At 65.2% G+C, this 113,904-nt stretch carries 100 protein-coding genes, 1 other RNA gene and 4 pseudogenes (1 of these 105 cut by a window edge); 62 read left to right on the top strand and 43 right to left on the bottom strand.

The window, feature by feature from the left end:
* From AAFG07_RS13020 to ligA, 19 genes and pseudogenes are all read left to right on the top strand, one after another.
* A protein-coding gene (locus AAFG07_RS13020; protein WP_342729142.1) for a penicillin-binding protein 2 crosses the window boundary here: on the top strand, positions 1-898 show its 3' portion. It extends 860 nt beyond the left edge of the window; 898 of the gene's 1,758 nt are visible here — the last part of the coding sequence; the start codon falls outside the window, past its left edge; the stop codon is at positions 896-898.
* Between the two features lie 49 nt (positions 899-947).
* On the top strand, positions 948-2,405 hold the full coding sequence (locus AAFG07_RS13025) for a UDP-N-acetylmuramoyl-L-alanyl-D-glutamate--2,6-diaminopimelate ligase (protein WP_342727618.1): 1,458 nt from the start codon (positions 948-950) through the stop codon (positions 2,403-2,405).
* Positions 2,402-3,835, top strand: a complete 1,434-nt coding sequence (locus AAFG07_RS13030) for a UDP-N-acetylmuramoylalanyl-D-glutamyl-2,6-diaminopimelate--D-alanyl-D-alanine ligase (protein WP_342727619.1) — start codon at positions 2,402-2,404, stop codon at positions 3,833-3,835. The genes AAFG07_RS13025 and AAFG07_RS13030 overlap by 4 nt, the downstream gene beginning before the upstream one ends.
* Before the next feature lie 10 nt (positions 3,836-3,845).
* Complete coding sequence (mraY, locus tag AAFG07_RS13035) at positions 3,846-4,952, top strand: phospho-N-acetylmuramoyl-pentapeptide-transferase (protein ID WP_016846578.1); 1,107 nt, start codon at positions 3,846-3,848, stop codon at positions 4,950-4,952.
* Between the two features lie 109 nt (positions 4,953-5,061).
* Positions 5,062-6,462 carry a UDP-N-acetylmuramoyl-L-alanine--D-glutamate ligase gene (gene murD, locus AAFG07_RS13040; protein ID WP_342727620.1) on the top strand — a complete coding sequence of 467 codons (1,401 nt, stop codon included), beginning with the start codon at positions 5,062-5,064 and terminating at the stop codon, positions 6,460-6,462.
* A 614-nt stretch (positions 6,463-7,076) separates the two neighbouring features.
* The gene (ftsW, locus tag AAFG07_RS13045) at positions 7,077-8,228 is read left to right on the top strand and encodes a putative lipid II flippase FtsW (protein WP_342727621.1); all 1,152 of its coding nucleotides are present in this window, start codon (positions 7,077-7,079) and stop codon (positions 8,226-8,228) included.
* Between the two features lie 104 nt (positions 8,229-8,332).
* Entirely contained in the window at positions 8,333-9,433 is a 1,101-nt protein-coding gene (murG, locus tag AAFG07_RS13050) for an undecaprenyldiphospho-muramoylpentapeptide beta-N-acetylglucosaminyltransferase (protein ID WP_342727622.1), read from the top strand.
* 37 nt (positions 9,434-9,470) lie between these two features.
* Positions 9,471-10,310: a class I SAM-dependent methyltransferase gene (locus AAFG07_RS13055; protein ID WP_342727623.1), complete on the top strand. Its 840-nt coding sequence runs from the start codon at positions 9,471-9,473 to the stop codon at positions 10,308-10,310.
* A gap of 187 nt (positions 10,311-10,497) precedes the next feature.
* Entirely contained in the window at positions 10,498-11,901 is a 1,404-nt protein-coding gene (gene murC / locus AAFG07_RS13060; RefSeq protein WP_342727624.1) for a UDP-N-acetylmuramate--L-alanine ligase, read from the top strand.
* 271 nt (positions 11,902-12,172) lie between these two features.
* Positions 12,173-13,093, top strand: a complete 921-nt coding sequence (gene murB / locus AAFG07_RS13065) for a UDP-N-acetylmuramate dehydrogenase (protein ID WP_342727625.1) — start codon at positions 12,173-12,175, stop codon at positions 13,091-13,093.
* 110 nt (positions 13,094-13,203) lie between these two features.
* Positions 13,204-14,190, top strand: a complete 987-nt coding sequence (locus tag AAFG07_RS13070) for a D-alanine--D-alanine ligase (RefSeq protein WP_342727626.1) — start codon at positions 13,204-13,206, stop codon at positions 14,188-14,190.
* Between the two features lie 72 nt (positions 14,191-14,262).
* Positions 14,263-14,585: pseudogene (locus tag AAFG07_RS13075) on the top strand (D-alanine--D-alanine ligase); the annotation flags it as partial.
* Positions 14,525-15,532 carry an FtsQ-type POTRA domain-containing protein gene (locus AAFG07_RS13080; protein WP_342727627.1) on the top strand — a complete coding sequence of 336 codons (1,008 nt, stop codon included), beginning with the start codon at positions 14,525-14,527 and terminating at the stop codon, positions 15,530-15,532. The pseudogene AAFG07_RS13075 and the gene AAFG07_RS13080, both read left to right, overlap by 61 nt.
* Complete coding sequence (gene ftsA / locus AAFG07_RS13085) at positions 15,529-16,845, top strand: cell division protein FtsA (protein ID WP_342727628.1); 1,317 nt, start codon at positions 15,529-15,531, stop codon at positions 16,843-16,845. The genes AAFG07_RS13080 and ftsA overlap by 4 nt, the downstream gene beginning before the upstream one ends.
* 89 nt (positions 16,846-16,934) lie before the next feature.
* Positions 16,935-18,719, top strand: a complete 1,785-nt coding sequence (gene ftsZ / locus AAFG07_RS13090; RefSeq protein WP_092115916.1) for a cell division protein FtsZ — start codon at positions 16,935-16,937, stop codon at positions 18,717-18,719.
* Between the two features lie 350 nt (positions 18,720-19,069).
* The gene (gene lpxC, locus AAFG07_RS13095) at positions 19,070-20,032 is read left to right on the top strand and encodes a UDP-3-O-acyl-N-acetylglucosamine deacetylase (protein ID WP_342727629.1); all 963 of its coding nucleotides are present in this window, start codon (positions 19,070-19,072) and stop codon (positions 20,030-20,032) included.
* Positions 20,033-20,305: 273 nt separating this feature from the next.
* Complete coding sequence (locus AAFG07_RS13100) at positions 20,306-21,199, top strand: outer membrane protein assembly factor BamD (protein WP_342729143.1); 894 nt, start codon at positions 20,306-20,308, stop codon at positions 21,197-21,199.
* Positions 21,200-21,212: 13 nt separating this feature from the next.
* Positions 21,213-22,883 carry a DNA repair protein RecN gene (gene recN / locus AAFG07_RS13105; protein WP_342727630.1) on the top strand — a complete coding sequence of 557 codons (1,671 nt, stop codon included), beginning with the start codon at positions 21,213-21,215 and terminating at the stop codon, positions 22,881-22,883.
* A gap of 8 nt (positions 22,884-22,891) precedes the next feature.
* The gene (ligA, locus tag AAFG07_RS13110; RefSeq protein ID WP_342727631.1) at positions 22,892-25,045 is read left to right on the top strand and encodes an NAD-dependent DNA ligase LigA; all 2,154 of its coding nucleotides are present in this window, start codon (positions 22,892-22,894) and stop codon (positions 25,043-25,045) included.
* 159 nt (positions 25,046-25,204) lie between these two features.
* Here the strand turns inward: ligA and AAFG07_RS13115 are convergent, their stop codons facing one another.
* Together AAFG07_RS13115 and AAFG07_RS13120 are read right to left on the bottom strand one after the other, a co-directional pair.
* Complete coding sequence (locus AAFG07_RS13115) at positions 25,205-26,506, bottom strand: multidrug effflux MFS transporter (protein WP_342727632.1); 1,302 nt, start codon at positions 26,504-26,506, stop codon at positions 25,205-25,207.
* Between the two features lie 276 nt (positions 26,507-26,782).
* On the bottom strand, positions 26,783-28,612 hold the full coding sequence (locus AAFG07_RS13120) for an aminopeptidase P family protein (protein WP_342727633.1): 1,830 nt from the start codon (positions 28,610-28,612) through the stop codon (positions 26,783-26,785).
* Positions 28,613-28,798: 186 nt separating this feature from the next.
* Between AAFG07_RS13120 and AAFG07_RS13125 the strand changes: the two genes are divergently transcribed.
* On the top strand, positions 28,799-28,984 hold the full coding sequence (locus AAFG07_RS13125; protein WP_212310534.1) for a hypothetical protein: 186 nt from the start codon (positions 28,799-28,801) through the stop codon (positions 28,982-28,984).
* 18 nt (positions 28,985-29,002) lie between these two features.
* Here the strand turns inward: AAFG07_RS13125 and AAFG07_RS13130 are convergent, their stop codons facing one another.
* The gene (locus AAFG07_RS13130; protein ID WP_342727634.1) at positions 29,003-29,509 is read right to left on the bottom strand and encodes a hypothetical protein; all 507 of its coding nucleotides are present in this window, start codon (positions 29,507-29,509) and stop codon (positions 29,003-29,005) included.
* A gap of 1 nt (position 29,510) precedes the next feature.
* Positions 29,511-30,395 carry a 50S ribosomal protein L11 methyltransferase gene (locus AAFG07_RS13135; protein WP_342727635.1) on the bottom strand — a complete coding sequence of 295 codons (885 nt, stop codon included), beginning with the start codon at positions 30,393-30,395 and terminating at the stop codon, positions 29,511-29,513.
* A 171-nt stretch (positions 30,396-30,566) separates the two neighbouring features.
* Between AAFG07_RS13135 and AAFG07_RS13140 the strand changes: the two genes are divergently transcribed.
* Positions 30,567-30,731, top strand: a complete 165-nt coding sequence (locus tag AAFG07_RS13140; protein WP_342727636.1) for a Flp family type IVb pilin — start codon at positions 30,567-30,569, stop codon at positions 30,729-30,731.
* Between the two features lie 277 nt (positions 30,732-31,008).
* On the opposite strand, the gene AAFG07_RS13145 is transcribed toward AAFG07_RS13140, so the two are convergent.
* The gene (locus AAFG07_RS13145) at positions 31,009-32,616 is read right to left on the bottom strand and encodes an NAD(P)/FAD-dependent oxidoreductase (protein ID WP_342727637.1); all 1,608 of its coding nucleotides are present in this window, start codon (positions 32,614-32,616) and stop codon (positions 31,009-31,011) included.
* A 181-nt stretch (positions 32,617-32,797) separates the two neighbouring features.
* Here AAFG07_RS13145 and AAFG07_RS13150 point away from each other — a divergent pair, with 181 nt between their 5' ends.
* From AAFG07_RS13150 to AAFG07_RS13160, 3 genes are all read left to right on the top strand, one after another.
* Positions 32,798-33,508 carry a hypothetical protein gene (locus tag AAFG07_RS13150; RefSeq protein WP_342727638.1) on the top strand — a complete coding sequence of 237 codons (711 nt, stop codon included), beginning with the start codon at positions 32,798-32,800 and terminating at the stop codon, positions 33,506-33,508.
* A gap of 6 nt (positions 33,509-33,514) precedes the next feature.
* Positions 33,515-33,910 (top strand): hypothetical protein, encoded by a 396-nt coding sequence (locus AAFG07_RS13155; protein ID WP_342727639.1) that lies wholly within the window; start codon positions 33,515-33,517, stop codon positions 33,908-33,910.
* Positions 33,911-34,020: 110 nt separating this feature from the next.
* Positions 34,021-36,285: a fused MFS/spermidine synthase gene (locus tag AAFG07_RS13160; RefSeq protein WP_342727640.1), complete on the top strand. Its 2,265-nt coding sequence runs from the start codon at positions 34,021-34,023 to the stop codon at positions 36,283-36,285.
* 3 nt (positions 36,286-36,288) lie between these two features.
* On the opposite strand, the gene AAFG07_RS13165 is transcribed toward AAFG07_RS13160, so the two are convergent.
* Positions 36,289-36,870, bottom strand: a complete 582-nt coding sequence (locus tag AAFG07_RS13165) for a TetR/AcrR family transcriptional regulator (RefSeq protein WP_342727641.1) — start codon at positions 36,868-36,870, stop codon at positions 36,289-36,291.
* A 138-nt stretch (positions 36,871-37,008) separates the two neighbouring features.
* Here AAFG07_RS13165 and AAFG07_RS13170 point away from each other — a divergent pair, with 138 nt between their 5' ends.
* A complete protein-coding gene (locus AAFG07_RS13170) occupies positions 37,009-37,566 on the top strand; it encodes a DUF308 domain-containing protein (protein WP_342727642.1) in 558 nt (185 codons plus the stop codon).
* 48 nt (positions 37,567-37,614) lie between these two features.
* Here the strand turns inward: AAFG07_RS13170 and AAFG07_RS13175 are convergent, their stop codons facing one another.
* Together AAFG07_RS13175 and AAFG07_RS13180 are read right to left on the bottom strand one after the other, a co-directional pair.
* A complete protein-coding gene (locus tag AAFG07_RS13175; protein ID WP_229169895.1) occupies positions 37,615-38,460 on the bottom strand; it encodes an alpha/beta hydrolase in 846 nt (281 codons plus the stop codon).
* 260 nt (positions 38,461-38,720) lie between these two features.
* Positions 38,721-39,512, bottom strand: coding sequence for a L,D-transpeptidase (locus AAFG07_RS13180; protein WP_342727643.1), 792 nt, complete (start codon positions 39,510-39,512; stop codon positions 38,721-38,723).
* A 290-nt stretch (positions 39,513-39,802) separates the two neighbouring features.
* Between AAFG07_RS13180 and AAFG07_RS13185 the strand changes: the two genes are divergently transcribed.
* Entirely contained in the window at positions 39,803-40,132 is a 330-nt protein-coding gene (locus tag AAFG07_RS13185; RefSeq protein WP_342727644.1) for a hypothetical protein, read from the top strand.
* A gap of 105 nt (positions 40,133-40,237) precedes the next feature.
* Here the strand turns inward: AAFG07_RS13185 and AAFG07_RS13190 are convergent, their stop codons facing one another.
* From AAFG07_RS13190 to AAFG07_RS13215, 6 genes are all read right to left on the bottom strand, one after another.
* Entirely contained in the window at positions 40,238-40,999 is a 762-nt protein-coding gene (locus AAFG07_RS13190) for an ABC transporter permease (RefSeq protein WP_342727645.1), read from the bottom strand.
* Positions 40,996-41,919: an ABC transporter ATP-binding protein gene (locus AAFG07_RS13195; RefSeq protein WP_342727646.1), complete on the bottom strand. Its 924-nt coding sequence runs from the start codon at positions 41,917-41,919 to the stop codon at positions 40,996-40,998. The genes AAFG07_RS13190 and AAFG07_RS13195 overlap by 4 nt, the downstream gene beginning before the upstream one ends.
* Positions 41,920-42,040: 121 nt before the next feature.
* Entirely contained in the window at positions 42,041-42,331 is a 291-nt protein-coding gene (locus tag AAFG07_RS13200; protein WP_342727647.1) for a type II toxin-antitoxin system HicB family antitoxin, read from the bottom strand.
* A gap of 232 nt (positions 42,332-42,563) precedes the next feature.
* Entirely contained in the window at positions 42,564-43,256 is a 693-nt protein-coding gene (locus AAFG07_RS13205; protein WP_342727648.1) for an OmpA family protein, read from the bottom strand.
* The gene (locus AAFG07_RS13210; protein ID WP_092115892.1) at positions 43,253-43,666 is read right to left on the bottom strand and encodes a hypothetical protein; all 414 of its coding nucleotides are present in this window, start codon (positions 43,664-43,666) and stop codon (positions 43,253-43,255) included. The genes AAFG07_RS13205 and AAFG07_RS13210 overlap by 4 nt, the downstream gene beginning before the upstream one ends.
* Positions 43,667-43,781: 115 nt before the next feature.
* The gene (locus tag AAFG07_RS13215) at positions 43,782-46,400 is read right to left on the bottom strand and encodes a UvrD-helicase domain-containing protein (RefSeq protein WP_342727649.1); all 2,619 of its coding nucleotides are present in this window, start codon (positions 46,398-46,400) and stop codon (positions 43,782-43,784) included.
* Between the two features lie 305 nt (positions 46,401-46,705).
* On the opposite strand from AAFG07_RS13215, the gene AAFG07_RS13220 reads away from it, so the two are divergent.
* The gene (locus tag AAFG07_RS13220) at positions 46,706-46,879 is read left to right on the top strand and encodes a DUF1328 domain-containing protein (RefSeq protein ID WP_212310518.1); all 174 of its coding nucleotides are present in this window, start codon (positions 46,706-46,708) and stop codon (positions 46,877-46,879) included.
* A gap of 230 nt (positions 46,880-47,109) precedes the next feature.
* Here the strand turns inward: AAFG07_RS13220 and AAFG07_RS13225 are convergent, their stop codons facing one another.
* Positions 47,110-47,595, bottom strand: a complete 486-nt coding sequence (locus AAFG07_RS13225) for a thioesterase family protein (protein ID WP_342729144.1) — start codon at positions 47,593-47,595, stop codon at positions 47,110-47,112.
* A 160-nt stretch (positions 47,596-47,755) separates the two neighbouring features.
* On the opposite strand from AAFG07_RS13225, the gene AAFG07_RS13230 reads away from it, so the two are divergent.
* The gene (locus tag AAFG07_RS13230) at positions 47,756-49,180 is read left to right on the top strand and encodes an FAD-linked oxidase C-terminal domain-containing protein (protein WP_342727650.1); all 1,425 of its coding nucleotides are present in this window, start codon (positions 47,756-47,758) and stop codon (positions 49,178-49,180) included.
* A gap of 32 nt (positions 49,181-49,212) precedes the next feature.
* The gene (locus AAFG07_RS13235; protein ID WP_342727651.1) at positions 49,213-49,605 is read left to right on the top strand and encodes a hypothetical protein; all 393 of its coding nucleotides are present in this window, start codon (positions 49,213-49,215) and stop codon (positions 49,603-49,605) included.
* 127 nt (positions 49,606-49,732) lie between these two features.
* On the opposite strand, the gene AAFG07_RS13240 is transcribed toward AAFG07_RS13235, so the two are convergent.
* The 10 genes from AAFG07_RS13240 to AAFG07_RS13285 form a co-directional block, all read right to left on the bottom strand.
* Entirely contained in the window at positions 49,733-51,421 is a 1,689-nt protein-coding gene (locus AAFG07_RS13240; RefSeq protein ID WP_342727652.1) for a SulP family inorganic anion transporter, read from the bottom strand.
* A gap of 187 nt (positions 51,422-51,608) precedes the next feature.
* The gene (locus AAFG07_RS13245) at positions 51,609-52,598 is read right to left on the bottom strand and encodes a hypothetical protein (protein WP_342727653.1); all 990 of its coding nucleotides are present in this window, start codon (positions 52,596-52,598) and stop codon (positions 51,609-51,611) included.
* Positions 52,595-53,371, bottom strand: coding sequence for a creatininase family protein (locus AAFG07_RS13250; protein WP_342727654.1), 777 nt, complete (start codon positions 53,369-53,371; stop codon positions 52,595-52,597). The genes AAFG07_RS13245 and AAFG07_RS13250 overlap by 4 nt, the downstream gene beginning before the upstream one ends.
* Positions 53,372-53,383: 12 nt before the next feature.
* Positions 53,384-54,169, bottom strand: a complete 786-nt coding sequence (locus AAFG07_RS13255) for a DNA-binding domain-containing protein (protein WP_342727655.1) — start codon at positions 54,167-54,169, stop codon at positions 53,384-53,386.
* Positions 54,166-55,065, bottom strand: a complete 900-nt coding sequence (locus AAFG07_RS13260) for a DUF692 domain-containing protein (RefSeq protein ID WP_342727656.1) — start codon at positions 55,063-55,065, stop codon at positions 54,166-54,168. The genes AAFG07_RS13255 and AAFG07_RS13260 overlap by 4 nt, the downstream gene beginning before the upstream one ends.
* A gap of 101 nt (positions 55,066-55,166) precedes the next feature.
* Positions 55,167-55,424 carry a hypothetical protein gene (locus AAFG07_RS13265; RefSeq protein WP_021077200.1) on the bottom strand — a complete coding sequence of 86 codons (258 nt, stop codon included), beginning with the start codon at positions 55,422-55,424 and terminating at the stop codon, positions 55,167-55,169.
* A gap of 183 nt (positions 55,425-55,607) precedes the next feature.
* Positions 55,608-55,871 carry a hypothetical protein gene (locus tag AAFG07_RS13270; RefSeq protein ID WP_342727657.1) on the bottom strand — a complete coding sequence of 88 codons (264 nt, stop codon included), beginning with the start codon at positions 55,869-55,871 and terminating at the stop codon, positions 55,608-55,610.
* Between the two features lie 321 nt (positions 55,872-56,192).
* The gene (locus AAFG07_RS13275; protein ID WP_342727658.1) at positions 56,193-57,983 is read right to left on the bottom strand and encodes a DUF255 domain-containing protein; all 1,791 of its coding nucleotides are present in this window, start codon (positions 57,981-57,983) and stop codon (positions 56,193-56,195) included.
* A gap of 97 nt (positions 57,984-58,080) precedes the next feature.
* Positions 58,081-58,545 (bottom strand): DoxX family protein, encoded by a 465-nt coding sequence (locus AAFG07_RS13280; protein WP_342727659.1) that lies wholly within the window; start codon positions 58,543-58,545, stop codon positions 58,081-58,083.
* Positions 58,546-58,674: 129 nt separating this feature from the next.
* Positions 58,675-59,406 carry a cytochrome c biogenesis protein CcdA gene (locus AAFG07_RS13285; RefSeq protein WP_342727660.1) on the bottom strand — a complete coding sequence of 244 codons (732 nt, stop codon included), beginning with the start codon at positions 59,404-59,406 and terminating at the stop codon, positions 58,675-58,677.
* A 190-nt stretch (positions 59,407-59,596) separates the two neighbouring features.
* Between AAFG07_RS13285 and AAFG07_RS13290 the strand changes: the two genes are divergently transcribed.
* Positions 59,597-61,642, top strand: a complete 2,046-nt coding sequence (locus AAFG07_RS13290) for an adenylate/guanylate cyclase domain-containing protein (RefSeq protein WP_342727661.1) — start codon at positions 59,597-59,599, stop codon at positions 61,640-61,642.
* Between the two features lie 377 nt (positions 61,643-62,019).
* Positions 62,020-62,961: a transposase gene (locus tag AAFG07_RS13295; RefSeq protein WP_342727662.1), complete on the top strand. Its 942-nt coding sequence runs from the start codon at positions 62,020-62,022 to the stop codon at positions 62,959-62,961.
* 223 nt (positions 62,962-63,184) lie between these two features.
* On the opposite strand, the gene AAFG07_RS13300 is transcribed toward AAFG07_RS13295, so the two are convergent.
* The gene (locus AAFG07_RS13300) at positions 63,185-63,931 is read right to left on the bottom strand and encodes a FadR/GntR family transcriptional regulator (RefSeq protein ID WP_342727663.1); all 747 of its coding nucleotides are present in this window, start codon (positions 63,929-63,931) and stop codon (positions 63,185-63,187) included.
* A 200-nt stretch (positions 63,932-64,131) separates the two neighbouring features.
* Between AAFG07_RS13300 and AAFG07_RS13305 the strand changes: the two genes are divergently transcribed.
* From AAFG07_RS13305 to AAFG07_RS13315, 3 genes are read left to right on the top strand one after another with little or no spacing between them, the layout of a single operon-like run.
* Entirely contained in the window at positions 64,132-65,163 is a 1,032-nt protein-coding gene (locus AAFG07_RS13305; protein WP_342727664.1) for a TRAP transporter substrate-binding protein, read from the top strand.
* A gap of 9 nt (positions 65,164-65,172) precedes the next feature.
* The gene (locus AAFG07_RS13310) at positions 65,173-67,029 is read left to right on the top strand and encodes a TRAP transporter large permease subunit (protein ID WP_342727666.1); all 1,857 of its coding nucleotides are present in this window, start codon (positions 65,173-65,175) and stop codon (positions 67,027-67,029) included.
* A gap of 10 nt (positions 67,030-67,039) precedes the next feature.
* Positions 67,040-68,023 (top strand): NAD(P)-dependent oxidoreductase, encoded by a 984-nt coding sequence (locus AAFG07_RS13315; protein ID WP_342727667.1) that lies wholly within the window; start codon positions 67,040-67,042, stop codon positions 68,021-68,023.
* Positions 68,024-68,137: 114 nt separating this feature from the next.
* Here AAFG07_RS13315 and AAFG07_RS13320 read toward each other — a convergent pair whose 3' ends face one another.
* From AAFG07_RS13320 to AAFG07_RS13330, 3 genes are read right to left on the bottom strand one after another with little or no spacing between them, the layout of a single operon-like run.
* Positions 68,138-69,178, bottom strand: coding sequence for an A4/G1 family peptidase (locus AAFG07_RS13320; RefSeq protein WP_342727668.1), 1,041 nt, complete (start codon positions 69,176-69,178; stop codon positions 68,138-68,140).
* Complete coding sequence (locus AAFG07_RS13325) at positions 69,175-70,056, bottom strand: phosphatase PAP2 family protein (protein ID WP_342727669.1); 882 nt, start codon at positions 70,054-70,056, stop codon at positions 69,175-69,177. The genes AAFG07_RS13320 and AAFG07_RS13325 overlap by 4 nt, the downstream gene beginning before the upstream one ends.
* A 43-nt stretch (positions 70,057-70,099) precedes the next feature.
* Positions 70,100-71,872 carry an adenylate/guanylate cyclase domain-containing protein gene (locus AAFG07_RS13330; RefSeq protein ID WP_342727670.1) on the bottom strand — a complete coding sequence of 591 codons (1,773 nt, stop codon included), beginning with the start codon at positions 71,870-71,872 and terminating at the stop codon, positions 70,100-70,102.
* Between the two features lie 702 nt (positions 71,873-72,574).
* On the opposite strand from AAFG07_RS13330, the gene AAFG07_RS13335 reads away from it, so the two are divergent.
* Positions 72,575-73,867, top strand: a complete 1,293-nt coding sequence (locus AAFG07_RS13335; protein ID WP_342727671.1) for an MFS transporter — start codon at positions 72,575-72,577, stop codon at positions 73,865-73,867.
* A gap of 4 nt (positions 73,868-73,871) precedes the next feature.
* Here AAFG07_RS13335 and AAFG07_RS13340 read toward each other — a convergent pair whose 3' ends face one another.
* Positions 73,872-74,483, bottom strand: coding sequence for a TetR/AcrR family transcriptional regulator (locus AAFG07_RS13340; protein WP_342727672.1), 612 nt, complete (start codon positions 74,481-74,483; stop codon positions 73,872-73,874).
* Positions 74,484-74,655: 172 nt separating this feature from the next.
* Here AAFG07_RS13340 and AAFG07_RS13345 point away from each other — a divergent pair, with 172 nt between their 5' ends.
* Together AAFG07_RS13345 and AAFG07_RS13350 are read left to right on the top strand one after the other, a co-directional pair.
* Entirely contained in the window at positions 74,656-75,888 is a 1,233-nt protein-coding gene (locus AAFG07_RS13345) for a cytochrome P450 (RefSeq protein WP_342727673.1), read from the top strand.
* Positions 75,889-76,094: 206 nt separating this feature from the next.
* A complete protein-coding gene (locus AAFG07_RS13350; protein WP_342727674.1) occupies positions 76,095-79,802 on the top strand; it encodes an AsmA family protein in 3,708 nt (1,235 codons plus the stop codon).
* A gap of 68 nt (positions 79,803-79,870) precedes the next feature.
* Here the strand turns inward: AAFG07_RS13350 and AAFG07_RS13355 are convergent, their stop codons facing one another.
* The 6 genes from AAFG07_RS13355 to ssrA form a co-directional block, all read right to left on the bottom strand.
* Entirely contained in the window at positions 79,871-80,224 is a 354-nt protein-coding gene (locus AAFG07_RS13355) for a VOC family protein (RefSeq protein ID WP_342727675.1), read from the bottom strand.
* A gap of 55 nt (positions 80,225-80,279) precedes the next feature.
* Positions 80,280-80,555, bottom strand: a complete 276-nt coding sequence (locus AAFG07_RS13360; RefSeq protein WP_024580116.1) for a ribbon-helix-helix domain-containing protein — start codon at positions 80,553-80,555, stop codon at positions 80,280-80,282.
* Positions 80,552-80,740: a DUF4169 family protein gene (locus AAFG07_RS13365; RefSeq protein ID WP_173637960.1), complete on the bottom strand. Its 189-nt coding sequence runs from the start codon at positions 80,738-80,740 to the stop codon at positions 80,552-80,554. The genes AAFG07_RS13360 and AAFG07_RS13365 overlap by 4 nt, the downstream gene beginning before the upstream one ends.
* 275 nt (positions 80,741-81,015) lie before the next feature.
* On the bottom strand, positions 81,016-82,431 hold the full coding sequence (gene fumC / locus AAFG07_RS13370; protein WP_342727676.1) for a class II fumarate hydratase: 1,416 nt from the start codon (positions 82,429-82,431) through the stop codon (positions 81,016-81,018).
* Between the two features lie 176 nt (positions 82,432-82,607).
* Positions 82,608-83,129, bottom strand: coding sequence for a ClpXP protease specificity-enhancing factor SspB (locus tag AAFG07_RS13375; RefSeq protein WP_173637958.1), 522 nt, complete (start codon positions 83,127-83,129; stop codon positions 82,608-82,610).
* 143 nt (positions 83,130-83,272) lie between these two features.
* Positions 83,273-83,639, bottom strand: a transfer-messenger RNA (tmRNA) gene (ssrA, locus tag AAFG07_RS13380).
* Between the two features lie 111 nt (positions 83,640-83,750).
* Between ssrA and AAFG07_RS13385 the strand changes: the two genes are divergently transcribed.
* From AAFG07_RS13385 to AAFG07_RS13445, 13 genes and pseudogenes are all read left to right on the top strand, one after another.
* Complete coding sequence (locus tag AAFG07_RS13385; RefSeq protein WP_342727677.1) at positions 83,751-84,362, top strand: chromate transporter; 612 nt, start codon at positions 83,751-83,753, stop codon at positions 84,360-84,362.
* Complete coding sequence (locus tag AAFG07_RS13390) at positions 84,359-84,892, top strand: chromate transporter (RefSeq protein WP_342727678.1); 534 nt, start codon at positions 84,359-84,361, stop codon at positions 84,890-84,892. Before AAFG07_RS13385 ends, AAFG07_RS13390 begins: the two co-directional genes overlap by 4 nt.
* A gap of 144 nt (positions 84,893-85,036) precedes the next feature.
* Positions 85,037-85,486 (top strand): annotated as a pseudogene (locus AAFG07_RS13395) (tripartite tricarboxylate transporter TctB family protein); the annotation flags it as partial.
* A gap of 7 nt (positions 85,487-85,493) precedes the next feature.
* Positions 85,494-87,008 carry a tripartite tricarboxylate transporter permease gene (locus AAFG07_RS13400; protein WP_212310489.1) on the top strand — a complete coding sequence of 505 codons (1,515 nt, stop codon included), beginning with the start codon at positions 85,494-85,496 and terminating at the stop codon, positions 87,006-87,008.
* A gap of 116 nt (positions 87,009-87,124) precedes the next feature.
* A pseudogene (locus AAFG07_RS13405) lies at positions 87,125-87,840 on the top strand (IS5 family transposase).
* A 229-nt stretch (positions 87,841-88,069) separates the two neighbouring features.
* Positions 88,070-89,050, top strand: a pseudogene (locus AAFG07_RS13410) (tripartite tricarboxylate transporter substrate-binding protein).
* 177 nt (positions 89,051-89,227) lie between these two features.
* Positions 89,228-90,022, top strand: coding sequence for a thymidylate synthase (locus tag AAFG07_RS13415; RefSeq protein WP_342727680.1), 795 nt, complete (start codon positions 89,228-89,230; stop codon positions 90,020-90,022).
* Between the two features lie 8 nt (positions 90,023-90,030).
* Positions 90,031-90,516 (top strand): GNAT family N-acetyltransferase, encoded by a 486-nt coding sequence (locus tag AAFG07_RS13420; protein WP_342727681.1) that lies wholly within the window; start codon positions 90,031-90,033, stop codon positions 90,514-90,516.
* On the top strand, positions 90,516-91,028 hold the full coding sequence (locus AAFG07_RS13425; RefSeq protein WP_342727682.1) for a dihydrofolate reductase: 513 nt from the start codon (positions 90,516-90,518) through the stop codon (positions 91,026-91,028). The genes AAFG07_RS13420 and AAFG07_RS13425 overlap by 1 nt, the downstream gene beginning before the upstream one ends.
* Before the next feature lie 144 nt (positions 91,029-91,172).
* Complete coding sequence (gene hflK, locus AAFG07_RS13430; RefSeq protein WP_212310485.1) at positions 91,173-92,315, top strand: FtsH protease activity modulator HflK; 1,143 nt, start codon at positions 91,173-91,175, stop codon at positions 92,313-92,315.
* Positions 92,312-93,211, top strand: coding sequence for a protease modulator HflC (gene hflC, locus AAFG07_RS13435; RefSeq protein ID WP_342727683.1), 900 nt, complete (start codon positions 92,312-92,314; stop codon positions 93,209-93,211). The genes hflK and hflC overlap by 4 nt, the downstream gene beginning before the upstream one ends.
* Positions 93,212-93,318: 107 nt before the next feature.
* Positions 93,319-93,519 carry a DUF2065 domain-containing protein gene (locus tag AAFG07_RS13440; protein ID WP_092115850.1) on the top strand — a complete coding sequence of 67 codons (201 nt, stop codon included), beginning with the start codon at positions 93,319-93,321 and terminating at the stop codon, positions 93,517-93,519.
* Positions 93,520-93,705: 186 nt separating this feature from the next.
* Positions 93,706-95,202 carry a Do family serine endopeptidase gene (locus tag AAFG07_RS13445; protein WP_342727684.1) on the top strand — a complete coding sequence of 499 codons (1,497 nt, stop codon included), beginning with the start codon at positions 93,706-93,708 and terminating at the stop codon, positions 95,200-95,202.
* A 131-nt stretch (positions 95,203-95,333) separates the two neighbouring features.
* Here AAFG07_RS13445 and serB read toward each other — a convergent pair whose 3' ends face one another.
* Positions 95,334-96,251, bottom strand: coding sequence for a phosphoserine phosphatase SerB (serB, locus tag AAFG07_RS13450; protein ID WP_342727685.1), 918 nt, complete (start codon positions 96,249-96,251; stop codon positions 95,334-95,336).
* Here serB and miaA point away from each other — a divergent pair.
* From miaA to ilvC, 8 genes are all read left to right on the top strand, one after another.
* Positions 96,250-97,179 (top strand): tRNA (adenosine(37)-N6)-dimethylallyltransferase MiaA, encoded by a 930-nt coding sequence (gene miaA, locus AAFG07_RS13455; RefSeq protein ID WP_342727686.1) that lies wholly within the window; start codon positions 96,250-96,252, stop codon positions 97,177-97,179. The genes serB and miaA overlap by 2 nt on opposite strands.
* A gap of 458 nt (positions 97,180-97,637) precedes the next feature.
* The gene (locus AAFG07_RS13460; RefSeq protein ID WP_342727687.1) at positions 97,638-99,413 is read left to right on the top strand and encodes an acetolactate synthase 3 large subunit; all 1,776 of its coding nucleotides are present in this window, start codon (positions 97,638-97,640) and stop codon (positions 99,411-99,413) included.
* A 153-nt stretch (positions 99,414-99,566) separates the two neighbouring features.
* Positions 99,567-100,553, top strand: a complete 987-nt coding sequence (locus tag AAFG07_RS13465; protein ID WP_342727688.1) for a threonine dehydratase — start codon at positions 99,567-99,569, stop codon at positions 100,551-100,553.
* Positions 100,554-100,574: 21 nt separating this feature from the next.
* Positions 100,575-101,117: an acetolactate synthase small subunit gene (gene ilvN / locus AAFG07_RS13470; protein ID WP_342727689.1), complete on the top strand. Its 543-nt coding sequence runs from the start codon at positions 100,575-100,577 to the stop codon at positions 101,115-101,117.
* A 3-nt stretch (positions 101,118-101,120) separates the two neighbouring features.
* Positions 101,121-101,816: a class I SAM-dependent methyltransferase gene (locus tag AAFG07_RS13475; protein ID WP_342727690.1), complete on the top strand. Its 696-nt coding sequence runs from the start codon at positions 101,121-101,123 to the stop codon at positions 101,814-101,816.
* A 44-nt stretch (positions 101,817-101,860) separates the two neighbouring features.
* A complete protein-coding gene (locus tag AAFG07_RS13480) occupies positions 101,861-102,739 on the top strand; it encodes an EamA family transporter (RefSeq protein WP_342727691.1) in 879 nt (292 codons plus the stop codon).
* A gap of 7 nt (positions 102,740-102,746) precedes the next feature.
* A complete protein-coding gene (locus tag AAFG07_RS13485) occupies positions 102,747-103,355 on the top strand; it encodes a LysE family translocator (RefSeq protein WP_342727692.1) in 609 nt (202 codons plus the stop codon).
* Positions 103,356-103,505: 150 nt separating this feature from the next.
* The gene (gene ilvC, locus AAFG07_RS13490; protein WP_342727693.1) at positions 103,506-104,525 is read left to right on the top strand and encodes a ketol-acid reductoisomerase; all 1,020 of its coding nucleotides are present in this window, start codon (positions 103,506-103,508) and stop codon (positions 104,523-104,525) included.
* A gap of 158 nt (positions 104,526-104,683) precedes the next feature.
* Here the strand turns inward: ilvC and AAFG07_RS13495 are convergent, their stop codons facing one another.
* Together AAFG07_RS13495 and AAFG07_RS13500 are read right to left on the bottom strand one after the other, a co-directional pair.
* A complete protein-coding gene (locus AAFG07_RS13495; protein WP_342727694.1) occupies positions 104,684-105,790 on the bottom strand; it encodes a DUF2336 domain-containing protein in 1,107 nt (368 codons plus the stop codon).
* Between the two features lie 182 nt (positions 105,791-105,972).
* On the bottom strand, positions 105,973-106,992 hold the full coding sequence (locus AAFG07_RS13500) for an adenylate/guanylate cyclase domain-containing protein (protein WP_342727695.1): 1,020 nt from the start codon (positions 106,990-106,992) through the stop codon (positions 105,973-105,975).
* A 130-nt stretch (positions 106,993-107,122) separates the two neighbouring features.
* Here AAFG07_RS13500 and AAFG07_RS13505 point away from each other — a divergent pair, with 130 nt between their 5' ends.
* Together AAFG07_RS13505 and AAFG07_RS13510 are read left to right on the top strand one after the other, a co-directional pair.
* On the top strand, positions 107,123-107,521 hold the full coding sequence (locus AAFG07_RS13505) for a lysozyme inhibitor LprI family protein (RefSeq protein WP_342727696.1): 399 nt from the start codon (positions 107,123-107,125) through the stop codon (positions 107,519-107,521).
* A 27-nt stretch (positions 107,522-107,548) separates the two neighbouring features.
* A complete protein-coding gene (locus AAFG07_RS13510) occupies positions 107,549-107,782 on the top strand; it encodes a hypothetical protein (RefSeq protein WP_342727697.1) in 234 nt (77 codons plus the stop codon).
* Positions 107,783-107,804: 22 nt separating this feature from the next.
* Here the strand turns inward: AAFG07_RS13510 and AAFG07_RS13515 are convergent, their stop codons facing one another.
* Positions 107,805-108,425: a hypothetical protein gene (locus AAFG07_RS13515; RefSeq protein ID WP_342727698.1), complete on the bottom strand. Its 621-nt coding sequence runs from the start codon at positions 108,423-108,425 to the stop codon at positions 107,805-107,807.
* A 110-nt stretch (positions 108,426-108,535) separates the two neighbouring features.
* On the opposite strand from AAFG07_RS13515, the gene AAFG07_RS13520 reads away from it, so the two are divergent.
* Both AAFG07_RS13520 and AAFG07_RS13525 read left to right on the top strand, forming a co-directional pair.
* Positions 108,536-109,237, top strand: coding sequence for a TetR/AcrR family transcriptional regulator (locus tag AAFG07_RS13520; protein ID WP_342727699.1), 702 nt, complete (start codon positions 108,536-108,538; stop codon positions 109,235-109,237).
* Positions 109,238-109,405: 168 nt separating this feature from the next.
* Positions 109,406-111,118 carry a sulfatase-like hydrolase/transferase gene (locus tag AAFG07_RS13525; RefSeq protein ID WP_342727700.1) on the top strand — a complete coding sequence of 571 codons (1,713 nt, stop codon included), beginning with the start codon at positions 109,406-109,408 and terminating at the stop codon, positions 111,116-111,118.
* 11 nt (positions 111,119-111,129) lie between these two features.
* On the opposite strand, the gene AAFG07_RS13530 is transcribed toward AAFG07_RS13525, so the two are convergent.
* From AAFG07_RS13530 to AAFG07_RS13540, 3 genes are all read right to left on the bottom strand, one after another.
* On the bottom strand, positions 111,130-112,683 hold the full coding sequence (locus AAFG07_RS13530; RefSeq protein ID WP_342727701.1) for an ABC transporter permease/substrate-binding protein: 1,554 nt from the start codon (positions 112,681-112,683) through the stop codon (positions 111,130-111,132).
* Complete coding sequence (locus AAFG07_RS13535; protein WP_342727702.1) at positions 112,680-113,468, bottom strand: ATP-binding cassette domain-containing protein; 789 nt, start codon at positions 113,466-113,468, stop codon at positions 112,680-112,682. Before AAFG07_RS13535 ends, AAFG07_RS13530 begins: the two co-directional genes overlap by 4 nt.
* Before the next feature lie 168 nt (positions 113,469-113,636).
* A complete protein-coding gene (locus AAFG07_RS13540; RefSeq protein WP_074131807.1) occupies positions 113,637-113,852 on the bottom strand; it encodes a hypothetical protein in 216 nt (71 codons plus the stop codon).
* Positions 113,853-113,904: the final 52 nt, after the last annotated feature.

A 113,904-nucleotide genomic window follows, 5' to 3' on the forward strand; every position in this document is an offset into this window, starting at 1 on the left:
TCGCATCAACCGCCTGACCACCGGCGTCTACGAGATGGGCTCGACCTTCAAGGCGTTCACGCTGGCGATGGCGCTGGATAGCGGCAAGATCAATCTGAACTCGATGTGGGATGCGCGCGGGAACCTGCACTACGGCAAGTTCACGATCCATGACAGCCACACGCTCGGACGTTTCATCAACACCAAGGAAGTGTTCACCTACTCGTCCAATATCGGCGCTGCGCGGATCGCGCTCGGCCAGGGCGTCGAGGCGCACAAGGCGTTCCTGGCCAAGATGGGCCAGTTGACCCGGCTGCGCACCGAGTTGCCGGAGAGCGCGGCCCCGTTGGTGCCGCGCCGCTGGGGCGAACTGAACACGGTGACCATCGCGTTCGGCCAGGGCCTGTCGGTGGCGCCCCTGCAGGCGGTGATGGGCATCAACGCGCTGGTCAACGGCGGCTATTTGATTCCGCCGACCTTTATGAAGCGCACCGAGCAAGAAGCGATGGCGCTGGCGAAGCGGGTCATCAAGCCCGAGACCTCGGACAAGATGCGCTATCTGATGCGGCTCAACGCCGAGATCGGGACCGCCAAGACCGCCGACGTCAAGGGCTACTATGTCGGCGGCAAGACCGGCACGTCGGAGAAGGTGATCAACGGCCGCTATGCCAAGAAGCGGGTGCTCAACTCCTTCACCGCGATCATGCCGGCCGACGATCCGAAGTACCAGATTCTGATTATGCTGGACGAACCGCAGACGACGCCGGAAACACACGGGTTCATCACTTCGGGCTGGAATGCGGTGCCGACCGGCGGCAATGTGATCGCCCGAATTGCGCCGCTTTTGGGCGTTGAACCGCGCTTCGATCTGCCGCCGTCCGACCGCCTTATTCTTGCGGCATCCAGAACAACCCAGTAAGGCGTATCATTACGCGGCGCCAGAACGGCGCCGGCCAGACTGGAAGATCATGAGACTTCGCGACCTCTTCAGCGCCGATGCCACGATCGATCCAAGTGCCGACACGATCGTCGTCGGCGGGCTTGCGGTCGACAGTCGTGCGGTGAAGCCGGGCGACCTGTTCTTCGCGCTGGCCGGCAGCAGGACCGATGGCGCGCGCTTCGTCGATGCGGCGATCGCCGCCGGCGCAGTCGCAGTCGCCAGCGACCATCTGCCGCAAGGTCACGGCCGCGTCCCGTTCGTCATCACGCCCAATCCGCGCCGCGCGCTGGCGCTCGCCGCCGCGAATTTCTATCCGCGCCAGCCCGCGACGATCGCGGCGGTGACCGGCACCAGCGGCAAGACCTCGGTCGCGGCGTTCACGCGCCAGATCTGGCAGCGGCTTGGTCACTCCTCCGCGAGCATCGGCACCATCGGTCTCGTCTCGGACAAGCGCACCGTCTACGGCTCGCTGACCACGCCCGATCCGATCGCGCTGCATCGGCAGCTCGACGAGATCGCGCGCGACGGCGTCACCCATCTCGCCTTCGAGGCCTCCTCGCACGGCCTCGACCAGTATCGGCTCGACGGCGTGCGCATCGCCGCCGGCGGCTTCACCAATCTGTCGCGCGACCACATGGATTATCATCCCGACGTTGCGCATTACCTGAACGCAAAGCTCCGCCTGTTCGGCGATCTCATCGCCGACGGCGGCACTGCGGTGATCTCCGCCGATCACGACTGCTCGCGAGAGGTGATCGATGCGGCACGGGCGCGCGGTTTGCGCATCATCACGGTCGGCCGCAACGCCGACGCGACCGAGGGCATCAGGCTCACCGATGCTGCGATCGAAGGTTTTGCCCAGCAGCTCGTGATCGAGCACCGCGGCCGCAAGCACGCGATCCGGCTGCCGCTGGTCGGCGAATTCCAGATCGAGAATGCGCTGGTCGCGGCGGGCCTTGCGATCGGCACCGGCAGCGCCGCCGATGACGTGTTCGGCACGCTCGAACATCTCGAAGGCGCCAAGGGCCGGCTCGAATTCGTCGGCGAGCATAATGGCGCGCCGATCTTCGTCGACTACGCCCACAAGCCCGATGCGCTCGCCAAGGCGCTGCAGGCGCTGCGGCCCTATGCCAAGCGCAAGCTGGTCGTGATCTTCGGCGCCGGCGGCGACCGCGACGCCGGCAAGCGTCCGATCATGGGCGCGATCGCCGCCGAGAATGCCGATCAGATCATCGTCACCGACGACAATCCACGCAGCGAGAAGCCCGAGGCGATCCGCGCCGCGATCATGGCGACGGCGAAGGGCGCGCGCGAGATCGGCGACCGCGCCGCCGCGATCCGCGCCGGGATCGCCGGCCTCGAGCCGGGCGACGCACTGGTCGTGGCCGGCAAGGGCCATGAGGTCGGGCAGATCGTCGGCAGCACGACGCTGCCGTTCAGCGATCATGAGGCGGTTGCGAATGCATTGGCCGAGGAGGGCGCATGAGCACGATGTTGTGGACCTCGGATGCGATGGCGCAAGCGATGCGCGCCGCCACGCGAGGCACGCTGCCAAACGGCATCACCGGTCTTTCGATCGACAGCCGTACCATCGCGCCGGGCGATGCGTATTTCGCGATCAAGGGCGACGTCCATGACGGCCATGCCTTCGTCGCGGCGGCGCTGAAGGCCGGCGCCGGGCTCGCCGTGGTCGAGACCGCGCAGCGCGACAAATTTCCCGCCGACGCGCCGCTGCTGGTGGTCGACGACGTGCTCGCCGGCCTCGTCGAGCTCGCGCATGCCTCGCGGGCGCGGCTCAAGGCGCAGATCATCGCGGTGACCGGTTCGGTCGGCAAGACCTCGACCAAGGAGGCGCTGCGCCGCGTGCTGTCGGCGCAGGGCGAGACCCATGCCTCGGTGGCGTCGTTCAACAATCACTGGGGCGTGCCGCTGTCGCTGGCGCGCTGCCCGGCGAGCGCGCGCTTTGCGGTGTTCGAGATCGGCATGAACCATGCAGGCGAGATCACGCCGCTGGTCAGGATGGTGCGGCCGCATGTCGCCATCATCACCACGATCGAGCCGGTGCATCTGGAATTCTTCGCCGGCATCGAGGCGATTGCCGACGCCAAGGCGGAGATCTTCGCAGGGCTGGAGCCCAATGGCGCCGTCGTGCTCAACCGCGACAACGGGCAATTCGCGCGGCTGCAAAAGCAGGCGAAGAAGGCCGGCGTTTCGCGCATCGTCTCGTTCGGCACCGACAAGCGCGCCGAGGCGCGGCTGATCGACCTCTCGCTGCACGCGACCTGCTCGGCGGTGCACGCCGATATCCTGGACCATGACATCACCTACAAGATCGGCATGCCCGGCCGGCACATGGCGATGAACTCGCTCGCGGTGCTCGCGGGCGCGTCGCTGCTCGGTGCCGATATCGCGCGCGCGGCGCTGTCGCTGTCGCAGCTCGAGGCGCCGACCGGCCGCGGCCTTCGCCGCACGCTCGAGGTCGGCCATGGCGAGGCGACGCTGATCGACGAGAGCTACAACGCCAACCCGGCCTCGATGGGCGCCGCGCTCAATGTGCTCGGCCAGGCCCCGACCGGACCGCATGGCCGCCGCATCGCCGTGCTCGGCGACATGCTCGAGCTCGGGCCGACCGGGCCCGAATTGCACCGCGGCCTCAACGAAGCCGTGACCGCCAACCGCATCGACCTCGTATATTGTTGTGGTCCGCTGATGCGGAATCTGTGGGATGCCCTTTCCACCGGCAAGCGGGGAGGCTATGCCGAGAGCTCGGCGGCGCTCGAAGCGCAGGCGGTCGCCGCGGTCCGTGCCGGTGACGTGATCATGGTGAAGGGCTCGCTGGGATCGAAGATGAAGCTCATTGTCAGCGCGCTGGAAAAACGCTTCCCCGACAAGGCCGCGCACGAAGAAGCGGTATAGGACTTTTTGAATGTTCTACTGGTTGATCGAACTGTCCAACACCGTTCCGGGGTTTGGGGCATTCCGCAGCGCTCTGAACGTGTTCCGCTACATCACCTTCCGCACCGGCGGCGCGATGGTGACCGGCGCGCTGTTCGTGTTCCTCTTCGGGCCCTGGATCATCGATCACTTAAGGCTGCGGCAGGGCAAGGGCCAGCCGATCCGCACCGATGGTCCGCAGTCACACCTGATCTCCAAGAAGGGCACGCCCACCATGGGCGGGCTGATGATCCTGTCCGGGCTTGTGGTCTCGACGCTGCTCTGGGCCAACCCGCTCAATCCCTATGTCTGGATCGTGCTGGCGGTGACGCTCGGCTTCGGCTTCGTCGGCTTCTATGACGATTATCTGAAGGTCACAAAGCAGTCGCACAGCGGCTTCGCCGGCAAGCTCAGGCTCCTGATCGAGGCGGCGATCGGGCTCGCCGCCACCTACGCGCTGGTCCGGCTCGGGCGCGACGTGTCCTCGACCTCGCTCGTGATTCCCTTCTTCAAGGACCTCGTGATCAATTTCGGCTGGTTCTTCGTGATCTTCGGCGCCTTCGTGATGGTCGGCGCCGGCAATGCGGTGAATCTCACCGACGGCCTCGACGGTCTTGCCATCGTGCCGGTCATGATCGCCGCCGCGAGCTTCGGCATGATCTCGTATCTGACCGGCAACGCGGTGTTCTCGGATTACCTGCAGATCAATTACGTCGCCGGCACCGGCGAACTGGCGGTGCTATGCGGCGCGGTGTTGGGCGCAGGCCTCGGCTTTCTCTGGTTCAACGCGCCACCGGCCTCGATCTTCATGGGCGACACCGGCTCGCTCGCGCTCGGCGGCATGTTGGGGGCCACCGCGGTCGCGGTGAAGCACGAGATCGTGCTCGCGGTGATCGGCGGCCTGTTCGTGCTGGAAGCGGTCTCGGTCATCGTGCAGGTCACCTCGTTCAAGCTCACGGGAAAACGCGTGTTCCGGATGGCGCCGCTGCACCATCATTTCGAGCAGAAGGGCTGGACCGAACCGCAGATCGTGATCCGGTTCTGGATCATCTCGGTGATGCTGGCGCTGGCCGGCCTGTCGACGTTGAAGTTACGCTGATGATGTCTCATCCCATCCACCGTCATTCCGGGGCTCGCGTAGCGAGAACCCGGAATCTCGAGATTCCGGATAACCGCTGCGCGGTTTCCGGAATGACAGAGAGATAATCATGATCCCGGTCACCTCCTTCTCGGGCAAGACGGTCGCGGTGTTCGGGCTCGGTGGCTCCGGGCTCGCGAGCTGCCACGCGCTGAAGGCCGGCGGCGCGGAGGTGGTCGCGGCCGACGACAGTGCCGATAACGTCGCCAGGGCGGCGCAGGCCGGCTTCACCACTGCTGATCTGCGCACCGTGTCGTGGGCGAATTTCGCCGCGCTGATCCTGACCCCCGGCGCGCCGCTGACCCATCCGGCGCCGCACTGGAGCGTGCTGAAGGCGCGCGAGGCCGGCTGCGAGGTGATCGGCGACGTCGAACTGTTCTGCCGCGAGCGGCGCCGTCACGCGCCAAACGCGCCGTTCGTCGCCATCACCGGCACCAACGGCAAGTCGACCACGACCGCGCTGATCGCGCATCTGATGAAGGTCGCCGGCTACGACACCCAGATGGGCGGCAATATCGGCACCGCGATCCTGTCGCTGGAGCCGCCGCGGATGGGCCGCGTCCATGTGATCGAGATGTCGTCCTACCAAATCGACCTCGCGCCGTCGCTCGACCCCTCGGTCGGCATCCTGATCAACATCAGCGAGGACCACATCGATCGCCACGGCACGCTGGCGCATTACGCCGCGGTCAAGGAGCGGCTGGTCGCGGGCGTGCAGCAGGGCGGCACCGCGATCGTCGGCGTCGACGACGGCTGGTGCCGCGACATCGCCGACCGGCTCGATCGCGCCGGCAAGCGCGTGGTGCGCATCTCGGTGAAGAACCCGCTGCCCGACGGTCTGTATGTCGAGCACGAGACCATCGTGCATGCCTCGGGCGCGGCGCGCAGCGAGATCGCGCGGTTAGGGGGCATCGGTTCGCTGCGCGGCCTGCACAACGCGCAGAACGCGGCCTGCGCTTCGGCCTGCACGCTGGCGATGGGGATCGCGGCCGATGTGTTGCAGAACGGCCTGCGCAGCTTCCCGGGCCTCGCCCATCGCATGGAGCAGGTCGGACGTCGCGGCAACGTGTTGTTCGTCAACGACTCCAAGGGTACCAACGCGGATGCTGCCGCGCACGCGCTGTCGTCGTTCGCCGACATCTACTGGATCGCCGGCGGCAAGCCGAAGGCCGGCGGCATCACGGGCCTCACCGGCTATTTCCCGCGCATCCGCAAGGCCTATCTGATCGGCGAGGCGGCAGCGGAGTTTTCCGGTACGCTCGGCGAGCGCGTCCCGCACGAGATGTCCGGCACGCTCGACGTCGCGATCGCCAGCGCCGCGCGCGATGCCGAGGCGTCGGGACTTGCCGAGGCCGTCGTGCTGCTGTCGCCCGCCTGCGCCTCGTTCGACCAGTACCGCAATTTCGAAATCCGCGGCACCGCCTTCCGCGACATCGTCCAGGCACTGCCGGGCGTGAAGCCGGTGGTGTGACGACTGACGACTGATTGTAGAATCGTAGGATGGGTAGAGCGCAGCGAAACCCATCAAACCACGCCACGCATTCGCCGTCGTCCCGGCGAAGGCCGGGACCCATAACCACGAAATGATATTGCTGAGCGTCGCTGGAACGACGAGTCCCTGTAATAAGCTCCGCCGCGGAGTATGGGTCCCTGCTTTCGCAGGGACGACAGTTGGAGGGGCTGCGGACTCATATCTCTTTCCGGTGCGTGCTGCACGCGCATCCAGTATGCCGCGGCTTATCGATTCAAGCATCGGCGTCTCTGGAATACTGGATCGCGTCGAGCCGGGCGATGACACCGAGATGAGGTGCGCATTAGCGGTGCGTCGTATCGCGCGAGAACCGTCCTCATCGTCGTCCCTGCGAAAGCAGGGACCCATAACCACAAATGCCAATTGTTGCGCGATGCTGGAATGACGAGTCCCCTCAACAAGGTCCGCCGCGGAGTATGGGTCCCTGCTTTCGCAGGGACGACAGCTGTGCTTGGGGCGCCAACCGCCTCGCTCAAAAGTTACCCAACCCGTTAACCCCTTGGAAACCATCCTGCGCCACGAATGGACGTTATCTCTGCCATCTGGGGACGCCCATGCTCGCCCGTGACCAACGCACCCCGTTCTCGGACTGGTGGTGGACCGTCGACAAGCTGCTGCTTGTCGCGATCGCCGCGTTGATGCTGGCCGGCGTCATCCTGTCGCTGGCGGCGAGCCCGCCGGTGGCGACCCGGATCGGGCTCGATCCGTTCCACTTCTTCAACCGCCACGTCATGTTCCTGGTGCCGTCGCTGATCGTGCTGATCGGGGTGTCGTTCATGACGCCGCGACAGATCCGGCGCACCGCGCTGATCGTGTTCGCGGTGTCGATCGTGCTGATCGTGCTGACGCTGCTGATCGGGCCCGAGGTCAAGGGCTCACGGCGCTGGATCACGCTGCTCGGCGTCAACATCCAGGCCTCCGAAGCCGCAAAGCCCGCCTTCGTGATCGTCGCGGCCTGGTTGTTTGCGGAATCGACCAAGCGGCCGGAGATGCCGGCGACCTCGATGGCGCTGGTGCTCCTGATGACGCTGGTCACGCTGCTGGTGATGGAGCCCGACTTCGGTCAGACCATGCTGATCCTCACGGTGTGGGGCGCGCTGTTCTTCATCGCGGGCATGCGGATGATCTGGGTGTTCGGGCTCGCCGGCGCCGCGGGCGCGGGCCTGTTCGGCGCGTATTTGCTGGTGCCGCACGTTGCGGGCCGCATCAAGCGCTTCATGAATCCCGCCTCCGGCGACACCTTCCAGGTCGACACCGCGATGGAAGCGTTCTGGAACGGCGGCTGGTTCGGGCTCGGGCCGGGCGAGGGCATCGCCAAACGCAGCCTGCCGGACAGCCACACCGACTTCGTGTTCGCGGTGGCGGCGGAGGAGTTCGGCATCATCCTCTGTCTGATGCTGGTCGCGCTGTTCGGCTTCATCGTGATCCGTACGCTGACCCGGGCCTATGCGACCGAGGAGATGTTCTCGCGCTTTGCGGCATCGGGGCTCGCGATCCTGTTCGGCGTGCAGGCGACGATCAACATGGCGGTCAACCTGCAATTGATCCCGGCCAAGGGCATGACGCTGCCGTTCATCTCTTATGGCGGCTCTTCGTTCGTCTCGCTGGCCTATGGCGTCGGCATGATGCTGGCGCTGACGCGGCAGCGGCCGCGCACCGAGATCGAATCGATGGAAGGCGCCAGCGCCCGGCGCGCCTACGCATGAGGCTTACCATCGTCATTGCGGGGAGCGCCATGGATTGCTTCCGCCTTCGCGAAGGCTTCGGCGGACAAGTCGCTTCGCTCGCAATGACGGTATAAATTGTTGCCATGGCTGAGTCCCCCCTGATTCTGCTGGCGGCCGGTGGCACCGGCGGCCATCTGTTCCCGGCCGAAGCGCTCGCCGTGGAACTGATCAGGCGTGGCCTGCGGGTGCGGCTGGCGACCGACGGCCGCGCGCTGCGCTACTCCGGCCTGTTCGGCAGGGAGAGCATCGAGCTCGTGCCGAGCGCGACCGTGCGCAGCCGCAACCCGATCTCGCTGGCGCGGACCGTGCTGATGCTCGGCTACGGCACGCTGGTCGCCGCCAATGTGGTGCGCCGGCTGAAGCCGTCAGCCGTCGTCGGCTTCGGCGGCTACCCGACCTTGCCGCCGCTGATCGCGGCGCGGATGCTCGGCGTTCCCGGCATCATTCACGACGCCAATGCGGTGCTTGGCCGCGCCAACCGTTTCCTCTCCGGCCGCGTCAACGCGATCGCGACCTCGCTGCCCGGCGTGCTCGATCGCGATCCCGCGCTCGCCGGCAAGGCCACCACCGTCGGCACGCCGATGCGGCCGGCGATCCTCGCGGCCGCCGCGGTGAAATACACGCCGCCCGAAGTAAACGGGTCGCTGCGCCTGCTGGTCGTCGGCGGCAGCCAGGGCGCGCGGGTGATGAGCGACATCGTGCCACCGGCGATCGAAAAGCTTCCGCCCGTGCTCTGGAGCCGCCTGATCATCACCCAGCAGGTGCGCGAAGAGGACATGGCGCGGGTGCGCGCGGTTTACGACCGGCTCAAGATCGATGCCGAGCTCGCGCCGTTCTTCGCCGATTTGCCGGCACGGCTTGCCTCGAGCCAATTGGTGATCTCGCGCTCCGGCGCCGGCACCGTCGCCGAGCTCGCCGCGATCGGGCGGCCCTCGATCCTGGTGCCGCTGCCGGGCGCGATCGATCAGGACCAGTTCGCCAATGCCGGCGTGCTGTCGCAGGCGAACGGCGCGCTGCGCATCACACAGGGCGACTTCACACCGGAACGGCTCGCGGCCGAAATTTCGGCCTTCGCCGCGGAGCCCGAGAGACTGACCGCGATGGCTGATGCCGCGCGCAGCGTCGGGCGGCTCGATGCCGCGGAGCGGCTGGCCGATCTGGTGGCCGAGGTGGCCGGAATTTGATGCGCCAATCCGGCAGGAGGCCGGGGGAGACTTGATCATGACGGGTCTTTTGATTCACTCCGTCTCGGAATTCTCGGACTTGATCCTCGAAGCGCTGCGCCTTTCGGATGCGCAAAACATCGTCGAGATCGGTGCGGAGTATGGCGGCATGTCGGGGCTGCTCGCCGATCACTGCCGGGCCCGCGGCGGCCGGTTCACCAGCGTCGATCCGGCGCCGAAGCGCGAATTCCTCGATTGGGTGAGCGCCAATCCGGATGTGCGCCACCTGGCGCAGACCAGCCTCGATGCGTTCGGCGAACTGGATGCACCCGATGCCTGGATCGTCGACGGGGACCACAACTGGTACACGGTCTATCACGAGCTCAGGCAGATCGAGGCGATCAGCCGCCGTGACGGCAAGCCCGTGCTGGTCTTCCTCCACGATGTCGGCTGGCCCTGCGGGCGGCGCGACATGTATTACGCGCCCGGCCAGATTCCCGCCGCGTATCGCCATCCGCACAGTTACGATGCCGGCGCCACGCTGGATCGCCCGGTGCTGGTCGAGGGCCGTGGATTTCGCGGCGCGGGCTTCGCTGCATTCGCGAACGTCGCCGGCGGTGCGCGCAATGGCGTGATGACCGCAATCGATGACTTCCTGGCGGAGGAGCTGGCGCAGGGCAGGGAGTTCGGCTTCGCCGAGATCCCCGCCGTGTTCGGCTTAGGGGTGTTGTTCGACATGAACGCCGCCTGGAGTGCACAGCTTGCCGAGCTCGTGCTGCCCTATCACCAGAACAAGCTGCTGCGCGCGCTCGAGACCAACCGGCTGCGCAATTATCTTCGCGTCATCGAGATGCAGGATGAGTTCGCCGCGCGCGCCGTGCGGCCGGGAGCGGCGTAGCCGCCGGGGCCGAGATGGAGATGTCCGTGACGTCAGATCACCAGCACCGGCCGGTAGCTGACAACAGCGACATTTCCGCGGCTGCGGGGTGGAAAAAGCCCTTGTCACGCATGGGAAAAGCGGGGCATCCAGTACTCAGCGCGACCGATGTGAGGCGCGCACGGACGATGATATCAGGAACCGGATCATGAGACTGCCGCGCGAGATCGGACCCATTCACTTCGTCGGGATCGGCGGCATCGGCATGAGCGGCATCGCCGAGGTGCTGATCAATCTCGGCTACACCGTGCAGGGCTCCGATGCGTCGGACAATTACAACCTCGACCGGCTGCGCAAGAAGGGCGCCAAGATCTCGGTCGGCCACACCGCCGAGAACGTCGATGGCGCCGACGTCGTCGTGGTCTCGACTGCGATCAAGCGCGACAATCCCGAGCTGATGGCGGCGCGCGCGCGGCGCATTCCCGTGGTGCGGCGCGCCGAGATGCTGGCGGAGCTGATGCGGCTGAAGAGCTGCGTCGCGATCGCCGGCACCCATGGCAAGACCACCACGACCACGATGGTGGCGACGTTGCTCGACGCCGGCGGGCTCGATCCGACCGTGATCAATGGCGGCATCATCAATGCCTATGGCTCCAATGCGCGGCTCGGCGCTGGCGACTGGATGGTGGTCGAGGCCGACGAGAGCGACGGCACGTTCCTGAAGCTGCCGTCCGATGTCGTCATCGTCACCAATATCGATCCCGAGCATCTCGATCACTTCAAGACCTTCGAGGCGATCCAGGACGCATTCCGCAATTTCGTCGAGAACGTTCCGTTCTATGGCTTTGCCGTGATGTGCACTGATCACCCCGTGGTGCAGACTCTTGTCGGCAAGATCGAGGACCGCCGCATCATCACCTACGGGCAGAATCCGCAGGCCGACGCGCAGCTGCTGGATCTGACGCCGATGGGCGGCGGCTCGAAATTCAAGGTCGCGATCCGCGACCGCAAGACCGGCGCGACGCACGAGATCGCTGACATCATGCTGCCGATGCCGGGGCGCCACAACGCGTCGAACGCGACGGCGGCGATTGCGGTCGCGCATCAGCTCGGCGTGTCCGACGACGTGATCCGCCAGGCCATGGCCGGCTTCGGCGGCGTCAAGCGGCGCTTCACCAAGACCGGCGAGACGAACGGCATCACCGTGATCGATGATTACGGCCATCATCCGGTCGAGATCGCGGCGGTGCTGAAGGCGGCGCGCGAATCCACCAACGGCAAGATCGTCGCCGTGGTGCAGCCGCATCGCTACACCCGCCTGCAATCGCTGTTCGAGGAATTCTGCACCTGCTTCAACGACGCCGACGCGGTCGTGGTCGCCGAGGTCTATCCGGCCGGCGAGACGCCGATCGCAGGCATCGACCGCGATCATTTCGCCGCCGGCCTGCGCGCCCACGGCCATCGCAACGTTGTCCCGCTGCCGAACGCCGGCGAGCTCGCCAAGATCGTTCACGGCATTGCCAAGTCCGGCGACCTCGTCGTCTGCCTCGGCGCCGGCAACATCACGCAATGGGCCTACGCACTGCCCGACGAATTGAAGGCGCTGGGGTGATGATGTTCGTTGCTCATCGCGAGCGCCGCCCGTGCGGCTCACCCCTCTCCCTAACCCTCCCCCGCAAGCGGGGAGGGAACCCTTCCGCCGGTGCATGCCTAACTCGTGCGACGAGTCAAAGCGCGGTTGTGACTCGACGTAACGTGAGCACGCTCATCCGGCTCCCTCCCCCCTTGCGGGGGAGGGCTGGGGCGAGGGGTAAGCCCCGGGCGCTGACGCCAGATGCGATGCGACGCGATCTCAATACAGCTCGTGAGCCGGTTGTCGCAGCATGACCTTCCCCGACATCACGCCCGATCTGAAAGCCGCGATGCCGGAGCTGCGCGGGCGGCTGCTGGCCAACCAGTCGCTGGCGGAGCTGACCTGGTTTCGCGTCGGCGGTCCAGCGCAGGTGCTGTTCACGCCGGCCGACGAAGACGATCTCGCCAACTTCCTGAAGCATCTGCCGCAGGAGCTGCCGGTCTATGTCGTCGGCGTCGGCTCCAATCTGATCGTGCGCGACGGCGGCATGCCCGGTGTCGTGATCCGGCTCGCGCCGCGTGCCTTTGGCGAGACAAGTGCGGCTGGCGATGTCGTCACCGCCGGCGCCGCGGCGCTCGACAAGCGCGTCGCCGAGACGGCGGCAGCGGCAAACATCGGCGGCATGGAATTCTTCTTCGGCATTCCCGGCACGGTCGGCGGCGCACTGCGCATGAATGCCGGCGCCAATGGCGGCGAGACCAAGGACGTGCTGGTGGCGGCGACCGGCATCGGCCGTGACGGCACCAAGCATACGTTCGGCAATGCCGAGATGAAGTTCGTCTATCGCAACTCCGGCGTCGATCCGTCCATCGTGTTCACCTCGGCGCGCTTTCGCGGCAGGATCACCGATGCGGATGCGATCCGCGCCCGCATGAACGAGGTGCAGGCCCATCGCGAGACCGCGCAGCCGATCCGCGAGAAGACCGGCGGCTCGACCTTCAAGAATCCGCCCGGCAACAGCGCCTGGAAATTGATCGATGCCGCAGGCTGCCGCGGCCTCAAGGTCGGCGGCGCGCAGGTGTCGGAGATGCACTGCAATTTCCTGATCAACACCGGCAACGCCACCGGGCATGACATCGAGACGCTCGGCGAGACGGTGCGCGAGCGGGTCAAGCAGACCAGCGGAATTGAGCTGCACTGGGAAATCAAGCGGATCGGGACCGCTTCGTAGTCGTCATTCCGGGGCGCGCGCAGCGCGAACCCGGAATCCAGAGGTAATGAAACGAGATTCCGGGTCTGGTCCTTCGGACCATCCCGGAATGACAGGATAGAGTAGAGCTGATGCACGTGACCATTCTGTTCGGCGGCACCAACAAGGAGCGGCTGGTCTCGGTGGCGAGCGCACAGGCGCTGCACCGCGCGCTGCCCGACGCGGAGCTCTGGTTCTGGGACGTCGACGACACCGTGCATGCGGTGACGTCCGAACAGCTGCTCGGCCACACGCGGCCCTTCGAGGTCGACTTCAAGCCCGGCGGTCCCGGCCTCGCGCTCGACCGGGCACTCGACAAAGCAGGCGCCGAGCAGCGCGTGCTGGTGCTCGGCCTGCACGGTGGCCGCGCCGAGAACGGCGAATTGCAGGCGATGTGCGAGATGCGCGGCGTCGCGTTCACCGGCTCCGGCTCGGCGTCGTCGCATTTGGCGTTCGACAAGCCATCGGCGAAGCGCTTCGCCGCGATCGCGGGCCTCAACGCGCCGCAGGGCATATCGGTCGCACAGCTCGATGAAGCGTTCGCCCAGCACGGCAGGCTGATCGCAAAGCCCGCCAAGGACGGATCGAGCTACGGGCTGATCTTCGTCAACGCACAGCAGGACCTCGTCGCGGTCCGCAATGCGGCGAAGCATGAAGACTATCTGATCGAGCCGTTCGTGTCGGGCGTCGAGGCGACCTGCGGCGTGCTCGAGCAGTCTGACGGCACGGTGTTCGCGCTGCCGCCGATCGAGATCGTGCCCGCGGAGGGGGGCTTCGACTACACAGCCAAATACCTTTTGAAGTCGACCCAGGAGATCTGCCCCGGCCGCTTCGCGCCGGAGGTCAGCGCCGCAATCATGGACCATGCGTTGCGGGCGCACCGCGCATTGTCCTGCACCGGCTATTCGCGCAGCGATTTCATCGTGTCGGCCAATGGCCCGGTCTACCTCGAGACCAACACGCTGCCCGGCCTCACCGCGGCATCACTTTACCCTAAGGCCTTGAAAGCACAGGGCATCGCCTTTGCCGACTTCTTGGCCGACCAGATCGAGCTCGGCCGCCGCCGCGCCAGGAGTTAAGGCCAACCGGGGCGGGAACCCGCCCGACTCGGCCGGATGGAACCCGGGCGCTGTTGCTAAAATGCTAACGGGTTCGCGGCAAAGTATTCAGAGCGTTGATCAAAATACACTCCAGGCTGAACTCCTTTACCATTTGTTTACCAGGAAGCCCGAAGGTTAACGCTGGCGGCGCATGTAGCGCTTGGCTGCCGGGGCGTGAGCTGTCGCGGATTACCGCTTCGAGGATCGCAACCAGGGAACAGGGGGCCTCTCTAATCCCACCGGTCTAGCCGAGACGTGATTTGTGCCGGGACCCCGCAGGGTTTGCGGGCGCAACATGTGACGAGCTCGTGCAATGGATGGTGCAGGACGCCTCACCCGATCGCTGCGATCGCTGGGGCCTCAAGCTGACCTGAAAGCAGCCGCTATTGGAGCGGCAGTGCTGCTGCGCGAGTATGTCGGTGCCCTTCTCGCGCGTCGCCGCCGGCGTCCCGCCAGGCCGCCGCAGATGATCGATCGCGAGCCGCCGAACCGCTACATCATGCTGGTCGAACGCTATCTGCCGCGCCGCATCGGCCTGGTCGCGACACTCGCGATCCTGTTCGGCAGCCTGGGGTTCGGCATCGTCAAAGGCGGCCATCTCGAGGAGTTCACCACCGCGCTCAGCGACACCCGCAACGCGCTGGCCAATTCCGCAGGCTTCCGCATCACCACCGTGGGCATCAACGGCCGCAAGCAGCTGAGCCAGGATGAGGTGCTTGCGATCGGCGGCGTCAATGGCCGCTCCTCGCTGCTGTTTCTCGACGCCGATACCGTGCGCGCCAAGCTGAAGGCCAATCCCTGGATCGCCGACGCCACGATCCTCAAGCTCTATCCGGGCCGGCTGCAGATCGACATCGTCGAGCGCACCGCCTTCGCGCTGTGGCAGCAGAACGGCCGCCTGTCGGTGATCGCCTCCGACGGCGCGGTGCTCGAGCCCTACGTGTCGCGCCGCTTCCTCAATCTGCCGCTGGTGGTTGGCAAGGGCGCGGATGTCAGGGCCCAGGACTTCCTGGCGCTGCTCGACCGTTATCCGCAGGTGCGCTCGGTGACCAAGGCCGCGATCTTCGTCGGCGAGCGGCGCTGGAACCTGCGCCTCAAGGACGGCCTCGACGTCCGCTTGCCGGAGAACGATGTCGGCAACGCGCTGGCCGCGCTCTCTAGGCTCGACAAGGACGAGAAACTGTTCTCGCGCGACATCGTCGCCATCGACATGCGCCTGCCCGATCGGCTGATCGTGCAATTGTCGGAGGAAGCCGGCAAGGCGCGCGACGAGCTATTCAAGGACAAGAAGTCCAAGAAGAAGGCCGGTGACTCCGCATGACCGGCCTCGATCGCAATTTGACCCCGAAGACCCGCCCGATGCAGAAGCGCACCGCGATGGTGGCTTCGCTCGACGTCGGCTCCAGCAAGATCGCCTGCATGATCGCGCGGCTCAGGCCGTCGCCGCCGAACGAGGCGCTGCGCGGCCGCACCCATGCGGTCGAATTGATCGGCTACAGCCAGATCCAGTCGCGCGGCGTCAAGGCCGGCTCCGTCGTCGATCTCGCCGAATGCGAGAAGGCGGTGCGCCATGCCGTGGCGCTAGCCGAGCGCATGGCCAAGGTCCGTGTCGAATCCGTCCTGCTGTCGGTCTCCGGCGGCCGGCTGCATGGCCAATTGGTTGAAGCCGCGGCCGATATCCACGGCGGCTCGGTGACCGCGGACGATATCAGCCGCGTCACCTCGGCGGGCATGCGCCACGCCGCCGGCGCCGGCCGCACCGTGTTGCATGCGCTGCCGGTCGGCTACGCGCTCGATGGCGTCAAGGGTATCCGCGATCCCAAAGGCATGGTGGCGCGCCAGTTCGGCGTCGACATGAACGTGGTGACGTCGGACGCGACGGTTGCAAAGAACTTGATGCTGGTGGTCGAGCGCTGCCATCTCAACGTCGAAGCCATGGCGTCGAGCCCCTATGTCGCGGGCCTGTCGGTCCTGACCGATGACGAGGCCGATCTCGGTGCTGCCGTCGTCGAGATGGGCGCGGGCTCGACGACGATCGCGACTTACTCCGGCGGCCGCCTCGTGCACGCGTCCGGATTTGCGCTCGGCGGGCAACACATCACGATGGATCTTGCGCGCGGCATCGGCGCGTGCATTGCGGATGCCGAGCGAATCAAGACTTTATACGGCACGGTGCTGACCGGCGGCTCGGACTCGCGCGAGCTGATGTCCGTTCCCACTGCAGGCGATGATCGGGAGACTCCGCAAATCGTGTCCCGCGCCACGATCGCCAACATTGTCCGGCATCGCGCCGAGGAGATTTTCGAAATGGTCCGTGACCGGCTCGCGGATTCTCCCTTTGCGGCAGAGCCGAGGGCGCGCGTCGTGCTGAGCGGCGGCGCCTCGCAGCTCACCGGCACCGTCGAGCTTGCCACCCGTATCCTGAACCGTCAGGTCCGCATCGGCCGCCCGCTCGGCTTCGGCCGGCTGCCGAACGAGGCGAAGGGCGCCTCGTTCTCGGTGCCGACGGGCCTCCTGGTCTATCCGCAATACGCACATCTTGAACATGTCGAACCGCGGCGTACGCGGCAGCTCAGGACAGGGACAGACGGTTACTTCGGAAAGGTCGGACGATGGCTTCGCGAGGGCTTCTGATGACCACACCCCGGCTCATTGCATTTTCACCAGCTCCTGCGGCCAGCGGCCGGGACGAACCAACGCGCGCATAATCGAGAGAGGCAACCATGGCACTCAATCTGACACCCCCTGACATCAGCGAGCTGAAACCGCGGATCACCGTCTTCGGCGTCGGCGGCGCGGGTGGTAATGCCGTCAACAACATGATCACCGCCGGGTTGCAGGGCGTCGACTTCGTCGTCGCCAACACCGACGCGCAGGCGCTGACCATGTCGAAGGCGCAGCGCATCATCCAGATGGGCACCCAGGTCACCCAAGGCCTCGGCGCCGGTTCGCAGCCCGATGTCGGTGCTGCGGCCGCGCAGGAGGTCATGGACGAGCTGCGCGATCACCTCACCGGCGCCAACATGGTGTTCGTCACCGCCGGCATGGGCGGCGGCACCGGCACCGGGGCTGCGCCCGTGATTGCCAAGGCTGCCCGCGAGATGGGAATCCTCACCGTCGGCGTGGTGACGAAGCCGTTCCACTTCGAGGGTCAGCGCCGGATGCGCACCGCCGAGCACGGCATCTCCGAGCTCCACAAGGTGGTCGACACGCTGCTGATCATCCCGAACCAGAACCTGTTCCGGGTCGCCAACGAGAAGACCACCTTCGCCGACGCGTTCGCGATGGCCGACCAGGTGCTGTACTCGGGCGTCGCCTGCATCACCGACCTGATGGTCAAGGAAGGCCTGATCAACCTCGACTTCGCCGACGTCCGCGCCGTGATGCGGGAAATGGGCAAGGCGATGATGGGCACCGGCGAGGCCACCGGCGAAAAGCGCGCGCTGACCGCCGCCGAAGCTGCGATCGCCAACCCGCTGATCGACGATAGCTCGATGAAGGGCGCCCGCGGCCTGTTGATCTCGATCACCGGTGGCAAGGACCTCACTCTGTTCGAGGTCGACGAAGCCGCAACCCGCATCCGCGAAGAAGTCGATGCCGACGCCAACATCATCGTCGGCGCCACCTTCGACGAATCGCTCGACGGCGTCATTCGCGTCTCGGTGGTCGCAACCGGCATCGAGCAGGCCGCGATCGCTTCCCGTGCGCAGGCTCCCGCGCAGCAGCCGGGCGGCTCGCCCGAGAGCCGGCTGGCCGATCTGACGGCTCGCCTGCGTGCCGACAATCAGCGCATGGCCGAGCGCGCCCAGAAGCTGGAACCGCCGACCGGCGTGACGGTTGCTCCGATTGCAGCTGCCGCCGCACCCCAGCAGCGTCCGGCCGTCGAGCGCGCTGCGCTCGCGGCAATCGCTGCCGCGGTTGCCCCGGACAGCGCACCGGCTCAGGCGCCGATGCAGCCGGGGTCCTACGGTGACGTCACCGTACGCCCAATCGCCCAGAAGCCGACGTTGTTCCCGGACCACGAGGCGGCCCGCGCCGAACAGCACGAGCCGATGCCGCCCGAGACCTTCATCCCGCAGGCGGCGGAACGGTCGCCGGTCCGTGCCCCGCGGATGCCGAAGTTCGAGGATCTGCCGATGCCGGCGCAGGCCGAGATCCGCCAGGCCAGCGGCGACGGCGAGGCGGAACACCCGCAGAAGACCCGGCTGTCGCTGCTGCAGCGGCTGGCCAATGTCGGCCTCGGCCGCCGCGACGAAGAGACCGAGCCGCCAATCGCGGCCCGTGCTTCGGGTCCGGCGATGCCGACGATGCCGCCGCTGCCCGACCGCAAGCCGGCCCGCAGCGTCGCCCAGCAGATTTCGGCGAACGAATCGCCGGTATCGGAATATGCGAAGCGCCCGGCACCGCAGGGATTGGATGCCCATGGCCGCCAAGCGCCTGTTGCCCCGGCGCCACAGGGTGACGACCATCTTGATATCCCGGCCTTCCTGCGCCGGCAGGCAAACTGAAGTTTGTTACAACCTTGGCGACGAAGAAGGCCTCGGCGGGGAACCGCCGGGGCCTTCTCCTTTTGGCGGGCAGGCGGTTGCATCTGGTAAACAAGCAACTGATTTTAAATGATTAATTATTATTTCGGTGGTCAGATGGCCACTCGCCGAGGGCCGTTTTCGCTGCCGCAATTTGGTTAACCTTGGGCGCGAATGCGGCGGAGATGGGGTAACAATCCGTAAAGAAGCGTGAGTTGGCGCGCTTTAGGGCTGTGACTATGGTCTGCCGGGACTTGGGGAGCTCATGCGAGTCGGCCTTGGGGAAGTTTGGCCACTTGCATTGAGCGAAGTCGGGTAGTGGGCATTATCGAATGAAGTTCAGCCGTCAGACAACGCTTCGGTCGCAAGCCACCGTGACTGGCGTAGGCGTTCATTCCGGTCTTCCTGTCAGTCTCACGCTGGGACCTGCACCTGTCGATGCAGGTTTTATTTTTGTCCGCACCGGTCTCGACGGTGCCGACCGCGAAGTTACCGCCACCGCCGACGCTGTGATCGCCACCGAATTCGCGACGGTGCTGGGTGACCGCGAAGGGCCGCTGGTTTCGACCGCGGAGCATGTTCTCGCCGCGCTGCGCGGCATGGGCGTCGACAACGCCACGATCGAAGTCGACGGTGCAGAAGTTCCGATCATGGACGGTAGCGCTGCGGCGTTTGTCGCAGCCATCGATCAGGCTGGCATTGTGACCCAGCCCGGCGTCCGCCGCTTCATCCAGGTACTGAAGCCGGTGCAGGTCAAGATCGGCGATGCGATGGGCGAGCTGCGTCCGTTCGCCGGCGGGTTCCGCGCCGAAGTTGAAATCAATTTCGCCAACAAGGTGATCGGTCACCAGACCTACTCGTTCGATCTGTCGCCGGAAGGCTTCCGCCGCGAAGTCGCGCGGGCCCGTACCTTCGGCTGCATGAATGACGTGGCGCGGCTGTGGGGCGCTGGCTTCGCGCTCGGCGCCTCCTTCGACAACACGGTGGTGTTCGACGAGGCCCGCCTGCTCAACGCCGAGGGCCTGCGCTACGCCAACGAGTGCGCCCGCCACAAGGTGCTCGACGTGATCGGCGATCTGGCGCTGGCCGCCCTGCCGCTGCTCGGCAGCTACCGTTCGGTCCGCGGCGGCCACAAGCTCAACAACGCGGTGCTGAAGGCGCTGCTCGCCGACCGCAGCGCCTGGCACGTGGTCGAATCGGAGACCGCCCGGCGGCCGCTCCGCGGCCATGTCGAAGCCGGTGCAAGCGCGGTGGGCGGCCTGGTCGCCCCGGCTTACGGTCCGGACGTGTCCTGATCGCCCAAGTCCTGATCGCCTGGCCGGTCAGCCCAATTTCCGTAATAACCACAGCAGGCTGTGAGCATCGCCGGGTCGCCTTATTCCCGGCGGATTGGCTCCCTATTCGGTTGGTCGACGGTCATTTTTCGGTTAAACAGGCCCGCGGTTGCCTTGATCCGGCGCCAACGGCACGAGAGATATTGCATCCGTGATCGCGGTTCATGGGTGGAGTGGGGTCGCCGTTAACCGCATCAAAGGCGTCAGGTTTTACAATCCATGTCGGCAATGCGTATGGCGCTCGAACAACGCAATTCTTCTGACGTCTCCGGCCTGACCAAGGCCGCGCGCGCGCTGCGTTTCGCGGCGGGCCTGATCGTGCTGGCGTTGCCGCTCTCAGGCTGCGGCACCGGCGCGCTGTGGGACAAGTTCATGGCCAAGGACGACACGTTCGTCGATGAGCCCGCGGACAAGCTCTACAATGAGGGCTTGTACATGATGAACGAGAAGAAGGACCTGAAGGCCGCTTCGAAGAAGTTCGAGGAAGTCGACCGTCAGCATCCCTATTCGGACTGGGCGCGCAAGTCGCTGCTGATGTCGGCCTATTCGTACTATCAGGCGGGCGACTACGACAGCTGCATCGGCTCCGCCACCCGCTACGTGACCCTGCATCCCGGCAGCCCGGACGCGTCCTACGCCCAGTACCTGATCGCGGCATCGCATTTCGACCAGATCCCGGACATCTCGCGCGACCAGAGCCGCACCGAGAAGGCGATCGCGGCGCTCGAAGAGGTGGTGCGCAAATATCCGACCTCCGAATACGCCACCCAGGCCAAGAACAAGATCCAGGCCGCGCGCGACCAGCTCGCCGGCAAGGAAATGGCGGTCGGGCGCTATTACATCGAGAAGCGCGACTTCACCGCCGCCATCAACCGCTTCAAGACCGTGGTCACCCAGTACCAGACCACCCGCCACGTCGAAGAGGCGCTCTACCGGCTCACCGAGGCCTATATGGCGATCGGCATCGCCGGCGAGGCGCAGACCGCGGCCGCGGTGCTCGGCCACAATTTTCCGGACAGCCGCTGGTACAAGGACGCGTATAATCTAGTAAAGTCCGGCGGTCTCGAGCCGAGCGAGAATCAGGGATCCTGGATCAGCAGGACCTTCAAGAAGATAGGTCTCGGCTAGGAATTGTCCTCGCATGCTGGCCCGTCTATCGATCCGTGACATCGTCCTGATCGAACGGCTTGATATCGAATTTTCCCGTGGCCTGGCGGTGCTGACCGGCGAAACCGGCGCCGGCAAATCCATCCTGCTTGATGCCTTTGCGCTGGCGCTCGGCGGCCGCGGCGATGCCGGCCTGGTGCGCCATGGCGCCGAACAGGGGCAGGTCACCGCCACGTTCGATGTCCCGAAGGGGCATCCGGCCGCCGGGATCCTTGCCGAGAACGGCCTCGACGACACCGGCGAGATGATCCTGCGTCGCGTGCAGCTCGCCGACGGCCGCACCCGCGCCTTCATCAACGACCAGGCGATCAGCGTGCAGACCCTGAGGGCGGTCGGCGCCGTCCTGGTCGAAATCCATGGCCAGCACGACGAGCGCGCTTTGGTCGACGCCTCCACCCACCGCCAGCTGCTCGACGCCTTCGCCGGCCACGAGAAGGACGTCGCCGCTCTGGAAGCGTTGTGGGAAATCAGGCGGACCGCCAACGCCGATCTCGACGAGCATCGCGCCGGCATGGAGCGCGCCGCGCGCGAGGCCGACTATCTGCGCCACGCCTCCCAGGAGCTGAAGACGCTGGCGCCGAAGGAGGGCGAGGAGACTGAGCTCGCCAACCGCCGCACCACCATGATGCAGGGTGAGAAGGTCGCGACCGATCTGCGCGAGGCGCAGGAGGCGATCGGCGGCTCGCATTCGCCGGTGTCGGCGCTGTCCGCGGCGGTGCGGCGGCTGGAGCGGCGTGCTGCCAATGCGCCCAGCCTGATCGAGCCGGCGGTCAAGGCGATCGATATCGCGATCAACGCGCTGGAAGAGGCCGACCAGCATCTCCACGCGGCACTGGCGGCGACCGATTTCGATCCGGGCGAGCTCGAGCGCATCGAGGAACGGCTATTCGCACTGCGCGCCGCCTCGCGCAAATATTCGACGCCGGTCGATCTGCTGGCCGCGCTGGCTGCGCAATACGCCGGCGACGTCGCGCTGATCGATGCCGGCGCCGATCAGCTGAAGAAGCTGGAAGCGGCCGCTAGTGAGGCCGACAAGCGCTATGCTGCTGCTGCGGCAAAGCTGTCGGCGGCGCGTACCAAGGCGGCCGAGAAGCTCAACAAGGCCGTCAATGCCGAGCTCGCGCCGCTCAAGCTCGAGCGCGCGAAATTCATGACCCAGGTCGAGGCCAATGCCGCCGCGCCGGGGCCGCAGGGCATCGACCGCGTCGAGTTCTGGGTGCAGACCAATCCGGGCACCAAGCCGGGGCCGATGATGAAGGTCGCCTCCGGCGGCGAGCTGTCGCGCTTCCTGCTGGCGCTGAAGGTCGTGCTGGCCGATCGTGGCTCGGCGCCGACTTTGGTGTTCGACGAAATCGATACCGGTGTCGGCGGCGCGGTGGCGGATGCGATCGGTTCGCGGCTGGCACGCCTCGCCGGCAAGGTGCAGGTAATGGCGGTGACGCATGCGCCGCAGGTCGCGGCCCGTGCCAGCCAGCATCTTCTGATCTCCAAGGATGCGCTCGACAAGGGCAAGCGCGTCGCCACCCGCGTCAACGCGCTCGCCGCCGATCACCGCCGCGAGGAGATCGCACGCATGCTGGCCGGCGCCGAGATTACCGCGGAGGCGAGGGCGGCGGCGGAACGGCTGCTCAGGGCGGCGAGCTAGTCGCGGCCATGGCCACCAAGACGAAGAAAGCGCTGGTCGACGTCGACAAGCTCACCAAGGCCCAGGCCAAGGTCGAGCACATGCGGCTTTCACTCGAGATCGAGGCGCACAACGAGCGCTACTACCAGAAGGACGCGCCAACCGTATCGGACGCGGCCTACGACGCGTTGCGGCAGCGCCTGGAAGCAATCGAGGCCAGGTTTCCCGATCTCGTCACCAAGGACTCGCCGACGCAGACGGTCGGCGCGGCGCCGGCCCGCGGCTTTGCCAAGGTGCAGCATGTCGTTCCGATGCTGTCGCTCGGCAACGCGTTCAGCGACGAGGATGTCACCGAATTCGTCGAACGTATCAGGCGCTTTCTCAAGCTGGATGCCGACCATATTCCGGCGCTGGTCGCTGAACCGAAGATCGACGGCCTGTCGCTCTCGCTGCGCTATGAAAATGGCGAATTGGTCCGGGCCGCGACGCGTGGCGACGGCTTCACCGGCGAGGATGTCACCGCCAACGTCCGGACCATCAAGGACATCCCGCACACCCTGAAGGGACGCAACGTTCCGGCAGCCTGCGAAATGCGCGGCGAAGTCTATATGCTCAAGAAGGACTTCCTCGAGCTGAACAAGAAGCAGGCCGCGGCCGACGACACGGTGTTTGCCAATCCGCGCAATTCGGCCGCGGGTTCGCTGCGTCAGAAGGACGTGTCGATCACCGCGTCACGACCGCTGAAATTCTTCGCCTACACATGGGGCGAGATGAGCGAGCCGCCCGCCGACACCCAGCACGGCATGCTTGAGTGGATGGACAGAGCAGGCTTCGTGGTCAATCCGTTGATCACGCTCTGCAAGAGCGTCGACGATGTCCTGAAATTCTACAACAAGATCGGCGAGGAGCGGGCCTCGCTCGGCTACGACATCGACGGCGTGGTCTACAAGGTCGACCGCCTCGACTGGCAGGAGCGGCTCGGCTTCGTGTCGCGCAGCCCGCGCTGGGCCATCGCACACAAATTCGCAGCCGAACAGGCGACGACAATTCTCAAGGGCATCGATATCCAGGTGGGGCGCACCGGAGCGATGACGCCGGTCGCGCGGCTCGAGCCGGTGACGGTCGGTGGCGTCGTGGTTTCGAACGCGACCCTGCACAACGAGGACTACATCAAGGGCATCGGCAACGACGGCAATCCGATCCGGGATGGCGTCGATCTGCGCATCGACGACACCGTCGTGGTGCAGCGCGCCGGCGACGTCATCCCCCAGGTCGTCAATGTCGTTCTGGACAAGCGGCCCAAGAGTGCAAAGCCGTACAAGTTTCCGGACACTTGCCCGGTGTGCGGCAGTCACGCGATCCGCGAGGAGGGCGAGGCGGTGCGCCGCTGCACCGGCGCGCTGATCTGTCCGGCGCAGGCGGTCGAGCGGCTGAAGCATTTCGTGTCGCGCCTTGCCTTCGATATCGATGGTCTCGGCGAGAAGCAGATCCAGGAGTTCTACGAGGACGGACTGGTGATGTCGCCGGTCGACATCTTCACGCTTCGCGAGCGGGACCAACGTTCGACCAGCAAATTGATGGAGCGCGAAGGCTACGGCGAAACTTCGGTGCGCAACCTGTTCGACGCGATCGACGCCCGCCGCAACATCGACCTGCACCGCTTGATCTTTGCGCTCGGCATTCGCCATGTCGGCGAAGGCAATGCCAAGCTGCTGGCGCGGCACTACCACACGATCGAGAATTTCCGTGAGGCGATGCTGGCCGCCGCCAAAGGCAGCACGGACGAGGAGAACACCACCGAGGCCTACCAGGACCTCAACGATATCGATGGCATCGGCGAGATCGTCGCGGATGCGGTGGTCGAGTTCTTTGCCGAGCCGCGCAACGTCAAGGCGCTCGGTGAATTGCTGCAGCAGATCGAGGTCAAGCCCGCCGAGCAGCCGCGCAAGAGCTCGCCGGTCTCGGACAAGACCGTGGTGTTCACCGGGTCGCTGACGAAGTTCACCCGCGACGAAGCCAAGGCGATGGCCGAGCGGCTCGGCGCCAAGGTCGCGGGGTCGGTTTCAAAAAAGACGGATTACGTCGTCGCCGGCGAAGAGGCCGGGTCAAAGCTGACCAAGGCGCGCGAGCTTGGTGTTGCGGTGCTGACCGAAGACGAGTGGCTGAAGCTGATCGAGGAGTAGGGCGCAGCGGCGCCGCCGCATTCTCCGCTGTCGTCCTCCGCGAAAGCGGGGGACCCAGTATTCCAGAGACAGTCATTGTTGAGCCGATAGGCCGCGGCGTACTGGATCCCCCGCTTTCGCGGGGGATGACGAGGCGAGAGCGCGGTACGAGCGCACGCCTCACATCATCCCTTGCTCATCCTCCTCGGCCTGCGCGATCAGCTCTTCGCTGACCACCACATTTCGGCGCGGCACGACGAAGATCATGGTGCAGGCGCAGGCGAGCGAGATCGCGAAGAGCGCCGATGTCAGCGGCAGCGTCGTGGTCGAGTGGCCGCCGAGATAGGCGCCGAACTGCGAGATCAGCGAGCCGATGCCCTGCTGCAGGAAGCCCATGGCGCCGGAGGCGGTACCGGCGGCCTCGGGGCGAATGCTGATGGCGCCGGCAGCGGAATTGGCCATCACGAAGGCATTGGCGACCATGACGATCATCTGGGTGCCGAAGAGCCAGAGCGGCGCTTGGTTCAGCCCGGCGAAACTCCAGATCAGGTTCAACAGGCTGCCGCCGACCTGCAGCGCGAGGCCGAACCAGATCAGCTTCTCCAGCGAGTGGCGCGGCGCGAAGCGGACGCAGAGCAGATTGCCGATGAAGTAGCCGAACCCCGTCATCGCGAACCACGCGCCATATTCGGCGCTGCTGCGGCCCATCTGGGTCACCACGATATAGGGACCGCCGCCGGCGAAGGCGAAGATGATCTGCGAGGCCAGCACCTGGCACAGCAGATAGCCGACGAAGGCGCGGCTTCGCATCAGCCTGCCGAGATCGCCGCGGAAACTGGAGCTGTCGGTGCGGTCGCGGCGGGTTTCGGGCAATGCCAGCGCGATGAAGATCGTGGTGATCAGCGACGCTGCGGTGATGAGATAGAGGATCGCGCGCCAGCCGAATGTGGTTTCCAGCAGACCGCCGGTGAGCGGGCTCACCATCTGCGCGATCATCAGCGCGGCGACGACGAGGCTGATCATAGCGCCGACCCGCTCGCGCGGATAGAGATCGCGGATGATGGCGCGGCTGATCACCATGCCGCTGGCGCCGCCGAGCGCCTGGAAGAAGCGCGCCGCGATCAGTTGCGGCAGGGTTTCGGCGAAGTCAGAGCCGATGCCGGCCACGACCATCAGGCCGAGGCCCGCGAGCAGCACGGGCCGACGGCCGAACTTGTCGGACAGCGGTCCCATGATCAGCTGCGAGAGCGCGATGCCGACCATGTAGAGCGACACGGTCATCTGCGCGATTCCGATGTCGCGGCCGAACGTGGTCGCCAGCACCGGCAGCGCTGGAACCAGCATGTAGAGCGAGATCGGCGCGACGCCCGTCATCACGACGAGCATCAGCAGCATGACCTTCGATGTCGCGATGTTGTCTTTAGTGTTGTCTCTGATTTTGTCTTGGGCCGCGCCGGGCGGCTTGCCCATCACGCCGTGCATTCAGGTCCGATCCAGCATTGTGGAAAGACTGTAGCGTGCCCGTTCGCGCGGAATACGGGTGTTTCGGCATACGCCCATGCATTTCGGGAGGCGAAGCGGTGATGTTTCGTCTCGCGCAACAAACACCGCTGTCGTCCTCCGCGAAAGCGGGGGACCCAGTATTCCAGAGGCGGTCATTGCTTAACGGATAGGCCGCGGCGTACTGGATCCCCCGCTTTCGCGGGGGATGACACCGAGTGCGGGGATGACGACCGAGGATGAACGGCCTGACGTCGGCTACTTCAGCGCCGCCGTCGCCTCGTCCAGCCACAGCTTGGTGGCGTTGTCGTCGAGATGCGGGCGAACCACACGCGCGACGCGGGCATGGTAGTCGTTGAGCCAGCTCAATTCGCCTTCGCTCAGCATGCTGACCTCGATCAGGCGGCGATCGATCGGCGCCAGCGTCAGCGTCTCGAATGCGTTGACCGGCTTCTCGGCGCCGGCAATGTCGGTGCCGATCACCAGCTCGAGGTTCTCGATCCTGATGCCGTAGGCGTCGGTCTTGTAGTAGCCGGGCTCGTTGGACAGGATCATGCCGCGCTTCAGCGGCGTGGTGCCGAGCTTGGAGATCCGCGCCGGTCCTTCATGGACGCTGAGATAGCTGCCGACGCCGTGGCCGGTGCCGTGCTCGAAATCGATCCCGGCCTGCCAGAGATGTTGCCGCGCGAAGCTGTCGAGCTGCGCGCCGGTGGTGCCGTCGGGGAAGATCGCGCGGGCGATCGCGATATGGCCGCGCAGCACGCGGGTGAAGCGGTCGCGCATCTCGTCGGTCGGCTTGCCGATCGCGATGGTGCGGGTGACGTCGGTGGTGCCGTCCTCATATTGCGCGCCGGAATCGATCAGCAGCAGATCGCCGGGCTCGATGCGGCGGTTGCTCTTGCGCGTCACGCGATAATGCACGATGGCGCCGTTCGGCCCGGTGCCGGCAATGGTCGGGAACGAGACGTCCTTCAGCGCGCCGGTCTGGCGGCGGAAGGTCTCCAGCGCCTCGACGGTGTCGATCTCGGTGAGGTGGCCGGAGGGCGCCTCGCGGTCGATCCAGGCGAGGAAGCGCACGAGCGCCACCGCGTCGCGCTGGTGCGCGGTGCGCGTGCCGTCGATCTCGGTGAGGTTCTTGACCGCCTTCAGCAGGCTGACCGGATCGCTGCCGCGCACCGGCTTGCCGCCGGCGCCGGCGATCAGGTGGCTCAACGCGTCGGCCGCGGTCGCGCTGTCGAGTGCGATCGAGGCGCCGCGCTTGGCGAGCTCGGTGAGCTTCTGCGTCAGCGCTGCCGGCTCCTCGACATCGGCGGACTGTTCGAGATGGTCGCGGGTCGCGTTGGACAGCTTGCGGTGATCGATGAACACCAGCGGCCGGCCTTCCTTCGGCACCAGCGCGTAGGACAGCGGCAGCGGCGTATGCGAGACGTCGGCGCCGCGGATGTTGAAGGTCCAGGCCACCGCGTGGCTGTCGGAGAGCACCAGCGCATCGACCCCGAGCTTGTGGATCTCGAGCCGGATGCGCTTCAGCTTCTCGGCCTCGATCTCGCCGGAAAACTGCGCGCCGTGGATCGCGACCGGGCCGAGCGGCGGCGCCGGCCGCTCGCTCCAGATCGTGTCGACCGGGTTGCCGTCGACGGCGACCAGTTCGGCGCCGGCCTTGGCGCAGGCCGCCGCCAGCCGTTCGGCTGCCGCAGAAGTGTGCAGCCAAGGGTCAAATCCTAGGCGGTCGCCGGCTGCCAGATGCCGGGTCAGCCAATGCTCCGGCGGCGGCTCGACCAGCGGCTCGACCTGCCAGGCCTTGCGATCGACCTGCTTGCCGGCCTGCAGCGTGTAGCGCCCGTCGACGAACAGGGCGGCTTCCTTGCTCACCACGATCGCGAGCCCGGCCGATCCGGTGAAGCCGGTCAGCCAGGCAAGCCGCTCCTCGGACGCGGCAACATACTCATTCTGCTGCTGATCGGCGCGCGGAACCACGAACCCGGTCAGCTTGCGCCGCGCCAGTTCCTCGCGCAGTGCGCTTAAGCGCGCGGTCAGCGCCACGCCGCCTTCGGGCTCTTCGAACGTCTGGAAATGGGCTTCGAACATTGCCTTTGCACTCTCTTCGGATGCAGCATGAGCTTCGCGCCGACGCGCTGAGGCATGACCACATTTTTGGCATAACTTATGCTTGAATCATGGCATAGTGGAAGTGACCGGACGATGTCCACCATCGACGGTCTGCGTACGGGGGGCGTCCAGGAGTGTCTCAACTCAACGGTGAGGAGATGCACGATGCCTGCATTCACGTTTGAGAAGATCTCGCCGCCGGTTCGCCGCGGGCCGATCGCGCCGGTCGAGCAGAAGCAACGTGGCGTCATCGTGCAAATGCTCGACCGTTTGGTCGAGGCGCGGGCCAGGCGCGCAGCCGGTCAGGACAAGGCCGACACGGCCGGCCGCGATTCCGCAGCACCCGAATAGCCAATCCGCAGATCGCGTTTACGGTGCGAGGTCGGACGCCTTCGCCACGGTTACATTGACGACCCTGGTGCCCTTGAGTTCACGCACGATCCGCTCATCGGGACCGACGACACCCAGATCGAATTCGCGCTCCGGCGTCAGCAGCGTGATGCGCTGACCGGCGATGACGACGACGGTCATGTCGAGCGGCTCGCCGGATATCGCCCATTCCCTGAGCTCGTTGCGAAACGGCTCCCTGCGCCAGGCATCCGGGAAACCCGGATCGCATCTGACCTCGAGCCCGTCGTCCGACGTGGTCAGGACAAGCTTCGATCGGGAGGGCTTCCAGTGCTCCTCCAGCAGTTCGTTGACCAGCCAGACGCAGCTGAACGCGCGGCATTCCGCCGGCCGGCTTGGATAGATCCGGCAGCCGCGCCCCGGCTTGCAATGCGCACACCATGCGTTGGCCGGCTTCGCCAGCTCCTCGATCGCCATCACCTTGCAGCAGAGCGTGCAGTCGCCGCACTGTCTGCCGGTCGCGGTCATTTCACCTGACCGAGCGCAGCAGCAGGCTGCTCCAGCCCTCGATCTTCAGATGCCGCAGCGGCACCAGCCCGCGGGCGCGATAGGCGGCAATGACCGCCGGAGCCTGATGCGTCAGCAGGCCCGAGAGGATGACCTGCGCCGACGATGCGAGGTGCCGGGCCATCGGCCCCGCCAGCTGGCGCAGCGGATTGGCGAGGATGTTGGCGAGTACCAGATCGAACGGCCCGTCCTCGGCAAACCGCGGCGATGCAAAGCCCGTGGCACGGATCACATCGACCAGATGTCCTGCCCCATTCAGCCGGGCATTCTCGGCGGCGACCTTGACCGACGGCGGGTCGATGTCGCTCGCCAGCACCTTGCGATGCTGCGCCTTGGCGGCGGCGATCCCCAGCACGCCGGTCCCGGTGCCGAGATCGAGCACCCGGCGGGGCTGATCGGCCTTCAGCACGTGGTCGAGCAGCAGCAGGCAGCCGCGCGTGGTGCCGTGATGGCCGGTGCCGAAGGCGAGCGCCGCCTCGATCTCGATCCCGAGCTTGTTCGGCGGTATCCTGTGCCGGTCATGCTGGCCATGGACGATAAACCGGCCGGCCGCGACCGGGACCAGATCTTCCAGGCTGGCCTTGACCCAGTCCTTCGCCTCGATGGTGTCAAATACCAAAGTTGATGCGACATCGGGCCGCACAGCCTGTCCGACCAGCTCGCGCAACAAGGTTTGGTCCGGCGGCTCCGCAAAATGGACGGTGACATCCCAGCGGCCGTCCGGCCGCTCAAAGGCCGCAAAAGCCGCCTGATCCTCGAAAAACAGCTCTGAAAGCGCGTCGACCACGCGTTTTGCGGTCGATTCGTCCGAAAGGGTGATGCTGGCACGGTGTGTGGACGGGGTCATCGGAGGCCGGTAGCGCGGTTTTTGTTAAAATTTCAAGCCGGATTCAATCGAATATCGCGAGAATTGATAGGTTCCCGATTCAGACAACCTTAGATACCGCCGTACTACTACGGAGGCGGAACTCGGGAACACCCTTCGTTCCAAGGCATCACAACCCAGGGCAGGGCTGCAATGAAGACTCTTTTCGTTAGGTTTTTGAAGAACGAATCCGGCGCGACCGCTATCGAATACGGACTGATTGCGACCGGCATCGCCATCGCCATCATCGCTGCGGTGAATGGCGTCGGCACGAACTTGAGCGGGACGTTCAACACTGTCGCCAGCTCGCTCAAGTAATTTCGCAGACGGCGTTCTCGAGCAAGCACCGGGCAACCAGGCCCGGTGTTTTCTTTTTGACAGGTTGTCCACAGAGCCGTACGCAGCCTGTCCACACGACATCCAGCGCGTCGTCCTCGGGGTTGTCGGCCTCCGTTCCACAGGCAGTCCACCGGGATACTCACCAATTGTCCCGCCAAGGCACACCACCTCTGGCTACGGTCGACCCACAGCCTCTCAACAGACCTGTCCACAGCTTGGCCCGGCCCCGACCGCGGCCCGCGATGCGCCGTCCGCTCTATGCGAACAGCGCGCGATGATCGGCGAGGACGGACCGCGCGGCGTTGTGGCCGGGGGCGCCGGTGACCCCGCCGCCTGGATGAGCCCCGGAACCGCAATGGTAGAGACCGCGCAGCGGTCCGCGGTAGTCGGCATGGCCGAGCATGGGACGCGCCGAGAACAGCTGGTTCAGCGTCAGCGCGCCATGAAAGATGTCGCCGCCGAGTAGGCCGAACTGCCGCTCGAGGTCGAGCGGCGACAGGATCTGGCGGCCGATCACACTGTCCGCGAAGCCGGGGGCGTAGTCATCGACGGTTGCGATCATCAGGTCAGCGACCTCCTCGCGATGGTCGTCCCATGATTTGCCGTCCGGCAGTTGCGGCGCGACGTGCTGGCAGAACAGGCTCGCGACATGTTGACCCGGCGGGCTCAAACTGTCGTCGAGCGTCGAGGGGATCAGCACCTCGACGACCGGCGCGCGGCTCCAGCCGAATTCACGCGCGTCGCGCCAGGCGCGATCCATGTAGCCGAGACCAGGCGCGATGATGATGCCCGCAGTGAGGTGATCGCCCGGGCCGGGCAGCGTGGTGAACGAGGGCAGGGCGCCGAGCGCCACATTCATCCTGAACGTGCCGGAGCCGTTCTGCCATCGCCCGATGCGCGTGCGGAATTCGCTTGCCAGTGCGCCCTCCGGCACCAGGCGCGTGTAGAGCAGCTTCGGGTTGACGTTGGAGACGATATATTTGGCGCGCACCGTCGCGCCATTGTCGAGGATGACGCCGGTGGCGCGATCCTTCTCGACGATCACCTCGCGGACACCGGCGTCGGTTTCGATCTCGGCACCATGGCCGCGCGCGGCGCTTGCCATCGCCTGGGTGATCGCGCCCATGCCGCCGATCGCGTGGCCCCAGACGCCCTTCTTGCCGTTCACCTCGCCGAACGCATGGTGCAGCATCACATAGGCCGAGCCGGCCGCGTAGGGGCTGGCATAATTGCCGACGATGGCGTCGAAGCCGAACAGCGCCTTGACGAGGTCGTTCTCGAAACGCTCGTCGAGCATCTCGCCGGCCGAGCGGGTGAACAGGTCGAGCAGATTGCGCTGCTGCTCGAGCGACAGCCGGCGCAGGATGTTGGCGGTGCCAAGCGCGTTGAAGGCCTCGCTCACCGCGCCGAGGCTAAAGCCTTCGACGAGGTTCGGCGGCGCGCGCAGCACGAACTGGCGCAGCACGTCGGCGATGGCTTCGAGTTCCCCGGAGAACACGCCGATCGTTGCCGCATCCCGCTGGCTCAGTCTCTCCACCGACTGCTGGGTGCGGCCTTCGCCGGTCAGCAGGCAACTGCCGTCGGGTGCGGGGAGGAAGTTCTGCGCGCGGCGTTCGACGATCTTGAGGCCGTGCTCGGCAAGTTTCAGGTCGGAGATGATTTGCGGATTGAGCAGGCTCACCGTGTAGGCCGCGACCGAATTGCGGAAGCCCGGACAAAATTCTTCGGTGACGGCGGCGCCGCCCACCACCTTGCGGCGCTCGACGACCCTGACCTTGAGCCCGGCCATCGCGAGATAGGCCGCGCAGGTGAGGCCGTTGTGCCCCGCACCGATGATGACGACGTCGACTTCATGATTGGACATGGTGCTTCTATAGGCCGGATGATCTCATCCGGCCACCGTCCGCGATGCCCTCGCATCCGGTGGGTCACAAAACCGTACCGATCCGGATACGATAATTCGACCGAGATTGTGGGGCCGTGAGCCCCAAGCGGGGCAGGCAGGGCGCCTCGTTCGTTCAGTCTTGCCAAACCGTGGAGTGCATATGCCGTTTGTTTTTGATCAAACTCAAATCGAGTGGCCCGACGACGATTCCGATCTGCCGCCGCCGCGTGCCGACCAGTTCGTCTATCTGCCGGCGCCGGAATATGGTGGGCAGCACGACCCCGTGCATTTTTCTCTGGACGTCCCGCCCGAACCGCCGCCGGACAAGGTGCCGGTTTCGCGACCAAGCCTGTGGGATCGCCTGCGTGGCCGCAGGACTCCGGCTGCGCCAAGTCCGCAGGCGACGGCGGCCTGGCATGCCGCACGCGCCACGCAGGCCGTCTTTGTCCGGCAGCGTTTGCTCGCTGCGGTCGTTCCGGTGCTCACCGATCTCGGCGTGCGGCAGCTCTACTGTCGCTATGACGGAGGCAATGACGAGGGTTTCACCTGGCTGGAGAGTGCCACGCTTCAGGACGGCACGCGCATCGACACCGCTGCACTGGTCGATCAACTCGTCGCGCGCAAGCTGCTCGACCGGCTGGTCGCGCGCGGGGTGACGCGCCGGTACGACGAGAGGGGCGAGCACAACCAGATCGACTCCTTTGTTCACGACTGGCTGTGCACGGAGTTTGCGACCATGCTGCTCGGCAGCGGCTATGGCACCGGCGAGCATGTTCTGTACGGCGCGTTCACGGTCGATCTCGATGCCGGAACCGTGACCGACGACCCTGCCGCCGATCCGGTGACCCGCAACGCAGAGATCACGAGGTAGACTGCGATGGCGCATCCCTATCATCATGCCGTGCGTTCGGCGCGCCTGTTCGGCGGTGTTCCCGAGGATTACCTGCCGATCCACGACTGGTTCGACGAGAGCAAGGCGCATCTCGCCGACGTGCGGCACCGCGCGCTGCGTCATCACAGTGAAGGCATCTTCCTCTGCGAGAAGATCTTCGGTGCGACGCTGACCAACAGCGCCGGCAAGCAGGTGCCGGTGCGGACGGTCGGCGAGCAGCACGTCAAGGACGATCTCGGCTGGATCCCGTCGGTCAAGGATTGGCTGCAACATCTGGAAATGCAGCCCTGGATGGGACGAACACCGTTCCGGCCGCAGATGGACGCAGCTGCGCCGCTCACCGGCGCGGCAAGTTCAACCGATGATGTGCTGACTGGCTGAACCGCTCAAGCGATTGGCATCGGTGGCCGTGTTGCCCGCTGCGTGGCGCTATGATTCAATGCAATGCATCTGCCCGGTGTTGATCTGCCGGATCGTGACCGGGAGTATTCATGTCGTCTGAGCCGTCCGCCTCGCGTAACCGGCTGGTGCTGGTTGTCTACACCGCCGCGATCTTCGTCAGCGCGCTGTTGCTGTTCTCGGTGCAGCCGTTGTTCACCAAGATGGTGTTGCCGCGGCTCGGCGGCTCGCCGGCGGTATGGTCGGTGGCAATGGTGTTTTTCCAGTCGCTGCTGCTCGGCGGCTACGCCTATGCGCATCTGCTGATGAAGCTGAACAACCGCATCATTCCGATCGTGGTGCATCTCGTGCTGCTCGCCGTCGCGCTGCTGACATTGCCGCTCTCGATCAAAAGCGGCTGGGGCGAGCCGCCGACCTCGGGCTACGCGGTCTGGCTGCTCGGCCTGTTCGCGGTGTCGATCGGCCTGCCGTTCTTCGCGCTCGCCGCCAACAATCCGCTGCTGCAGGCCTGGTTCGTGCGCACCGGACACTCCAATGGCCCCGACCCGTATTTTCTCTATGCGTCCTCGAACATCGGCAGCTTCCTGGCGCTGCTGTCCTATCCGGTGCTGCTCGAGCCGATGTTCACGTTGCGCACCCAGAATCTGATCTGGACCGGCGGCTATGGGCTGCTGATCGTCCTGATCGCAAGCTGTGGCGTGCTGCTGTTGCGGTCGCCGGCCTATGCCGCCGCACGCGACGCGCAAGGTGATGATGCCAATGCGTTGGCGCCGTCCTGGTCGCGGCGGGCGCGCTGGATCTTCCTGGCTGCCGTGCCGTCCGGCCTGCTGATCGCAGTGACGGCGCATATCTCGACCGACGTTGCGGCCGCTCCCTTGCTGTGGGTGCTGCCGCTGTCGCTGTATCTGTTGACCTGGGTGCTGGTGTTCCAGTCGCGGCCGCTGCTGCCGCACAAATGGATGCTGCTGGCGCAGCCGCTGGCGATTGCCGGCGTGGTGATCCTGCTCGCGGTCGGCGGCGAGCAGAACCTGCTCCTTACGCTCGGCGGCCATCAGCTCTGCTTCTTCATCATCGCGATGGCCTGTCATGGCGAGCTCGCGCGCACCCGCCCCGCGGCGAAATATCTCACCGGCTTCTATGTCGCGCTGTCGTTCGGCGGCATGGTCGGCGGCCTGTTCGCGGGGCTCATCGCGCCGTTCACCTTCTCGTGGATCGCCGAATATCCGATCCTGCTGGCGCTCGCGGCGCTGTGCCGTCCGCGCGGCGGCGCGGAGCGGCTGCCGCGCTGGAGCGCCTGGTACTGGCCGTTCCTTGCGATGCTGGCGGTGGCGCTGATCGCGCCGAGTTATTCGGCCGGCGACATCTTCAACTGGTTCGACGACCACCGGGTGTGGGTGATCGGCGCGGTCGGTGTGCTTTCGGCGCTGCTCGCGCTCGCACTGAATGCCAATCGCTGGAAGATCTTCGCCACCGTCGCCGTCGCGCTGGTGGTGCTGCGCACCTATCCATCCGACGACGGCCGCGTCGAAACCGTGCGCAGCTTCTTCGGCGTGCACAAGATCGTGGTGACGCCGAACGGGCAGTATCACGTGCTGATGCACGGCACCACGATCCATGGCGCCGAGAAGTTCAAGAACGACGACGGCACGCCGGTCAGCGGAAAGCCGGAGCCGATCAGCTACTATCACAAGGACGGCGGCATCGGGCAGGCCATCACCGCAATGCGCGAGCGCAAGGGTACGCCGCTGAAAGTGGCTGTCATCGGGCTCGGCTCGGGAACGCTGACCTGCGCCTTGGCCCCCGGCGAGGACTGGCGATTCTTCGAGATCGACCAGTCGATGGTCGATACCGCGCGCGACCCGAAATACTTCACCTACATCCAGAGCTGCGAGCCGAACCTGAAGCCTGTGATCGGCGACGCGCGGCTGACCTTCGCCAAGGAGCCGGACGGCGTCTACGATCTCATCATCGTCGACGCCTATTCGTCGGACGCGATCCCGATCCATCTCGCGACCGAGGAGGCGATGGCGATCTACAAGGAGAAGCTGGCGCCGCAGGGCGCGGTCGTGATGCACGTCTCCAACCGGCATCTTGAACTTGCCAGCGTCGTGGTCGGCATCGCCGATGCCAACGACATGAAAAGCTGGGTCTATAGCGAGGATTCCGGGCGCGACAACGAATACATTTTCTCGACCTCGGTCGTGGTCTCCGCGCGCGAGGAGGAGGACGTCGGCAAGCTCGCATCATCTGACGTCTGGACCGAGACCGACGCCAACGACAAGCAGCGGGTCTGGACCGACGATTATTCGAACGTGCTGGGCGCGGTCTACCGGCGCCTGCGCGACGGCGAGCAGTAGGCTCTAGCGGTCCAGCAGCTTCGCGATCTCTGAGCTGACGATCGCAGTGAACAGTTCGGGGTCGTTGAAAGCCCGCGCAGAGAGCATGGCTCCGTGAACCGACGCCATCAGCGTTTGGGCCTCATCTTCGGGCCGCTTGTCCAGCCGGAACAGGCGCTGCTCTGCGCCAGCCTGCAGCACCGACGTAAGCCATCGCGCAAGATGATGGAAATGGGCGCGGACGCGCGATGCGACCTCGTCCGGCAACATCGGCATCTCGCCGGCAAGCATCGCGCAGACGCAGAACGGCAGCGTGGCATCTCGAATGCACGTCTGCCAGAAGCTCACATAGGACTGCAGTTGGTCGGCCGGGCTCGCGGACTGCTCCAGCAGGGACTTCAGCCCCAGCTCGGTCTGCTGCCGGTAGCGATCGACCAGCGCCGAAACCAGCTCGGCCTTGGTCGGGAAGTGATGGTGGATGCTGGCCTTCCTGATGCCGATCGCATCCGAGATGTCGGCATAGCTGAACCCGTTATAGCCGCCCGCCACGATCAGGGACTGCGCGACGTCGAGAATCCGCTCTGAAGTCGAAATCATTGGGTTCATGCCGGCGCCTACCTTCCGATAGGTAAGTTGTCAAGGCGCGGTGGCACAGCTGTTCGACACAAGAAGGTGTCCCTGTGCCCGATTGACCGGGGATGTTTATTTACCTACTAGTAGGTAGGTAAACATGGGAGTCAATTAATGCAAAGCCGACTTTCGGCCCAATCCAGCTGGCTGCAATCCTACTATTTCGGGCGCGCGCTCTTCTCGATCGCCTGGGTCGCCGCGGCCGTTCTTTTCAGTGGGCAAGCGGGCCCTGCCGCGTTCCTGCTCGTGATCTACCCGGCATGGGACGCCATCGCCAATCTGGCGGACGGGCGCGTCAACGGCGGGCTGAAGGCCAACCCGTCCCAGGCATTGAATGTCGTGGTCAGTGCCATCACGACGCTCGCCGTGATCGTGGCGGTCAGCCGCGACACCTATGCGGTTCTGGCGGTGTTCGGGGTTTGGGCGATCCTCGCGGGTCTGCTGCAATTGTCCACCGGCGTCAGGCGCTGGCGCCATGTTGGCGCGCAATGGGCGATGGTCCTGAGTGGTGCACAGTCTGCACTGGCCGGCGGCTACATGATCAGCCGATCGATCGGCACCGTCGCACCGACGATTCTGGACGTGGCTCCCTATGCGGGATTCGGCGCGTTCTACTTCCTGCTTTCGGCGATCTGGCTCGTTGCCAGGGCCCACCGCAGCGCGCGTGCTTAAGCACTGCCCGGCAGCATCGGAGAGCGCCAGTCGACGTCACCGCGATGGCTATTTCTTCTCCGGTGCTGTCGTCGCGGAGGCGGGTGTCGAAGCCGCAAGCAGTGGCATCGTCGGCGCGCTCTCGCCGCCGTCCTCGTCGAGGAATTGCTCCACGCCCGCCTGGATCGACGATTTCGCGCTGTCAGGGCCGCGGTCGCTGAGGTCGTTGTGCTGGAATTCGGTTCTGACCACCTTGATGCCGAGTCTCGCACAGGTCTCGTCGTCAGGTACGACGCCCGGATCGGCCTTGAACACCGGGTCCCTGGAGCGGAACGACAGGATCTTGATCTTGCTGTCGGTGATGAAGGGGACGCGCAGATTGTCCAGCGTCACGACCTTCTTGACCAGGTCAGGATGCTGCCTGGCGAAGAACATCGAGATGTCGCCGCCGTTGGAGTGGCCGATTAGCGTCAGCGCGCGATAGTTTGCGTTCGGATAGAGCTTCTTCAGCTCGTCGATCGCATACATGATGTTGAAGACGCCGCGATTATATTGCATGCGGCGGCCGACATATTCCTCGCCGACCTTGGTCACCATCGGCGCATCGCTGTCGAGATCGTGCTGGATGCTGACCACGAGATAGCCGCGTGACGCGAACACGTTGGTGAGGAACGAGTACTCGGTGTTCCTGACGGTGTTGCCGTGGCTCAGGATCGCGACCGGCAGCTCGATCATCTCGGCCATCGCCTGCATTTGCCGGTCGCGCCGGACCGCGACCTCGACCGTCACGTCGCGATCGTCGCGCAGAACGTCGTGGAACGTCAGCGTGGTGTGACGGATGGCCCATCTGTCCGTTGTGAAATAGCCGGCCATCGCCACGATGCACAGGCAAAGGACAATGATGCCCCGTTTCATGTCGACCTCTGATATTGCCTACGCGACCCGCGCTTCTCGCCCTGGTTTCATGGGCATTCCGCGTGAATCGGCCTCCAGGGGCCGGGCGGGCGCTCTTGCCGCCGAATATCGGGCTAATTTTACAATCAGATGACGGCGCGACGACGGGCCACGGCGCAGGGCGGCGCGGGCCTTTTGCGACGGTCACAAGCGGGTGAGGGGAGCGTGAACTGACGGCGCGCTGCCTGCGGCGCCGTCAGTGGATCAAGAGAGACTGCGTCTCAGTCCTGATAGTTGTTGCCGTAGAAGCTGCGCTGCTGCTGGTAGTACGGCCGCGGCTGATAGGTGCCTTGCGGCGCCGCCGCGTAGCCCTGATTGCCGTAATATTGCTGCTGGCCATAGGCCTGCGCGTCGTAGACGCGACGGCTTGACGGCGGCGCCGGGTAGCGCTGCGCAGTCGAGCTGCCGTCGGCCGGATAGATGTAGCCATCATCGGCGCGGGCCTGCGCCGGATATTCGCGCGGCTGCGGTGTCAGGACGACAGGGTCGCCGGCGGCGGCGGTGCCGTATTGCTCGTCCTGCTGCGGCGCGCGGCGGGCGACCGCGGTGCCGTTGCGTCCACGCGGATTGCGCGCCAGCGCGACCTGCGCCGAGCCGGTCAGCGTCACCGTGGTGTTGAGCACGCCTTCCTTCTGGACCAGGGCGTAGAGCGTCGATGCGTTGTCGCGCGACAGCCGCACGCAGCCATGCGAGGCTGGTGTGCCCAAGCGGTTGACCGAGTCGGTGCCGTGGATCGCGTGCCCGATCTTGGTGAAGAAGATCGAATGCGGCATCGGCGCGTCGTCGAATTCCTTGGAGTAGTGATCCTCTTCCATGCGGAAGGCGCGGAAGGTGCCGTTCGGCGTTTCGCGCGAGGGGATGCCGCTCGAGACCGGCCAGTGATAGCGCGCGACGCCGTCGACCGCGACGGTCATCTGCTGGTTGTCCTTGTCGATGGTGATGTCGACCTTGGCCTGCGCGGCGCCGGCCGCGAACAGCATCACGGAAGTGAACGCAATAAGGAACGAACGCATTTTACCTTTTGGCCTCCAGGCCTGATTACAAAGCCGTGGCTCTCCGTCCCCGGCAAACAATATGCCCGGAATCGAAATTTGGTTCCAGTGGCGGATCTGGTGCATCGTTAATCCCGCACGCGGCGCAAACAAGGCCGAAGCCGGGCTGGTCTATCGCGGCGGACTGACATTTTCGCGAGCAGGCCGCGACAGCGGCCCCAGTTGGTCACCGCCACGCAACCATTTGGCCGCATGGGCGTTTCACAATCCCGCCAAGACGGCGCATTCGCGTCACGCTTCAAGGAACCCAGATGAACAACACCAAGGTTAAGACCGCGGCCGTCGTCCCAGCCGGCCTCTCCGCGCGGCTCCTGCTTGTGGCCGCAGCCCTCGCTTTGGCGCTGACGACTGTCCCCCATGCCGGCCATGCCCAGGGCATCATCCGCGGGGCTCACGAAGGCGCCTATGAGGGCAACCGGGCCGCCGGTCCGATAGGCGGCGTGGTCGGTGGGGCCGTTGGTGCCGGCGTCGGTGGCGCGATGGGCGCGGTCAAGGGCGTGTTCGGTATCCCGGATCGCGGCTACCGCCGTGGCCACCGCTGCCGCGGCTACTACCGCCACGGACATTTCCACTGCTACTGATTGGGGAAGAACCCGTAGCCCGGATGGAGCGCAGCGAAATCCGGGTTCTGCAGGCTTGGCGATAAAGGTCCCGGATTTCGCTCCGCTTCATCCGGGCTACAGACGTCAGTTCTTCAGCCGGTAGCCGGTCCGGAAGATCCAGGCCACGATCACCATGCAGGCGATCAGGAAGCCCGCAGTCATGCCGAGGCTGAGCCCGACGCTGACATCGGCGATCTCGTAGAAGCTCCAGCGGAAGCCGGAGATCAGATAGACCACGGGATTGAGCAGCGTGATGGTGCGCCAGCCCGACGGCAGCATGTTCACGGAATAGAAGCTGCCGCCGAGGAAGGTCAGCGGCGTCACCACCAGCATCGGGATCATCTGCAGCTTCTCGAAGCCGTCGGCCCAGATGCCGATGATGAAGCCGAACAGGCTGAAGGTGACGGCGGTCAGCACCAGGAAGGTCATCATCCACACCGGATGCTGGATATGTAGAGGCACGAAAAGTCCGGCGGTGGCCAGGATGATCAGGCCGAGGACGATCGACTTGGTGGCGGCGGCGCCGACATAACCGATGACGATCTCGAGATAGGAGATCGGCGCCGACAGGATCTCGTAGATCGTGCCGACGAATTTCGGGAAGTAGATGCCGAACGAGGCGTTCGAGATGCTCTGGGTCAGCACCGACAGCATCACGAGCCCCGGTACGATGAAGGTGCCGTAGCTGACGCCCTCGACCTCGGTGATGCGCGAGCCGATCGCGGCGCCGAACACCACGAAATACAGCGAGGTCGAGACCACGGGCGAGACGATGCTCTGCAGCAGCGTGCGCCAGGTGCGCGCCATTTCGAACAGATAGATCGCCCGGATTGCGCGGTAGTTCATGGCGCCCTCACGAGGCTGACGAAGATGTCCTCCAGCGAGGATTGCTTGGTATCGAGATCGGAGATCCGGACGCCGGCATTGCGCAGATCGTTGAGCAGGCTGGTGATGCCGGTGCGATCGCCCTTGGTGTCGTAGTCGTAGGTCACCGCGTGGCCGTCGTCGGAGAGTTCGAGATTGTAGGCGGCGAGCGCCTGCGGAACGGCGTCGAGCTTGCTCTGCAGCTGCAGCGTCAGCTGCTTCTTGCCGAGCTTCTGCATCAAGGTCGCCTTGTCCTCGATCAGGATGATCTCACCCTTGTTGATGACGCCGATGCGGTCGGCCATCTCCTCGGCTTCTTCGATGTAATGCGTGGTCAGGATGATGGTGACGCCGGCCGCCTGCAGCGTGCGGACCACTTCCCACATCCCCTTGCGCAATTCGACGTCGACGCCGGCGGTGGGCTCGTCGAGGAACAGGATCTGCGGCTCGTGCGACAGCGCCTTGGCGATCATCACACGGCGCTTCATGCCGCCGGACAGCGTGATGATTTTGCTGTCCTTCTTGTCCCACAGCGAAAGGTCCTTCAGCACCTTCTCGATGTGGTCGGGGTTCTTCGGCTTGCCGAACAGGCCGCGGCTGAAGCTGACGGTTGCCCAGACCGACTCGAAGGCGTCGGTGTGCAGTTCCTGCGGAACCAGCCCGATCATCGACCGCGCCGCGCGATAATCGGCGATAATGTCGTGTCCGCCGATCGAAATGCGGCCCTCGCTCGGATTGGCAATGCCGCAGATGATGCTGATCAGCGTGGTCTTGCCGGCGCCGTTCGGCCCGAGCAGCGCGAAGATCTCGCCTTTGACGATATCGAGATTGATGCCCTTCAGCGCCTTGAAGCCGGAGCCATAGGTCTTTGAAAGATTGGATACGGAAATGATCGGCGACATGGAGGATCGGCAGCGTGAGGGAAGGGCGCGCGCGGATTGGGGCCCGGGCGGGGGCGTGATGTGGGTTCAGCCCAGATAGGAACGCATATTCCGTTCTGCAATCACCCGCCGGGGCAGAAATTTATTCCGCAGCGTGCGCTCTGACGGGCAGTTCGACCAATGCGACCATGTAGGACTTCAAGTCGTCGGCGACCTCCGGGTCGGCCTTCAGTTCGGTCAATGTCCTGGGACGAGGCAATTGATGTCCGTCGTGCCTCAGGCCTTCGGCGTAAAGCTCCAGCGCCTCGGGAGCATTGCGCAGCGCCTCGTCGATATCATTCCCAGCCGACGTGCAGCCGGGCAGATCCGGAAACCAGACGCCCACGGCGTAATCCGGTCCGGCATCCTCAATGATGGCGACGTAGTGGGTCATGCTGGCCCTTTGCCTTGACTTGACAAACGGTGGAACCAATCCAGCCACGTACTCGGTGCACCTCTCCCGCTTGCGGTGGAGGTCGGATCGCATCGAAGATGCGATCCGGGTGGGGGCTTTCTCCGCGATACGACTCGTGGGGAGAGCCCCCACCCTAACCCTCCCCCGCAAGCGGGAGAGGGGACGCAGTTCCGGCGCCCGCGCTACTCAATCCAATCCCATCATACTCGATCTAATGCCGCTTCGCCGGTTTCGCCGGTTTCTTGGCGGCCGCCGCGGGGGCGGGGTGCGCGGGCGGTGCGATATCGGCGACCTTGGCGACCAGCATGATCTGCACCTGATTGTTGACCGGTGCATTGGGGCGGGCGGGGTCGAGCAATTGCTCTTCGCCGAGCCCGACCGATTGCAGGCGCTTCGCCGTGATCTTGAAGGTGTTGACCAGGATGTCGCGGATGGCGTCGGCGCGCCGCTGGCTCAGCAGCACGTTGTTCTCGCGCCGTCCGGTCGATTCGATGTGACCGACGATCAGGAACGTGTACGGCAGCAGCGAAGAGTGCGTCAGCGCATCGGCGATGCGCCCGACGGACTGGTAGGAATCCGGCAGCACGATCGGCGTATCGACGTCGAACTGGATGTCGGCATTGAATGTCGGCAGGTTGGTCAGGTCGGGGGCGATCGGCGGGCGCTTTTGCGGCGGCGGCTCGTTCTTCGATCGCGACCGCGATCGCTCGAGCACTTGCTGGCGCAATGCGGGGACGTCGATCGTTGCGTCCGTCTCGTAGTGATTCAGCTTGGCGATGACGTCGTCGCGCGTGATGGCGGTCTGCGCCTGTGCAGGGGCGAGCGGCATCGCCAGCAAGACCAGCGTGCCGAGCACGGCCAAAAGGTCAAGTTCGCGCAAGCCTCGCGTCTTCAGGCGCATCATTGATACCCCGCGTCATTGATCGCCTGGGCGCAATTGCGGCTGAGGCCCTTGGCGCCGACGAGGCAGGGCACCGATTTGCTGGTCTCCTTGGTCGAGCCGCCGCAGACCTTGACGATCTCGCGGGTGCATACGTTGGCAACGGTCACGCGCGCCGCGATCCGCTTCTGGATCGCATCGAGGGTGGAGAAGTAGCTCTCCTTGCACTGCGGCGAGATCACGTCGCGGTTGCGCGACAGGCACTCCTTGAGGCGGGTGGAGTCGAGGTTGACGCCGCGGCAATTGGCGGTGATGTCGGCGCCGCAGGCCTTGGCGAGCTGCGCTGCGGAATCGCCAAAGCTGATCGTCTCCGCGACCGCCAGCGACGGCGCAGTGAGCGCGATGACAAAAAGGAAAAACCCACCCCGGACCATGGGGCCATCTCAACCCGTGAAATCAGTGATGGTCAAGGGCTACGAACAGGGAAGGCCGCCAAGGCAGGTCGCGAAGGAAGGCCGCCAAGCAAGGCCGCCAAGCAAGGCCGCGATGTCACGCCCGCTCCACAAAGCTGTCGACGACCTTCTTCTCGCCGGCCTTTTCGAAGGCGATGGTCAACTTGTTGCCGTCGATCTTCACCACATGGCCGTAGCCGAATTTCTGGTGAAACACCCGGTCATCAAGCGAAAATTCCGACGTCGTGCCCGTGGACTTCGCCACCAGCTCGCCCTCGATCACCATGGGGCCGCGCTTGGTGCGGCTGAAGCTGTCGGACGAAAAGGACGACTGCCGCTCCTCGAAGCCGCCGCCGCCGCTGCGTCCCCCGCCGCCGCGGTTGCGGTTGGCCTGGGCGCGCTGCCAGCCCGGGGTCGAATAGCTCGAGCCGAATGATTCGAGGTTGTCGAAGCGCGAGGCGCCATAGCCGCCGCTGCCGCCCCAGCCCGATCCGCCCTTGGATTCGGTGATCTCGACATTGTGCGCCGGCAGCTCGTCGAGGAAGCGCGAGGGGATCGTGGTCGACCAGGTGCCATGGATGCGGCGGTTGGTCGCGAAATAGATTTTGGCGCGGCGGCGGGCGCGGGTCAGCCCGACATGGGCGAGGCGGCGCTCCTCCTCGAGCCCGGCGCGGCCCTGTTCGTCGAGCGTGCGCTGGCTTGGGAACAGGCCTTCCTCCCAGCCCGGCAGGAACACGTTGTCGAACTCGAGGCCCTTGGCCGAATGCAGCGTCATCAGCGACACGGCTTCGTCGCCGGCCTCGCCGTCGCGGTCCATCACCAGCGAGATATGTTCGAGAAACCCTTGCAGGTTCTCGAATTCCTCCATCGAACGCACCAGCTCCTTGAGGTTGTCGAGCCGGCCCGCGGCGTCCGCCGAGCGGTCCTTCTGCCACATCTCGGTGTAGCCGCTCTCGTCGAGCACGATCTCGGCGAGCTCGGTATGCGAGGTGACCTCGCGCTGGGCGCGCCAACGGTCGAACTGCATCACGAGATCGCGCAACGAGCCGCGCGCCTTCGGCTTCAGCTCGTCGGTCTCGACCACGGCGCGCGCCGCCTCGAACAGCGGAATGCGGCGCTTGCGGGCATGGTCGTGCAGCAGCTGCACGGTGGCATCGCCGAGCCCCCGTTTGGGCACGTTGACGATGCGCTCGAAGGCGAGATCGTCGGCCGGCGAATTGATGGTGCGCAAGTACGCCAGCGCATCGCGGATTTCGGCGCGCTCGTAGAATCTAGGGCCACCGATCACGCGGTAGGGCAGGCCGAGCGTCACGAAGCGATCTTCGAACTCGCGCATCTGGAACGAGGCACGGACCAGGATGGCGACGTCGTTGAGGTTTTCGCCGGTGCGCTGCAGCTCCTCGAGCTCCTCGCCGATCGCGCGCGCTTCCTCTTCCGAATCCCAGGAGCCGGTGACGGTGACCTTCTCGCCGTCGACATCCTCGGTGCGCAGCGTCTTGCCGAGCCGGCCTTCATTGTGCGCGATCAGATGCGAGGCCGCGGCCAGGATGTGGCCGGTGGAGCGGTAATTGCGCTCGAGGCGGATCACCTTGGCGCCGGGAAAATCGTGGTCGAAGCGCAGGATGTTGTCGACCTCGGCGCCGCGCCAGCCATAGATCGACTGGTCGTCGTCGCCGACACAGCAGATGTTTTTCAGTGGCTGTTGAGCGGTGACGTTTTCCCCGTCATTCCCGGGCGCACCGCCAGGTGCGAACTCGGAATCCAGAGGTGAGCCCTCTTCTCCTCGAGATTCTCCGGTGCGCAATTGCGCACCAGAGTTCGCATCTTCGATGCGCCCCGGAGTGACGGGAGCGTCGAGGCGCCCCGGAATCACATCGGAAAGAGGTCGCCCCGGCCGCGACGGCGCCTGCGACAGCAGGCGCAGCCACAGATACTGCGCCACGTTGGTGTCTTGGTACTCGTCGACCAGGATGAACTTGAAGCGGTTCTGGTACTGCCGGAGTACGTCGGGATTTTCGCGGAACAGCCTGATGTTCTCGAGCAGCAGGTCGCCGAAGTCGGCGGCGTTGAGGATCTTCAGCCGCTCCTGATAGGTCGCGTAGATCTTGCCGCCCTTGCCGTTGCCGAACGAGGCGGCCTCGCCCGCCGGCACCTGCGACGGCGACAGCCCGCGGTTCTTCCAGCTGTCGATCAGGCCGGCCAGCATCCGCGCCGGCCAGCGCTTGTCGTCGATGTTCTCGGCCTGCAGCAACTGCTTCAGCAGCCGCACCTGGTCGTCGACGTCGAGCACCGTGAAGTTGGATTTGAGCTGCACCAGCTCGGCATGGATGCGCAGGATACGGCCGCCGATCGAGTGGAAAGTGCCGAGCCACGGCATGCCCTCGACCGCCTGGCCGAGCATCTGGCCGAGCCGCAGCTTCATCTCGCGCGCCGCCTTGTTGGTGAAGGTCACCGACAGGATCTCTTGCGGCCGCGCGCGGCCCTGGCTCAGGATATGTGCGATGCGCGTGGTCAGCACGCGGGTCTTGCCGGTGCCGGCGCCGGCGAGCACCAGCACCGGGCCGTCGAGCGTCTCGACCGCCTCGCGCTGCTCCGGATTGAGGCCGTTGAGATATTGCGGAGCGCCCGCCGCCGCCCGCGCACGCGCGGCGATGCCGCCAGCCACCGGCTGGTGCTCGGGAACGCCGTGATGGGGCAGTTTGCTCGGCTCGGTCATTGGCGAATCGTCTCGGCCCCACGATGGCACCGTGGGACGGTGAAGGGGAGCCTTCTTAACAGGGATTGAAGGCCATATAGGGCCTGACCGGCCGTTTTGACAGGCTTTATCGCGGCCGCTTGGAACGGTTTTGGCAGCAGTGCACAACCGGCCCGGTTCCTGAAATCGGCGAAAATTTCCCGGTTTTGCGGTCAGGAACCAGCGCTTCCCCGCAGGATTGTTTCAACACATGCGGCGTCGGCTAAGCGCCCGCGCCAAGAATCGAACAAGGAATCGAACAAGGACACGAAGCGAGAGGTTTGATCATGTTGAGCTGGGTCGTCACATTCCTGGTCGTCGCCCTGATCGCGGGCATTTTGGGCTTCGGCGGCATCGCCGGCGCCTCGATCGAAATCGCCAAGGCGATCTTCTTCATCGCCATCATCCTGTTCCTGGTGTCGGCGGTGGTCGGATTAGCGCGTGGTAGGACGCGGGTCTAGCTCGCGATGACGTCGGGTCTAGTCGTGGCGGCATCGGAACTGCATTCCCTCTCCCGCTTGCGGGGGAGGGCTAGGGTGGGGGCTCTCTCCACGAGTCGCTTCGCGGAGAGAGCCCCCACCCGGATCGCATCTAACGATGCGATCCGACCTCCCCGCAAGCGGGAGAGGTGCAGCGAGTCGGCCGCTGGACCGATTGAATCGAATGCCGTCGCGCTCTGGCGCAGCAGTGACTACTTCGATGGCATCGCCACGTTGCGGCCGATGCCCTCGGGCCGCGCCACGCCCGCATAGCTATCCACGATCTTCTGAGCGCGGGCGCGAATGTCAGGTGGGAATGGCGCCACCTTGCGCGCCTCCATGTCGATGTGCAGCGTGAGGTTCTCCGAGGTCGCGGAAAGCCAGCCCTCAGTGGCGTGGCGCAGCTCCTCGAACGTGTGCAGCCGTTTCTCGTCGGCGCCGAGCAGGAAGACCTGGACCTGCACGGGATCGCCGAGATGAATTTCCCGCAAGTACCGGACGTGGCATTCGGCGGTGAAGGTCGAGCACTGCCGCTCCTTCATGTAGGCCGGCCCGATGCCGAGCTGCAGCCACATCTCGTCGATGGCGCGGTCGAACATCACATTGTAATAGGCCATGTTGAGATGGCCGTTATAGTCGATCCATTGCGGCTCGATCTGCATCACGGAAGATTTGAACGGGGCGGCCGGTAGTGGCATCTCGCTCGTGGCAGTCACTGAAGTCATCATCCGTCCCCGGTTCGTTGGCGTTCGAGCATGAACTTTTCTGTGACTCCGGCGTCCACTTTTTCAAGCCAGGCTCTCTTGACCCCTTATACAAGCTTTGCCACGGTCGGCTAAAGCCGGGAGGAAATTCGACGTGGCGACAACGATTTCGAGCAATCTGACGCGACCTGAGCCGCAGGCCCTGAAGCGCGCGATCGACGCGCTGGCGGCGCGGTTCGGCAACCGGCTCGTGACGTCGCAGGCGGTGCGCGAGCAGCACGCCCATACCACCACATGGCTGCCGACCCAGCCGCCCGATGCGGTGGTGATGGCGCAGGAAACCGCCGACATCCAGGACGTGGTGCGGATCTGCGCCGCCAATCGCGTGCCCGTCATCGCCTTCGGCACCGGAACCTCGCTCGAGGGGCAGGTCAACGCGCCGGCGGGCGGCGTCTGCATCGACCTGCGCGACATGAACAAGGTGCTCGAGGTGCACGCCGAGGACCTCGACTGCGTGATCCAGCCCGGTGTGACCCGCAAGGCGCTGAACGAGCATCTGCGCGACCAGGGGCTGTTCTTCCCGATCGATCCCGGCGCCGATGCCTCGCTCGGCGGCATGACCTCGACCCGCGCCTCCGGCACCAACGCGGTGCGCTACGGCACCATGCGCGAGAACGTGCTGGCGCTGAAGGTGGTGCGCGGCGACGGCGAGATCATCACGACCGGCACGCGCGCCAAGAAGTCGTCGGCCGGTTACGACCTGACGCATCTGTTCATCGGCGCCGAGGGTACGCTCGGCATCATCTCCGAACTGACCATCCGCCTGCGCGGCATCCCCGACACGATCGCGGCCGCCGCCTGTTCGTTCGAGACCGTGCGCGGCGCCTGCCAGGCCACCATCCTCGCGATTCAGACCGGCATTCCGGTTGCGCGGATCGAGCTGCTCAATGCCGAGCAGGTGAAGGCCTGCAACAACTATTCAAAACTGTCGCTGCCGGAGACGCCGCTGCTGCTGCTGGAATTCCACGGCAGCGAGGTCGAGGTCGCCGAGCAGTCGAAGAATTTCCGCGACATCGCCGCCGAGTGCGGCGGCGGTGACTTTACCTGGACCACCAAGCCGGAGGACCGCACCAAGCTGTGGCAGGCCCGGCACGATGCCTATTGGTCGGTCAAGGCGATTCGTCCCGGCGACAGCATCGGCGTCGTCGCAACCGACGTCTGCGTGCCGATCTCGCGGCTTGCCGACTGCGTCACCGAGACCGAGGACGATCTGAAGCGGCTCAACCTGCTGTCGCCGATCGTCGGCCATGTCGGTGACGGCAATTTCCACTGCTCGCTGGTCTGCGACGTCAACAACAAGGACGAGATGGCGCGCGGCGAGGAGTTCATGCATCGGCTGGTCGAACGGGCGCAGGCCATGGGCGGCACCTGCACCGGCGAGCACGGCATCGGCCAGGGCAAGCAGAAATATCTGAAGGCCGAGCTCGGCCCGGAGGCGCTCGACGCGATGCGGGCGCTGAAGCAGGCGCTCGATCCGCAGAATATCTTCAATCCCGGCAAGATCGTTCCTGCCGTATAACCAACCGGATCTTCCGTCCACGGGACGTTGCGATGTGGTTGTTCAATAAGGCCAAGCGGAAGGATATCTGGGACGATCCCGTCGCGCAGCCGCTCGGCGACATCGAGGCTGCGCAGCGGATCCGTGCGATCTGCCGCGATGCCGCCGGCTGTGCCGAGGCGGTCGGCGCGCCCGACAAGCGCTCGCAGAAGAAGCAGCAGATCGAGCGCGATCGCTACGAGCGTGCCGCCAAGGTCGCGATGGAGACCGCGATGAAGATCTCCGACGAGCTGGTGCGGGATTCCGCTGTGCGCGAGATCGTCGGCCTGTGCATGAAGGCCAACAACATCAAGACGGGTCGGGCGCTGTTCCGCGCCATCCACGCCGGCTCGATCAAGGCCGAGGTGCTGAAGGAGCATCCGACGCTTGAGGATGAGCAGGCTTGAGTTGGAGGCGAGTCCCAGTAGCCCGGATGGAGCGAAGCGAAATCCGGGACCGGTCTTCAACGTGCGAGAGAATCCCGGATTACGCTTCGCTTCATCCGGGCTACGCAGCGACTGATTTCACCAATCCCTAGCTCGGTCCGCCCAGCGTGCGGACCGCTTCATCGACGCTGTGGAAGACGTGGTCCCTCGGCAGGACGCCATAGAGCTCGAAGCGCTCGAACGCCTCCTGGGCGCGGGAGGATTCGAGCCGGGCCACCGCCAATGTCACGCCGTCATCGCGGCATTCGCGAAACAGGTCGCGCAGCGCCTGGGCCGCCGTGAAGTCGATCTCGATCATGCCGCTGGCCTCGATCACCAGCAGTTTCGGCTTGGGTGTCGCGCGGCCGATGGTCTTGAGCACGCCGGCGTGAAAACCTTCCGCGTTGAGGAACGACAACGGCGCCTGCAGGCCGACCACGGCGATGCCGGGCTTGCGCTCGCCGGTGACGTGCGGGCCGGTCGGCCACCAGATCGTGGTGCCGGGCACATGGACGAATTCCACGAGCTGGCCGCGCGTCGTGGTCCAGATGCCGTGCAGCAGCGACAGCGCGATGCCGACGGCTACGCCTTGCTCGATCGGCAGTATGATGATCGCGGCGGCCGTCGCCACCACCAGCAGGAATTCGTAGAACGACTGGCGGAAGATCGCGACGATCTGCTTGACGCGAATGATGCGCAGCGCCACGAACAGCAGGACGCCGCCGAGCGCTGCATCAGGCACGTGCCGCAGCAGCGTCGCACCGAACGCCAGCAGGGCGAGCACGATGGCCGCGGCAAACAGCCCCGAGACCTGCGTGCGCCCGCCGGTCTCCGAGACGATGCCGGTCCGCGGCGGGCTGGCGTTGACGGGGAACGCGCCGAACAGGCCGGCGAGCAGGCTGCCGGCTCCGGCGCCGAGGAAGTCGCGATCGACGTCGGCCGGCTTGTCCGGATCTGACAGGAACGAGCGCGTCGTCGCTGCGGTCTGTACCATGACGACGATGGCGATCAGGATCGCCAGCGACAGCAATTTGATCCATCGCTCCGGCGCGATGTCCGGAAGCGACGGCGTTGGCAGCGACCCGGGCACGGTGCCGACCACCTTGACGCCCTTGCTTTCGAGATGGCCGGCGATCACGGCGATGGTGGCCACGACAAGGCCGATCAGCGCGCCCGGAATCCGCGCGCTGATCTTCTCCGATCCGGCAACCAGCGCCAGCACGCCGAGGCCGATCGCCAGCGTGTAGGCATTGGTCTGGCCGATCTTCTCGGCGAGAACCCCGAGCTTGTAGAGCGTCGGGCCGTCCGGCGTGGTCAGGCCGAGCACGCCCGGCAATTGCGAGACCAGGATGTGGACGGAGATGCCGGCGAGGAAGCCGACCGTCACCGGCGTCGACAGCAAATTGGCGATCCAGCCGAGCTTGAACAGGCCGCCCGCGATCATGATCGCGCCGACCATCAGCGCCAGTGCCATCGCCAGCGACTGATAGTCGGGCGAGCCTGCAGTCGCCATCAGCGCCAGGCCGGCCGCGAAGATCGGCGTGATCGTGGAATCGGCGCCGCAAGACAGGAAGCGGTTGGCGCCGAACATCGCAAAGCCGAGCGAGCCGGCCATGAACGCGAAGAAGCCGATCTGCGGCGAGAAGCCGCCGAGCCGGGCGGTTGCCATCTGCTCGGGGATCGCGATCGCGGCGAGCGTCAGCCCGGCGATCAGATCGCCCGGCAAGTCGCCCGGCCGGAACGCGCTGAGTGAACGGAAGATCGGCCAGTTGGCGCGTGTCTGATGAACGTCGGCCATCGGTCTCCCGTGAGGATTGCGGCGATTCGCCGATAGTCCGACATCGCGCCGGCAAAATCCAGTGCAGTTGGGCCGTGTGCAGCCGCGAAGCGGGTCGCTACAGCATGATCCGGAAAAGTGCGAAGCGGTTTTCCCTCGCGACAAACGCAAAGCGTTTGCGCGGAGATCATGCTCAAAAAAGCGCGCTTCAGCGCGCGTGCGCTTCGGTGATCGCCTTGCGGATATCGGCCAGCGGTGCGCGGTCGTCGAATTCGACGCTGTCGCCCTGCAGCCTGACGCCGAGATCGCGCCACAGCGCGGCGAGATCGGGGGTCACGGGCTTCGATCCCCATTCTCCGTGCAGCCGCGTCAGCACGTCGACGCCGACGGCCTTGTCGGCGGCCGAGAGCACGCGCGCGATCGGCCAGTCCTTTTCGTGGTTGCCGTCGGCAGCGAGCACGCCGCGCATGGCATCCTGCAGGCCGAATTTGTTGCCGGTGCGCTTGCGGATCTCGACATCGGCGAACAGGCAGAACATCGCGCCGCCCCAGTATTTCCGGCCCCAGGTGTCGGTATTGTCGAGGCCCTCGTCGCCGGCCTGCGGCAGGCCCTTGGGCATGTCGCGCAGCATCGCCAGCCAGATTTCCCGCGCGGTGAGATCGCCGGCCTGCACCCGCGCGATAGGCTCGACATAGACCGCGAGCCCCTCTGACAGCCAGGCATAGCGGTCGTTGAGGTCGGGCAGGGCGGTGTGCACCATCTCGTGCACGATCACCCAGTCGCGCCTGAGATCGCCGACGCCCGCGTCGCGGCCGATCGGCAGCCGGATCGCGGCGCCGCGATAGCCCCATGTGGTGCCGCCGCGCACGCGCGAACCGTCGACCGGCACGATCAAGAGCCGCAACGAGCTGACGGGAAACCGGCCGTAATAGATCGAGACGGCGCGGGCGGACGCCTTGATCCAGTCGAATATTTTTTCCTTCGGCAACGCCATTTCGCCGGGTGCGAACCCGATATGAATGGTGGCGCCGGCGACGTCGAGGTCGGTCTTGGGCAGCCGGTCGAAGGCGTCGTAAGGCATGCCCTCGCCGCGCATGAACTCGGACTGCGCCCTGACGTGGCACGATGCGATACCGATGAGGATCGCCGCGACCAGCATCGCGGCGGCGATCACGCGATAGGTCGGGATGCTCTTCATCGCGGCGTGCCGCGCCGCTGCGGCGTGGCGTTCTCGCCAAGGGCCGCAGTCACCTGATCGCTGAGATCGTCGAGTATAGCCGCGAGCAGCGCCTCGCCCTTGGCTGATGTCGCGAGCGTCGGATCGCCGTAACTGCCGGAGCGGCTATAGTTCGGCGAAGTGCTGTCCGATGGCGTCAGGCGGCCGGGCGCTTCGTGCCGCAGGGCGGGGCTGGCTTCGGCGCGTTCCGGATCGACCATGTCCGGAGCCAGCGCCAGCATCAGCGATGTCTCCAGCTCGTCGGCATGGCTGCCATGGCGTTGCTCGGAGATCTGCTCGGCGGTGCGGCGGAAGCGCGGGCCCTGGTAGAGCCGCAGATGCCTCACCCGGGTCGGTTCGAAGGGCGCCAGCGCGCGTTCGACCGGAGCCAGCGTGCTGATTCCCGTGTTGAGCACGAACAATGTGCCGATGCCGCTGTCGAGGATGCCGGCGGCGATCTCATGCACCATGGCCTCGAACGTTGCGGCCGACAGGCTGGCGCTGCCGGCATATGCGACGAAAGCGGGGTAGTGACCGTAGGTGACGGTCGGCCAGATCAGCGTATCGAAGCGTTCGGCGAGATGCGCCGCAAACCAGTCGGCCTGCAAGCGATCGGTGTTGAGCGGCAAATGGAAACCGTGTTGCTTGGCGGCGGCGCCGATCGGCAGGATCGCCGGTCGTTTGGCCGCAATTCGCCGCGCGACCTCATCCCAAGTGAGGCGTTCGATGAAATGGCTGACGATGTCGGCGCCCATGCCGCGGGCCCTCTATTTGCGGATGGAAGCCGCCATCAGAAGTCCCGCGGTGATCCAGCCATGCAGATAGCCGGCGCCGCGCGCTGCCGCATTGTCGGGATCGTCGTAGGTCGCGAGCATCTCGCAAAGCACGCCGAACGGAACGCCATCAGAGGCTTCGTCCCACATCATTGCTTCCTCCGTCGGCAGCTCGCGGAACATCGGCGTTGTGTCCTGACGCCAGATCAGGAGACGGGCGGGTTCGGCGAGCGTCTCCGCCTCGGGCGGCGTCTCGTCGTTCTTCAGCGCCATCCAGATCGCAGCGGCATTGGTCGACAGGTCGACCCTCGCAGCGCTCGGATGCGGCTGGAACACCAGGTCGTTCCAGACCTCGGGCGCGAAACCGGCCATCGCCTCCAGCGCCAGCACGGCGCCTTCACCGGCGTCGAAAGCGTCGTTCAACGCCTTCTCCAGCGCGGCGAGATCGGCGAGCACGGGATGGTTGCTGTAGGGGGCGGTGGCCTTCAGGAAATCCGGCAATCCTTGCGAGAACCAGCGCAGGTTCGGATGCTCGGACGGCCGTGCCTTGACATAGGCATGGCCCATCTCGTCGAACATCTCGTCGCCGAGAAAGCGATGCAGCAGCTCGTGGTCGTTACGCATCGCCTCGACCAGCCGCGAGCCGTAGGCATGGCGATAGACGCCGAACAGCGTCGCGCGCGTCTCCCTGGGGCTGTCGAGGATTTCGGTCAGGATGCCGTCGTCGCCGCTGAGGATGGCGTGCTGGAAGTCGCTCTGCTGGCGCGCGAAGTCGCTCATGCCGCCGGCACGCCCGCAGGCAACACCTGCTCCGCGATCTCGCGGGTGCGGTCGACCTCGCGCAGCAATTCGTCGAGTGGCGGGATGTTGTCGTCGCGCTCGATCATGGTCGAGACGCGTCCGAACCGCTTCAAGGCCGCAACATAGAGGTCCCAGACATCCTCGCACACCGGATGGTCGTGCGTATCGATGATGTGGGTGCCCATATGGCTGTGGCCCGCCATGTGGAATTGCACCACGCGATCGGGCGGAATGCCGCTGAGGAAGGCCATCGGATCGTAGCCGTGGTTGAAGGCGCTGACATAGACATTGTTGATGTCGAACAGCAGCCAGCAGCCGGAGCGGCGTGACAGCTCGGAGAGGAATTCCCACTCCGTCATCTCGGAATTGTTGAACTGCACATAGGTCGAGACATTCTCGAGCACGATGGCGCGGCCGAGGAAATCCTGCACCAGCTGCACCCGGCTCACGACGTGATCGAGCGCCTCCTGCGTGTAGGGGATCGGCAGCAGATCGTGCAGGTTCTTGCCGTGCACGCCGGTCCAGCACAGATGGTCGGACACCCATTTCGGCTGCACGCGTTGTGCAAGGTCCTTCAGGCCTTGCAGATAGTCGAAATTCGGCGGCGCGGTGGAGGCGATCGACAGTGAGACGCCGTGCATCACCACGGGATAGCGCGCGCAGATCCGGTCGAGGATGCGTAGCGGCTGGCCGCCCGGCAGCATGTAGTTCTCGCTGATCACCTCGAACCAGTCGATCGGCGGATTGCCGTTCAGGATCTCGTCGTAGTGCTGGGCGCGCAAGCCGAGGCCGAAGCCGAGGAAGGGCGGCTTGGCCGATTGCAGCGGGCGCTCCGCGCGCACCGACTTGTCCGGTGATCGGCTCGCAACGTTCATGGCGGCTCCGCGCTTCCGGCGCCAGGATCGTGGCGCCCAACTTCAAAACTATCATGGAAACGAGGCCCGGCCTACACCGGGCCCCGCTTGGTCCGATCCGTTCACCCGGCCTTGAACTTGCCCTTCGCCGCGGTGCAGTCGGCCTTCGTCATCTCCGCAAAGCCCTGGCCCTTGCAGGCATTCTGACCTTTGCAGGCGTGGTTGCCGCCCTTGCAGGCGCTCTGGCCCTTGCATGCATTGGCGCCAACGCATTTGCCTTCGCTCGCAGCGTAGGACTGTGTCGACACCACGGCTCCGGCCAGGAAAAGCGTGGCGGCGGCGGCGGCGAGTGTGGCACCGGACTTGGTTGTAAGCTTCATGAGCGTCTCCTTGTGCAAGATGGTTGAAGGTGCGCCGCCCGCAGACCGTGTGAATTGGCCGAAGGCTGCACCCAAAGATAGCTACGGATATGGTCCGCTTTGGTTACTCATGCTGGGATCATTTATCCGCGCCGTGGCGTGAAAAGGCCCGGCGCCATCGCCAGGCCTCCTGGGATGGTGCGATCAACCCTTGACGAACTTGCCGCCCATCGCGTTGCACTGCTTTTCCGAGCTCAGCGAGAAGCCGGTGCCCTTGCAGGCGTTCAGGCCCTTGCAGGAATTGGCGCCGCCCTTGCAGGCGCTCTGGCCCTTGCAGGCATTGCCGGCCATGCACTTGCCCGTGGCGGCATTGGCGGGCGTCGAGGTGGTCGAAACCACGGAGCCGGCGAGGAACAGGGTGGCCGCAGCGACGGCGAGCGTTGCGCCGGACTTCGAACTCAACTTCATGACGATCTCCTCGGTGATTGTTTAAAAGCAACAAATGTGGCGCCGTGGGCATCCGACGATCGTTCGATCCCGGACCGCACAACGGATGGACATTCGGAGAACAATCAGATCGCAGGGGCGTCCGCAGCGCGGTGCTTCCCGCGATTTGAGTGCTCGTCCAAGATCAGCTACGGGGTATCAGGCGATTTGGTTACAGCGCTTCAAAAGAAAATTTTGTTTGGTCCGGGTCTGACGCCCGGTCCATGTCAAACACCGCGGGCCAAAGAGTATTTCATTGCGCCGAGCCGACCGGTTTGTTGCATTGCACAGTCTGCATTTTAATCAGTTTTGCGCGGCGCGCGCCGGCTTCAGCTTCGCCATCTGCGCCACGTTGGCCTGCAATTCCTCGGCGCTGAACGCCGGGAACGAGCAGATGCGGTTGCTGCAGGCGAAGGCCGCGGGCTCGCCGAGGTCGGGATAGTCGACGTCCGGGTTGGGCAATCTGCCCTCGCGCAGATCGAGCCATTCGAGCCGCTTGTAGCGGGCGGGCAGGGCGCGGGCGATCGCATGCAGGCGCTGCGCGCGGGCGTCGTCCTTGTGTCCGACGATGGTGACATGCGTCGGCTCGGTGGCCAGCTCTTCATCGGCGAGCAGCACGCCGGGCATCGGCCGCAGCATCTCGGCCGAAGCCGCGCCGAGATAGCGCATCGCATGCGCCGCCAGTTCGCGGGTGCCGTCGCTGCCGGTATAGCGATTGAGCAGGTTCATGAAGCGCGCGACCTGGATCTGGTCGTCGATCAGCTTGGCGGGCCTGGTGAACACGCCGGCTTGGCCTTCCGACGTCTTCGAGGTGAAGAAGCCGCCGGCGTCGTCGCGGAACGTCGCGGCGAAGTCGCCGGCTCGCACCGCCGACGTCAGCCAGTCGCGATTGCCGGTCGCGGCGTAGAGATCGAGCAGGGCCTGTCCCATCGCGACGGTGTCGCCGAGGAAGGGGCCGCCGCGATCTCTGTCGCCATGGCGAAAGCCGCCGTCCGGCAGCGCGCGATTGGCGAGCACCCATTTCGCGGCGCGCTCGGCGATCGCCAGCGCCTTCGGATCGGCGCTCGCGTCGTAATAAGCCACGAGGCCGGAGATCGCCCAGCCGTTCTCGCGCGCATAGAGGTTCTTGTCGATGCGAGGCAGGCCCAGCTTGCGGCGCGCGGCATCATCAAGCGCATAATAGGCGTGGCCGTCGACGTCGTGATCGAGATCGGCGTCCTGGCTGACGTAGAAGGCGCCCTCGGGGCTCAGCAGGACATCCGTCAGGTAACGTTCGACGTTGCGCGCGGCCGCGAGATATTTCTGATCCTTCCATTGCGCATAGGCCTGGCTGTACTGCCGCAGATATTGCGACTGGAACGAGATGATCTTCTCGAAATGCGGATGGCTCCAGGAGCCGGCCTCCGAATACTGGAACACGCCGCCCCACACCGGATCGATCAGCGCGACCGCGGCATCGAGCGTCTGCCTTGCGCGCCGTGTGGCCGTCGCGTCGCCGGCTTCGGCCCGGCTGATCGCAAGGTCGAGGCTGTCGGCGTCGATATATTTCTGGTTCTCGCCCCAGCCGCCGAGCTTGTCGTCGTAGGATTCGTCGAAGGTCCTGGCCAACTCGGTGCGTTGCGCCTTGCCGAGAAAGGCCGAAATGGCGGGCTTGATCTCGAACGCCTCGCCGACCGACGGGCCCGGGGAGGGATCGTCGATGATGGCCTTGAGCAGCGCCTGCATCCGCTCGGGCTCGATATAGCCCCTGATCTTGGCGATCTCGCTGCCGTCGGGCGCGAACACGATGGTCGCAGGCCAGCCCCAGTCGCCATAGCGGCTCGAGAGATCCGGATTGGCGTCCTGGTCGACCCGGACCGGGAGATATTTGGCCGCAAGCAGCTCCTGCACCTTGGGGTCGGCGTAGGTGGTCTTCTCCATCACGTGGCACCAGTGGCACCACACCGCCTCGAGATCGAGGATGACGAAGCGCTTTTCGGTCGTGGCGCGCGCGAACAAATCTTGGCTCCAGCCGGTCCATGCCGGGGCGTCCGCCGCAAGCGAGGGCTGTGCGCTCAACGCCATGAGAATTGCGATGCTGCGGACAAGTCTCATGGCGCGCTCCCGAGGGCGAGGGTCGTTTGAGCTACGGGGCCGCCGGGATCGGGGCTCGCAAGCTCACGGGATTGTGAGCCAGCCTCCCGGGTTACGCTCAGGTCGGCGCCTTCTGACCCTCGGTCGCGTTGACCAGCAGGCGGTCCAGCGAGGCGGCGCCGGGACCTGCGATCGCAAGCCACATGAAGGCGGCGAAGTAGGTCGCTTCCTCGAACCCGAGCAGCGTCTCCAGTGAGTCGACGTCGCCCCATTTCGCCGACCTGATCGCGACGATCATCACCACCGCGAGCATCGCGGCGGGGATGCGGGTGAACAGGCCGAGGATCAGCATCGCGCCGCCGAAGCATTCGACGCCGGACACGAACGGGGTGAGGATGCTCGGGAACGGAATGCCCCAACCGACGAAGTTCTCGGTGACCTGGGCGAGGTTGGTGAGCTTGCCCCAGCCGGCCAGCATGAAGGTGTAGCCGACGATGATCCGCATGATCAGCGGTCCGGCCCAGGAGAAATACGACGCGATCCGCGCCGGGAGCAGAATCAGCAGGTTGATGATGAAATTCATGCGAGACCCTCCCAATATTCCGCCACGCAGCCTGCGCCGGCGTCCGGTGCGAACGCAAAGGCACGAGCCAGAAGCTACGGCCGCGTCATGGTGGGAGTTTCGCCTGACATGGCAGGCTTGTTACGGGCCCTAGCCGATATTTTGCAGCGCCGGGAAAGTTTCCAGCAGCCAGACGCTGACGCCCGACACCGCGCCGGTCAGGAAGCCGATGCCGGTGACCACCATCAGCACGCCCATCACGCGCTCGACGGTGTCGAGATGGCGCTTCATCCGCGCGAACACCGAGGAGAACTGCTTGACCATGAAGGCGGCGAGCAGGAAGGGGATGCCGAGCCCGGCGGAATACACCGCGAGCAGGCCGGCGCCCTTGGTCACCGTGGCTTCCGCGGCCGCAATCGAGAGGATCGCGGCCAGGATCGGCCCGATGCAGGGCGTCCAGCCGAACGCGAACGCAAGGCCCATGACATAGGCGCCCCACAGCCCGACCGGCTTGGGCGCGGTCAGCCGCCCCTCGCGCATCAACAGGCCGATCCGGGTGATGCCGAGGAAGTGCAGGCCCATGATGATGATGATGATGCCGGCCAGAATCGAGAGCTCGGCCGACCAGGCGCGCACCAGCCCGCCGACGATCGAGGCGCTGGCGCCGAGCGCCACGAACACGGTGGAGAAGCCGAGCACGAACATCACCGCCGCCGTCATCACCGCGCGCTTGGAGGCCGCGGTGGCGCCGTCCTGGTTGACCTGCTCGATGGTCGCACCGGTCAGGTAGATCAGATAGGGCGGCACCAGCGGCAGCACGCAGGGCGACAGGAAGCTGACTAGACCGGCGATCAAGGCGGCCGGGATCGTGACGTCGTGCATCAAGGAACCTTCGAAGATAGCTGGCCTGTCTTGGCGTGTACGCAGCCAACAATCCAGAAGTTTCGTCACTGAGGCCTTCAACTATGGTCACAGGCCCGTGTCTGGGGGCTGCGTTGCGTCCCGGGCTGGTGAAACAATCGCGGATATGTTCCGTAGTGCGGTAAAGCAACCGCTGATCCGGACCTCATCGATGCGCATCGGCATCCGCAGCGCCATCTCCGCCCTCGTCCTGACCTCGATCGTGGTCAGCGCCGTCGGCGTGCATCTGTTGTGGTGGCGCACCGCACAACAGGTGAGCCAGACGCTGGCCGACACCATCAACGACCAGATCGTGTCCGCGGTCGGCGACGAATTGCAGTCGATCACGACCGAAGCGCGCTCGTCGATGACGGCGGTGCGGACGCTGTTGACCGAGAAGGTGCTGGACGCCCGCGACGCGCGCAAGCGGCAGTTCGTGTTCCTGTCGCAGCTGCAGTCGCAACCGACCATTTCGTGGGTCGCGTTCGGCTGGCCGGACGGCTCGTTCTTCGCCGGACACAAGCTCGGCGACGCCGGCGTCGAGATGCTGACCATCTCGCCCGACCGCAAGCTGCGGGCCGATCGATACGACTATGCCGGTATCGACATCAAGCTCAAAGACAGCACTGTCGAGGATGGCAAATACCTGGTCACGGAGCAGCCCTGGTTTCGCGATGCGATCGCAGCCCGCGACCAGCAATGGTCGACGCTGACGACGCTGCCCCGCGGCGAGCGGCTGGCCGCGATGCTGTCGGTGCCGATCGACGTCGACGGCGAGCGCACCGGCGTGCTCGCCATCATCATCGAGCTGACCCGGGTGTCGAACTTCCTCTCGCAGCTCACGGTCGGCAAGTCCGCTGGCGCCTTCCTGCTCGATCGCGACGGCGGTGTGATCGCGTCTCCCGATGCCGACGCCGACGAGCTCAATGCGCTGAAGACCGACCACCCGCTGCTGCCGGTTGCGGTCGCCGCGGTCAGGCAGGCCGGCAAGGCCTACGATCCCGGCGAGGGCGAGGCGTTCCGCTCCCAGGTGACGCGGGACGGGCAAGCCTATCAGGCGGTGCTGACGCCGATCTCGTTCCCGGGCTGGTCGCTGGTGACGGTGGTGCCGGAATCCGAATTCCTCGGCCCGGTGCGGATGACGATCCGCAACCTGCTGATCGGGCTCGCGGTGCTGATCGCGGCCGCCGGGCTGTTGTCGGCGTGGCTGGCGCAGCGCCTGATCGCGGCGCCCCTGATCAAGGTGGTCGGCGAGATCAGGCATATCGAGCGCTTCGATCTCGACAAGGTCGAGCGGCATCCGTCGCGCCTTGCCGAGATCGAAAACCTCTCGGGTGCGATCGGCGACATGGCGCAGGGGCTCGCCGCGTTCCGCAAATACATTCCGGCCGATCTGGTGCGGCGGCTGGTCAGCGACGGCAATGGCGCGCGGCTCGGCGGCGCGGTGCGGCCGATGAGCGTGATGTTCGTCGACCTCGCCGGCTTCACCGGCATGTCGGAACGGCTCGGCGACCGCATCATCCCCTTGCTGTCGCACTACTTCGACGTCGTCTCCGCGGCGATCCAGCAGGAGAGCGGCACCATCGACAAGTTTATCGGCGACGCCGTGATGGCGTTCTGGGGCGCGCCCGCGGCCAATCCGGATCATGCCGCGGATTGCTGCCGGGCGGCGCTTGCCTGCCAGCGCGCGGTCGCGCAGGCCGGTCTCGCCGACGACAAGGCGGAGCCGGTCAGGATCCGCATCGGCATCAATTCCGGCGACATGCTGGTCGGCAATATCGGCTCGGAGGTGCGGCTCAACTACACCGTGATCGGCGATGCCGTGAACATCGCGAGCCGCCTCGAGGGCACCAACAAGGTCTATGGATCGACCATCATCATCGGTCCGGAGACGCGGCGTCTGGCCGGCGACCGCATCGTCGTCCGCGAGCTCGACCGGCTCGCCGTCTACGGCCGCGCCGGCGGGCTGGAAATCTACGAGTTGATCGCCATGGCCGACGAGGGCGCGATCGCGCGCGACTGGATCGCGTCCTACGAGACCGGGCTTGCGGCCTGGCGCGCCGGCGATTTCACCGCAGCGATCGCGGCGTTCGAGACGTCCTTGCAACTCCGCGGCGCAGATGCGGCCTCGACGCAGATGATCGCGCGGTGCAGGCATCAGCTCGCCAATCCCAGCGACGAGGATTGGGACGGCACCACTGTGGCGCGGTCGAAATAGCGGGAACTGCGCAGCGGCGTGTGCAAGCCGCCGTGAGGTGCGGCAACACCGCGAGCTTGGCTGTTTGACAGCTTGAATCGAGAGCGATCCTCATCGTCGTCCTGGCCTAGTGCGCAATTGCGCACGGGGGCCGGGACCCATAACCCCAAAAGCAAATTATTGCGCGATGCTCGAACGACGAGTCCCACCGACAACATCCGCCGCGACGCATGGGTCCCTGTGTCTTGGAAGTCTGTCATGATGGGGTGGGCGGGAAGCCGTTGGGTCCTTGGCGCTTGACGCCGTGAGCCGGCTCGGTCTCCCGCCCGTTCCATCTATCAACCTGAACAGTTGCACGAGGCTGCGCCAACAGACCTCGCATCACAGGGACAGGCACCGTGACCATAGCTCTTCGTTACGTCGGAATCGACATCTCCAAAAAATACCTCGATATCTTTGATGAGGCTGACGGCGTGCCGAGGCGCATTGCCAACGCGACACAGGCCATCACACAGCAGGTGGCGCGTTGGCAATGCGATGCGCTGGTCGTCTTCGAGGCGACGGGTATCTATGACCTCGCGCTTCGCGAGGCGCTGCGTCAGGCCGGCATCCGCTTCGCACGGATCAACCCGGCCCGTGCCCGCGACTTTGCGCGGGCGAGCGGCCTACTCGCCAAGACCGATCCGATCGATGCGCGGATGCTGGCAGCCTTTGCGCGGGCCATGCAGCCCGCCCCCGAGCAGGTCGCCGATCCTGCACGCAACGCCCTGGCGAGGCTTGCAAAACGGCGGGATCAGCTGGTCCTCATGCGCGCCCAGGAGAAGAACCGGCGCAGCGAGGCCGACGATCGCGCCATGGCCGAACGCATTGGCCGCCTCATCGAGGTCCTCGACCGCGAGATCGCCGAGATCGAGGCCGACATCAGCGCATTGATTAAAGCCGAAGCGGAGATCGCGGACGATGCGAAGTTAATGCGTTCGCTGCCCGGCGTGGGTCCCGTGGCCTGCATGCAGCTCATCGCGCAGATGCCGGAACTCGGGCGGGTCGGACCGAAGCAACTCGCAGCGCTCGCTGGTCTTGCTCCCTTCAACGTCGACAGCGGCACCTTCCGCGGCAAGCGCAAGATTGCGGGCGGCCAAAAGCGCGTTCGTGACGCCCTTTATATGGCGGCCCTCAACGCAGTTCGCAGAGCTGATCCGTTCAAGGCCTTCTATGCACGACTGCGACAAGCCGGAAAACCAGCCAAACTCGCCCTCATCGCCGTCGCCAGGAAGCTGCTGACGGTCCTCAATGCCATCATGCGAGACCGAAAGCCCTACCTGCAAACCAAACCAACATAACAGTTGCCGGCCTTCGCCGGGACGCCGTGGGGACGTAGGTCGCGCCACATATTCGATGTCGTCCTGGCGAAAGCCAGGACCCATTACCCCGAATGTCAGTTCTTGTGCGACGCTGGGGCGACGATCCTGGTCACAACTGCTCGCGGTGGTTATGGGTCCTGGCTTTCGCCAGGACGACCACGGGGAAGCAGTGAGTTCATCACGACGACCGTCACCAGCATCATCACCGCTTGCGCGCGCCTTTGCTCGCCGCCGTCTCGCACTCCCGCTCCCGAATCCGCACCAGATCGTCGGCCGAATGCGTCAGCAGCACCACCGTGGCCTCGCGTGCGGCCTCGGCATCGCCGGCGGCGATCGCGTCCAGCACCGCGCGGTGCTCGATCAGCGCGCGCGGGCGGTGCGAGCCGGGGGCTGCGATCGTAAAGCTCTGGCGCAGGGTGATCTCGAACATCTGCGCGATCGGCCAGAAGAACTCGTTGCGGGTCGCGTAATAGATAGCCTGATGGAACATGATGTCGGCGGCGACGAAGTCCTCATTGGTTCCTGCCGCGTCCATGCCGTCGCATCCGGCGCGGATGCGGGCGATGTCGTCTTCCCCGGCATGGGTCGCGGCCAACGCTGCGGCAGCGGGCTCGACCGCGGAGCGCAGCTGAAACAGCTTGGCCAGATAGCGATCGATCTCCGCGGTCTCGAGGTGCCAGCGCAGCACGTCGGGATCGAGCTGATTCCACTGCTCGGGCGGCCGCACCCGCGTGCCGCTCTTCGGCCGCGACTCGATCAACCCCTTGCCGGTCAGCGTCCGCATCGCCTCGCGCACCACGGTGCGGCTGACATCCATCATCTCGCAGATCTGCATTTCCGGCGGCAGCGTCTCGCCGACGCCGATCTCGCCGCGGACGATGCTGCTGCCGACCCGGTCGGCGACCTGGCTGTGCACGCTCCGGCGCAACGCGTTGGAGGTCTGGAACATCGGAAGCCTCGCTGCGGTTGGTTGCCTGCGCCGCCGCCGCGGCACTCTTGCACAACCGAATACATTTTGTCATACATTATGACAAAAGCGCTGCCAAGCTCGCGCCATGCGGCGGGCGGCCAAGAGAACGCCAAGACAACAAGAGAACGCCAAGACAAAGCGAAGACAAAAACGATCCGTTCCTGGGGAGGAGCACCATCATGATCTCGAAGTATGTGAACCGCCGCATCCTGTTGCGGTCGTCGGCGGCTGCTGCGGCGTGGCTCGCTGCCGCGCCCGCGATCATCGGCCGCGCGCAGGCCGCGACCATGAAGATGCGGTGCTCGTCGTCGCTCCCGAACGACCCGAAATATGCCAACGGCCGCGTCTACTACGACAACCTGGTCAAGAGCATGAAGGCGAACGGGCTCGGCGAGCAGATCGAGGTCACCTTCTTCCCCGACAACCAACTCGGCCAGGAGATCGACGTCATCAACTCGGTGAAGCTCGGGGTGATCGACCTGATGGTCTCGGGCTCGTCGATCTCGGCGAACCTCGTGCCGCTGGTCGGCACTTTCGATCTCGGCTACCTCTTCACCAGCTACCAGCAGCAGACCAAGGCGTTCGACGCCGGCGCGGCGAAGCCGATCGAGGATGCGCTGCTCAAGGGCGGCAGCATCCACATCATCGCCTGGGCCTACAATTTCGGCGCGCGCAGCGTGCTGGCGAAGAAGCCGGTGAAGACGCCGGAAGACCTCGCCGGCCTGAAGATCCGCACGCTGCCCAACCCGATCATCACCGAATGCCTGCGCCTGATGGGGGCCGCGGCGACGCCGCTGGCGTTCGGCGAGATCTATACGGCGCTGCAAGCCGGTGTGCTCGACGGCCTCGAGCACGATCCGCCGACCATCCTGGCCAGCAAGTTCTACGAGACGGCGAAGCACTACGCGCTGACCCAGCACATCTTCTCGCCGCTCGCGGTCTATTTCAGCGACACCACGTACAATCGCATGGCCCCCAAGCTGCGCGAAGGCTTCCTCGACGCGGCGAAGCAGGCTGCGACCGACACCCGCGCACATGGGCTCGCGGTGGAGAAGGAGGCACTGGCGACCCTGGTGGAGAAGGGCGTCACGGTCGTCGAATGCGACAAGGAGGCATTCCGCAAGCGCGTGCTGCCGCAGACCGACAATTTCATCAAGGCGCGGCCCGAGGCGAAGGCCGTCGTCGAGTTGATCCGCGCCACCCAGGCCTGAGGTCGGCGCATGTCAGTCGCCGCAGTCGCGACGAGCCGCAGCGCCGATCGGATCACGGTGCCGCTGCTCGCCGTCAGTGACGCGATCGCCGCGATCCTGCTCGCCGCCGATCTCGTGGTGGTGTGCGTCTCGGTGCTGGCCCGCTTCCTGTTCAATGCGCCGGTCGAATGGTCCGACGACGTCGCCCGCGGGCTGATGGTCGGGTCGAGCTTCTTCGGCGCGGCGAGCGCGCTCGCGCGCAGCGAGAATCTCGGGGTCGCCTTCTTCGTCGACATGCTGCCGCCGGGCGTGCGGCGGGTCGTCGACGCGGTCGGTGCGCTGCTCGTCACCATCGTCGCCGGCTATGTCGCGTTCAACGCCGTCAAGATGGGCTGGCTGACCACCGGCCAGACCTCCGGCTCCGGCCTGCCGCTGGAATGGACGTTCTACCCGATGGGCGTCGGCGCGGCGTTCATGACGATCTTCGCCTTCGAGAAGTTCTGTGGCCGGCCGCTGCGCGACATGGTGGCCGGCCTCGTCGCGACCGCTGTTGTCGTCGGTCTTTATCTCGCCTGGGACGCATTCGCACCATCGTCCGTGCCGTCCTCGCAGACGTTCATGCTGATCGGCTTCTTCCTCACGCTGTTCGGCGGATTGCCGATCGGCTTTGCGCTGGCGCTGGCGGCGCTGATCTTCATCTGGGTCGAAGGCACGCTGCCCGGCGTGATCTTCGCCCAGCAGATGGCGCGCGGCATCGACAATTTCGTGCTGCTGGCGATCCCGTTCTTCATCCTGGTCGGCTACCTGATGGAAGCCAACGGCATGTCGGTCCGGCTGATCGAGCTGTTGCAGCGCGCGGTCGGGCGGATGCGCGGCGGGCTCAATGTCGTGATGGTGATGTCGATGGTGCTGTTCTCCGGCATCTCCGGCTCGAAGATGGCCGACGTCGCCGCGGTCGGTTCGGTGCTGATCCCGGCGGCGCGCCGCTCGCGGCAGAACCCGGGCGGCGCGGTGGCGCTGCTCGCCGCCTCCGCCGTGATGGCGGAGACCATTCCGCCCTGCATCAACCTCATCATTCTCGGCTTCGTCGCCAATCTGTCGATCGGCGGACTGTTCGTCGCCGGCATGCTGCCGGCCGCGCTGATGGCGCTGGCGCTGATCGCGGTGTCGATCATCTTCGGCAAGCGTCCCGCCACGAATGTGGAGGCCGAGCCGCGCGCCGCAGTATCTGGCCTGTGGACCGGTGCGATCGCCTCGTTCGGGCTGATCTTCATGATCTTTTTCGGCTTCAAGAGCGGCTTCGCCACCGCAACCGAAATCTCGGCCTTTGCCGCGGTCTACGCCATCGCTGTCGGCAGCCTCTTGTTCCGCGAACTCGGCGCCAAGAGCCTCGCGCATTGCTTCGTGCAATCGGCTGTTCGCTCGGGCCTGGTGCTGTTCATCGTCGCGGCAGCGCAATCGCTCGCCTTTATCCTGACGCTGCAGCAGGTGCCGCACGCGGTCGGCGACCTCATGCTGGCGATCTCGGGCAGCCACGGCGTCTGGCTGTTCATGCTGCTCTCGATCCTGGTGCTGGTGGTGATGGGCTCGGTGCTGGAGGGCGCCGCGGCGCTGATCATCTTCGGGCCGCTGCTGCTGCCGGTCGCCGTCAAGCTCGGGATCGATCCGCTGCATTTCGGTGTCGTGCTTGTCATCGCGATGGGGCTCGGCCTCTTTGCGCCACCACTTGGTCTTGGCCTCTACGGCGCCTGCCTGATCGGCAATGTGCCGATCGAGCAGACCATCAAGCCGATCTCGGGCTATCTCGGCCTGCTGCTCTTGTGCCTACTGGTGATCGCCTTCGTGCCTGCCATCAGCACGGCCTTGCCGCATGCGCTGGGTTATTAGGGAGTCGATCGTGAAGGTCCTTCTCGCCCATACCCCGCAGATGCGCCGCGATTACTACGGCGAGCGCAGCCTGACCGGGTTGCGCGCGGTCGCCGACGTCTCCCTGCACGAGGGTGACGAGGCGCTCGACGCGGCTTCCCTGGCCGCGGCCGCAGCCGATGTCGACATCATCGTCGCCGATCGTATGACGCCGGGGCGAGGGGAGATCTTTCCGCTGCTGCCGAAACTGCGCGCCTTCGTGCGCTGTGCGGTCGATATCCGCAATATAGACGTCGCGGCAGCATCCGCCGCCGGCGTGCTGGTGACGCAGGCAAGCGCCGGCTTCGTCCAGTCGGTCGCCGAGCTCGCGCTCGGCTTCATGGTCGATCTGTCGCGCGGCGTCTCGCGCGCCACCGCCGACTATCACGCGGGCAGGGCGCCCGAGGTCGCGATGGGCCGCCAGCTCGCGGGCAGCACGATCGGCATCATCGGCTATGGCAGCATCGGGCGCTATCTTGCCGGGGTCGCGAAGGCGCTTGGCATGAAGGTGCTGGTCGCTGATCCCTTCGTGACCTCAGACGATGCCGCGATCCGGCACGTGCCGCTCGACGATCTGCTGGCGCGCGCCGATTACGTCGTCTGCCTCGCGATCGCCAATGCGGAGACCGAGAACCTGATCGGGCAGGCCGCGCTAGCGCGGATGCAGAGGCACGCGTTCTTCATCAACCTGTCGCGCGGCAACCTGGTCGATGAGGCGGCGCTGGCGGCCGCGTTGCGCGAGGGCCGCATCGCGGGCGCGGCGATGGATGTCGGCCGCGCGCCCGACCAGATGCCGGCGCCGGAGCTCGCGAAGCTCGGCAACGTCATCGCAACCCCGCATGTCGGCGGCCTGACGCCGCAAGCCATCGAGCATCAATCGTCGGAGACCGTGCGCCAGGTCGCGAAGATCGTCGCTGGAGAGATCCCGGTTGGCGCTGTCAATGCCGAGCACTGGACGCGGCGGCCGCGGCCATGACGGCCCCGCCCTGGTGCGGAGTCGTCGTTGCAGTTCCTTCGGTGCGGAGTCCTGCAGTGCGCGGCTGCCAGCCGGCGCACCGCCGCCGCGGTCAGGGGGCCGTCGAACGCCGCGCTAGCGGAAGTAGGTAAGAAACTCCGTTGAATCGATTGGCTTTGCAATGGAGGGCTTCTCGGTCCTTTCCGGAGTCTCCTTCACGACGACGTACATGTCGATGAGCTTCGCGCCGGAGAGATTGCGCTCCACCATCGCTCCGCTATCCATGTTGATTGCGGACGCGCCGCAGTCGTGGAACACCACCGTGCCGTAGTCCGGAAGCTGCAGCGGGGTTGGATTTCCCGGGAGGGCCGACCGCTCCATCACCCATTCCGCCGTCGCGCCGGGAATCTTGAAGGGTTGCCCCAGCTGGGTCAGGGGTGCGGTTTGAGAGAACTGCACGGAGCGACTGGTCGTGAGGTTCGTGATCACGAACGACACGCCGGTGCGATCCGGCGCCACCTGCATGAGGCACATGATCAGATCGCCGGCATGAATCTTCGGCGACACGAGCGTGATGGGATGCGCCTGGGCCGGATCGCCCCTGACCCACCATTGCCACCACGCGGAGAACGAGGTCGTTGGGCTGCCCGCGCCCGTGGCGGGGTCGATGTTCTGCGCGGTGCCGATTTGCGGCAACGTCGATCGGTAATACCGACGTTGTCCATCAAAGCCGATCCACGTCGAACTGTGATATGTCTCGCTGGCCCGGCCGCTGGCCGGCCGGGTTGGTGTCGGCACCTGAAACTTCCCCCAGACCGACGAGAATACGGTGCCATCCCTCGGCGTGATGTAGGCACCGGACCAGTTGAGGCTGCTTTCCCGCCGTGGCGATTGGTCGAACGATCGGCGGAGGCCCGCGGTGACGGGGGAAAGCACTTGGAAATCGAAGGCCTCGAACGCCACCGTCGGACTAAACATCTTCTGCCAGAATGCATACTCGGCCGGCTGCAGCACCGGGTCCGGCCGTCTTGGAAAACCGAGCGCCTTCAGCTCGTCCTGCGATGCGACCAAGGTGCGAAATCCGGTGGGAGGAAGCACGCTGGTCGTCGAACTCCTGATGACCTTCTTCAGGCCTTCGATGTCGTATGTGGGGCTCCGCCCGTCCCGGGTGCTCATTGCCATTCGCCTGCGGCAGCCGTGATGGCGCTGTCAAACATCGGCACGATGGCTGGCGTCAAAATGACGGTGTCCAGCAGATCGGCGATTCTGGCGCCGCCTTCCGAATCCTTCGGATAATGCACGCCGGCAATCTCGCGGTTTCTGGCGATCGAATCCGCGAGGATCGACAGGTCGGATTTCCATACGGCCTGGTCAGCCGCGGACATCGCCGTCGCGGCGAACACCCTGAGCATGCAGTTCTTCATGAAATGCGCCTGGGTGGAATGTCCGCTCGGCCAGGATGAGTGACCGGGGACCTGGATCGGCGGCAGCAATGCGGGGCAAATCTGCGACGGCCGAGGCAAATCGTACTTGTCCTTGAAATACAATGCCGCAAAGGACCCAATCAAACTCGCGATATTCAACAGGCGCCAGGTTTGCGTATGCGAGCCGGGCCTCGCGGTCAGCACAGCCAGAAAATCCGTGAAAAATTCAGCGTCCTGCGAGAGGATCAGGCCCATTGCATCCGGCCGTTCATCCCGCGCGGCGAGCACGAGGTTGTCTATTTGCGCGGCATAGTCGGCGACCAGGTCGTTCCGGATCTGCGTGAGGGCGGCGTCAGCATCGATGGTCGTTGCCCAGGCGGGGGCGTTGGCGATGAACTGATGCAGGACGCGCCACGCATACCAGTTTGCAGACCATTGTCGGCTGCCGAAATGCGCCGGCGGCGTCCGCCGTAGGCTGCCAAGCTCGTCGGTGCCCGAGGGGTCGAGCCTTGTGACGAACGGCAAGTCGACGCGGTCTGAGATAAACCAACCACCCCCTCCGACGTTGCCGGTGTTTCCCGTATTGCCGGTGTTTCCGGTATTGCCCGTGTTACCCGTGTTGCCTGTCATTGACGTCTCTCCCTCTGTCGGCAGTTGTCGTCAGCAATAGCAGTCAATCAGGAAGCCCCGCCGATCGCAGGTGGCCGAGCCAGGTGTCCAATGCATCGCCATGAAACGGGCAGTGCGGCGCGTAGGACGAAATGCGGAATCCGGGTTGAATTTCCAGGTAGCGGCGTGCCGCCTCCGCCGCTTCTTCACGACGGCCCAAGGCGCCGAGCGTGACGATGAGCAGGCGATGATTGAAGCGAATAAGTCCGTTGCGGTTCAGCGCGCCACGGACCCACTCCAATGCCTGCTCATAGTCGCCATTCACGTAGTGAGCCTGGCCGAACAATCCCTCGTGCCAGAACGAGCGCGCGTCGAGCGGCGAGAGCCGGACGCCTTGCTCACCCTGGTGCAGGGCGGCAGGGCCATCGCCAAGAAAGCCGGATGTTGCGCTTGCCATGGTCCAGGCCATGGCTGAACTCGGGCCGGCGGCAATGGCGCGGTCGAGGGCTATCCTTGCGCTTTGAAAGTCGTGCAGCAGGAATGACTGGACGTGACCATACACCGCCAACGCGAATGCATCGTCACCGCCTCGATCGATCGCCTCCTTGGCGTATCTGGCGCCGGCGATGACGTCACCCTCGGGATCCGGCGATCCGATTTCCCCGATCCGGAACACGTACCACAGCGCGACGTAGGAATAGGCCAACGAAAAATTAGGGTCGTATGAAATGGCTTGCTCGAGCAGGCCCCGCGCCTTGGAAAAGGAATCGTAGTCCATCCGGTACAACAAATCGAGCGCCTGCAGCACGAGATCGTAGGCGGTCAGGTTCTGCGGATGTTTGCGCATCGATCGCATAAGCTCACGCTCGCGAACCTGCGGCGCGATTTGTCTTACAACATTGACGGCAATCCGATCCTGAAGCGCAAAGAGTTCGCGAAGGTCGCCTTCGTGCAAATCCGAACGAATGACTTCGCCCGACTCGGCGTCGCTGAGCTCGGTCACGATACGGACCGAGGTCATCGTCCTCTGAATCCCTCCATAGAGGACATAGCGAACCCCGAGCCGACGCCCGATCTCGCGGACGTCAATATTGCGGCCGCTAAAGCCAAGGCTGGACCCGCGTGATACGACGAAAAGCTCCTTGAGCCCGGCAAGGCCGCGAATGATGTCGTCGACAACACCATCGGCGAAATACCCCTCTTCCGGGGTGGCCAGGTTCATTCGGAACGGCAGAACAGCAATCGAGGGGCGAGGTTCCGAGCCCATCGGGGCTTCGCCAACCAGCTTCGCGGGCTGCATGGGTCGGTGGAGCGCATACACGCGGACCGGCCGACCCATATTGCGAAGATGCAGATCGCCGAGATCAATCACGCTGACGTCCAGGTCCTGCCCGATCTGCTCCGCAACGGCTCCCGAAACCACGACGCCGCCCGCTTGCGCATAGTTCTGAAGGCGCGCCGCGATGTTCACGCCCTCGCCATAGACGTCATCTTCTTCAACGATGATATCCGCGGCATTCAGCCCTATGCGAAAGCTGATGCGCTCGTCAGCGGGCATCCCGGCTGTATTCACGGCCAGAGCTTCTTGCAGCGAGAGGGCACACCGCGTCGCATCGCGCGCGGTATCGAAGGTTGCAAGGAAGCCGTCGCCGGTGTTCTTGATGATCCTTCCGTTTTGCGCCGAGACGCCTGGGTCGAGCACTTCCGAGCGCAATCGCATCAGCCGGGTATGGGTGTTTTCCTCGTGCGCCTCCATCAAGCGCGTATACCCGACCACGTCTGCCGCAAGGATTGCCGCAAGGCGTCGGCGAACTTCCGGGACCGATGGGGTCATCATATTATTGATACTTCTGCAAAATTTACTGATACTCGGCTAAAATCTGGCACAAAAGAACAGGACACCAAGGCGAAAAGAATATCTTCATCAAGATCATAAAGGAAGGCTTGATCCGGCAGGGTGTGCGAACCGAGTGGGCTGGTACAGTATAATATTTGCAACCTTTGAGAGGTCGTTCGCGGATGCGCAATCGCAATACCCCCGACGGGTGAGGGCGGTGCGAGCGAGGCAGCCAGTCGCGCCTTGAGGATGCAACGCAAATGCGTCCCTTGACTTCATGGCTGGATCATCGTCGCGGCGAAACGCGTCACCATTGATCTGCGTCAATGCGGGAATGGGGTTTCTCCCTTCTTCACGCCGATCATGGGCGAGTTTAGCCGGGAGCGCGGCGTTACCGCTGGCGCGACCGCCATCGTCGTATCCAGTGCTGCCAATCGTCCGATGCAGCGTGCTCGGAATTCCGGCAGGCAACGGAAGGTCAGCTGACATGGCCGAGGTATCGACATCGCGCGCAAGTCTGCCGCGTCAGGCCTGACTGTCTATGAATTGCTTCACATAGTTGGGCGGTTGATTTGAGCGAATTGACGCGGTCTGGTGGAATACACTCGCTTGAAGCCACCTTGTCGGTCGGTGGGACTTGACCGTCAGCGGGCGCGGGCTGAAACAGGTATTTGTCCTTCAACCCTGGCAACTCAGACCCCCATGCGGCTTCCCTTCTTCTACGGCTGGGTCATCGTCGTGGTGACCTTCGTCACCATGGCGATCGGCGTCAACGCGCGGACGGCATTCTCGCTGTTCTATCCGCCGATCATCTCCGAATTCGGCTGGGAGCGCGGCGTCACCGCGGGCGCATTCTCGTTCGGCTTTGTCGCTTCCGCGATCGCGAGCCCACTGATCGGCCGGCTGATGGATCGCAGCGGTCCGCGCGCGGTGATGGAGCTTGGTGTGCTCTTGATGGGCTCCGGCCTGCTGCTGGCGCCGCTGACCACGCAGCCCTGGCATCTCTATCTCACCATCGGCGTGCTGGTTGGTTCCGGCAGTGTCTGCCTCGGCTATTCCGGCCAGTCGCTGTTCGTGCCGAACTGGTTCATCCGCCGCCGTGGCCTCGCAATCGGGCTCGCCTTCGCCGGCGTCGGCATCGGCTCGGTGACGCTGCTGCCATGGGTGCAGCACATGATCGAGCAGACCGGCTGGCGCACCGCCTGCACCGCGATGGGGATCCTGGTGCTGGTCGTGCTCGCGCCGATCAACCTGTTGCTGCACAAGAAGCCGGAGGACATCGGGCTGCAGCCGGACGGTGATGCGGCGCCGACGGCGATGTCGGCCAGGCCGGCATCGAACATCGTCGATCCGGTGTGGGCCGGCACCGACTGGACGCTGTCGCGTGCGCTGCGCACCGCGCGGTTCTGGTGGATTGCGACCGGCTATTTCTGCGGCCTGTACATCTGGTACGCGGTGCAGGTGCACCAGACCAAGTTCCTGCTCGACATCGGCTTCAGCTCCAATGTCGGCGTCTGGGCGCTCGGCGTCGTCAGCCTGCTCGGCATTCCCGGCCAGATCTGGCTCGGGCATCTCTCCGATCGCATCGGACGGGAGTGGGTGTGGGCGATCTCGTGCTTGGGCTTCGTGATCTGCTTTGCCGCGCTCGCAGCCTTGAAATACTGGCCGAGCATGGCGCTGATCTATCTCATGGTCTTCACGCAGGGCGCGCTCGGCTATGGCCTGACATCCGTGATGGGACCGGTGGTGCTGGAGATCTTCCAAGGCAAGCAATACGGCAGCATTTTCGGCACCGTGATGTTGGCCGCGCTCGCCGGCGGAGCCGCGGGCCCCTGGATCACGGGCCAGCTCTACGATCTCTCGGGCAGCTATACGAGCGCGTTCCTGCTCGGCATTGCCGTCAGCCTGCTGTCGGCATTCGCGATCTGGCAGGCTTCGCCCCGCAAGGTCCGTGCCGTCGCCGGCCAGATGCACAAGGTCGCCAGCGCGGCCTGACGCATCAGGCGGACGAAACGCCGATCGCCCGCTGCAGGTCGGTGATCGCGCGCAGGCAACTGTCGGCGGGCGTGGTCTCCGGATCGATCAGGCGGTGCAGGCGGAAACCATCTTCCAGCGCCAGCACGATCGCGCCGGTCCAGTCCGGATTGAGTCTGGCGTTCCTGCCGCTATTCTTCTGCGCGGTCTCGACGATGTCGGCGATCAGCTTGCGTCGCGCGCGCAGGCGTTTGGCGAGTTCGGGCCGGCGCTTCTCGGCGCGCGCCACGAACAGGATCATCTCCATATGCAGGAGAGGCGAGCGGCCGAGCGGATCCTGCCGGCTGCGGTCCACGGTGCGCAATGCCTCCAGGAAGTCGGCGAGGTCCTTGTGCTTGGCGAGCAAATCGAGATTGCGCCGGATCGTTTGCTCGACGTGATCCTCGAGCATCGCGAAGATCAGCTCGTCCTTGCTCTTGAAGTTCGAGTAGAAGGCGCCGCGGGTGAAACCCGCCGCAGCCGCGATCGCCTCGATGCTGGCGCCGCCGATTCCCTGTTCCTCGAACACCCGCGCCGCCGCCTCGAACAGCTTCTCGCAGGTGTCGTCCCGTGTCGGTCTGGTTCGAACCCTTGACATCGGCGCAGTTTAGGGCACAATGCAACTCGATACAAGAGTGTATCGAGTTGCATTTGATAACACGAGAGTTGCTAAAACCAGAATGGCCGTGCCCCGTGTTGGTGCGGTCTTGAGGATGACACCAAGGCGCGCCAGAGTGCAGGCACCGGCGTAGCGCACGAACGAGGTCACCATGAACGAGCAAGTTCAGCCGGCCAGCGGCGAGCCGCTTTTCAATCCACTGGCGCCCGAATTCATTCGCAATCCCTATCCGTGCTATGAGCGGCTACGCCGCCTCGATCCGATGCATGTCAACGCGCACGGCGCCTTCGTCGCCAGCCGTCACGCGGAAGCCAGCCTCGTGCTGCGCGACAAGCGGTTCGGCAAGGACTATGTCGAGCGCTCGATCCGCCGCTACGGTCCCAAGATCATGGAGGAGCCGGTCATCCGCAGCATGAGCCACTGGATGCTGCAGCAGGACCCGCCCGATCACACCCGCTTGCGCGGTCTCGTCGTCAAGGCCTTCACCGCACGCCGGGTCGAGGACATGCGTCCGCGCATCCAGCACGTCGTGGATGAGACGCTCGACCGCATCGTTCCGCAAGGGAAGATGGACCTGATCGAGGATTTCGCGTTCCGCCTGCCGGTGACGATCATCTGCGACATGCTCGGCATCCCCGAGGAGCATCGCGATGCCTTCTACAACGGCTCGCGCGACGGCGGACGCCTGCTCGAGCCGGTGCCGCTGTCGGCGGAGGAGATCAAGCAGGGCAACGCCGGCAACGCGATGGCCGCGATGTATTTCCACCAGCTGTTCGAGCTGCGTCGCAAGCAGCCCGGCGACGACCTCACCACGCAACTGGTGCAGGCCGAGGAGAATGGCCAGAAGCTGACCAACGAGGAGCTGACCGCCAACATCATCCTGCTGTTCGGCGCCGGTCATGAGACGACAGTCAACCTGATCGGCAACGGCCTGCTCGCGCTGTTCCGCAACCCGGATCAGCTCGCGCTGCTGAAGGCCAATCCCGGCCTGATCACCAATGCGATCGAGGAGTTCCTACGCTACGATTCCTCGGTGCAGCTGACCGGCCGCGTCGCGCTGGAAGACATCGAGGATCTCGGCGGCAAGCGCATCCCGAAGGGCGAGAGCGTGCTGTGCCTGCTCGGCTCGGCCAATCACGACGAGGCTGTCTATCCCAACCATCCTGAAAAGCTCGACATCCAGCGGCCGAACGTGAAGCCGCTGTCGTTCGGCGGCGGCATCCATTTCTGCCTCGGTGCCCAGCTGGCGCGGATCGAGGCCGAGATCGCGATCTCGACGCTGCTGCGCCGGATCCCCGACCTGCGGCTCGATGACGCGGAGAATCCGGAGTGGCGGCCGACTTTCGTGCTGCGCGGGCTGAAGCGGCTCCCTGCGAGCTGGTGACATCCCGGATGTGGTGAGATCCGGGACGCGCGGCTGGGCAGTAACCCTGCCGCGACGGCCGGCGTGCACGCACGCTTGAGCGGAAAACCGTCATCCGCCTGACGTCGCAGCGGTAATGCCGCTGTGACTTCGCCATACTTGGCTCTATATTTGGGTTGCTCCGGCCGAGGGTTCAGCACCGCGGAGCGGGCTCAAAGGGAGACACCGTGCAGACGACGCTGCTCGGCCTGGCAATCGCCTTCATTCTTGCACTGGTCGCCGCGCTGGTCGGTCCGTATTTCGTTGACTGGAACCAGTTCAGGCCGGAGTTCGAGACGGAGGCGTCCAAGATCATCGGCATGCCGGTTCGTGTCGCCGGCAATCTCGACGCACGTCTGCTGCCTGCGCCCTCGCTGCGGTTGAAAAATGTCACCGTCGGCGGCGCCAACGACATCGGCAAGATCCGGGCCGCCAATCTCGACGTCGAGCTCAGCCTGAGCTCGCTGATGCGCGGCGAGTGGCGGGCGAACGAACTCACTATCAACGGCATGTCGCTCGATCTCGGGCTCGATCCGAAGGGGCGGATCGACTGGTCGCCGTCGAGCGGGAGCTTCAACCTGGCTTCGCTGGCGATCGACCGCCTCAATCTGACCGGCCGCATCGCACTGCACGATGCCGCAAGCCGCAGCACGCTCGAGCTGAACGACATCGCCTTCAGCGGCGATGTCCGCTCGCTTGCCGGCGCGGTCCGTGGCGACGGCAATTTCATGTTCGACGGCAACCGCTACCCGTTTCGGATCTCCTCGGGGCAAAGCGCCGACGGCAGCGGCACCCGCCTGCACTTCAACATCGATCCCGGGCAGCGGCCGGTGTCGGCCGATCTCGACGGCATTCTGACCTTCGAGGCCCGCGCGCCGCGGTTCGAGGGGAGCGTGACGCTGGCGGGCACGCCTGGCCAGCGCGCCGGCAGCGATATGCCGCCCTGGCGGATCGCGGCCAAGATCAAATCGGATTATTCGGCGGCACGTCTCGACCAGGTCGAGGTGAGCTACGGCGGCGAGGACCGCGCGTTGAAACTCGCAGGAAATGGCGATCTCCGGTTCGGCGCGTCGCCGCTGCTGCGCGCCGCGCTTTCGGCACGACAGCTCGATGGCGACAAGTTCGCCGCCAAAGACAGCGCCAAGGACGCCAATAACGGCAATGCCGAGCCGGTGCGCGTGCTGCCGGCAATGCGCGCGGTGTTGTCGGGTCTTCCGCAAAGCCCGATCCCGGCACAGGTGGAGCTCACCTCCGAACAGATCATGCTCGGCGGCCGCCCGTTACAGGACGTCTCGGCAGAGCTGCAATCGGATGCGAAATCATGGACCGTGCGCCGACTGGAGTTTCGCGCGCCGGGATCGACGCGGGTCTCGATGAGCGGCGCCAGCGCGCAGACCGGCGTCGCCAACAGCTTCAAGACCGCGCTGAACATCGAATCGTCCGATCCCGATACGCTGATGAGCTGGCTGCAGGGGCGGAGCGACATCGCCTATCGCAGCCAGAAGCCGCTGCGGTTGCGCGGCGACGTCACGGTGTCGCCATCAGGTTTTTCGATCGACGCGATGAAGGCGGAAATCGAGGGCGGCGCGGTCGAGGGCCGCGTCGCGGTTGCGCATCGCGAGGCGACGAGCGGCTCGAAGGTCGAGGCGCAGTTGAAGGCCGAGCGGCTCGATCTCGATGCGACCGCAACATTCATCCGCTCGCTGGCAGGCCCGCAAGCCGAATGGCCGGACGAGGCGCAGTTGTCGCTCGATGTCGGGCGCGCGATTTCCTCGGGGCAGGAATTGCGGCCGCTGCTGGCGAAGATCGCCTACAGCCCGAAGACCATCGTGCTCGAGCGCATCAAGATCGGTCAGCCCGACAATGTCACGCTGGATGGCAGCGGCAATTTCGATCGCGCCAATTCGACCGGCAAGCTCGCCGTCGATGCGACCGCCGCATCGCTTGGCCGGCTGACGGCTGTGGTTCAGCCGTTCGCGCCGGCGCTTGCCGCGCGGCTCGGCGTGCTGCGTACGGATGCCGGTCCGGTCCATGCCAGGCTTGCGCTCGACCTCGGCAAGGGCAAGGCCGCCGATCGCGTCAGCGCGCGCGCGACGGTCGATCTCGACACGCCGCAACTCAAGGGCAATACGGTGATCTCGGCGACGCCGCTGGTGGCTGCGATCCGCGCGCTGGATTTTGACGCACTTCGCAGCAGCGACGTCACGGCCGAAGCGAAATTCTCCGCCAGCGAGGGCAATGCGCTGCTGGGGCTGCTGGGGCTTGGCCGCGCGGTCGCAGCCGGTGCGGGCCCGACGCAGTTCGAGGGCACCGCGAGCGGCGCGTGGCACGCGCCGTTGCGGTTGAAGGCGCGGCTCTGGGGCGCCGGGCTCGACGCGGATGCGGAAGGGACCGCGGAGCCGTGGTCCAAGGATGGGGCCGGCGAGAGCAAATCGAGCGTCAGCCTCCGTGTCCGCAGCGCCGACATTAGTCCGCTGCTCAATCTGAAATCATCCGATCCGGCAGCAAACATCCGCCTGTCGTCGCGGGTCACGCTTGCGGGTGACAGGCTGACCTTCGACGATCTCGACAGCATCGTCGCCGGTTCGCGGCTGCGCGGCCGGCTGGCGTTGACGCTCGCCGATCAGAAGAGCATCGACGGCGAAGTCGGTCTCGATCAGATCACGCTGGCGCCGGTTTTCGCGGCGGCGATCGGCGCGGCCGGTCACGACACGACCGCGCCGCTCGGCCAGGGACTGACAAGCGCCTGGCGCGGCAAGGTCACGTTCGAAGCGCTGCATGGTCTGCTGCCGGGCGGCGCCGAGCTGCAGCCGGTCAGCGGCACCATCAGGTCGGATGGGCAGTCGCTGACCTTCGACAGCGTCAAGGGCAAGATCGGTGGCGGCGAGGCGACCGCCTCCATCGATGCGCGGCAGGGCGTCAATGGACTCGCCTTGAATGCAAATGTGCAGCTTTCGGGCGTCGACGGCTCGGCCCTGCGCTACCGCAGTCTCGCGATGCCCAAGGCACGCGCTTCGATGCAGATGACGTTGTTGACGCAGGGCCGCAGCGCCTCGGCGCTGATCGGTGCGCTGTCCGGCAGCGGCGCCGTGACGCTGGAGGGGCTGAACCTTCCGGGGCTCGATCCGCGCGCGTTCGACGTTGCGATCCGCGCCAGCGATTCCGGGCAGGCGACCGACGACACCCGGCTGAGGCAGATCGTCGAACCGGTGCTCGCAGCCGGCGGGCTGTCGGTCGCTTCCGCGCAAATTCCCTTCAACATTCGCGACGGCCGGATCCGGATCGGCGTCACCACGCTTGCAGCGAGCGGTGCCAACGTCATCGTGTCCGGCGGCTACGACATTCCGGCCGACCAGGCCGACATCCGCACCGCGCTGACATCGACGCAGGTCGGCACCCCCACCAGCCGCCCGGAGATCCAGCTGCTGGCGGTGGGCACACCCGACGGATTGTCGCGCAGCATCGACATTGCGGCGTTGTCGTCGTGGCTTGCGGTGCGCGCGATCGACCGGGAGACCAAGCGGCTCGACGCGATCGAGCGCGGCGAACCCACGCCGCCGCCCGCCGCGCCCGCGCCGGACGCGTCCAATCCAAATTCGGCGGGAGTGCCTTCCGCCAATCTGCCGGTGCCCGGCCCGGACCCACGCCGCGTGCCGGTGAAGCCGAAGATCGTTGCGCCGCGGCCGCCGATCGTCCCGCCGGCTGCCACAGCGCCTGCCGCTGTGCCGCTCGTGCCGCCTGCGCCGGTTGCGAGCCAGCCGCAGCTGGCCCCGCTGCCGCCGCCGATCGAGGTCAAGCCGGTGCCCGGTGCGGCCAGGTCGAGGCCGCTGCGGCCACCGCTGTCGCTGACGCCGCAGGTCGCCAATCCGCCGCCGCGGCCGGCGATGCAGAACTAGGAAGCGCTTTCAAGCGAAGTGGGGACCGGTTCGCGTGATGAAAACCCGTCAGACCGGAAATCCAGAGCTTACGATCGGTGCTGGAGAATATTGATCAGCCGGCCGAACGGATCGCGGACGAAGAAGCGCCGCACGCCCCACGGCTCGTCCGCCGGTCCGTATTCGATCGCGACGCCGGCGGCCTGCATCCGGCGCAGTGCTTCGTCGAGGTCGTCGACCTCGATCGAGAGATCGGACACCGGCGTGCCGGAGCCACCTTCGGAAGCGAAGCTGATTTGAACCTGCATCGTTTCGGATGAGCCGTAAGTCGCAACCCAACCGAAATCCATCAGCGGCGCGAGGCCGAGGATATCGCGATAGAACGACTTCGCTGCCGCGACATCTGATGCGGCAACGTTCGCGACGATGCGATTGACCTTCATGCTGAAGTCCACGCGGCGGAACGACCGTCTGCTGAAGCGACGGTCGACAAGGCCATCAGGCCTGCTGGCGCGTGTCGACCTGTTGCGGCCTGACATCCGTCGGCACGGCCGGGGTGGCGCGCGAGCGGAAGTAGTCGAGCACGAAAAGCCGGATCGCGGAGGACAGATTGCCCTGCTGACGGTTGTTGTCGATCTCGCCGACCAACTCCGACAGCGTCATGTTCCGCAGACCGGAAATCTCCTTCATGCCGTTCCAGAAGGCTTCTTCGAGGCTGACGCTGGTCTTGTGACCGGCGACGACGATCGACCGCTTGACGACGGGAGACTTCATGATGCGTCACCACTTTCGATGCGGTGCTGATCGAGCACACGCGTACTGCGCTCGCCGAGAAATTCGTCACGCGCTCGTTCGGATTTGGTGCGACCGAATAGCGCACGATTGGCTTCGGCCTGCTTTGCTGCTTGTTCGCGCTCACCGCGCTTCTTGAATCGTTTCAGGTTGACCACGTCGCCCATGCTCGTCGTCCTCATCGTCCCCAGAGCGGAATTGGTGATGCATCGTGACGAAAGCAAGAGCGATCGCGCAAAGCGCCCGGCTCGATATCCATCCCGAATCCCCATTTGATGCTTGTGATAGCATCAAAGAATCCGTTTCGCTCTGCGAAAACTAGACGTCTGTACCATGCGCCAGCGCAGAGCTGATAGGCAAACAGCCTTAGCCTTTAGGCGTTATGATCCATAATTATATCACGCGCGCTGACCGTAATTATCCGGACATTGCGCGCTTCGCTTCAGCCGGGGTGTGTCATTTTGTCCGGCTGCACGAGGCGATCAAATTCGTCGGCAGTTACGAATCCGAGCCGCAAAGCCTCTTCCTTCAACGTCGTTCCGTGCGCGTGCGCCGACTTCGCGACCTTGGCTGCGTTGTCGTAACCGATCTTCGGCGCGAGCGCCGTCACCAGCATCAGCGAGCGCTGCATCAGCTCGTTGATGCGCTTTTCGTCGGCGCGTATTCCGACAACACAATGCTCAGTAAATGAGCGGACAACGTCAGACAGCAACTGAATGGAATTTATCATACAATATGCCAACACGGGCTTGTACACGTTGAGCTCGAAATGGCCCTGGCTGCCGGCGACGGTGATCGTGGTCTGATTGCCGAACACCTGGCAGCAGACCATGGTCATGGCCTCGCATTGGGTCGGATTGACCTTGCCCGGCATGATCGACGAGCCCGGCTCGTTCTCAGGCAGGATCAACTCGCCGAGGCCCGAGCGCGGGCCCGAGCCGAGGAAGCGGATGTCGTTGGCGATCTTGAACAGGCCGGTTGCCACCGAATTGATCGCGCCATGCACCAGCACATAGGCGTCGTTGGAAGCCAGCGCCTCGAACTTGTTCGCCGCGCTTGTGAACGGCAGCCTGGTGATCTCGGCGACATGCCTGGCGAAGGCGTTGGCGAATTCCGGCTTCGAGTTGAGGCCCGTGCCGACAGCAGTGCCGCCCTGCGCCAGCGGGAACAACTCCTTCACCGCCGAGTGCAGCCGGGCGATGCCGCTCTCGACCTGCGCGGCGTAGCCAGAGAATTCCTGACCGAGCGTCAGCGGCGTTGCGTCCTGGGTATGCGTGCGTCCGATCTTCACGATCTTGGCAAACGCCTCCTGCTTCTGGTGCAACGCCCGATGCAGCTCGGTAAGGGCAGGGATCAGGTCGGCGATGATGCGGTCCGCCGCAGCGATATGCATCGCGGTCGGGAACGAGTCGTTCGACGACTGGCTCATGTTGACGTGATCGTTCGGATGAATCGGCTGCTTGGCACCGAGCTCGCCGCCGAGCATCTGGTTGGCGCGGTTTGCGATCACCTCGTTCACGTTCATGTTGGTTTGCGTGCCCGAGCCGGTCTGCCAGACGACCAGCGGAAAATGATCGTCGAGCTTGCCTTCGATCACTTCCCTGGCGGCGCTGATGATGGCGTCGGCGCGGCGTGCATCGAGCTGGCCGAGATCGCGATTGGTTTCGGCTGCGGCGAGCTTGACGATCGCAAGTGCGTGAATGATCGCGATCGGCATCCGGTCGTGGCCGATCTTGAAATTCTGCCGCGAGCGCTCGGTCTGCGCGCCCCAGTAGCGATCGGCGGCGACGTCGATCGGACCGAAGCTGTCGGTCTCGCTGCGGGTGGCGGCGTTGGATGGTGTCGTCGATTGAGCCATGGATGCCCTCCGTTGCGTCATCAGAACGTGATCCGGCGGTGCGCCGGCTTTTCGCCGCGGCAACGCGACAGCGTCCGCGCGGAGGCACGTTCATGCAGAAGATAGTCCGGGATGACGATCTGTCATCCCGGCCCTCGAATGCATCCTACAAGGTCGAGGATCGATCGGTGTTTAGATTATTTCTTGCGGAAGCGGTCCAGCCGCACGACCTCGGCGCCTTCGCTGGGTTTCGCAGGCTCCTGCTCGGTCTCGGCCGTCTCGGTCTCGACTGCCGCCCGGGCGGCCGGTGCGGGAAGGGGAGAGGCCGGTGCCGTCGCAGGAGGGGCCTCCTCGGACAATGCCTCCGAGACGTCGAACCGTAGATCGAACGGTGCGGACGGATCGAGGAAGCGGGTCACCGCGGCGAACGGCACGTTCAGCCGCTCGGGAATCCCGCCGAACGACAGGCCGACCTCGAACCGGTCCTCGGTCACCACCAGATCCCAAAACTGGTGCTGCAGGATGATGGTCATCTCCTCCGGATACTGCGCGAGCAGCCGCGGCGACAGCTTCACGCCGTCGCCGTGCGAGAGGAAGGTGATGTAGAAATGGTGCTCACCCGGCAGGCCATGTTCGGCGGCGTCGGACAAGACCCGGCGCAGCACCCCGCGCAGCGCGTCGCGCGCCAGCACGTCATATCGGATGTGATCGGTCGCCATCGTATTCCTGTCGCTTCGAAAATGCCGGCAAGGCATCGCCGGACCCGTCCGACTCGCCCTTTTGGCCATGCTACTCCGCCGGGACCCGGAAATCAGCAGGGCTGGCAGCGGAAAATGCGGGCGGACGCCCGATCGGAAAATAAAGTGGAGGCTTCTGTTGCCAGGTGCCTCCGAACCCCGCCTAACGGAGCTTAACCCGTTAGGACTTTAAGATGGTCTTTCAAACTGCGTTACGCAGCCTGAGCAACCGGAGCAAAGTTGTCGTTGGCAACTATTGCATTAGCCCGATAACGGCGGAACCATACCGAGAAAAAACACGCCCTTTACGCCCTCGTCGATCCTATTTCGCCCCCGCCAAAACCCACCGAAGCCAGGGGCTCGGGATGGGTTTTGGTGGAGGCGCCGGGTACCGCCCCCGGGTCCGAATGGTTTATTGCGACGGCCATTTATTTCCATAGCCGGCGAACCGGCACCCGTAATATAGGCGGCACGAACGAAGAAAAATAGAGCCGATTCAGGCTTGTTCAGGTGTGAAACACGCCGATTTGGGTTGGCCGCCGTCTTGGCCAGGGGTCTTGGTCAGGTCTTGGCGCTGTCTTGGCGCCGTTCTAGATTTTGCCCATGCCCCCGGAATCCCCGCCGGTTGCCGCCCCGGCGCCGGATGCCTCCGCACCGTCTCCGCCCCTCCAGCCCGACCTGCTCGAGCTGTTCCTGGCCTTTGCCAAGATGTCGCTGGCCGGCTTTGGCGGGGTCCTGGTCTGGGCCCGGCGGTCGATCGTCGAGCAGCACCGCTGGATGACGGCGGAGGAGTTCAACGAGACCTTCGCGCTGTGCCATTTCCTGCCAGGTCCGAACATCGTTAACCTGTCGGTCGTATTCGGCTCGCGCTTTCGTGGCATCGCCGGCGGGCTTGCGGCCTTCGCCGGGCTGGTCGGACCGCCGATGGTGATCGCGACCGTCCTTGCCGCAATCTATGCCCGCTACGGCGATATCGACGTCCTGCGCCGGACACTCGCCGGCGTCGCCTGCGCCGCGGTCGGGCTGCTGTTCGCCGTCGTCCTCAAGATGATGATGCCGCTGTTGAAACGGCGTGATGTCACGGGCCTCGTCATCCTGGCGGCGGTTTTCGTCGCGATCGGTCTGATCCGATGGCCGCTCCAGATCGTGCTGCTGATGGCGATCCCGCTCAGCATTGCGACCACGGTCCTGGCACGCCGCATGGTGAAGGCATGAGCTCGGAGTCCAGCCCGATCGCAGCGCTGGTCTGGACCTTCGGCCTGATGTCGCTGTTTGCGGTCGGCGGGGCCAATTCGGCGATTCCCGAAATGCACCGCGCCGCCGTCGACGTGCATCACTGGCTGACCGACAAGCAGTTCGCCGACGTGTTCGCGATCTCGCAGCTCTCGCCTGGACCGAACGTGCTGATCGTGACGCTGATCGGCTATTCCGTCGCAGGCGTCGGCGGGGCGTTGGCCGCGACGGTTGCGATGTGCGGACCGACCGCGCTGCTCGCCTATTATGTGAGCCGTTTCCTCGATCGCTCGCGCGACGCGCGCTGGCCGGCGATCATTCAGGCCGCATTGGTTCCGCTGTCGATCGGCTTGATGGCCGCCTCCGGCTTGATCGTGGCGCAGACATCAGACCAAAGTTGGATCGCGGTCCTGATCACCATTGTCGCAGCCGCGCTTGCTTTTGCGACACGGGTCAATCCCTTATGGATGTTGCTCGCCGGAGGTCTCTTGGGTTTTGCTGGCGTTGTCTGACGAAAATCGCTAGCAAGGCTTTCGGTCAACGCACCACAAGCCAAGCCATTCAATCACAACGGGCGGGACAGCCCTGACGGGGGAAGCGAAGTCATGAGCGATACGCCAAGCGAGGCGCCGGTCAAATCGATCTTGCCGAAATGGGTGCGCGGTCCGCAGGACTTTGTCGGCGGGCTTGTCATGATGGCGGTTGCCCTGTTTGCGTTGTGGGCTTCGAGCGATCTGCAGGGGATGCATGGATTCTCGTTTGGTGCCGGAACCGCGCCGCGCATGTTCGCCGTGCTGCTGCTGCTGCTCGGCGGCGCTGTCGCGCTGATGGGGCTCCTGAGCGACGGCCCCCATATCGCGGCCTATTCATGGCGCGGGCCGCTGTTCGTATCGGCAGCGATCGTGTTCTTTGCGGTGTCGATCCGGCCGCTTGGGCTCGTCGTCACGGCATTTGCCAGCTTCATGATCGCGGCACTCGGCTCGGAGGAGACGAAGTGGCTGGAGGCGACCATCGTCGGTGCCTGTCTGACGCTGGGCTGCGCATTGTTGTTTCCTTACGTGCTGGGACTTCCGATGCCGATGTTCCCGCGTTTCCTGATCCAGTGAGGGCGTGATGGAACTGTTCGCCAATCTCGCCCACGGCTTTGCCGTTGCGCTTTCGCCGATCAATCTTCTGATGTGCCTGATCGGCGCACTGGTCGGTACGCTGGTTGGCGTGCTGCCGGGCATCGGCACCATCGCCACCGTCGCGATGCTGCTGCCGATCACCTTCGGCCTGCCGCCGGTCGGCGCGTTGATCATGCTCGCCGGCATCTATTACGGTGCGCAATATGGCGGCTCGACCACCTCGATCCTGGTCAACATTCCGGGCGAGGCGACTTCGGTGGTCACCGCGCTCGACGGCCACCAGATGGCAAGACAGGGCCGCGCCGGCCCGGCGCTCGCGATCGCCGCGATCGGCTCGTTCTTCGCCGGTTGCGTCGCGACCGTGCTGATCGCCGTGCTCGGCGCACCGCTGACCAAGCTCGCGCTGGCGTTCGGCCCGGCCGAATATTTCTCGCTGATGGTGCTCGGCCTGATCTTCGCGGTGGTGCTCGCCAAGGGCTCGGTGCTGAAGGCGATCGCGATGATCGTGTTCGGCCTGCTGCTGTCGATGGTCGGCTCCGACATCGAGACCGGTGCCTCGCGCATGGCCTTCAACATCCCCGAGCTTGCCGACGGCCTCGGCTTCGCGACGGTGGCGATGGGCGTGTTCGGCTTCGCGGAGATCATCCGCAATCTCGACGCCGGCGCCGAGATGAGCCGCGATCTGGTGCAGCAGAAGATCACCGGCCTGATGCCGACCAGGAAGGACCTGATGGATTCCGCGCCGGCAATCGTGCGCGGCACCATCCTGGGCTCGATCCTTGGCATCCTGCCGGGCGGCGGCGCCGTGATCGCGTCGTTTGCCGCGTATACGCTGGAGAAGAAGATTGCCAAGGATCCGTCGCGGTTCGGCCGCGGCGCGATCGAGGGCGTGGCGTCGCCGGAAAGCGCCAACAACGCCGCGGCGCAGACCTCGTTCATCCCGCTGCTCACGCTCGGCATCCCGCCGAATGCGGTGATGGCGCTGATGGTCGGCGCGATGACCATTCATGGCATCGTGCCGGGTCCGCAGGTGATGGTGAAGCAGCCGGACCTGGTCTGGGGTATGATCGCCTCGATGTGGATCGGCAATCTGATGCTGATCATCATCAACCTGCCGCTGGTCGGCATCTGGGTCCGTCTGCTGCGCGTGCCGTACCGGCTGATGTTCCCCTCGATCGTGATCTTCTGCGCGATCGGCATCTACTCGGTGAACAACGCGCCGGTCGACGTCGTGCTCGCAGGCGCGTTCGGTCTGGTCGGCTACTGGCTGATCAAGCACGATTTCGAGCCGGCACCGCTGCTGCTCGGCATGGTGCTCGGCCCGCTGATGGAAGAGAACCTGCGCCGTGCACTCCTGATCTCACGCGGCGACTGGAGCGTATTCCTGTCGCGGCCGCTGTCGGCAGTGCTGCTGGCGATCGCGGCGGGTCTCCTGGTGCTTGCCGTGCTGCCGACTTTGCGTGCGAAGCGCGACGAAGTGTTCGTGGAGTCCGAAGGCTAGGTGGTGTGGACTCTAAGGATTCCCTTTTAGGAGCAAATCAGATTCAAGGCTGCTTTTGGGAGGCAGCCTTGGGTGCGATGGACCGATTGGTGTTGAGCGACGCGACGTGGGAGCGGATGGCGCCGCTGATCATAGGGCGCCCCGATCAGAAGGGCTCTACCGGGCGCGACAACCGGATGTTCGTGGAAGGTGTGCTGTGGATCGTGCGTACGGGGTCTCCCTGGCGCGATCTCCCTGAGGTCTTTGGGGATTGGAACAGCGTGTTCCGACGCTTCAGCCGATGGAGCATCAAGGGTGTTTGGTGGCGGATATTCGAGGCGATGTCCGATGACCCGGACTTCGAATATCTGATCGTCGATTCCACCATCGTTCGGGCACATCAGCACGCCGCCGGGGCCAAAAAGGGGGGTCTGAAGATCAAGCGATCGGCCGCTCGCGCGGGGGCCTGAGCACCAAGATACATATGGCCGTTCGAGGCTTGGGATGTCCCGTGCGGTTCACGCTTACCGCAGGTCAGAAGGGCGATGCACCGCAGGCCGCCGCATTGATTGAGGGCTTATCCGCCGAGGTCGTCATGGCCGACACGGCCTATGATGCCGATCACTTGCGCCAAGCCATCGCCGCCAAGGGCGCGCTCGCCGTCATTCCCAACAACCCGTCACGCGCGCTCAAATATCCGCTCGACAAGCATCTCTATGCCCAGCGCCATCTCGTGGAATGCTGCTTCTCAAAGCTCAAGCAGTTCCGACGCGTCGCAACCCGCTTCGAAAAGACCGCCCGAAATTATCGTGCCGTCGTCACCCTCGCAGCCATTGTCCTATGGATGCGCTAGTGTCCACACTACCTAGAGCATGATCCGGAAAGTGTGAAGCGGTTTTCGCCCGCGACAAACGCGGAACGCGTTTGCGCGGAGATCATGCTCAAACAGGGAGCGCCGGCCCTGCGTCGGCGCGCCGCAGGCGGAAGTCGAATCGACACTCGATGTCGTCTCATGAAATGAAAATGCCGGCCGATTTGGCCGGCATTTTTATTTGGTCAAAACGTTCCCGGGAGGAATTGAGATGATGTCCATTCGCTCGCTTGCGGGCGCATGCCTTTCGGCATTTGCCGCGCTGGGCGCATTCGCCGTGCCGGCCTCCGCGCAAACCTATCCGACCCGCACCATCACCATGATCGTACCGTTCGCAGCCGGCGGTCCGACTGACGTCATCTCGCGCATCGTCACCGCGCACATGGCGCAGACGCTCGGACAGAGCATCGTCATCGAGAACGTGGTCGGTGCCGGCGGCACCACGGCGACGACGCGTGCCGCCCGCGCCGCCAATGACGGCTACACGCTGGTCACCGGACATATGGGCACGCACGCGGCTTCCGTGCCGCTCTATCCGAAGCTCGCCTACCACCCGGAAAAGGATTTCGAGCCCGTCGCGCTGCTCGCGGGCACGCCGATCCTGATCCTTGCCCGCAAGGATTTCCCGCCGAAGGATCTGAAGGAATTCGTCGCCTACGTGAAGGCCAATGCCGAGAAGGTAAACGCGGCGCATGCCGGCATCGGTTCGGTGTCGCATGCCTCCTGCGAGCTGCTGAACTCGATCCTCGACGTCAAGCCGGTCGGCGTGCCGTTCAACGGCACCGGCCCTGCCATGAACGCGCTGGTCGCCGGCTAGGTCGATTACATGTGTGACCAGATCGTCAACGCGGTGCCGCAGATCAACGCCGGCACCATCAAGGCCTATGCGGTCGCCACCCCCGAGCGCAATCCGTCGCTGCCCAATGTCCCGACCACGGCAGAGGCCGGCCTGCCGGCGTTCCAGGCCCAGGCCTGGAATGCGATCTTCGCGCCGAAGGGAACTTCACCCGCGATCATCGCCACGCTGAATGCCGCGGCCAACAAGGCGCTCGACGATGAGAACGTGCGCAAGCGGCTGCTCGATCTCGGCAGCGTGATCCCGGCGCCCGCCAACCGCACGCCGGAGGCGCTCGCGACCCTCGTCAAAAGCGAGATCGAGAAGTGGACCCCGGTGCTCAAGCCGGCCAGTTAAGCCAAGGCGATCAAGCAGATAGATGAGGGGCGGAACACCGGTTCCGCCCCTTGTCGTTTGGCACAAGGGTGCTCATTTTTCGGGGTATAATCGGTGCAATCCGCCGAATCGGCATGTCGGTTGGCAGCCTCGGCCGTTAAGTTCGCCGCTTCCCCCGAAGGGTCCGAAACCAACGCCATGAACCAGTATCACGACCTGCTCGAACGCATCCTCGCCGACGGCGCCGAGAAGCACGACCGCACCGGCACCGGCACGCTGTCGACCTTCGGCCACCAGATGCGCTTCAACCTCTCGGCCGGCTTCCCGATGCTGACCACCAAGCGGTTGCCGCTGAAGGCGATCGTGCACGAGCTGCTCTGGTTCCTCGCCGGCGACACCAACATCAAATATCTCAACGACAATGGCGTCACGATCTGGGACGAATGGGCCGACGCCAATGGCGATCTCGGCCCGGTCTACGGCTCGCAATGGCGGTCGTGGCCGGCGCCCGATGGCCGCAGCATCGACCAGATCACGAACGTGATCGAGATGATCAAGCGCAATCCGGACTCGCGGCGGCTGATCGTCAGCGCCTGGAATCCGGCCGAGGTCGACAAGATGGCGCTGCCGCCGTGCCACTGCCTGTTCCAGTTCTATGTCGCGAACGGCAAATTATCGTGCCAGCTCTATCAGCGCTCCGGCGACGTCTTCCTCGGCGTGCCCTTCAACATCGCCTCCTACGCGCTGCTGACCATGATGGTGGCGCAGGTGACGGGCCTCAAGCCCGGCGATTTCGTGCACTCGCTCGGCGATGCGCATCTCTACTCGAACCACCTCGAGCAGGCGCGGCTGCAATTGACGCGGCCGACGCGGCCGTTGCCCACGATGGCGATCAATCCCGACGTGAAGGATATCTTCGCGTTCCGCTACGAGGACTTCAAACTCGAGGGTTACGACCCGCATCCGCACATCAAGGCTGAAGTCGCGGTCTGAGGGATTGCATGTCGCTGACCATCCGCCGCGCGCGGCCCGATGAGGCCGGACTGGTGTTCTCGCTGGTCCGCGAGCTCGCCGACTACGAAAAGCTTTTGCACGAGGTCCACGCCAGCGAGGCCGATATCGCCGAGGCGCTGTTCGGCGCCAACCCGCGGCTTACTTGCGACATCGCGGAATGGAACGGCGAGCCGGCCGGCTTCGCGGTCTGGTTCGTCAACTTCTCGACCTTCGCCGGCCGCCACGGCATCTATCTCGAGGACCTCTTCGTGCGCCCGGCGCTGCGCGGCAAGGGTATCGGCAAGGCGCTCTTGGTGCATCTGGCGAAGCAATGCCTCGCCAATGGCTGGTCGCGGCTGCAATGGGCGGTGCTCGACTGGAACGCGCCGTCGATCGCATTCTACAAGTCGCTCGGCGCCGAGATGATGGACGAATGGACGATTTGCCGCGTCTCCGGCGAGGCGCTGTCGGCGCTCGCGGAAGGAGCGCGCTGATGGAGATCGTGCTCGTCGTCGCGGTCGCCGAGAACGGCGTGATCGGAAATGCCAACGCAATTCCGTGGCGGCTGAAGACCGATCAGCAGCGCTTCAAGGCCATCACCATCAACCGGCCCGTCGTGATGGGACGCAAGACGTTCGAATCCCTGCGCAGACCGCTGCCGGGTCGCACCAATATCGTGGTGACGCGCGATGCGAATTATCGCGCGCGCGGCGCCATCGTCACCACATCGTTCGAAAATGCTCGCGCCATTGCGCTTGGTGACGCGCTGCGGCGTTTCGCCACTGAAATTGCCGTCATCGGTGGCGCGGAGATCTATGCGCAATGGATGGGCACGGCCGACCGGCTGGAGATCACCGAGGTCCACGCCCGGCCGGACGGCGATACACGGTTCGACATAATCGACGCAAAGGAGTGGGACGAGGTCGCGCGCGTGCGAAATCCGGCAGGTCCGGACGACAGCGCTGACTTCTCCTATGTGACATATCGTCGGCGCGGCCGGGGTTAACCAATGTTTGCATTGACAATTATGCCCCGGCGCATAGCTCGTCCGGCAAGGAAGCTTGCGTTGTAAGGGCCTGAGCCGTCCCCTATAACCGGGCCGGACATTCGAGGCCGGGCGTCCTGTCCGGACTTGTCGAGGAGACGTTTGATGCCGTGGAAAAATCAAGGCGGGGGGCCGTGGGGCTCGGGTCCGAAAGGGCCATGGGGCACAGGTCCGCAGTCGGCTGGGCCAAGGCCGCCGGATCTTGAGGATCTGCTGCGGCGCGGCCAGGACCGGCTGCAGCAGTGGCTGCCCGGCGGTCATTTCAGCGGCATGGGCATCGCGCTGGTGCTGGTTGCCGCGCTGGCGATCTGGTTCGCCACCGGGATCTTCCGCGTCCAGTCCGAAGAGCTCGGCGTCGTGCTGCGCTTCGGCAAATACGTCCGCGATGCGCAGCCGGGCCTGCGCTATCACCTGCCGTATCCGATCGAGACGGTGCTGCTGCCGAAGGCGCTGCGCGTCAACACGATCTCGATCGGCATGACCCTGATCGACGATCCCGCAAGGCGCGGCCGCACCATGCGCGACGTGCCGGAAGAGAGCCTGATGCTGACCGGCGACGAGAACATCGTCGACGTCGATTTCACCGTGCTCTGGCGTATCAAGCCGGGCGGGGCCGGCGCCTATTTGTTCAACATCCAGAATCCCGAAGGCACCGTGAAGGCGGTCGCCGAAAGCGCGATGCGTGAGGTGATCGGCCGCTCGCAGATCCAGCCGATCCTGACCGGGGCGCGCAACGTCACCGAGCAGAATGTCCAGGAACTGATGCAGAAGACGCTCGACAACTACAGCGCGGGCATCCAGATCACCCAGGTGCAGATGCAGAAGGTCGATCCGCCGGCGCAGGTGATCGACGCATTCCGCGACGTGCAGGCGGCGCGCTCCGACCTCGAGCGCAAGCAGAACGAGGCGCAGACCTACGCCAACCGGATCGTGCCGGAAGCGCGTGGTCGGTCCGCGCAGATCCTGCAGGCCGCCGAGGGCTACAAGGAGCAGGCGGTCGCCGAGGCCAAGGGCCAGAGCGCACGCTTCCTGAAAGTCTATGATGAATACAAGAAGGCACCCGAAGTGACGCGCGAGCGCATCTATCTGGAGACCATGGAACGCGTGCTCGGCAGCTCCGAGAAGCTGGTCTATGACGGCGGCCAGGGCCAGAACATCGTGCCCTATCTTCCGCTCGGCGAACTGACGCCGCGGCGTCCGGCAGCAGCGCCGGCCACGACCGGCCAGCAGCAGGGAGCCACCCGATGAGGTCCCCTGTCACCGGCATTGTGTCCCTGATCGTCCTCTTCATCGTGCTGGCCGTCGGATACAGCTCGATGTTCACCGTGGCGCAGACCGAGCAGACCATCGTGCTGCGGTTCGGCGAGCCGGTTGAGGTCGTCACCGATCCCGGCCTGCACTTCAAGGCGCCGTGGAATTCGGTGATCAACGTCGACAAGCGCATCCTCGATCTCGAAAACCCGTCGCAGGAGGTGATCGCCTCCGACCAGAAGCGGCTGGTGGTCGACGCCTTCGCGCGCTATCGCATCAAGAATGCGCTGCGCTACTACACCAGCGTCGGCTCGATCCAGGCCGCCAATCTGCAGCTGACGACGCTGCTCAACGCGGCGCTGCGCCGCGTGCTCGGCGAGGTCACCTTCATCACGGTGGTGCGTGACGAGCGCGAGAAGCTGATGGCACGGATTCGCGAGCAGCTCGACAAGGAGGCCGACGGCTACGGCATCGAGGTCGTCGACGTCCGGATCCGCCGCGCCGACCTGCCGGAGCAGAACAGCCAGGCGGTGTACGACCGGATGAAGTCCGAGCGTCAGCGCGAAGCGGCCGAGTTCCGTGCCCAGGGCGACCAGAAGGCGCAGGAGATCCGCTCCAAGGCCGACCGCGAAGCAACGGTGATTGTCGCCGAGGCGAACTCGACCGCGGAGCAAACCCGCGGTGCGGGCGATGCCGAGCGCAACCGCCTGTTCGCCGAGGCCTATGGCAAGGACAAGGACTTCTTCGCGTTCTATCGCTCGATGACGGCCTATGAGAATAGTCTGCGCTCCGGCGACACGCGTTTCCTGTTGCGGCCGGACTCGGAATTCTTCAGATACTTCGGCAATGCGAACGGCAAGGGGCCTGAGGCGGCCGCCGCGCCGAAACAGTAACGTCGCGACGAAACATCACGACTTGAACATCACGACTTGGCGGCGATGCGGATCACGCGTCGCCGCCACTCAACAACAATAAGCATCGAGCGGGAGGCTGCCATCCGATGAAGTCCATAGCGTTCGGCGACTTCCTCATCGGGTTGGGAATCCTGTTCGTGCTCGAAGGTATCCTGTTTGCGGCAAGCCCCGCCTGGATGCGCCGGGCGATGAAGAGCGCGCTGGCCACGCCCGATAACATCCTGCGCATCGTCGGCATCGGTTCGGCGGTCGCGGGACTGATCCTGATCTGGCTGGTGCGGCGCTGATCATTGCCTGTTCCACCGCGCAAATCGCGCCGGAATGAACATAATCGTGAGCCTCTCGCGGCCGGTTTTTCGCCGAAATGCCCGGGTGAGATGCTTGCGCCATATGCCCGTTCGGGCGCACTCTATGATCACGGGCGCATACTGCGACCAACTAATTTGAACCCGTTTGCCTGGAGAAACTCCGACATGATCGCTGCCAGACCAGCCCTGACCCGTCGCCTCCGCATGATGGGAGCTGCGATCTCGATCGGTGCTGCGAGCATGCTGAGCTCTGTGCCGGCGTTCGCACGCGGCCCCGAGGGCATCGCCGACATCGCCGAGAAGGTGATTGACGCCGTCGTCAACATCTCGACGTCGCAGACGATCGAGGCGAAGGACCGGACGATGCCGCAATTGCCGCCCGGCTCGCCGTTCGAGGAGTTCTTCGACGACTTCTTCAAGAACCGCCGCGGCCCGCCCGGCAAGGGCGGCGACAAGAGCGGCGAGTTCCAGCCGCGCAAGACCAACTCGCTCGGCTCGGGCTTCATCGTCGACACCGCGGGTATCGTCGTCACCAACAACCACGTCATCGCGGACGCCGACGAGATCAACGTCATCCTCAACGACGGCACCAAGATCAAGGCCGAGCTGGTCGGCGTCGACAAGAAGACCGACCTCGCGGTCCTCAAGTTCAAGCCGCCGAAGCCGCTCACCGCGGTCAAGTTCGGCGACAGCGACAAGATCCGCCTCGGCGACTGGGTGGTCGCGATCGGCAACCCGTTCAGCCTCGGCGGCACGGTGACCGCAGGCATCGTCTCGGCCAAGAACCGCGACATCAGCCAGGGCCCGTATGACAGCTACATCCAGACCGACGCCGCCATCAACCGCGGCAATTCCGGCGGTCCGCTGTTCAACCTCGATGGCGAGGTGATCGGGGTCAACACGCTGATCATCTCCCCGACCGGCGGCTCGATCGGTCTCGGTTTCGCGGTGCCGTCGAAGACGGTGGCCGGCGTCGTGGACCAGCTGCAGAAGTTCGGCGAATTGCGCCGCGGCTGGCTCGGCGTTCGCATCCAGCAGGTCACCGACGAGATCGCCGACAGCCTCAACATCAAACCGGCACGCGGCGCGCTGGTTGCCGGCGTCGACGACAAGGGCCCGGCCAAGCCGGCCGGCATCGAGCCCGGCGACGTCGTCGTCAAGTTCGACGGCAAGGACGTCAAGGACCCGAAGGATCTGTCGCGCATCGTCGCCGACACCGCGGTCGGCAAGGAAGTCGACGTCGTCGTCATCCGCAAGGGCAATGAAGAGACCCGCAAGGTCACGCTCGGCCGGCTCGAGGACAACGACAAGGTTCAGCAGGCCAACGCCAAGCCCAAGGACGACACCGCCGAGAAGCCGGTGACCCAGAAGGCGCTCGGTCTCGATCTCGCGGCGCTGAGCAAGGATCTGCGTACCAAGTACAAGATCAAGGACAGCGTGAAGGGCGTCGTCGTGACCGGTGTCGACAATGGCTCCGATGCGGCCGAGAAACGGCTGTCGGCCGGCGACGTCATCGTCGAGGTGGCGCAGGAGGCGGTGTCCAGCGCCGCCGACATCAAGAAGCGCATCGATCAGCTCAAGAAGGACGGCAAGAAGTCCGTGCTGATGCTGGTCTCCAACGGCGACGGCGAACTGCGCTTCGTCGCGCTCGGGGTGCAGTAGAAGTGTCGTCCCGGCGAAAGCCGGGACCCATACGCCGCGGCCGCTCTTGTTGAGGAAGTCGGCAACGGCTTTTCTAGGCAATCGGCATCGGTGGTTATGGGTCCCGGCTTTCGCCGGGACGACGCCAAGGATCACTCCGCCACGAATTCGTCGCGCCGATAGCCCTGCGCATACAGCAGCGCGGTGAGGTCGCCGTGATCGATCCGCGCCGCCGCGGCGGCTGCGACCGCGGGCTTGGCGTGATAGGCGACGCCGAGACCTGCGGCCTGGATCATGCCGAGATCGTTGGCGCCGTCGCCCGTGACGAGCGTGTCGAGGTCGTCGAGATCGAAGGATTCGGTCAGCTCGATCAGCGTGGCGAGCTTGGTGGCGCGGCCGAGGATCGGCTCGACCACTTCGCCGGTCAGCTTGCCGTCGGCGACCTGCAACTGGTTGGCCCGGTTCTCCTGGAAGCCGATCTTCTCCGCGACCACCCTGGTGAACAGGGTGAAGCCGCCGGAGATCAGGCAGGTATAGGCGCCGTGCGCGCGCATGGTCATGACCAGTTCGCGGCCGCCCGGCGTCGGCGTGATGCGCTTCTCCAGCACCTCGTCGACGACACCCACCGGCAAGCCCTTGAGCAGCGCGACGCGCTCGCGCAGCGCCGATTCGAACTCGATCTCGCCGCGCATCGCGCGCTCGGTGATATCAGCGACATGGGCTTTCAGCCCGGCGAAATCGGCGAGCTCGTCGATGCATTCCTGGCCGATCATGGTCGAATCCATGTCGGCCAGAAAAAGCTTCTTGCGCCGGCCGATCCGAGGCTGCACGACAATGTCGATCGGCAGGTCGCCGCGGGCCTGGCGCAGGCGTTCCTCGATGGCCTTGATGTCGTCCCTGCCGGCGTCTCCGCTGGAATTTTGGCTCTCGAACGGAATGTCGACGGCGACCTCGTTGAACAGCCACTGCGCCGGGCCCGGTGAGGGCAGCACGGCCCGCGCACCGTCGACGATGGTGGAGTCGAGCGCGGGGCTTGCAGGATTGCAGATCAGCGTGGCAACGAGGGACATGCAGGCGCATTCAGGATTGTTGGACAAGGCAGTGCTTATCGCAGGGCCGACCGCCAGCGGCAAGTCGGCGCTGGCGCTCGAGCTTGCGCAGCGGACCGGCGGGGTCGTGATCAACACTGACTCCATGCAGGTCTATCGCGACCTCCGGATCATCACCGCGCGGCCGACCGCCGCCGAGGAGGCACAGGTTCCGCATCGGCTCTACGGCCATGTCGATGCCGGCGTGAATTTCTCCGCGGGCGCCTGGGTCACTGACGCGGCCAGGGTGCTCGGCGAGGCCCGTGCGGACAAGCGCCTGCCGATCTTCATCGGTGGCTCGGGCCTCTATTTCAAGGCACTGACGCGCGGGCTGTCGGCGGTGCCGCCGATCCCCCCTGATGTGCGTGACGGTGTGCGCGCAAGGCTGGAGCAGCACGGCGTCGAGGCGCTGCATGCCGAGCTTGCACTGCGCGATCCGGTGTCGGCCGAACGGCTGAAGCCGCGCGACCGCACCCGCGTCGCGCGGGCGCTCGAGGTCGTCGAGGCCACCGGTCGCCCGCTGCCGGACTGGCATCGCGATGGCCTGCCGCCGCTGCTGCCGCCGGGCCAATTCCACGCGCTGTTTCTCGCGCCGGAGCGCGAGCTTCTCTATGCGCGGATCGATGCGCGGTTTGGCGCGATGCTCGATACCGGTGCGCTCGACGAGGTCGCGGCGCTGGCCGCGCGCGGGCTCGATCCGCTGCTGCCGGCCATGAAGGCCCATGGCGTCCCGGCGCTGATCCGGCACCTCAAGGGGGAGATCAGCCGGGAGGAGGCCGCCGAAATCGGCCGGGCCGACACCCGCCACTACGCCAAGCGCCAGTTCACCTGGTTTCGTCACCAGCTTCCGGAATTCGAATGGATGGTGCCCAAGGCTGCGGGAGATTGGCTGGAGGGTCGAATCTCGTAGGCCCCGTAGCCCGGATGGAGCGCAGCGAAATCCGGGGTCTATTCACTGTGGGCAGACCGTCCCGGATTGCGCTTCGCTTCATCCGGGCTACGGGCCTGTGGGACTGCTGCGCCGCCGCGCGCCCGTCTGCCATGCGCGTTGCGCCGCGCAAAAACACTCGCCGAACGGTCGGAACCCCGTTACACTTCAAAAATCGCGAAACTGGCTGCCTTGCCTTGACATTCGGGCTTTGGTCGCTATGTTCGCGCAACCTTTGGGAAGACTGGGTCCTATCGTGCGCAACATTATTACCAAGCTGCTTATCGCCGTCGTACCCAGGCACACCGCCGGGGATGGCTAGCGGCCATCCAAATTCGGGCGGTGTGCATGGGGCCTCTAGGGCCCCTTTTTATTGCCCGAAGCAGAACTGACGAGAACTGACAAAAGCCGCGCAAAAACAAGCGCATCCGGAGCGAACCATGACCGACAAGAGCCACGATCCCAATCAGATGACCGGCGCCGCGATGATCGTGCGCGCGCTCATCGATCACGGCGTGCAGCATGTCTTCGGCTATCCCGGCGGCGCGGTCCTTCCGATCTACGACGAGATTTTCCAGCAGAGCGACGTCGAACACATCCTGGTCCGCCACGAGCAGGGCGCTGGACATGCCGCCGAAGGCTATGCCCGCTCGACCGGCAAACCCGGCGTGGTGCTGGTGACGTCGGGTCCCGGCGCCACCAACATGGTGACGCCGCTGACCGACGCGCTGATGGACTCGATCCCGCTGGTCTGCATCACCGGCCAGGTGCCGACCCATCTGATCGGCAATGACGCCTTCCAGGAATGCGACACGGTCGGCATCACGCGGCCCGCCACCAAGCACAACTGGCTGGTGCGCGACGTCAACGACCTCGCCAGGGTGCTGCACGAGGCCTTCTATGTCGCCACCACCGGCCGCCCCGGTCCGGTGCTGGTCGACGTGCCGAAGGACGTGCAGTTCGCGACCGGCACCTATCATCCGCCGCGCAAATCGGACGTGCACATCTCCTACACGCCGCGCGTGAAGGGCGATGCGACCCAGATCCGCAAGGCGGTGGCGCTGCTCGCCAATGCAAAACGTCCCGTGATCTATTCCGGCGGCGGCGTGATCAATTCGGGTCCGGAGGCTTCCAAGCTGCTGCGTCAGCTGGTGGAGGCGACCGGCTTCCCCATCACCTCGACCCTGATGGGACTGGGCGCCTATCCGGCGTCGGGGCCGAACTGGCTCGGCATGCTCGGCATGCACGGCACCTACGAAGCCAACATGACCATGCATGATTGCGACGTCATGCTGTGCGTCGGCGCGCGCTTCGACGACCGCATCACCGGCCGCGTCGATGCTTTCTCGCCGGGCTCGAAGAAGATCCACATCGATATCGACCCGTCCTCGATCAACAAGAACATCCGCGTCGACGTGCCGATCATCGGCGACGCCGGCAATGTGCTCGGCGACCTGCTGCAGGTGTTCAAGGCGGAGGCCAAGAAGCCCGACATCAAGGCGTGGTGGCAGCAGATCGCGCAATGGCGCGCGCGCAACTCGCTGTCCTACCGCAAGAACAACGATATCATCCTGCCGCAATACGCGATCCAGCGCCTGTTCGAGCTGACCCGCGGCAAGGACACCTACATCACGACCGAAGTCGGTCAGCACCAGATGTGGGCCGCGCAGTTCTTCGGCTTCGAGGAGCCGCACCGCTGGATGACCTCCGGCGGTCTCGGCACCATGGGCTACGGCCTCCCGGCCGCGGTCGGCGTGCAGGTGGCGCATCCGGACAGTCTGGTGATCGACATCGCCGGCGACGCCTCGGTGCAGATGACGATCCAGGAGATGTCGACCGCGGTTCAATTCGAGCTGCCGATCAAGATCTTCATCCTGAACAACCAGTACATGGGCATGGTGCGGCAATGGCAGCAGCTGCTGCACGGCAACCGCCTGTCGCATTCGTACTCCGAGGCGCTGCCGGACTTCGTCAAGCTCGCTGAAGCCTATGGCGGCGTCGGCCTGCAGGCGACCAAGCCGTCCGATCTTGACGGCGCGATCAAGGAGATGATCTCGATCAGGCGTCCGGTGCTGTTCGACTGCCGCGTCGCCGCGCTGGAGAACTGCTTCCCGATGATCCCGTCCGGCAAGGCGCACAACGAGATGCTGCTGCCGGAAGAAGCGACCGACGAGGCCACCGCGAAGGCCTTCGCCGGCGGCAAGGCGCTGGTGTGATGATGTACGGCACAAACTCCACTGTCATCGCCCGGCTTGACCGGGCGATCCAGTACGCCGCGGCGCCTCGATTGCTCTCAGGCGTCTCTGGAATACTGGATCCCCGCTTTCGCGAGGATGACAAGAGAGGGCGCATAACGACTGGACGCCAAGATGTTTGACCTCAGCGAGCTCGAGCGCGCGCACAGGATCGTCGGCACCGCGGTGCCGGCGACACCGGCTTTTGCCTGGCCGCTGTTGGCCGAGCGGCTCGGCACCGAGGTCGTGGTCAAGCATGAGAACCACACGCCGATCGGCGCCTTCAAGGTGCGCGGCGGCCTGGTCTATCTCGAGCGGCTGAAGCGCGAGCGGCCCGATGTCCCCGGCATCATCTCGGCGACGCGCGGCAATCACGGCCAGAGTCTGGCGTTTGCCGCGAGCCGCCACGGCGTGCCCGCGGTGATCTACGTGCCGCGCGGCAACTCGGTCGAGAAGAACCGCGCCATGCACGCGTTCGGCGCCGAGCTCGTCGAGCACGGCGAGGACTTCCAGGCCGCGCGCGAAGAGGCCGAGCGCCGTGCGCAGTTCGCAGGGCTGCACATGGTGCCGTCGTTCCACCCGGACCTGGTGCTGGGTGTAGCGACCTACGCGCTCGAACTGTTTCGTGCGGCGCCCGATCTCGACATTCTCTACGTGCCGATCGGGCAGGGCTCCGGCATTTCCGGCTGCATCATGGCGCGCGACCTGCTCGGCCTGAAGACCGAGATCGTCGGCGTGCAGTCGACCGAGGCGCCGTCCTATGCGCTGTCGTTTGCAGCCGGCAAGATCGTGACCACCGAGACCAGCAACACCCTTGCCGACGGCATGGCGACGCGGATTCCGGACGCCGATGCGTTCGCCCTGATCCGCAAGGGCGCCTCGCGCATCGTGCAGGTCACCGACGACGAGGTCGGGCAGGCGATCCGTGCCTACTGGACCGACACCCACAATCTCGCCGAGGGCGCAGGTGCTGCGGCGCTCGCGGCCGCGCTGCAGGAAAAGAGCAAGCTCGCCGGCAAGCGGGTCGGCCTGATCCTGAGCGGCGGCAATATCGATTTCGATCTGTTCCGGACCTGGATCGGGACGGATGCTGCGCCGGCCGCCCAGCGGGCGGTGGCGTGAAAAGAATGTAAGGGGACGACCATGAGCCAGCCCGCATCCGCCTACTTCCTCGAAGAACGCCACGATCCGAACGAGACGCACACGCTGTCCGTCCTCGTGCAGAACGAGCCCGGCGTGCTCGCGCGCGTGATCGGGCTGTTCTCCGGCCGCGGCTACAACATCGAGAGTCTCACGGTTTCGGAAACCGAGAGCCAGAAACACCTCTCGCGGATCACCATCGTCACCACGGGCACGCCGATGGTGATCCAGCAGATCAAGCATCAGCTCGACCGCATGATCCCGGTCTACCGCGTCGTCGACATGACGCTGACCGGCAGCTCGATCGAGCGCGAGCTTGCGATGGTCAAGGTGAGGGGTGGTGGCGATCACCGCGTCGAGGCGCTGCGGCTGGCGGATGCGTTCCGCGCCCGGGTGATCGATGCCACGACCGAGAGCTTCGTGTTCGAGATCACGGGCAACTCGTCCAAGATCAGTCAGTTCATCGACCTGATGCGCCCGCTGGGCCTGGTCGAGGTGTCGCGAACCGGGGTGGCCGCGATCACGCGTGGGCCGGAAGGGATGTGAATCATGTTGGCGCGCGACTGGTACTACACGCAACGGCGGCAGGTCGGTCTCGATACCGCGGTTGCCTCGATCTATGACGTCAGTGAGGACAGCGATGTCCGTGCCCGCCAGGCGCTGGCCATGCTCGGCGTCAAGCCGGGCTGGCGGATCGCCGATATCGGCTGTGGCAACGGTGTGCTGGCGACCGAGGCGGCGCTGATGGGTGCCGAGGTCGACGCCATCGACATCTCGCCGGCGATGATCGGGCTTGCCGAAATCTATGCGCGCGACCGCAAGGCGAAGATCCGGACCCAGCCGGCCGGCCTGTTGTCCTTTGCCTATCAGCCGAACTCCTACGACGTCATCGTCAGCGAGTTCACGCTGCACCACCTGCCGGACTTCTGGAAGGCGGTGGCGCTGTCGCGGATCTTCAACGCGCTGAAGCCCGGCGCGAACTTCTATCTGCGCGACATGGTGTTCGTCAGCATGCCCGACGGCGTCGACCGCGATGTCGAGGGCTGGGCCGATTTCTCGATCAAGAATCACGATTTCGAGCGCGAAAGCGTCATGACCCATATGCGCGACGAGTACTCGACCTTCGGCTGGGTGATGGAGCGCATGCTGACCGAGACCGGTTTCACCCTGGTCGCCACCGACTACCACGCGCCGCTGCACGGCACCTATCTGCTGCGCAAGCCGAAGCCGGACGAACAGATCTAGATCCTCGCATCGACAGAGCCAAACCGAACCAAAGAAGAAGAACAATGAAGCCGGCCGATGTTGGCATCGCCGTCATGGTCGCGGTGATCTGGGGACTTGCGTTCGTCGCGAGCCGGATCGCGCTCGATGAGCTGCCGCCCGAATTGATGACGGCGCTGCGCTTCGGCATCGCGGCGGTGCCGTGCCTGTTCCTGCCCAGGCCGGGTCAGGTCTCGTGGCCGCTTTTGATCGGAATCAGCCTCACCTTGTTCCTCGGTCAGTTCCTTGCGCAATCCATCGCTATCGCCCACGGCATGCCGGTCGGGCTCACCAGCGTGATCGTGCAGAGCCAGGCGCTGTTCACCATCGGCTTTGCTGCGGTGCTATTCGGCGAATTGCCGTCGCGGCTGCAGACCGTGGGCATCGCCATCGCTGCGATCGGCCTGCTGATGATCTGCGGCACCGTCGGATACGATTTCAGCGTCGCCGCCTTCGCCATCCTGATGATCTCGCCGATCTCGTTCGCAATCGGAAACCTGCTGCTGCGGCCGGCGCAGGGCGCACGCATGTTCGACCTGTTCGCATGGCTGTGCCTGTGTGCGGCGATCCCGTTGTTCGGCCTGTCGCTGCTGACGCTGGGCGCGAAGCCGATGTGGCAGGCGCTGTCGCATCTGTCGCCCGCCGGCATTGTCTCGATGCTGTTTGTCGGCACCGTTTCCACCAGCATCGCCTATTGGCTGTGGGGCCGGCTGCTCAGGGATTATCCGGCGGCACAGGTGGTGCCGTTCGCGCTGCTGGTGCCGTTCGTCGGCTCCGCCGCCTCCAGCATCGTGTTCGGCGAGAGGTTCGGGCCGCTGCGACTCGCCGGCATGCTCACTGTGATCGCCGGCATCGCCGTGATGTTGCTGTCGAAGCGGCCAAAAGCTCTGCCGAAAGTCGCGTGAGGGCACTATGTCGAATTCGCTGCTGTTCGCCTTTGTCGTGTTTGCCGTCGTGATGTTCTTCACGCCGGGCCCCAACAACATCATGCTGCTGTCGTCGGGGCTGACCTACGGCTTCCGCCGCACGGTGCCCCACATCGCCGGCATCACGGTCGGCTTCGCCTTCATGGTCGGTGCGGTCGGCGTCGGGCTCGGGGCGGTCTTCATCGCCTATCCGGTGCTGCAGACGATCCTCAAATATGGCGGCGTCGCCTATCTCGTCTATCTCGCGGCCGTCATCGCCATGGCCGAGCCGCCCTCGGCGGACAAGGACGACGGGCCCGGCCGCGGCCCAATGACGTTCTGGGGCGCGGCCATGTTCCAGTGGATCAATGCCAAGGGCTGGGTGATGGTGATCGGCACCATCACGGCCTACGCGGCGATTGCCGCCTTCCCCTGGAACATCGCGATCCAGGTCGGCCTGAGCCTGGCCCTGGGGACGGTGTCCTGCATCGTCTGGGCGCTGTTCGGCACCGCCCTGCGGCCGGTCCTGACCTCGCCCCGGGCGATCCGCGTCTTCAATGTGGTGATGGCCATCCTGCTGCTGGCCTCGCTCTACCCGGTCTTCATGGACGCATGATGCCGCACCGCGCCATGCGAGATGGGGGTTTCCCCTGAGGGGAAAAATGCTCTAGACAACGCCGGAAATTCGCGGGCGCCCGGCGGTTCTGACCTTCCGAAAGCCTGACTCATCGGCCGATTTTGGCCCCCTTCAAACGAGGAAAACACGATGCGAGTTTACTACGATCGCGATGCCGACCTGAACCTGATCAAGGGCAAAAAGGTCACCATCGTCGGCTACGGCAGCCAGGGTCACGCCCACGCGCTGAACCTGAAGGATTCCGGCGTCAAGGAAGTGGCGATTGCGCTGCGCAAGGGTTCGGCCTCGGCCAAGAAGGCCGAGAACGCCGGCTTCAAGGTGATGGAAGTCGCCGAGGCCGCCAAGTGGGCCGACCTCGTCATGATGCTGACCCCGGACGAACTGCAGGGCGACATCTATCGCGAGCACCTGCACGACAACATGAAGAAGGGCGCGGCCCTCGTGTTCGCCCACGGCCTCAACGTTCACTTCAACCTGCTCGATCCGCGTGCCGACCTCGACGTGCTGATGATCGCGCCGAAGGGCCCCGGCCACACCGTGCGTTCGGAGTATCAGCGCGGCGGCGGCGTGCCCTGCCTGATCGCGATCGCCAAGGATTCGTCGGGTAACGCCCACGACCTCGGCCTCAGCTACGCTTCGGCGATCGGCGGCGGCCGCGCCGGCATCATCGAGACCACCTTCAAGGAAGAGTGCGAGACCGACCTGTTCGGCGAGCAGGTGGTGCTCTGCGGCGGCCTGGTCGAGCTGATCAAGGGCGGTTACGAGACGCTGGTCGAGGCCGGCTACGCGCCCGAGATGGCCTATTTCGAGTGCCTGCACGAAGTGAAGCTGATCGTCGACCTGATCTATGAAGGCGGCATCGCCAACATGAACTACTCGATCTCCAACACCGCCGAATACGGCGAGTATGTCACCGGTCCGCGCATCGTCACGGCCGAGACCAAGGCGGAGATGAAGCGCGTGCTCGCCGACATCCAGGGCGGCAAGTTCGCCCGCGACTGGATGCTGGAGAACAAGGTCAACCAGACCTCGTTCAAGGCGACCCGTGCCAAGCTCGCCCAGCATCCGATCGAGGAAGTCGGCGCCAAGCTGCGCGACATGATGCCCTGGATCAAGAAGGGCGCGCTGGTCGACAAGAGCAAGAACTGAGCTCGGGCGTGTAGGGTGGGTTAGCCGAAGGCGTAACCCACCAATTCGTTCCGCGGAGACGCGGTGGGTTACGCTTCGCTAACCCACCCTACGCATCGAATCAAAAAGGGTGGGCGCGTTGCCCACCCTTTTTCTTTGTCACGACAAGGCAGCGGCAGCTAGCCGGCCGCCATCGGCTGCTTCTCGATCCTGTTGTGCAGCTGCCAGAACCGCACCGTGCGCTGTGCGGTCTCCAGCGACAGCCGCCGGTAATCGCGGTGCGCGACCTCGAGGGTCGCGTGGTCGAGCGGATGCGGCAGCGGCCGCTTGCGCAGGATGGTTTCGACCGTCGGCCAGTTGAGCCGCGCCGAGCGGCACGGGATCAGGAGCAGGTCGGAGCGCAGCCCGAGCATCAGGCGCTCGATCATCGCGATCGGCATGTCGTTGAGCACGGCGAGCGCGACCGTGACCTCGTCGAACTTGCCGTCCTCGGCGAACTTGTAGACCGCCGCATCGTCGAGCTCGTTCAGCTGCTTCATCAGCTTGACCAGCTCTTCGGCGATGCCGTAGTTGCGGCGCGGGGCGGCGGCCTCTTCCTGCGCGATGTCGTTCAGCACCTGGCTGATCTCCTCGCGGGCCCTGGGCGATGCGATCGCGAGCAGGCGGGCGCGTACCGTTTCCTTGGCGCGCTGCAGCAGGTCGCGCAGCAGCTTGGCCGGAATATCGATACGCAGCCCGAGGATCTCGACCAGCTCGTCGTCGCCTTCTGCGCGGGCGACGATCGAGGAATAGCCGTTGTCGGAGAACTGCGCGCCGGCGTTCTTGGCAAGGCGCCGGATCACCTTGTCTTCGCCGCGGTCAATGATCACATCGGTGACGGAAGCCGGCAGGTTCTCCCGCGCCGAGATCGCGAACAGATGGTCCTGGCCCTTGCTGGCGGCGATCTCGCGCAGTGCGTCGTTTGAAAGGCGGCTGGAGTGGGTCAGCACGTCGCCGGCGACGCCGATGTCGTCGTCCCAGGCGAGGTGCTGAATCACCTCAAACGGCGCATAGTCGAGCGGCGCGAGCCGCTTGCTGAGCTCGGCCCGCGCACGCGTCTCGACACGCGCGACGAGCAGGCAGAGCACGTCGTCGAACACCTTGACCTGTTCATCGTTGAGGCGGTCGCCGTCGTTCAGGAACAGATCGGTGACCTGCCGCAGCGTCTGCACGCGCTTGGCGGACGTCCCGTCCCGGACCGCATCCTCGAGTTCGGCAATAATCGATTGTGACGCCTGTTGCGCCATCGATGGGCAACCTTGTTTTTGTTGAATGACACCTGTCTGCGCACCATGCAGGGCGTCGTCTTACACCTGCGTTAAGGAGGAACCCGGTGCAAATACGGGTGCACCGCATCCTTAACGGGGCCCGACCGGACAGGACACAATTGGTGCTTTCGCCACGATGGCGGTGCGCCTTAAGAGATTGTTTAGGACGATGCGCGCCGCGTGACGGCGAAGATGTCGATCGAGGCGGCGCGCCCGCGCAACTGCGTCGAGCCGAGCGGCTCGATGACAAAATCCGGGTCCGGGGGCAGCAGGCGAAGCAGCTCGCCCGAGATCAACAGCGGCCGGCCGGCCTCCTTGCAATGCGCCTGCAGCCGCGCCGTAACGTTCACGGTATCGCCGAAATAGGCGATCTGCCGCCGCGAGTCGCCGCATTCGCCGATCACGACAGGGCCGGCATGCATCCCGGCGCGAAACGCCGGCACCACGCCGAACTCCTTGCGATAATGGTCGGCCCGCTTGGCGAGGCGGTCTTCGATCGCGAACACGCAGTCGAGGTAGCGCCGCGACGGCTGGCCCGTGTCGGCCGGCCAGGTCACGATGACCTCGTCGCCGACATAGGCGTGAACCTCGCCGCCATGCGCCACGATCGGATCGTCGATGTCGAAGAAGAAGCGCGTCAAGAGCTCCTGCACGCGCAGCTCGCCCATCGCCTCCGCCAGCGACGTCGAGCCGACCAGGTCGAGGAACAGCAGCACGCGTTCCTCGCGCACCGGCTGGCGGTAGCGTCCGAGCACGATGTTGAGCAGCGTATGCCCACCGATCATCCGGACCAGTTCGTAGATCGTCGTGATCGGGATCGAGAGCAGCAGGGACAGGCCGACGATCTTCAGGAAGGTCTCGCGAACCCACTTCGCCTCGAGCCCATGCGCATACAGAATGATCTCCAGCGCCATCGCGGCGACTGCGACGATGACGGCGATACTGACGGAGCGAACGACCAGCTCGACAACGAGCGGCAGACGCCGCAGCCAGCCGCTGCGCGTGGTCAGATAGAGATGCGTGGCCCAGACGATCAGGGTGATGACGGCGCCTTCGAGCGCGCTGCGCGCATAGTTCGCAACGGAGGCCTCGTCGGATTGGTCGAAGGCGTAGCGAAACAGCCCGCCGACGAGCAGGCCGAGCACGGCCAAAACGATTGCAGGCGTCACGGTCCGCCGCATGAATCTCTCCATGCCCTGAAATATCCTGCGCGGATCGGGAAGGCCAGCCGCGGTGCGACTGATATGAACGGGATGGGCTGCGGCGGCACTAACGTATGGCGCCATGGGATCCATCGAAAGGGAAGGCGGCATGAAATCGGCTCTCACGACAGGCGTGTGCAGGCTCGGGCGCTTGGTTGCGGCCATTTTCATCATCGCCACCTCGTCAGCCTGGGCCGGCGATCAGGGCGATCCCGAACAGTCCTGCGACGGCAATACCTACCAGATGGTCGAGTGCCTCAAGGCCAAGACCGCGCAATGGGACAAGCGGATGAACGTCGCCTATCAGCAGGCGCTGAAGGATGCCGCCGGCGACAAGCAGCGCGAACAACTGCGCACCGCGCAACGGTTATGGATCCAGTACCGTGACGCGAATTGCCTGTATTACGACCTCGGCGAGGGCACCATCGCCCGCCTCGACGCCGGCGAATGCATGCGCAGCATGACCGAAATCCGTGCCAAGGAACTGGAGAATCTCGGCCATCAGTGAGCCATCTTCCGGTGCCAGGACGTGGTCATGACTGACGGAAAGAGCCAGAACGAACTGACCCAGCTTGCGGAGGAGGCGCTGCGCGCCCAGCCCGGCTGCGAGACCGCCCGCGTGCGGGCGGTCGCCGCGCTGCCCGATGCGCAGATCGGCCGCAACTGGGAGATCCCGAACGTCGTGCTCGGCGACAGCCTGATCAGCGACGTCGATCGCGCGGTGCTGTCGGTGCATCGCCGGCTCGGCCGCAAGTTTCACCTGGTGTGATCCTATCTGACCCGGTCCCGCCTCAGCCCGCCTGTGCCTGACGCGGCACGGGCCGCGCGGCCATGCTGATCATCCTGAGCGCGAACACCGCGGCGAGCGGCACCAGGAACAGCGCGTAGAGCGGCATCTCGGGAATCCGCTTGCCGAACGAGACCGTGAACTGCAGCAGCAGATAGTAGCCGCCGATCAGATGCAGCCTGCGCCAGGCGCGCGGGCCCAGCAGCGCAGCGGTGCGATCGAACGAGGTCGCGGTCAGCGCGATGATGACGAGATAGCCGATACCGCCGAAGATATAGGAAACGATAGAGGTTGTGGCGGCGAAGCCGGCCGGATCGAGCATTGCGAACGCGGATATCGCGACCGCGTGGATGGCGTGCGAGGCGGCGAAGGTGACGCCCAGATGGCGGCGGTTGCGGCGCTGCCAGTGCGTCCAGGCATTCGGCCAGAGCCGCGCCAGCGCCGCCGCAGAGAAGGCGAGACAGAAGAACAACAGCGAGGTTCGCGCCGTGAAGCGGATCACCATCCGCACGCCCTCGACCTCGAACTGCCGCATCGCGGCGATCCAGATCGAAAGCCCGATCAGGGTCAGTGTGAGCAGGCCGAACAGCCGCCAGCCCTCGAACCAGTTTCGACGCGTTGTCATATCCTGCCTCTCATCGTTGATGTAATCGCCAGTTACATTTCGCGATGGAGTGCGGTCAATCCGTGTAATCACCGCTTACATTCACAAGCGGGTGATGCTAGAGAGGCGCCATGCGCCGCCCAGCCAAGAAGCCGCCGATCGGGCGCCGGCCCGCCAAGCCGCGTCCGGCCGTCGCGACGCGGGCGCCGGCGGCCAAGCCGTATCACCACGGCGACCTCCGCCGGGTGCTGATCGATGCGGCCATGCAGCTGGTCGGCGAGGGCGGGCCGGAGGCGGTCAGCGTCCGCGAGGCCGCCCGCCGTGCCGGGGTTTCGCCGGGGGCGCCGTTCCGGCATTTCCCGAGCCGGGATGCCCTGATGAATGCGGTGGCCGAGGAGGCGCAGCGCCGCTTCCGCGCCGAGATTGAGACGGCGCTGGCCGATGCGCCGCCAGGCGATCCGCTCGGCCGCTTCCGCTGCCTCGGGATCGCCTACCTGCACTGGGCGATCAAGAACCCGACCCATTTCGAGATCATCTCCAGCCGCCGCTTTTTCGACCACGACCGCTCGACCGGCGTTTCCAGCGACAATGCGGAGTTGATCGGCCTGACCGAGCGCACGCTGGCGGAGGCCTTTTCAGCCGGTCAGCTCGCGGCGCGCGACCTGAAGCAGGTCCAGATCGCCGGCCGCGCCCTGGTCTATGGTTTTGCGCGGATGCATGTCGACGGCCATTTGCCGCGCTGGGGCGTTGGCGAAGCGGAGGCCGAGCAGATGGCCGTTGATATCGTCGACCTCTTCATCGCCGGCATTGCAAGGGCTGCGGCGAAGGTCTGAGGCCCGCCGCGCCGGCCGGGCGCGCTCAGGGCGGGCAAATTCATTGCGCGTTCATGACGATTCAATTACGTTTTCATGACACGGCGCAGACTCCGGCTGTGCGGTGTGCCTCCTGGCCATTGCCAGTCAAGGCCGTGGCATTGCGCCGGGTAGTATTGCGTCCCGCCCATGGCGCCCGCGCCTCAGCAAAACTCTTCCGTTGCCGCGCTCGCCGGCGGTCTCGCCGCGATCGGCATCTGGCGGTTGATGGCGGTCGCTGCCCCGCATCTCGGAGCGCTGATCGTGATGCTGCGGACCGAGACCGATTTCGGCTCGCGGCTCTGCTTCCTGCTGACCTGGGGAATCCTGAACTTCCTGTTCATCGCGCTGCTGCGCCGGCCGGCGCTGTCGGGCGCGCTGTCGCTGACGCTGGTCGTGGTGCTGGTGCTGCTGTCGCGGTTCAAGCACGACGTGGTGCAGATGACCGCGAACTTCGTCGACCTGATGGTGATCGATCGCGACACCGCGGCGTTCCTGCTCACGATCTTTCCGAACCTGCGCTGGTCGATCATCGGCGCCGGCCTGGTCACACTGCCCTTGATGTACGCGCTGTGGTGGCTCGATCCGTTTCGCATCCGCCGCCTGCCAGCCGCGGCCGCCTGCCTTGCCTGCGCGGCGGCGCTCTCGGGCTATGCCTTCGCCTGGCCGGATGAAGCCTGGCGCGGCTATTACGACGACGGCTATCTGTCGAAATTCGCGCGCTCCGGCGTGACCGCGGTGTCAGACTTCGTCGCCTATGGCTTCATGGAGTCGGAGCCGAGCGCGAGCGACCAGCTCAAGATGCCGCTGGTCGACGCCTGCCATCCCGCTGGGCGGCGGCCGAACATCATCATGATCCATGATGAATCGAGCTTCGACATCCGCGCTGCTTCCGGCGTCAAGGTTCCGCCGGGCTACGGCAGCCAGTTCAAATCCTATGACGGTGTCGAACGAAAATTCCTCGCCGAGAGCAATGGCGGGCCGAGCTGGTTCACCGAGTACAACGTGCTGGCGGGATTGTCCTCGCGTTCGTTCGGCCGGTTCGCCTATTTCGTCACCCGCATCGCATCGGGCCGGGTCGAGCGCGGCCTGCCGCTGGCACTGCGCCGCTGCGGCTACGACACGCTGTCGCTCTATCCGGCGTTCGGTGCCTTCATGAGCGCGCGCAGCTTCCAGACCACGACCGGTATCCAGCAATTCTACGACGCGCATGATCTGCGTGCGAAGGACGTCGAGCCTGACAGTTTCTTCTACGACAAGGCGCTGAAGCTGATGGCCGAGCAGAAGACGCTCAGCACGCCGCTGTTCACCTTCGTCTATCTCGCCGCCAATCATTTCCCGTGGGAGACGAAATTCCGCCCCGAGCTGCTGCCGGCATGGAAGCGGCCCGGCAATACGCCGTCGGTCGACGAATATCTGCGCCGGCAGGCGATGAGTGCCAACGACTATGCCGGCTTCGTCGCGGCGCTGAAGAAGAAGTTTCCGGCGCAGCCGTTCCTGATCGTGCGCTACGGCGATCATCAGCCGGAGTTCTCGCCGCAGCTGCTCGATCCCGGGCTCGACGAGGCCGGCATCGGCAAGAAGCTGATGGACTACGATCCGCGCTACTACGCGACCTATTACGCGATCGACGCCATCAACTTCGAACCGGTGAAGAGCCCGACGGTGATGGACACGATCGACGCCGCCTATCTGCCGCTGGTGATTCAGGAAGCCGCGGGCATTCCGCTCGATCCGTCGTTCGAGGAGCAGAAGGCGATCATGCTTCGCTGCAACGGCGCGTTCTACGCCTGCAAGGATGGCGCGGAAGCGCGCCGCTTCAACCGACTGCTGATCGACGCGGGGATCATCAAGGGACTTTAGCGGCGATCATCCTACGATTTTCCGCCAATCTTCTTCCACAGCCAGCGCGCCACGGCGTCGGGCGATGATGATGCGTCGTTGCCCGACGCGCGCAGGTTGGCCTCGCGCATCTCGGCGATGCCGATCTTGCCGAGCAACGGACGCAGCGCCGCCTTCAGAGTCTCGTCGTCGCGCCGCTTTGGCGATAGCAGCACGATCGCGTCATAGGGCGGGATCGCGTACCTGTCGTCCGCGAGCGTAACCAGGTCGTATTTCGCAATCAGCCCGTCGCTGGTGTAGCCCGCGATCACGTCGACCTCGCCGGAGGCGACCGCCGCATACATGAAATCCGGCTGCATCTGGCGCTGGGTACGGAACGTCAGCCCATACGCCTTCTGGATGCCGGCCCATTCCGGCCGTGAGAAGAATTCATAGTCGCCGGCGATCGACATCGTCGCGGCGTGCGACGCCAGGTCGGCGATCGAATGGATGCCGAGCTGATCGGCGCGCTTCCTCGGCATCACCAGCGCATAGGCATTCTCGAAGCCGAGCTCGCCGAACAGCGTGATGTCCTGCTTCGCCAGTGCCGTCTTCAGTTCGCTCAGCAGCTCGGTGCGGGGCCTGATGTCGGTGTGGTGGAACTGGTTCGCCCACAGCGTGCCGGAATAGTCGACATAGACATCGATGTCGCCGGCGGCGAGCGCATCGAAGATCACGTTGGAGCCGAGGCCGGCGCGGGTCGTCGTCGGCAGTCCGGTCGCTTGCAGCCGCTGCGCCATCAGCGCCGACAGCACGTATTGCTCGGTGAACGTCTTGGCGCCGACGACATAGCGCGCCTGCGGCCGCGCGATCGCGGGCACCAGCGTTGCCGCGATCAGGGCGGCAATGCCGAGCCCGCCGAGTGCGGTCCGGGCGCGGCTGCGATTGCGCAGGCCATTCTCGATCAGCGCCAGCAATTGGTCGACGACCAGCGCGAGCACGGCGGCGGCGAAGCAGCCGAACAGCACGAACACCCAGTTCTGGGTCTGCAGCCCCGCGAAGATGTAGTTGCCGAGGCTGGTCTGGCCGATCGGCGTCGACAGCGTCGCGGTGCCGATCACCCACACCGCGGCGGTGCGGATGCCCGCCATCATCACCGGCAGCGCCAGCGGCAGCTCGACCATGGTGAGCGATTGCCGCGGCGTCATGCCGACGCCCTGGGCAGCCTCCAGCACCGCTAGATCGACGCCCGACAGGCCAGTGATGGTGTTGCGCAACACCGGCAGCATCGAATAGAGCGCGAGCGCCAGCACCGCCGGCAGAAAGCCGAAGGCGGAGAAGCTGAAGCCGAGCCACGTCGCGGTCAGCGCCGTGAGCGCCAGCAACAACGGATAGAACAGCGCGAGCAAAGCGAGACCGGGCACGGTCTGCACGATGCTGGCAAGCCCGAGCAGCGTGCCGCGCAGCACCGGCCGGTTGCGCGCGATGAGCGCAAGCGGCAGGCTGATCAGAAGTCCGAGCGCCAGCGCGGCGACGCTGACCCGGACATGGTTGCCGAGATAGTCGGGCAGATGCGCAAGCGCCTCGCTCCAGCGTGGATCGCTCATGCCGTGCCGTCCCGCGGCAGCAACGCGCCGAGCCGTTCCGCTCGTCGCCGCGGCGTACGCAAGAGTTCGCCGACATAGGCGTCGGCGTTGGCCGCGAGCTCCGCCGGCGTGCCCAAAGCGAGCAGCTTGCCGCCACGCATCACCGCGACACGATCGGCCAGCAGCAGCGCCTCGGTCATGTCGTGGGTGATCATGACCGTGGTCAGTCCGAGCTCGCGGTGCAGTGTGCGATAATCGTCGCCGAGCGCGTCGCGGGTCAGCGGGTCGAGCGCGCCGAACGGCTCGTCCATCAGCACGATGCGCGGCTTCGCAGCCAGCGCACGCGCGACGCCGACGCGTTGGCGCTGACCGCCGGAGAGTTCGTGTGGCAGGCGGTGGCGATGTTGGGCGCGGTCGAGCCGCACGAGGTCGAGCAGCTCGTCGACCCGCGCCGAGATCTCGGCCTGCGGCCAGCCGAGCAGCTTTGGCGTGATGCCGACATTGTCGGCGACGGTGAGATGCGGAAACAGTCCGCCGCTCTGGAAGACATAGCCGATGCGGCGGCGCAGCAGGATCGGATCGATGCGGCTGACGTCTTCGCCCTCGACGGCGATCCGGCCGCGGTCGGCCTCGATCAGGCGGTTGGCCAGCCTGAGCAGCGTCGTCTTGCCGGAGCCCGAGCCACCGACAACAGCCAGGAATTCACCCTCGGCCACGTCAAGCGAGACGTCGTCGACCGCCACCACGCGACCATTGTCAAAACTCTTGCCGACATGCGCGTAGGCAATCAGCGGCGTTGCGGGCATTCTCGGGCCATTCCTGGGCGACCTCACGTCTCACCATCGTGAACGACAGTGATAGCCCATAAAATGGACTTTGACTCGAGGTGCACGCGCCTGCATCACGTGGTTTCGCAGGCTGTTCCAGGTGGGCACGCGAAGCGGGTCAACCCCTTCGGGGGCTGTGAGCACACATCACACTTCGTTCTTGGGTACGTATTTGCCCATGATGCACTTATAGCTCTGCAAGCGCCAATCGTGATACGGGCCCTTGGCGAGCCAGTCGGCGATGCCGATCTGGGCACTCACAGCGCAGGCGCCCATGGTGATGCCGGATTGGTCGCTGTTGGTGACGACCTTTTCCATGCAGAGCTGAGCATTGCAAAGGATGGCGACGAGCGTAACAAGCATGATGGTCTTATCCGTAAGATTAACCCGGTCTGAACCGAATCATGCACGGTTC

This window comes from Bradyrhizobium sp. B097, assembly GCF_038957035.1.
Taxonomy (GTDB): Bacteria; Pseudomonadota; Alphaproteobacteria; order Rhizobiales; family Xanthobacteraceae; genus Bradyrhizobium.

Coding starts and splice junctions, on each gene's coding strand:
- AAFG07_RS13025 (WP_342727618.1), top strand. CDS start 948: ATGAGACTTCGCGACCTCTTCAGCGCCGATGCCACGATCGATCCAAGT.
- AAFG07_RS13030 (WP_342727619.1), top strand. CDS start 2,402: ATGAGCACGATGTTGTGGACCTCGGATGCGATGGCGCAAGCGATGCGC.
- mraY (WP_016846578.1), top strand. CDS start 3,846: ATGTTCTACTGGTTGATCGAACTGTCCAACACCGTTCCGGGGTTTGGG.
- murD (WP_342727620.1), top strand. CDS start 5,062: ATGATCCCGGTCACCTCCTTCTCGGGCAAGACGGTCGCGGTGTTCGGG.
- ftsW (WP_342727621.1), top strand. CDS start 7,077: ATGCTCGCCCGTGACCAACGCACCCCGTTCTCGGACTGGTGGTGGACC.
- murG (WP_342727622.1), top strand. CDS start 8,333: ATGGCTGAGTCCCCCCTGATTCTGCTGGCGGCCGGTGGCACCGGCGGC.
- AAFG07_RS13055 (WP_342727623.1), top strand. CDS start 9,471: ATGACGGGTCTTTTGATTCACTCCGTCTCGGAATTCTCGGACTTGATC.
- murC (WP_342727624.1), top strand. CDS start 10,498: ATGAGACTGCCGCGCGAGATCGGACCCATTCACTTCGTCGGGATCGGC.
- murB (WP_342727625.1), top strand. CDS start 12,173: ATGACCTTCCCCGACATCACGCCCGATCTGAAAGCCGCGATGCCGGAG.
- AAFG07_RS13070 (WP_342727626.1), top strand. CDS start 13,204: ATGCACGTGACCATTCTGTTCGGCGGCACCAACAAGGAGCGGCTGGTC.
- AAFG07_RS13080 (WP_342727627.1), top strand. CDS start 14,525: ATGGATGGTGCAGGACGCCTCACCCGATCGCTGCGATCGCTGGGGCCT.
- ftsA (WP_342727628.1), top strand. CDS start 15,529: ATGACCGGCCTCGATCGCAATTTGACCCCGAAGACCCGCCCGATGCAG.
- ftsZ (WP_092115916.1), top strand. CDS start 16,935: ATGGCACTCAATCTGACACCCCCTGACATCAGCGAGCTGAAACCGCGG.
- lpxC (WP_342727629.1), top strand. CDS start 19,070: ATGAAGTTCAGCCGTCAGACAACGCTTCGGTCGCAAGCCACCGTGACT.
- AAFG07_RS13100 (WP_342729143.1), top strand. CDS start 20,306: ATGGCGCTCGAACAACGCAATTCTTCTGACGTCTCCGGCCTGACCAAG.
- recN (WP_342727630.1), top strand. CDS start 21,213: ATGCTGGCCCGTCTATCGATCCGTGACATCGTCCTGATCGAACGGCTT.
- ligA (WP_342727631.1), top strand. CDS start 22,892: ATGGCCACCAAGACGAAGAAAGCGCTGGTCGACGTCGACAAGCTCACC.
- AAFG07_RS13115 (WP_342727632.1), bottom strand. CDS start 26,506: ATGCACGGCGTGATGGGCAAGCCGCCCGGCGCGGCCCAAGACAAAATC.
- AAFG07_RS13120 (WP_342727633.1), bottom strand. CDS start 28,612: ATGTTCGAAGCCCATTTCCAGACGTTCGAAGAGCCCGAAGGCGGCGTG.
- AAFG07_RS13125 (WP_212310534.1), top strand. CDS start 28,799: ATGCCTGCATTCACGTTTGAGAAGATCTCGCCGCCGGTTCGCCGCGGG.
- AAFG07_RS13130 (WP_342727634.1), bottom strand. CDS start 29,509: ATGACCGCGACCGGCAGACAGTGCGGCGACTGCACGCTCTGCTGCAAG.
- AAFG07_RS13135 (WP_342727635.1), bottom strand. CDS start 30,395: ATGACCCCGTCCACACACCGTGCCAGCATCACCCTTTCGGACGAATCG.
- AAFG07_RS13140 (WP_342727636.1), top strand. CDS start 30,567: ATGAAGACTCTTTTCGTTAGGTTTTTGAAGAACGAATCCGGCGCGACC.
- AAFG07_RS13145 (WP_342727637.1), bottom strand. CDS start 32,616: ATGTCCAATCATGAAGTCGACGTCGTCATCATCGGTGCGGGGCACAAC.
- AAFG07_RS13150 (WP_342727638.1), top strand. CDS start 32,798: ATGCCGTTTGTTTTTGATCAAACTCAAATCGAGTGGCCCGACGACGAT.
- AAFG07_RS13155 (WP_342727639.1), top strand. CDS start 33,515: ATGGCGCATCCCTATCATCATGCCGTGCGTTCGGCGCGCCTGTTCGGC.
- AAFG07_RS13160 (WP_342727640.1), top strand. CDS start 34,021: ATGTCGTCTGAGCCGTCCGCCTCGCGTAACCGGCTGGTGCTGGTTGTC.
- AAFG07_RS13165 (WP_342727641.1), bottom strand. CDS start 36,870: ATGAACCCAATGATTTCGACTTCAGAGCGGATTCTCGACGTCGCGCAG.
- AAFG07_RS13170 (WP_342727642.1), top strand. CDS start 37,009: ATGCAAAGCCGACTTTCGGCCCAATCCAGCTGGCTGCAATCCTACTAT.
- AAFG07_RS13175 (WP_229169895.1), bottom strand. CDS start 38,460: ATGAAACGGGGCATCATTGTCCTTTGCCTGTGCATCGTGGCGATGGCC.
- AAFG07_RS13180 (WP_342727643.1), bottom strand. CDS start 39,512: ATGCGTTCGTTCCTTATTGCGTTCACTTCCGTGATGCTGTTCGCGGCC.
- AAFG07_RS13185 (WP_342727644.1), top strand. CDS start 39,803: ATGAACAACACCAAGGTTAAGACCGCGGCCGTCGTCCCAGCCGGCCTC.
- AAFG07_RS13190 (WP_342727645.1), bottom strand. CDS start 40,999: ATGAACTACCGCGCAATCCGGGCGATCTATCTGTTCGAAATGGCGCGC.
- AAFG07_RS13195 (WP_342727646.1), bottom strand. CDS start 41,919: ATGTCGCCGATCATTTCCGTATCCAATCTTTCAAAGACCTATGGCTCC.
- AAFG07_RS13200 (WP_342727647.1), bottom strand. CDS start 42,331: ATGACCCACTACGTCGCCATCATTGAGGATGCCGGACCGGATTACGCC.
- AAFG07_RS13205 (WP_342727648.1), bottom strand. CDS start 43,256: ATGATGCGCCTGAAGACGCGAGGCTTGCGCGAACTTGACCTTTTGGCC.
- AAFG07_RS13210 (WP_092115892.1), bottom strand. CDS start 43,666: ATGGTCCGGGGTGGGTTTTTCCTTTTTGTCATCGCGCTCACTGCGCCG.
- AAFG07_RS13215 (WP_342727649.1), bottom strand. CDS start 46,400: ATGACCGAGCCGAGCAAACTGCCCCATCACGGCGTTCCCGAGCACCAG.
- AAFG07_RS13220 (WP_212310518.1), top strand. CDS start 46,706: ATGTTGAGCTGGGTCGTCACATTCCTGGTCGTCGCCCTGATCGCGGGC.
- AAFG07_RS13225 (WP_342729144.1), bottom strand. CDS start 47,595: ATGCCACTACCGGCCGCCCCGTTCAAATCTTCCGTGATGCAGATCGAG.
- AAFG07_RS13235 (WP_342727651.1), top strand. CDS start 49,213: ATGTGGTTGTTCAATAAGGCCAAGCGGAAGGATATCTGGGACGATCCC.
- AAFG07_RS13240 (WP_342727652.1), bottom strand. CDS start 51,421: ATGGCCGACGTTCATCAGACACGCGCCAACTGGCCGATCTTCCGTTCA.
- AAFG07_RS13245 (WP_342727653.1), bottom strand. CDS start 52,598: ATGAAGAGCATCCCGACCTATCGCGTGATCGCCGCCGCGATGCTGGTC.
- AAFG07_RS13250 (WP_342727654.1), bottom strand. CDS start 53,371: ATGGGCGCCGACATCGTCAGCCATTTCATCGAACGCCTCACTTGGGAT.
- AAFG07_RS13255 (WP_342727655.1), bottom strand. CDS start 54,169: ATGAGCGACTTCGCGCGCCAGCAGAGCGACTTCCAGCACGCCATCCTC.
- AAFG07_RS13260 (WP_342727656.1), bottom strand. CDS start 55,065: ATGAACGTTGCGAGCCGATCACCGGACAAGTCGGTGCGCGCGGAGCGC.
- AAFG07_RS13265 (WP_021077200.1), bottom strand. CDS start 55,424: ATGAAGCTTACAACCAAGTCCGGTGCCACACTCGCCGCCGCCGCCGCC.
- AAFG07_RS13270 (WP_342727657.1), bottom strand. CDS start 55,871: ATGAAGTTGAGTTCGAAGTCCGGCGCAACGCTCGCCGTCGCTGCGGCC.
- AAFG07_RS13275 (WP_342727658.1), bottom strand. CDS start 57,983: ATGAGACTTGTCCGCAGCATCGCAATTCTCATGGCGTTGAGCGCACAG.
- AAFG07_RS13280 (WP_342727659.1), bottom strand. CDS start 58,545: ATGAATTTCATCATCAACCTGCTGATTCTGCTCCCGGCGCGGATCGCG.
- AAFG07_RS13285 (WP_342727660.1), bottom strand. CDS start 59,406: ATGCACGACGTCACGATCCCGGCCGCCTTGATCGCCGGTCTAGTCAGC.
- AAFG07_RS13290 (WP_342727661.1), top strand. CDS start 59,597: ATGCGCATCGGCATCCGCAGCGCCATCTCCGCCCTCGTCCTGACCTCG.
- AAFG07_RS13300 (WP_342727663.1), bottom strand. CDS start 63,931: ATGTTCCAGACCTCCAACGCGTTGCGCCGGAGCGTGCACAGCCAGGTC.
- AAFG07_RS13305 (WP_342727664.1), top strand. CDS start 64,132: ATGATCTCGAAGTATGTGAACCGCCGCATCCTGTTGCGGTCGTCGGCG.
- AAFG07_RS13310 (WP_342727666.1), top strand. CDS start 65,173: ATGTCAGTCGCCGCAGTCGCGACGAGCCGCAGCGCCGATCGGATCACG.
- AAFG07_RS13320 (WP_342727668.1), bottom strand. CDS start 69,178: ATGAGCACCCGGGACGGGCGGAGCCCCACATACGACATCGAAGGCCTG.
- AAFG07_RS13325 (WP_342727669.1), bottom strand. CDS start 70,056: ATGACAGGCAACACGGGTAACACGGGCAATACCGGAAACACCGGCAAT.
- AAFG07_RS13330 (WP_342727670.1), bottom strand. CDS start 71,872: ATGATGACCCCATCGGTCCCGGAAGTTCGCCGACGCCTTGCGGCAATC.
- AAFG07_RS13335 (WP_342727671.1), top strand. CDS start 72,575: ATGCGGCTTCCCTTCTTCTACGGCTGGGTCATCGTCGTGGTGACCTTC.
- AAFG07_RS13340 (WP_342727672.1), bottom strand. CDS start 74,483: ATGTCAAGGGTTCGAACCAGACCGACACGGGACGACACCTGCGAGAAG.
- AAFG07_RS13345 (WP_342727673.1), top strand. CDS start 74,656: ATGAACGAGCAAGTTCAGCCGGCCAGCGGCGAGCCGCTTTTCAATCCA.
- AAFG07_RS13355 (WP_342727675.1), bottom strand. CDS start 80,224: ATGAAGGTCAATCGCATCGTCGCGAACGTTGCCGCATCAGATGTCGCG.
- AAFG07_RS13360 (WP_024580116.1), bottom strand. CDS start 80,555: ATGAAGTCTCCCGTCGTCAAGCGGTCGATCGTCGTCGCCGGTCACAAG.
- AAFG07_RS13365 (WP_173637960.1), bottom strand. CDS start 80,740: ATGGGCGACGTGGTCAACCTGAAACGATTCAAGAAGCGCGGTGAGCGC.
- fumC (WP_342727676.1), bottom strand. CDS start 82,431: ATGGCTCAATCGACGACACCATCCAACGCCGCCACCCGCAGCGAGACC.
- AAFG07_RS13375 (WP_173637958.1), bottom strand. CDS start 83,129: ATGGCGACCGATCACATCCGATATGACGTGCTGGCGCGCGACGCGCTG.
- AAFG07_RS13385 (WP_342727677.1), top strand. CDS start 83,751: ATGCCCCCGGAATCCCCGCCGGTTGCCGCCCCGGCGCCGGATGCCTCC.
- AAFG07_RS13390 (WP_342727678.1), top strand. CDS start 84,359: ATGAGCTCGGAGTCCAGCCCGATCGCAGCGCTGGTCTGGACCTTCGGC.
- AAFG07_RS13400 (WP_212310489.1), top strand. CDS start 85,494: ATGGAACTGTTCGCCAATCTCGCCCACGGCTTTGCCGTTGCGCTTTCG.
- AAFG07_RS13415 (WP_342727680.1), top strand. CDS start 89,228: ATGAACCAGTATCACGACCTGCTCGAACGCATCCTCGCCGACGGCGCC.
- AAFG07_RS13420 (WP_342727681.1), top strand. CDS start 90,031: ATGTCGCTGACCATCCGCCGCGCGCGGCCCGATGAGGCCGGACTGGTG.
- AAFG07_RS13425 (WP_342727682.1), top strand. CDS start 90,516: ATGGAGATCGTGCTCGTCGTCGCGGTCGCCGAGAACGGCGTGATCGGA.
- hflK (WP_212310485.1), top strand. CDS start 91,173: ATGCCGTGGAAAAATCAAGGCGGGGGGCCGTGGGGCTCGGGTCCGAAA.
- hflC (WP_342727683.1), top strand. CDS start 92,312: ATGAGGTCCCCTGTCACCGGCATTGTGTCCCTGATCGTCCTCTTCATC.
- AAFG07_RS13440 (WP_092115850.1), top strand. CDS start 93,319: ATGAAGTCCATAGCGTTCGGCGACTTCCTCATCGGGTTGGGAATCCTG.
- AAFG07_RS13445 (WP_342727684.1), top strand. CDS start 93,706: ATGATCGCTGCCAGACCAGCCCTGACCCGTCGCCTCCGCATGATGGGA.
- miaA (WP_342727686.1), top strand. CDS start 96,250: ATGCAGGCGCATTCAGGATTGTTGGACAAGGCAGTGCTTATCGCAGGG.
- serB (WP_342727685.1), bottom strand. CDS start 96,251: ATGTCCCTCGTTGCCACGCTGATCTGCAATCCTGCAAGCCCCGCGCTC.
- AAFG07_RS13460 (WP_342727687.1), top strand. CDS start 97,638: ATGACCGACAAGAGCCACGATCCCAATCAGATGACCGGCGCCGCGATG.
- AAFG07_RS13465 (WP_342727688.1), top strand. CDS start 99,567: ATGTTTGACCTCAGCGAGCTCGAGCGCGCGCACAGGATCGTCGGCACC.
- ilvN (WP_342727689.1), top strand. CDS start 100,575: ATGAGCCAGCCCGCATCCGCCTACTTCCTCGAAGAACGCCACGATCCG.
- AAFG07_RS13475 (WP_342727690.1), top strand. CDS start 101,121: ATGTTGGCGCGCGACTGGTACTACACGCAACGGCGGCAGGTCGGTCTC.
- AAFG07_RS13480 (WP_342727691.1), top strand. CDS start 101,861: ATGAAGCCGGCCGATGTTGGCATCGCCGTCATGGTCGCGGTGATCTGG.
- AAFG07_RS13485 (WP_342727692.1), top strand. CDS start 102,747: ATGTCGAATTCGCTGCTGTTCGCCTTTGTCGTGTTTGCCGTCGTGATG.
- ilvC (WP_342727693.1), top strand. CDS start 103,506: ATGCGAGTTTACTACGATCGCGATGCCGACCTGAACCTGATCAAGGGC.
- AAFG07_RS13495 (WP_342727694.1), bottom strand. CDS start 105,790: ATGGCGCAACAGGCGTCACAATCGATTATTGCCGAACTCGAGGATGCG.
- AAFG07_RS13500 (WP_342727695.1), bottom strand. CDS start 106,992: ATGCGGCGGACCGTGACGCCTGCAATCGTTTTGGCCGTGCTCGGCCTG.
- AAFG07_RS13505 (WP_342727696.1), top strand. CDS start 107,123: ATGAAATCGGCTCTCACGACAGGCGTGTGCAGGCTCGGGCGCTTGGTT.
- AAFG07_RS13510 (WP_342727697.1), top strand. CDS start 107,549: ATGACTGACGGAAAGAGCCAGAACGAACTGACCCAGCTTGCGGAGGAG.
- AAFG07_RS13515 (WP_342727698.1), bottom strand. CDS start 108,425: ATGACAACGCGTCGAAACTGGTTCGAGGGCTGGCGGCTGTTCGGCCTG.
- AAFG07_RS13520 (WP_342727699.1), top strand. CDS start 108,536: ATGCGCCGCCCAGCCAAGAAGCCGCCGATCGGGCGCCGGCCCGCCAAG.
- AAFG07_RS13525 (WP_342727700.1), top strand. CDS start 109,406: ATGGCGCCCGCGCCTCAGCAAAACTCTTCCGTTGCCGCGCTCGCCGGC.
- AAFG07_RS13530 (WP_342727701.1), bottom strand. CDS start 112,683: ATGAGCGATCCACGCTGGAGCGAGGCGCTTGCGCATCTGCCCGACTAT.
- AAFG07_RS13535 (WP_342727702.1), bottom strand. CDS start 113,468: ATGCCCGCAACGCCGCTGATTGCCTACGCGCATGTCGGCAAGAGTTTT.
- AAFG07_RS13540 (WP_074131807.1), bottom strand. CDS start 113,852: ATGCTTGTTACGCTCGTCGCCATCCTTTGCAATGCTCAGCTCTGCATG.